At 73.5% G+C, this 82,689-nt stretch carries 76 protein-coding genes, 1 tRNA gene, 1 rRNA gene, 1 pseudogene and 1 riboswitch; of the genes and pseudogenes, 36 read left to right on the forward strand and 43 right to left on the reverse strand.

All coding sequences use genetic code 11. From position 1 onward, the window contains the following. Positions 1 to 74: 74 nt before the first annotated feature. Both ABZ249_RS28450 and ABZ249_RS28455 read right to left on the reverse strand, forming a co-directional pair. Positions 75 to 452: pseudogene (locus tag ABZ249_RS28450) on the reverse strand (DUF6114 domain-containing protein); the annotation flags it as partial. 4 nt (positions 453 to 456) lie between these two features. Beyond that, positions 457 to 1,104: a DUF6230 family protein gene (locus ABZ249_RS28455; RefSeq protein ID WP_355268972.1), complete on the reverse strand. Its 648-nt coding sequence runs from the start codon at positions 1,102 to 1,104 to the stop codon at positions 457 to 459. 306 nt (positions 1,105 to 1,410) lie between these two features. Here ABZ249_RS28455 and ABZ249_RS28460 point away from each other — a divergent pair, with 306 nt between their 5' ends. Continuing rightward, a complete protein-coding gene (locus ABZ249_RS28460; RefSeq protein WP_355269092.1) occupies positions 1,411 to 3,183 on the forward strand; it encodes a GMC family oxidoreductase in 1,773 nt (590 codons plus the stop codon). A 15-nt stretch (positions 3,184 to 3,198) separates the two neighbouring features. Here ABZ249_RS28460 and ABZ249_RS28465 read toward each other — a convergent pair whose 3' ends face one another. Continuing rightward, the gene (locus ABZ249_RS28465) at positions 3,199 to 3,729 is read right to left on the reverse strand and encodes a MarR family transcriptional regulator (protein ID WP_355268974.1); all 531 of its coding nucleotides are present in this window, start codon (positions 3,727 to 3,729) and stop codon (positions 3,199 to 3,201) included. Between the two features lie 84 nt (positions 3,730 to 3,813). Between ABZ249_RS28465 and ABZ249_RS28470 the strand changes: the two genes are divergently transcribed. Both ABZ249_RS28470 and ABZ249_RS28475 read left to right on the forward strand, forming a co-directional pair. Further along, on the forward strand, positions 3,814 to 4,347 hold the full coding sequence (locus tag ABZ249_RS28470) for a cupin domain-containing protein (protein WP_355268976.1): 534 nt from the start codon (positions 3,814 to 3,816) through the stop codon (positions 4,345 to 4,347). Next, a complete protein-coding gene (locus tag ABZ249_RS28475) occupies positions 4,344 to 5,462 on the forward strand; it encodes an FAD-dependent oxidoreductase (protein WP_355268978.1) in 1,119 nt (372 codons plus the stop codon). The genes ABZ249_RS28470 and ABZ249_RS28475 overlap by 4 nt, the downstream gene beginning before the upstream one ends. Before the next feature lie 86 nt (positions 5,463 to 5,548). Here the strand turns inward: ABZ249_RS28475 and ABZ249_RS28480 are convergent, their stop codons facing one another. Next, positions 5,549 to 6,337, reverse strand: coding sequence for a MerR family transcriptional regulator (locus ABZ249_RS28480; protein WP_355268980.1), 789 nt, complete (start codon positions 6,335 to 6,337; stop codon positions 5,549 to 5,551). A gap of 380 nt (positions 6,338 to 6,717) precedes the next feature. Here ABZ249_RS28480 and ABZ249_RS28485 point away from each other — a divergent pair, with 380 nt between their 5' ends. From ABZ249_RS28485 to ABZ249_RS28505, 5 genes are all read left to right on the forward strand, one after another. Further along, positions 6,718 to 7,572, forward strand: a complete 855-nt coding sequence (locus tag ABZ249_RS28485; protein ID WP_355268982.1) for an SDR family NAD(P)-dependent oxidoreductase — start codon at positions 6,718 to 6,720, stop codon at positions 7,570 to 7,572. An 11-nt stretch (positions 7,573 to 7,583) separates the two neighbouring features. Next, entirely contained in the window at positions 7,584 to 8,498 is a 915-nt protein-coding gene (locus ABZ249_RS28490; RefSeq protein WP_355268984.1) for a diiron oxygenase, read from the forward strand. Between the two features lie 257 nt (positions 8,499 to 8,755). Further along, positions 8,756 to 10,267 (forward strand): NAD(P)/FAD-dependent oxidoreductase, encoded by a 1,512-nt coding sequence (locus ABZ249_RS28495; protein WP_355268986.1) that lies wholly within the window; start codon positions 8,756 to 8,758, stop codon positions 10,265 to 10,267. A 15-nt stretch (positions 10,268 to 10,282) separates the two neighbouring features. Continuing rightward, positions 10,283 to 10,633 carry a DUF4873 domain-containing protein gene (locus ABZ249_RS28500; protein WP_355268988.1) on the forward strand — a complete coding sequence of 117 codons (351 nt, stop codon included), beginning with the start codon at positions 10,283 to 10,285 and terminating at the stop codon, positions 10,631 to 10,633. Positions 10,634 to 10,656: 23 nt separating this feature from the next. Continuing rightward, on the forward strand, positions 10,657 to 11,556 hold the full coding sequence (locus ABZ249_RS28505; RefSeq protein WP_355268990.1) for an alpha/beta hydrolase: 900 nt from the start codon (positions 10,657 to 10,659) through the stop codon (positions 11,554 to 11,556). 84 nt (positions 11,557 to 11,640) lie between these two features. On the opposite strand, the gene ABZ249_RS28510 is transcribed toward ABZ249_RS28505, so the two are convergent. Together ABZ249_RS28510 and ABZ249_RS28515 are read right to left on the reverse strand one after the other, a co-directional pair. Continuing rightward, positions 11,641 to 13,002 carry a four-carbon acid sugar kinase family protein gene (locus tag ABZ249_RS28510; protein ID WP_355268992.1) on the reverse strand — a complete coding sequence of 454 codons (1,362 nt, stop codon included), beginning with the start codon at positions 13,000 to 13,002 and terminating at the stop codon, positions 11,641 to 11,643. A gap of 92 nt (positions 13,003 to 13,094) precedes the next feature. Beyond that, positions 13,095 to 14,303, reverse strand: coding sequence for an MFS transporter (locus ABZ249_RS28515; protein WP_355268994.1), 1,209 nt, complete (start codon positions 14,301 to 14,303; stop codon positions 13,095 to 13,097). Between the two features lie 79 nt (positions 14,304 to 14,382). On the opposite strand from ABZ249_RS28515, the gene ABZ249_RS28520 reads away from it, so the two are divergent. Beyond that, positions 14,383 to 14,994 carry a TetR family transcriptional regulator gene (locus ABZ249_RS28520; RefSeq protein ID WP_355268996.1) on the forward strand — a complete coding sequence of 204 codons (612 nt, stop codon included), beginning with the start codon at positions 14,383 to 14,385 and terminating at the stop codon, positions 14,992 to 14,994. Here the strand turns inward: ABZ249_RS28520 and ABZ249_RS28525 are convergent. Further along, a complete protein-coding gene (locus ABZ249_RS28525; protein ID WP_220562882.1) occupies positions 14,991 to 16,082 on the reverse strand; it encodes a Gfo/Idh/MocA family oxidoreductase in 1,092 nt (363 codons plus the stop codon). The genes ABZ249_RS28520 and ABZ249_RS28525 overlap by 4 nt on opposite strands. Positions 16,083 to 16,295: 213 nt before the next feature. Between ABZ249_RS28525 and ABZ249_RS28530 the strand changes: the two genes are divergently transcribed. The 3 genes from ABZ249_RS28530 (at position 16,296) to ABZ249_RS28540 (ending at position 19,673) form a co-directional block, all read left to right on the forward strand. Continuing rightward, positions 16,296 to 17,651: an ABC transporter substrate-binding protein gene (locus tag ABZ249_RS28530; protein WP_355268999.1), complete on the forward strand. Its 1,356-nt coding sequence runs from the start codon at positions 16,296 to 16,298 to the stop codon at positions 17,649 to 17,651. Positions 17,652 to 17,754: 103 nt separating this feature from the next. Beyond that, positions 17,755 to 18,732: a sugar ABC transporter permease gene (locus tag ABZ249_RS28535; RefSeq protein WP_220562884.1), complete on the forward strand. Its 978-nt coding sequence runs from the start codon at positions 17,755 to 17,757 to the stop codon at positions 18,730 to 18,732. Next, complete coding sequence (locus ABZ249_RS28540; RefSeq protein WP_355269001.1) at positions 18,729 to 19,673, forward strand: carbohydrate ABC transporter permease; 945 nt, start codon at positions 18,729 to 18,731, stop codon at positions 19,671 to 19,673. Before ABZ249_RS28535 ends, ABZ249_RS28540 begins: the two co-directional genes overlap by 4 nt. 32 nt (positions 19,674 to 19,705) lie before the next feature. Here ABZ249_RS28540 and ABZ249_RS28545 read toward each other — a convergent pair whose 3' ends face one another. The 5 genes from ABZ249_RS28545 to ABZ249_RS28565 form a co-directional block, all read right to left on the reverse strand. After that, on the reverse strand, positions 19,706 to 20,626 hold the full coding sequence (locus ABZ249_RS28545) for a fructosamine kinase family protein (RefSeq protein WP_355269003.1): 921 nt from the start codon (positions 20,624 to 20,626) through the stop codon (positions 19,706 to 19,708). 10 nt (positions 20,627 to 20,636) lie between these two features. Next, positions 20,637 to 21,167, reverse strand: coding sequence for a low molecular weight protein-tyrosine-phosphatase (locus tag ABZ249_RS28550; RefSeq protein ID WP_355269005.1), 531 nt, complete (start codon positions 21,165 to 21,167; stop codon positions 20,637 to 20,639). 77 nt (positions 21,168 to 21,244) lie between these two features. After that, positions 21,245 to 21,679: a response regulator gene (locus ABZ249_RS28555; protein ID WP_220565310.1), complete on the reverse strand. Its 435-nt coding sequence runs from the start codon at positions 21,677 to 21,679 to the stop codon at positions 21,245 to 21,247. A gap of 8 nt (positions 21,680 to 21,687) precedes the next feature. After that, complete coding sequence (locus tag ABZ249_RS28560) at positions 21,688 to 23,622, reverse strand: ATP-binding protein (protein ID WP_355269007.1); 1,935 nt, start codon at positions 23,620 to 23,622, stop codon at positions 21,688 to 21,690. 23 nt (positions 23,623 to 23,645) lie between these two features. After that, a complete protein-coding gene (locus tag ABZ249_RS28565; protein WP_305082823.1) occupies positions 23,646 to 24,881 on the reverse strand; it encodes a fused response regulator/phosphatase in 1,236 nt (411 codons plus the stop codon). Positions 24,882 to 25,376: 495 nt separating this feature from the next. On the opposite strand from ABZ249_RS28565, the gene ABZ249_RS28570 reads away from it, so the two are divergent. From ABZ249_RS28570 to ABZ249_RS28580, 3 genes are all read left to right on the forward strand, one after another. Further along, positions 25,377 to 26,054, forward strand: coding sequence for a biliverdin-producing heme oxygenase (locus ABZ249_RS28570; protein ID WP_355269009.1), 678 nt, complete (start codon positions 25,377 to 25,379; stop codon positions 26,052 to 26,054). Between the two features lie 94 nt (positions 26,055 to 26,148). Continuing rightward, a complete protein-coding gene (locus tag ABZ249_RS28575) occupies positions 26,149 to 26,808 on the forward strand; it encodes a TetR/AcrR family transcriptional regulator (protein ID WP_355269010.1) in 660 nt (219 codons plus the stop codon). A gap of 131 nt (positions 26,809 to 26,939) precedes the next feature. Then, positions 26,940 to 27,209 carry a hypothetical protein gene (locus tag ABZ249_RS28580; RefSeq protein WP_355269012.1) on the forward strand — a complete coding sequence of 90 codons (270 nt, stop codon included), beginning with the start codon at positions 26,940 to 26,942 and terminating at the stop codon, positions 27,207 to 27,209. A 329-nt stretch (positions 27,210 to 27,538) separates the two neighbouring features. Here the strand turns inward: ABZ249_RS28580 and ABZ249_RS28585 are convergent, their stop codons facing one another. Then, positions 27,539 to 28,450 (reverse strand): 3'-5' exonuclease, encoded by a 912-nt coding sequence (locus ABZ249_RS28585; protein WP_355269014.1) that lies wholly within the window; start codon positions 28,448 to 28,450, stop codon positions 27,539 to 27,541. 186 nt (positions 28,451 to 28,636) lie between these two features. Here ABZ249_RS28585 and ABZ249_RS28590 point away from each other — a divergent pair, with 186 nt between their 5' ends. Both ABZ249_RS28590 and ABZ249_RS28595 read left to right on the forward strand, forming a co-directional pair. After that, positions 28,637 to 29,599: an asparaginase gene (locus ABZ249_RS28590; RefSeq protein ID WP_355269016.1), complete on the forward strand. Its 963-nt coding sequence runs from the start codon at positions 28,637 to 28,639 to the stop codon at positions 29,597 to 29,599. Next, positions 29,599 to 30,831, forward strand: a complete 1,233-nt coding sequence (locus ABZ249_RS28595) for an FAD-dependent oxidoreductase (protein WP_355269095.1) — start codon at positions 29,599 to 29,601, stop codon at positions 30,829 to 30,831. The genes ABZ249_RS28590 and ABZ249_RS28595 overlap by 1 nt, the downstream gene beginning before the upstream one ends. Here ABZ249_RS28595 and ABZ249_RS28600 read toward each other — a convergent pair. Beyond that, entirely contained in the window at positions 30,815 to 31,006 is a 192-nt protein-coding gene (locus ABZ249_RS28600) for a ferredoxin (protein WP_220562895.1), read from the reverse strand. The two genes, ABZ249_RS28595 and ABZ249_RS28600, sit on opposite strands and share 17 nt — an antisense overlap. A gap of 132 nt (positions 31,007 to 31,138) precedes the next feature. Between ABZ249_RS28600 and ABZ249_RS28605 the strand changes: the two genes are divergently transcribed. Then, complete coding sequence (locus ABZ249_RS28605; RefSeq protein WP_355269018.1) at positions 31,139 to 33,073, forward strand: DUF4153 domain-containing protein; 1,935 nt, start codon at positions 31,139 to 31,141, stop codon at positions 33,071 to 33,073. Positions 33,074 to 33,109: 36 nt separating this feature from the next. Here ABZ249_RS28605 and pip read toward each other — a convergent pair whose 3' ends face one another. Both pip and ABZ249_RS28615 read right to left on the reverse strand, forming a co-directional pair. Continuing rightward, positions 33,110 to 34,066, reverse strand: coding sequence for a prolyl aminopeptidase (gene pip / locus ABZ249_RS28610; RefSeq protein ID WP_355269020.1), 957 nt, complete (start codon positions 34,064 to 34,066; stop codon positions 33,110 to 33,112). Between the two features lie 104 nt (positions 34,067 to 34,170). Further along, complete coding sequence (locus tag ABZ249_RS28615; RefSeq protein WP_355269022.1) at positions 34,171 to 35,040, reverse strand: DUF4429 domain-containing protein; 870 nt, start codon at positions 35,038 to 35,040, stop codon at positions 34,171 to 34,173. Positions 35,041 to 35,230: 190 nt separating this feature from the next. Between ABZ249_RS28615 and ABZ249_RS28620 the strand changes: the two genes are divergently transcribed. Next, positions 35,231 to 36,949, forward strand: coding sequence for an AMP-binding protein (locus ABZ249_RS28620; protein WP_355269024.1), 1,719 nt, complete (start codon positions 35,231 to 35,233; stop codon positions 36,947 to 36,949). A 189-nt stretch (positions 36,950 to 37,138) separates the two neighbouring features. Then, a complete protein-coding gene (locus tag ABZ249_RS28625) occupies positions 37,139 to 38,197 on the forward strand; it encodes a 3-deoxy-7-phosphoheptulonate synthase (RefSeq protein WP_355269026.1) in 1,059 nt (352 codons plus the stop codon). Between the two features lie 80 nt (positions 38,198 to 38,277). Here the strand turns inward: ABZ249_RS28625 and ABZ249_RS28630 are convergent, their stop codons facing one another. After that, the gene (locus ABZ249_RS28630; protein WP_355269028.1) at positions 38,278 to 39,093 is read right to left on the reverse strand and encodes a penicillin binding protein transpeptidase domain-containing protein; all 816 of its coding nucleotides are present in this window, start codon (positions 39,091 to 39,093) and stop codon (positions 38,278 to 38,280) included. 173 nt (positions 39,094 to 39,266) lie between these two features. Beyond that, a riboswitch (glycine riboswitch) is annotated at positions 39,267 to 39,367 on the forward strand. Between the two features lie 146 nt (positions 39,368 to 39,513). On the opposite strand from ABZ249_RS28630, the gene gcvT reads away from it, so the two are divergent. The 4 genes from gcvT (at position 39,514) to ABZ249_RS28650 (ending at position 43,935) form a co-directional block, all read left to right on the forward strand. After that, positions 39,514 to 40,629, forward strand: coding sequence for a glycine cleavage system aminomethyltransferase GcvT (gcvT, locus tag ABZ249_RS28635; protein WP_220562901.1), 1,116 nt, complete (start codon positions 39,514 to 39,516; stop codon positions 40,627 to 40,629). A gap of 157 nt (positions 40,630 to 40,786) precedes the next feature. Next, entirely contained in the window at positions 40,787 to 41,164 is a 378-nt protein-coding gene (gcvH, locus tag ABZ249_RS28640) for a glycine cleavage system protein GcvH (RefSeq protein ID WP_355269030.1), read from the forward strand. Positions 41,165 to 41,170: 6 nt separating this feature from the next. Further along, positions 41,171 to 42,439, forward strand: a complete 1,269-nt coding sequence (gene glyA, locus ABZ249_RS28645) for a serine hydroxymethyltransferase (protein WP_355269032.1) — start codon at positions 41,171 to 41,173, stop codon at positions 42,437 to 42,439. An 83-nt stretch (positions 42,440 to 42,522) separates the two neighbouring features. Beyond that, positions 42,523 to 43,935 (forward strand): L-serine ammonia-lyase, encoded by a 1,413-nt coding sequence (locus tag ABZ249_RS28650; protein WP_355269034.1) that lies wholly within the window; start codon positions 42,523 to 42,525, stop codon positions 43,933 to 43,935. A gap of 18 nt (positions 43,936 to 43,953) precedes the next feature. Here the strand turns inward: ABZ249_RS28650 and ABZ249_RS28655 are convergent, their stop codons facing one another. Then, positions 43,954 to 45,366, reverse strand: a complete 1,413-nt coding sequence (locus ABZ249_RS28655) for a sodium:solute symporter family protein (RefSeq protein WP_355269036.1) — start codon at positions 45,364 to 45,366, stop codon at positions 43,954 to 43,956. A 170-nt stretch (positions 45,367 to 45,536) separates the two neighbouring features. Continuing rightward, positions 45,537 to 46,370 carry a MurR/RpiR family transcriptional regulator gene (locus ABZ249_RS28660; RefSeq protein ID WP_355269038.1) on the reverse strand — a complete coding sequence of 278 codons (834 nt, stop codon included), beginning with the start codon at positions 46,368 to 46,370 and terminating at the stop codon, positions 45,537 to 45,539. 152 nt (positions 46,371 to 46,522) lie between these two features. Between ABZ249_RS28660 and ABZ249_RS28665 the strand changes: the two genes are divergently transcribed. Continuing rightward, entirely contained in the window at positions 46,523 to 47,776 is a 1,254-nt protein-coding gene (locus ABZ249_RS28665; protein WP_355269040.1) for an amidohydrolase family protein, read from the forward strand. 51 nt (positions 47,777 to 47,827) lie between these two features. Here the strand turns inward: ABZ249_RS28665 and amaP are convergent, their stop codons facing one another. The 8 genes from amaP to purU form a co-directional block, all read right to left on the reverse strand. After that, complete coding sequence (gene amaP, locus ABZ249_RS28670) at positions 47,828 to 48,418, reverse strand: alkaline shock response membrane anchor protein AmaP (RefSeq protein WP_355269042.1); 591 nt, start codon at positions 48,416 to 48,418, stop codon at positions 47,828 to 47,830. A 2-nt stretch (positions 48,419 to 48,420) separates the two neighbouring features. Beyond that, positions 48,421 to 49,026 carry a DUF6286 domain-containing protein gene (locus ABZ249_RS28675; protein WP_220562909.1) on the reverse strand — a complete coding sequence of 202 codons (606 nt, stop codon included), beginning with the start codon at positions 49,024 to 49,026 and terminating at the stop codon, positions 48,421 to 48,423. 86 nt (positions 49,027 to 49,112) lie between these two features. Beyond that, positions 49,113 to 49,484 (reverse strand): Asp23/Gls24 family envelope stress response protein, encoded by a 372-nt coding sequence (locus ABZ249_RS28680; protein WP_355269044.1) that lies wholly within the window; start codon positions 49,482 to 49,484, stop codon positions 49,113 to 49,115. Positions 49,485 to 49,495: 11 nt separating this feature from the next. After that, positions 49,496 to 49,669 (reverse strand): hypothetical protein, encoded by a 174-nt coding sequence (locus ABZ249_RS28685; protein WP_220562911.1) that lies wholly within the window; start codon positions 49,667 to 49,669, stop codon positions 49,496 to 49,498. A gap of 24 nt (positions 49,670 to 49,693) precedes the next feature. Next, positions 49,694 to 50,017, reverse strand: a complete 324-nt coding sequence (locus ABZ249_RS28690; RefSeq protein ID WP_220562912.1) for a hypothetical protein — start codon at positions 50,015 to 50,017, stop codon at positions 49,694 to 49,696. A 2-nt stretch (positions 50,018 to 50,019) separates the two neighbouring features. Next, complete coding sequence (locus ABZ249_RS28695) at positions 50,020 to 50,505, reverse strand: Asp23/Gls24 family envelope stress response protein (protein ID WP_220562913.1); 486 nt, start codon at positions 50,503 to 50,505, stop codon at positions 50,020 to 50,022. Between the two features lie 58 nt (positions 50,506 to 50,563). After that, complete coding sequence (locus ABZ249_RS28700; RefSeq protein ID WP_220562914.1) at positions 50,564 to 50,764, reverse strand: CsbD family protein; 201 nt, start codon at positions 50,762 to 50,764, stop codon at positions 50,564 to 50,566. Positions 50,765 to 51,043: 279 nt separating this feature from the next. Further along, the gene (gene purU / locus ABZ249_RS28705; protein ID WP_355269047.1) at positions 51,044 to 51,928 is read right to left on the reverse strand and encodes a formyltetrahydrofolate deformylase; all 885 of its coding nucleotides are present in this window, start codon (positions 51,926 to 51,928) and stop codon (positions 51,044 to 51,046) included. A gap of 216 nt (positions 51,929 to 52,144) precedes the next feature. Between purU and ABZ249_RS28710 the strand changes: the two genes are divergently transcribed. Continuing rightward, positions 52,145 to 53,383, forward strand: a complete 1,239-nt coding sequence (locus ABZ249_RS28710) for an alanine racemase (RefSeq protein WP_355269049.1) — start codon at positions 52,145 to 52,147, stop codon at positions 53,381 to 53,383. 80 nt (positions 53,384 to 53,463) lie between these two features. Here the strand turns inward: ABZ249_RS28710 and ABZ249_RS28715 are convergent, their stop codons facing one another. Both ABZ249_RS28715 and ABZ249_RS28720 read right to left on the reverse strand, forming a co-directional pair. After that, a complete protein-coding gene (locus tag ABZ249_RS28715) occupies positions 53,464 to 53,862 on the reverse strand; it encodes a DUF3618 domain-containing protein (protein WP_220562917.1) in 399 nt (132 codons plus the stop codon). A 17-nt stretch (positions 53,863 to 53,879) separates the two neighbouring features. Next, positions 53,880 to 55,001 carry a CDP-alcohol phosphatidyltransferase family protein gene (locus ABZ249_RS28720; RefSeq protein ID WP_355269052.1) on the reverse strand — a complete coding sequence of 374 codons (1,122 nt, stop codon included), beginning with the start codon at positions 54,999 to 55,001 and terminating at the stop codon, positions 53,880 to 53,882. A 205-nt stretch (positions 55,002 to 55,206) separates the two neighbouring features. Here ABZ249_RS28720 and bcp point away from each other — a divergent pair, with 205 nt between their 5' ends. Together bcp and ABZ249_RS28730 are read left to right on the forward strand one after the other, a co-directional pair. Next, entirely contained in the window at positions 55,207 to 55,689 is a 483-nt protein-coding gene (gene bcp, locus ABZ249_RS28725) for a thioredoxin-dependent thiol peroxidase (protein WP_355269054.1), read from the forward strand. A 102-nt stretch (positions 55,690 to 55,791) separates the two neighbouring features. Next, positions 55,792 to 55,866 (forward strand) — tRNA-Leu (locus tag ABZ249_RS28730). A gap of 40 nt (positions 55,867 to 55,906) precedes the next feature. Here the strand turns inward: ABZ249_RS28730 and ABZ249_RS28735 are convergent. The 4 genes from ABZ249_RS28735 to ABZ249_RS28750 all read right to left on the reverse strand — a co-directional run bounded on the left by ABZ249_RS28735 (position 55,907) and on the right by ABZ249_RS28750 (position 61,066). After that, positions 55,907 to 57,160, reverse strand: a complete 1,254-nt coding sequence (locus ABZ249_RS28735) for a serine/threonine-protein kinase (protein WP_355269056.1) — start codon at positions 57,158 to 57,160, stop codon at positions 55,907 to 55,909. Between the two features lie 361 nt (positions 57,161 to 57,521). Then, positions 57,522 to 58,868, reverse strand: a complete 1,347-nt coding sequence (locus tag ABZ249_RS28740; RefSeq protein ID WP_355269058.1) for a pitrilysin family protein — start codon at positions 58,866 to 58,868, stop codon at positions 57,522 to 57,524. A gap of 35 nt (positions 58,869 to 58,903) precedes the next feature. Continuing rightward, a complete protein-coding gene (locus ABZ249_RS28745) occupies positions 58,904 to 60,259 on the reverse strand; it encodes a pitrilysin family protein (protein WP_355269060.1) in 1,356 nt (451 codons plus the stop codon). Between the two features lie 123 nt (positions 60,260 to 60,382). After that, complete coding sequence (locus ABZ249_RS28750; protein WP_220562923.1) at positions 60,383 to 61,066, reverse strand: hypothetical protein; 684 nt, start codon at positions 61,064 to 61,066, stop codon at positions 60,383 to 60,385. A 194-nt stretch (positions 61,067 to 61,260) separates the two neighbouring features. Here ABZ249_RS28750 and sppA point away from each other — a divergent pair, with 194 nt between their 5' ends. Together sppA and ABZ249_RS28760 are read left to right on the forward strand one after the other, a co-directional pair. Continuing rightward, positions 61,261 to 62,982 (forward strand): signal peptide peptidase SppA, encoded by a 1,722-nt coding sequence (sppA, locus tag ABZ249_RS28755; RefSeq protein WP_355269062.1) that lies wholly within the window; start codon positions 61,261 to 61,263, stop codon positions 62,980 to 62,982. A 202-nt stretch (positions 62,983 to 63,184) separates the two neighbouring features. Then, on the forward strand, positions 63,185 to 63,643 hold the full coding sequence (locus tag ABZ249_RS28760) for a flavin reductase family protein (RefSeq protein ID WP_220565313.1): 459 nt from the start codon (positions 63,185 to 63,187) through the stop codon (positions 63,641 to 63,643). A gap of 339 nt (positions 63,644 to 63,982) precedes the next feature. Here the strand turns inward: ABZ249_RS28760 and ABZ249_RS28765 are convergent, their stop codons facing one another. The 6 genes from ABZ249_RS28765 to ABZ249_RS28790 form a co-directional block, all read right to left on the reverse strand. Further along, entirely contained in the window at positions 63,983 to 64,888 is a 906-nt protein-coding gene (locus ABZ249_RS28765; RefSeq protein ID WP_355269064.1) for an ABC transporter substrate-binding protein, read from the reverse strand. Between the two features lie 47 nt (positions 64,889 to 64,935). After that, positions 64,936 to 65,616, reverse strand: a complete 681-nt coding sequence (locus tag ABZ249_RS28770; RefSeq protein ID WP_355269066.1) for an ABC transporter permease — start codon at positions 65,614 to 65,616, stop codon at positions 64,936 to 64,938. Between the two features lie 2 nt (positions 65,617 to 65,618). Next, on the reverse strand, positions 65,619 to 66,404 hold the full coding sequence (locus ABZ249_RS28775) for an ABC transporter permease subunit (protein ID WP_355269068.1): 786 nt from the start codon (positions 66,402 to 66,404) through the stop codon (positions 65,619 to 65,621). Then, the gene (locus tag ABZ249_RS28780; RefSeq protein WP_355269070.1) at positions 66,401 to 67,510 is read right to left on the reverse strand and encodes an ATP-binding cassette domain-containing protein; all 1,110 of its coding nucleotides are present in this window, start codon (positions 67,508 to 67,510) and stop codon (positions 66,401 to 66,403) included. Before ABZ249_RS28780 ends, ABZ249_RS28775 begins: the two co-directional genes overlap by 4 nt. Positions 67,511 to 67,723: 213 nt before the next feature. Beyond that, entirely contained in the window at positions 67,724 to 68,395 is a 672-nt protein-coding gene (locus tag ABZ249_RS28785; RefSeq protein ID WP_355269072.1) for an HAD family hydrolase, read from the reverse strand. A gap of 11 nt (positions 68,396 to 68,406) precedes the next feature. Then, on the reverse strand, positions 68,407 to 69,147 hold the full coding sequence (locus ABZ249_RS28790; RefSeq protein WP_355269074.1) for an NUDIX domain-containing protein: 741 nt from the start codon (positions 69,145 to 69,147) through the stop codon (positions 68,407 to 68,409). Between the two features lie 133 nt (positions 69,148 to 69,280). On the opposite strand from ABZ249_RS28790, the gene nadA reads away from it, so the two are divergent. Beyond that, a complete protein-coding gene (nadA, locus tag ABZ249_RS28795) occupies positions 69,281 to 70,279 on the forward strand; it encodes a quinolinate synthase NadA (protein WP_355269076.1) in 999 nt (332 codons plus the stop codon). A gap of 137 nt (positions 70,280 to 70,416) precedes the next feature. Next, entirely contained in the window at positions 70,417 to 71,823 is a 1,407-nt protein-coding gene (locus ABZ249_RS28800; RefSeq protein WP_355269078.1) for a sigma-70 family RNA polymerase sigma factor, read from the forward strand. Between the two features lie 31 nt (positions 71,824 to 71,854). Here the strand turns inward: ABZ249_RS28800 and ABZ249_RS28805 are convergent, their stop codons facing one another. Beyond that, entirely contained in the window at positions 71,855 to 72,469 is a 615-nt protein-coding gene (locus ABZ249_RS28805) for a TetR family transcriptional regulator (RefSeq protein ID WP_355269080.1), read from the reverse strand. Positions 72,470 to 72,851: 382 nt separating this feature from the next. Between ABZ249_RS28805 and ABZ249_RS28810 the strand changes: the two genes are divergently transcribed. The 4 genes from ABZ249_RS28810 to ABZ249_RS28825 all read left to right on the forward strand — a co-directional run bounded on the left by ABZ249_RS28810 (position 72,852) and on the right by ABZ249_RS28825 (position 77,193). Beyond that, a complete protein-coding gene (locus tag ABZ249_RS28810; RefSeq protein ID WP_355269082.1) occupies positions 72,852 to 73,883 on the forward strand; it encodes an MBL fold metallo-hydrolase in 1,032 nt (343 codons plus the stop codon). A 161-nt stretch (positions 73,884 to 74,044) separates the two neighbouring features. Further along, positions 74,045 to 75,379, forward strand: coding sequence for a glycosyltransferase family 4 protein (locus tag ABZ249_RS28815; RefSeq protein WP_355269084.1), 1,335 nt, complete (start codon positions 74,045 to 74,047; stop codon positions 75,377 to 75,379). Between the two features lie 33 nt (positions 75,380 to 75,412). Beyond that, on the forward strand, positions 75,413 to 76,135 hold the full coding sequence (locus tag ABZ249_RS28820; RefSeq protein ID WP_220565315.1) for a class I SAM-dependent methyltransferase: 723 nt from the start codon (positions 75,413 to 75,415) through the stop codon (positions 76,133 to 76,135). Continuing rightward, positions 76,135 to 77,193 carry a prenyltransferase gene (locus ABZ249_RS28825; protein WP_355269086.1) on the forward strand — a complete coding sequence of 353 codons (1,059 nt, stop codon included), beginning with the start codon at positions 76,135 to 76,137 and terminating at the stop codon, positions 77,191 to 77,193. Before ABZ249_RS28820 ends, ABZ249_RS28825 begins: the two co-directional genes overlap by 1 nt. A gap of 75 nt (positions 77,194 to 77,268) precedes the next feature. Here the strand turns inward: ABZ249_RS28825 and ABZ249_RS28830 are convergent, their stop codons facing one another. The 3 genes from ABZ249_RS28830 to rrf form a co-directional block, all read right to left on the reverse strand. Beyond that, positions 77,269 to 80,481: a transglycosylase domain-containing protein gene (locus tag ABZ249_RS28830; RefSeq protein ID WP_355269088.1), complete on the reverse strand. Its 3,213-nt coding sequence runs from the start codon at positions 80,479 to 80,481 to the stop codon at positions 77,269 to 77,271. A 239-nt stretch (positions 80,482 to 80,720) separates the two neighbouring features. Continuing rightward, complete coding sequence (locus ABZ249_RS28835; protein ID WP_355269090.1) at positions 80,721 to 81,353, reverse strand: class I SAM-dependent methyltransferase; 633 nt, start codon at positions 81,351 to 81,353, stop codon at positions 80,721 to 80,723. 1,058 nt (positions 81,354 to 82,411) lie between these two features. Next, a 5S ribosomal RNA gene (gene rrf, locus ABZ249_RS28840) occupies positions 82,412 to 82,527 on the reverse strand. Between the last annotated feature and the right edge of the window lie 162 nt (positions 82,528 to 82,689).

Below are 82,689 nucleotides of genomic sequence, written 5' to 3' on the forward strand. Positions count from 1 at the left end.
TTGTTTTTTTTTTGTTGTTTTGATTACCCCCCCCCCCCGCGGGGGGGGCCCCGGGGGGGCCCCCCACGGGTCCTGGGACCCCACGCGAACACGAGCGACCCGCCGACGATGCCGAGCAGCATGCCGATGACGAACCCGCCGAAGTTGGAGGTCACGAAGGTCACCAGGGCGAGCAGGACCCCGACCACTCCGAAGAACGTGTTCTGGGCCGGCTGGAGCCAGCTCAGCACGCCGAGCACGATCAAGAGCGCCGCGATGAGGGTGCCGGAGACGCCGGCGATGCCGGCGTAGATGATCAGGTCGATCGGGAGGACGAGGGTCTGGGCGGCCGGGGCGACCAGCAGCTCGACCCCGGCCGCGATGAGGATGACGCCGCCCCAGAACGGGCGGCCGTGCCGCCACTCGCGGAACCGTCCCCATCCCGAGCGCAGGAGGGTCAGTGCACGGGTCATGGGATCAGAAGCACTCGTGGTTTCCGGGCTTGACCGCCAGCCCCAGCCCGGACAGGCGCAGGGAGCCGGAGGTGACGGCCCAGGTGGTCAGTTCCATGTCGGAGATCGTGATGCTCTCGGACTGGAGGCCGAAGCCGCCCGCGGGGCCCTGGCCGCCCTCGGCCCTGTCGAGGGTGCTGGCGTCCCGGCCGATCTCGATCTCGCCGAACTCGGCGTTGCCCTGGAGCTGCTCGATGTCGATGACCAGGTTGGTGCCCTCGACCGGGGTGGCCTCCCCCGCGGTGATGACCAGGGTGGCCTCGCCGATCGGCAGGTCCCAGAGCGAGGACAGGCAGAGATTGTCGATCTCGGCGGTGTTGATCGCCGACAGGCCCACCGGGCGCCCGGTGCCGTCCACGGAGGTGGCGACGTCGCCGTACTGGGTGAAGCCGTTGCCGACCAGGCTGTCGGCGGAGAGCTTGAAGCTGTCGCCGGAGACGGCGAACGAGGCGGCGAGCAGGCCCTGCGTGGTCATCCCGCCGAGCACGGCCGCGGCGGCGAAGCCGGGCACCGCCACGAGGGCGAAGCGGCGCCAGCGGGTGCCACGCGGGCCTTCGTGCTGCTCAGGCGCGTCCTGGGACACCTCAGGCGTCTCCTCGGAAGCCTTGGGCATGGAAACCTCCAGTGGTCCGCCGCCCCGGGAGGCGGCGTGGGGGAGAGGAACTTGCGCCGATGCACGCCTCGCGTGTTACATGGAACACACCTTACTCGGCGGTAGTGACGAACATTACAATAGTTATTGTCACAATTCTAGATGGCGCAAAGAATGTTGCGGACCCGTGGCCGGCGCACCTCGGGCCGACCGCAACCGACCTGATAGCGAGACCAGCACGTGCCCCGAGAGCGCAACGCGGACTCCCCCGCCACCCCCGACAAGGCCACCGGACCGACCGAGGACGACCGCTTCGACTACGACGTCGTGGTGATCGGATCCGGCTTCGGCGGATCGGTCAGTGCCCTCCGCCTCACCGAGAAGGGCTACCGTGTCGGCGTCCTGGAAGCAGGGCGCCGTTTCACCCCCGAGACCCTGCCGTCCTCGTCCTGGGACGTGAAGAACTTCCTCTGGGCTCCGCGGGCCGGGCTCTACGGCATCCAGCGGATCCACCTGCTGCGCGACGTGATGATCCTGGCCGGCGCCGGGGTCGGCGGCGGTTCCCTCAACTACGCCAACACGCTGTACCACCCGCTGGACCCGTTCTTCGAGGACCCGCAGTGGCGCCACATCACCGACTGGAAGTCGGAGCTGGCGCCCTTCTACGACCAGGCCCGGCGCATGCTGGGCGTGCGCACCAACCCCACCGTCACCGCCTCCGACCGCCACCTCAAGGCGGTCGCCGACGAGATCGGCGTGGGCCACACCTTCCGGCTGACCCCGGTCGGCGTCTGCTTCGGCGACGGCGAGGACGGTTCGGGGGCCGAGGCCGCCCCGGGCGAGTCCGTGGGCGACCCGTACTTCGGCGGGGCCGGACCGGAGCGCAGGGCCTGCCTGGAGTGCGGCGAGTGCATGACCGGCTGCCGGCACGGTGCCAAGAACACGCTGACCGAGAACTACCTGTACTTCGCGGAGCGCGGGGGCGCCGAGGTGCACCCCCTGACCACGGTGGAGCGCATCCGCCCCCTGGCCGACGGCGGGTACGCCGTCGACGCCCTGCGCACCGACGCACCCCGGCGCCGGGAGAACGCCCGCACGTTCACCGCCCGCCAGGTCGTCGTCGCGGCCGGGACCTACAACACCCAGACCCTCCTGCACCGGATGAAGGACGCCGGGCTGCTGCCCCGGCTGTCGGACCGGCTGGGCACGCTCACCCGCACCAACTCCGAGGCCCTGGTGGGGGCGATGAGCCGCCACGTGCCGTGGCGGGAGGACCTGACCCACGGCGTGGCCATCACCTCCTCCATCCACCCCGACGAGAACACCCACATCGAACCGGTCCGCTACGGCAAGGGCTCCAACGCGATGGGCCTGCTCACCGCCATCCAGGTGCCGGGCGGCGGCCGCGTCCCCCGCTGGGCGCGGTTCCTGGGCCGGGCGGTCCGCCACCCGGTGGTGTTCGCCCGCAGCTTCTCCAACCGGCGCTGGTCGGAGCGGATCATCATCGGCCTGGTGATGCAGTCGCTGGACAACTCGCTCACCACGTCGGTCAAGAAGGGGCTGTTCGGCGGGGGGAAGAAGCTCACCTCCCGGCAGGGGCACGGCGAGCCCAACCCCACCTGGATCCCGGCGGGGCAGGACGTGGCCACCCGGCTGGCCGAGCGGATCGACGGCTACCCGGGCGGCACCGTCGGCGACGTCTTCAACATCCCGATGACCGCGCACTTCCTGGGCGGCTGCCCGATCGGCGACAGCGCCGAGAACGGTGTCATCGACCCGTACCACCGCCTGTTCGGGTACCCGGACCTGCACGTGGTGGACGGGGCGGCGGTCACCGCGAACCTGGGCGTGAACCCGTCGCTGACGATCACCGCGCAGGCCGAGCGCGCGCTGTCGATGTGGCCCAACAAGGGCGAGGAGGACGCCCGCCCGGCCCAGGGGGAGGGCTACCGCCGGGTGAAGCCGGTGTTCCCGCGCTCCCCCGCGGTGCCCGCGGGCGCCTTCGCGGAGCTGCGGTACACCACCCCGCTACCGCTGACCGTCGTCGAGCCCGCCCCCGTGGAGAAGTCGGCCGGGGACGCCCGGGCCGCCGGCTCCTGAGCGCCTCCCCCGGGGTCACCCGGCCCCGGGGGAGCCCTCCAGCCCGCGCAGCATCAGGCGCAGGGCCCGGTCGAGCCCGTCCGCGGTCTCCGGGTCCAGTACACCGGTGATCCGCGCCAGGTTGTCGGCGTGGTCGGCCAGCACCCCGTCGATCGCCCGCAGGCCCTCGGCGGTGAGCGCGACCAGGAAGCTGCGCCGGTCGGCGGGGTCGATCCGCCGCTCCACCAGCCCGGCCCGCTCCAGGCGGTCGATCCGCCCGGTCATGCCCGCCCGGGTCATCATCAGGGTGTCCGCCAGCTCCGAGGGGATGAGCGTGTAGGGCTCCCCCGCCCGGCGCAGGGCCGCCAGGACGTCGAACTCGCCTCCGCGGAGGCCGTGCTCGGCCAGGACGGCGTCGACCCGCTCGGAGACGAGGGCGGCGGCCCGGGACAGCCGCCCCAGCACCCCCAGCGCGGAGAGGTCCAGGTCGGGGCGCTCACGCCGCCACTGCGCGGCGATGGTGTCCATGGGGTCGGCGGGGCCGTCGGCTACGGGGCGATCGTTCATGGGGGGATTTTATTGACCTCTGATAGTTAGCTGACTTACTATCAATTCGCTTACTATAAGGCGACAAACCAAAAGGAGCGAGCCATGCCCCTTCCCACCCGCCCCCTGCTGGTGCGGGGCGCCGAGGCCGAGACCCTCGGAGCCGGAGCCGACACGACCACCCTGCTGCTGGACGCGCACCATACGGGCTCGGCCCTGAACGCCGTGCGCACCCGCCTGTCCCCCGGGACCGCCGGGCCGCCCCCGCACTACCACCGCCGCGCCCCCGAGACCTTCTTCCTGCTGGACGGGGCGCTGGACGTCCTGGTCGACGAGGAGGTCGTCGCCCTGGCCGCGGGCGACGTGCTCCTGGTCCCGGCGGGGGCGGTGCACGCCTGGGCCACCCCGGCCGACGCCCCCGCGGACGTCCTGATCGCCAAGAGCCCGGCCACCGACCGGTTCGACTACTTCCGCATCGCCGACCGGGTACGGCGCGGGCTGGAGGATCCGCAGCGGATCCTGGACACCCGGGAGAGGTTCGACAACCACTTCACGGTGAGCACCGTGTGGAAGGAACACCTGGTCGCGGCCGGACACCCCGCTCCCCTGGTGGTGTTCCCGGCGGGGAGCGGCCGATGAGCACCCACGTCGTCGTCCTGGGTGCCGGGTACACCGGCCTGGTCGCCGCCAAGCTGGCCGACCGCCTGCCCGGGGTGCGGGTGACCCTGGTCAACGAGCGCGACCGGTTCGTGGAACGCGTCCGCCTGCACCAGTGGGCGAGCGGGCAGGCCCTGCCGCCCCGCCCGCTGTCCGCCCTGCTCGCGGGCACCGGGGTCGACCTGGTCGTGGACCGGGTGGAGTCCCTGGACCCGGACCGGCGCACCGTGTCCCTGCGCGGCGCGGGCCCGCTCGGCTACGACCTCCTGGTCAACGCCCTGGGCAGCCGGTCCGGGCGCCCGCCGGGGGTGGGCCCCGGCCCGTTTCCCGACCACCTGCACTCCGTCAACGAGGCCGACCACGGGGACCGGTTGCGCGCCCGGCTGGCGGGCGCCCGGTCGGTGGCCGTCGTCGGCGGCGGGCTGACCGGGCTGGAGGCCGTCACCGAACTCGCCGAGACCCGCCCGGAGCTGGAAGTCCACCTGGTCACCGGGCGCGCCGCGGGCGCGGACCTGTCCGCCCGGGGCGCCCGCTACCTGCGGAGCGTCCTCGCCGACCTGGGGGTGCGCGTCCACGAGGGCTCCCCGGTGGCGGAGGTCCCACCCGAGGGGCCGGTGCGCGCCGACGGGCGGCTCGTGCCCGCCGACACCACGGTGTGGACGGCCGGGTTCCGGGTCCCGGAACTGGCCGGCGCGGCCGGGCTGGAGGTCACCGGGACCGGGCGGATGGTGGTGGACGAGGGGCTCCGCTCGGTCTCCCACCCCGAGGTCTACGGGGTCGGGGACGCGGCCGCCGCCCGCCGGTCCGACGGCCGGGAGCTGCGCATGGCCTGCGCCACGGGCATCCCGGGGGCGCAGCACGCCGTGCGGTCGATGGCCGCGCGCCTGGCGGGGCGGCCGGTGCGGCCGATGCGGTTCCGCTACTTCAACCAGTGCCTCAGCCTGGGGCGGCGGCGGGGGCTCATCCAGTTCGTGCGCGCGGACGACTCGCCGGTCGAACGGATCCTGACCGGGCGTGCGGCCGCCGTCTACAAGGAGGCGATGGTCCGGGGGGCGTACCTGGCCCAGCGGCATCCCTGGATCCCGGTCTCGGCCTGAGGAGGGTGCGGGCCCGGCCGCGGACGGGGAGCGTCCGCGGCCGGGCCGGCGGGGTCTGCGCGGAGGGGGTCGGCGCGGGGCGGGGGTCAGCCCTGCGCGTCGGGGGCGGGGGCGGGGACGGGGAGCCGGTCGCGCTCGTTGTTGAGCAGCTCCATGGCGTCGGCGAAGTGCTCGCCCATGACGTTGGTGAGCTGGACGGCCATCTCCTGGGCCAGCACCGCGTCCACGGCCTGCTGGGCCAGGGGGCGGACCTTGCGGATGACCTCGGCGACCTCGGCCGGGTCCTCGGTGCGCAGCACCGTGCCGGGGGCGTACTCGGCGATGATGTGGTCGGCGACCAGGCGCGTCATGTGCTCGGCGACGTGGCCGATCTTGTCGCGCAGGTTCTCGGCGATGTCGAGCACGGAGCCCACGGTCATGCCCATGCGCACCAGCTCGACGCCGGCGTGCAGCAGGCGGGGGCTGGGCACCCGGAAGCGCAGGCCGTCGCGCTCGATCACCCCCAGGTCCAGTGCGCGCTTTATGGTCTTGGGGTTCACCCCCTTGCCGAACAGTTCGCGCAGGTCGCCCAGGGTGAGGTAGTCGGCGATCTCGTCGCTCCAGGCGTCGCCGATCGCCGACTCGAAGCCGAGGATGTCGGAGAGGTCGCCGCCGCGCTCCCAGACCTGGAACATCTCGCCGATGTTGGCGAAGGTGTACCCGCGCCGCAGCAGCTGGCCGATCAGCCGCAGACGTGCCAGGTGCGCCTCGGAGTAGATGCCCACGCGGCCCTCACGGCGGGGCGGGGCGAGCAGCCCCCGGTCCTGGTACACCCGGACGTTGCGCACCGTCGTATCGGCCAGCCGGGCGAGTTCGTCTATACGGTATTCGGCCATGGCTCCAGCCTAGAGACACCCTCGAACGTTACTTGTCAGTATCTTCCCGGTGCGGGCGCTAACGACCATGACAACAGACGTTGTCAGGTTTGCGACACGAGTGCAAGAACCCGCACATCCACCCCGAGGGGGAACATCCCTCCGCCGGATCGGATCGCGGTTCCGCAGCACACCGCGTTCCTTCGGCCACGCGAGGACTTCCCCAATCCCTCTTCTCGGCCACCCGAAACCCTCCACCACGACACCCCGACCTCCGGCACGCCACGCACACCGGGGGCGACGGACGGTGAACCTACTCGCGAGTAAATTTCCGGCTTCACCCCATTGCATTGTGACAATGCTCGTTGTAACGTTCCGGCAATGACTGTGGAGGAGATCACATGACGACCCCCTTGCCGCGCCATCTGCGCAGGCTGCCAGGCCTGAACGCCATCGTCACCGGCGCCTCCGGGGCCTTCGGCAGCGCCACGGTGGCCGTCCTGCGGCACCTCGGCGTGAACGTCATCGGCATCGACCGCAAGCCCGCCCCCGGCGTCATCGGCTGCGACATCACCGACGACGAGCAGGTGCGCCAGGGCATCGCCGAGGCCCTCGAACGCCTCGACGGCCGGCTGGACCTGCTCATCCACTACGCGGGCGTCGGCCCGGCCGTCGACGTCGGCCAGGCCCCGGACGTCCACGTCCACCAGGCCCTGGAGGTCAACCTGCTGGGCACCTGGCGGGTCACCGCGGCCGCCGTGCCCGCCCTCCTCCGCAGCCGCGGCCGCGTCGTCATCACCGCGTCCCTGCTCGCCAACCTCCAGTTGCCGTTCGCCGGCGCCTACACGGTGTCCAAGCGCGCCGTCACCGCCTACGCGGACTGCCTGCGCGCCGAGTACGGCTCCCACATCGGGGTCACCACCGTCTACCCCGGCTACGTGGACACCCCGATCCACAACAGCTCCCGTGCCACCGGCGTCGCGCTCGACGGCCTCGTCCCCGCCGAGACCGAACGCGACACCGTCATGGCCGTGGTCCGGGCCGCCGGGGCCAGGCACGCACCGCGCGACGTGGCCTCCACCGCGCTCGGAACCGCCGGACTGCACCTGTTCCGGCACTTCCCCGGCACCACGGAGCAGATCGTCGACTTGCGGATCGGTCTGCTCCTCGCCGGCGGCGCCTTCGCCGACGCGGAGATCGCCCGGGGACTCCACGCACGTCACGGCAGCCCCGTACCCCAGCCGACGGCGTCCTGAGGAGGACGAGAATGACCGCAGAGATCACCGCCAAGCCCAAGATCACCGACCGGGAGGACATCGCCAAGCGCCTCCTGCGCGGATCGGCCAAGGCCTCCTTCGACCCGCTGGTCGAGATCGACTGGGACGCCCCGGTCGACCCCGACATGTGGGCCATCCGCCCCGAGCGGATCTCCATCTACGGGACCCCGCTGTGGGACTCCCTGAGCGAGGAGAAGCGCAAGGAGCTCAGCCGCCTGGAGGTCGCCAGCGTCGCGACCATCGGCATCTGGTTCGAGACCATCCTCATGCAGATGCTGGTGCGGCACGCGTACCGCAACGACCCCACCACGCTGCACGTCCAGTACGCCTACACCGAGATCGCCGACGAGTGCCGCCACACGGTCATGTTCGCGAAGATGGTGGAGAAGCTCGGCTGGCACACCCACCGGCTCGACCCGGTCGCCTACCACCTGGGCCGCCTCTTCAAGGCGATCGCCCACGGCCCGCTGATCTTCGCCGGCGCCCTGTTCGTCGAGGAGGTCCTGGACCAGCTCCAGCGGGAGGCGATCCCGGACGAGCAGATCCTGCCCCTGGTCCGCTCGGTCGCGCGCATCCACGTGACCGAGGAGGCGCGGCACATGCGCTACGCCCGCGAGGAGTTCCAGCGCGACTGGGTCCGGCGCGGCACCCTCAACAAGGCCTACAGCAAGGTCGTGCTGGGCCTGGTCACCTACTACTCGGCGACCCGCCTGATCAACCCCAAGGTCTACGAGCAGGTCGGGCTGGACCCCCGCGAGGCCTACAGGGCCGCGCACGCCAACCCGCACTGGACCGACACCAAGACCTGGGCGGCCCGCAAGGTCGTCGGCACGCTCGACACCGCCGGGGCCATCACCGGCCTGGGCCGCTACTTCTGGAAGAAGGCCGGCCTGCTGGGCCGCTGACCTCCCCGGGCGCCCCGGCGCCCACCCCAGACCCCGCCGTCGGAAGGCGAACGCGCCACGCCTTCCGACGGCGGACCCGGCCTCCCGGGGGCGTACGCGCCACGCTCCCGGGAGTCGGCTCCCCGGAGGGCGGAACGCGCCACCTCCCTCCGGGGCGGCACTCCCCCGGGGGCGTAACGCGCCACGCCCCCGGGGGACCACACCCCCCGGCCCGCAGCGGACCCCTCGCGCGGGCCGGTCGCACGAAGGGATCGACAGTGACCGACGCACCACCGCACTTCCGGGTGGCCATCATCGGGTCCGGGTTCGCCGGGCTCGGCATGGCCGTCCGGCTCAAGCAGGCAGGGCTGCGGGACCCGAGGGACTTCGTGGTCCTGGAGCGGGCCGACGACGTCGGCGGCACCTGGCGCGACAACTCCTACCCGGGTGCGGCCTGCGACGTCCCCTCGCACCTGTACTCCTTCTCCTTCGCGCCCAACCCCGCCTGGAGCCGGACCTTCTCCCCCCAGCCCGAGATCTTCGCCTACATCAAGCGGGTCGCCGGGGAGTACGGGATCCACAGGCACGTGCGCTACGGCCACGAGGTGCTCTCCGCCCACTGGGACCCCGCGGGCAACCGCTGGCGGATCGAGACCTCCCGGGGGCCGTTCACCGCCCAGTTCCTGGTCAGCGGCGCCGGCCCCCTCGCCGACCCGGCCCTGCCGGACATCAAGGGGATCGACACGTTCGAGGGCCGGATGTTCCACTCGGCCGACTGGGACCACGGCCACGACCTCACCGGCCGCAGGGTGGCCGTGATCGGCACCGGCGCCTCCGCCATCCAGTTCGTGCCGCGGATCCAGCCCGAGGTCGGGCGGCTGTCGCTGTTCCAGCGCACCGCGCCCTGGGTGATGTTCCGGCACGACCGCGACATCACCAGGGCCGAGAGCTGGCTGTACCGGAACCTGCCCCTCACCCAGCAGATCGCCCGCAAGAGCATCTACTGGGGGCGGGAGACCTACATCCTCGGCTTCGCCAAGAACCCCCGGCTGCTGTCGGTCGTGGAGCGGCTGGGCCGGGCCAACATCGCCCGCAGCATCAAGGACCCCGGGCTGCGTGCCAAGGTCACCCCGGACTTCCGCGCCGGGTGCAAGCGCATCCTGATGTCCAACGACTACTACCCCGCGCTGGCGCAGCCCAATGTGGACGTGGTCACCGACGGGATCGCGGAGATCCGCCCGGACTCGGTCGTCACCAGGGACGCCGCGGGGCGGGAGACCGAGCACAGGGTGGACACGATCATCCTGGGCACCGGCTTCCACGTGACCGACCCCCCGGTCGCCCACCGGATCTTCAACTCCGAGGGGCGGTCCCTGGCCGACCACTGGGGGAGCAACGTGCAGGCGTTCCGCGGCACCACGGTCGCGGGGTTCCCGAACGCGTTCATCCTGGCCGGCCCCAACACGGGGCTGGGCCACACCTCGCAGGTCTTCATGATCGAGGCCCAGATCCGGTACACCCTCCAGGCGCTCAAGTACCTGTGCCGCCAGGGGCTGGACCGGCTGGAGGTGCGCCCGGAGGCGCAGCGCTCCTACAACGAGATGGTCGCCAGGAGCATGGAGGGCACCGTCTGGGTGACCGGCGGCTGCGACAGCTGGTACCTCAACGAGGAGGGGCGCAACACCACCCTGTGGCCCACCTTCACCTGGGACTTCGCGCTGCGCACCCGCTGGTTCGACCCGCACAACTACGACCTGAGGGTCGACCGCGGCGCCCGCGCGGCCGCCTGAGCGAAGGAGGATGCGATGAGCGGTTTCGACGACGACGAAGAGGAGTACCGGGGCGAGGTGAGCCTCGTCCCCCTCGGCGGTGACGGCGCGCCCTCGGCCGAGCCGATCACCGCGCAGTGCCACGTGGCCGGGCACTTCTCCCCCCTCACCGGCGACTACCGGTGGTCGGGGCGGCTGTCGCCCTCCCCGGAGGTCACCGCGGCCTACGAGAGCGGGGTTCGCACCGTCCTGATCCGCACCCCGGACGGGCACGAGGGGGTGGCGGCCCTGGCCGAGCCCAACCTGTGGGGCGGGCACCCGGTGAGCGGCTCGGGCACCCCGCCCTACCCGGTCCCGCAGATCGACCTGAGCGACCTGCTCGACTGAACCCCCGAACGAGAGGTATCCCGATGGCGATCCGACACCTGGGCCCGGCCCGCGAGACGCGGGTGGTCTCCGACGACGGCACGGAACTGCACGTGGAGGTGCGCGGCCCGGCGAGCGGGCCGACCGTGGTGTTCTCCCACTGCTGGGCGACGTCGCTGGCCTCCTGGGGGCCCGTGGTCCGGCTGCTCGACGAGGACCTGCGGGTGGTGCTGTACGACCAGCGCGGGCACGGCCGCACCCCGGTGCCGCTGACCCCGGCCGGGTACGGGGAGGAGAAGCTGGCCGACGACCTGTGCGCGGTGCTGGCGGCGACCGTCCCGGACGGCGAGCGCGCCGTGGTGGCGGGGCACAGCATGGGCGGGATGACGGTCATGGCCGCGGGGGACCGCGAGGTCTTCCGGGAGAAGGCCGCGGCGGTGCTGCTCACCAACACCGGGTGCACGCAGCTGACCGGGAGGACCACCGCGATCCCGCTGCCCAGGGCCCTGGGGCGGTCGGCGGCGGCCGCGCTCACGCTGCGGGCCCCGTTGCCGCTGGGCCCGCGCAACCCGGCGACCACGGCCGCGCTGAAGTTCATCGCGATGAGCCCGGGGGCCGACCCGCGCATGGTGCGGCTGTGCGCGCGCATGGTGCACGCCTGCAACCCGGTCGCGCGCGGCCGCTGGGGCGACATGATGAACCGGCTGGACCTGGACGCGACGGTCCGCGCGATCTCCGCGCCGACCGTGGTCGTGGCGGGCGCCGAGGACCGCATGACCCCGCCCTGGCACGCGCACCACATCGCCTCCCTGGTGCAGGACTGCGCGGAGGTCGTGGAGGTGCCGGGCGCGGGGCACATGGGGCCGTTGGAGTTCCCGGACGTCCTGGCCGACCGCGTCGGGAAGCTGGCCGCGAACCACCTGGGCGCATCCCCGGCCCGCTGACCGCGTCGGCGGGCGGCGCTCCCGGGCCGCTCCGGGGCCGCCGCCCGCCGGAGGCCGCGGCCGCGCGGCCGCGCGGCCGGGCGGTCAGGCCGGGTCGTGGACGAGGGTGGGGACCACGTGCTCGGAGACCTCCGAGTGGACCTGGTGCAGCCGCGCCTGGACGGCGCGCCGCAGCTTGGCCAGGCACTCGACCAGGGTGATGTCGTCGCCCACCAGGCCGCCCTTGGCCACCACCGGCGTCCCGTCGAGCGGGCCGCCCGTGATGTGGCCGTGGACCGCCAGGGGGACCACCTCGCCGCCCACGTCGAAGGCGTGCACGCCCAGCTCGTCGAACAGCCCCGAGACCAGGTCCCCGCCCGTCAGGTACAGCCCGCTGGGCAGGGCGTGCGCGCCCGTGCTGTCGGCGATCTCCTGGACGGTGTCCGCGACCAGCCGGGCGATGCGGACCGGCAGCTCGGCCCTGACCCGCCCCGGCAGCGCGCGCACCCGCTCGGAGGTGGTGACCACCCGCAGCACGCACACGTCCGGGAAGCCCGACGCCAGCAGCTTCTCCGTCAGCTCCGTCGCGACCTCGTCGGAGTGGTCCCCGCCGGGATCGGCGAAGGCCACCGCGTCCAGGTCCACGAAGCGGACCGCGCCGGTGCGCGCCACCGTCGCCAGCTGCCGCCGGGTCAGGTCGGTGGTGCTGGCCACCACCCCCAGCAGGGGCCCGCGGGTGCCCGCCTGGCCGCGCAGCCGCAGGGCGTAGGCGAGCAGCGCCCCCGTGGGCCCCGGGTCGACCGAGACCCACACGGTGCCGTCGTCGTGGTGGGCGGCCGCGGCGGCCTCGGCGATGTCGGTGAGGTGCTGCTCGCTGGTGGCGTCGCACAGCACCACCGGCTCGTCCCCCGCCAGCAGTTCGGCGGTGAGCATGCTCTGGGTGACCTGGCGGACCGGGACGTGCCGGACGGCCAGGCCGGACTGGGCGGCCACGATGTCGGCGACCGCACCGGTGGTCATCGGGTGCAGCGGGTCGTGGGCGAGCTCGGTGTCCTGGAGGGGGACCCCGTTGAGGAGCTGGACGCCGTTCTCGGTGGTGCGCCCGCTCCCCGGGAAGGCCGGGGCGAGCAGCACCCGCACCCGGGTCCCCGCGGGCACCCGCTCGCGCACCTCCCGGTAGGCGGCCTCCAGCTCCGCGCCGACGTTGCCGCGCAGGGTCGAGTCGGTCCGCTTGACCACCAGGCCCACCGGCCAGACCGCCTCCACCACGTCGGCGATCAGGTCGACCGCCTGCTCGGCGGGGACGTGCCGGCTGTCGAGGTTGGCGACCACCACGTCGTAGTCCCCCGCGACCCGGCTGACGTGCTCGGGGGTCACGGTGGCCACCCGCATCCCGGTGCGCGCGAACCGGGCCCCGGTCGCATTGGCACCGGTGAGGTCGTCTGCGACCACGAGGACCTGGGCCACGGGAGTCTCCTTCGGCGAAACGCTCGGGTAACCTCCCTCCAACATAGGCCCGTACGGGCGTGCGCGGGGCCGAACGGCACCGGCGGAAGGGCTCACTCCCCCCGCCGCGGGCGGCGCAGGAGCACCAGGGAGAGGGCGCAGCCCAGGGCGAGGACCGCGGCCGCGCCCAGCGCGACGGCGGTGAAGCCCCGCCCGGACAGGGCCGCGGCGAGTTGCGGTCCCGCGCCCGCCCCGACGAACAGCGCGAAGGTGTACAGGGCGGTGGCGGTGGCCCGGGCCCGCCCGGCCCGCGCCCCGACGGCCTGGACCAGGGCGGGGGCCGCGACGGCGACGCACCCGGCGAGGAGCGCCAGGAGAACGCCCGCGGCGAGGGGGCCCGCGTCGGCGAACGGGGCGAGCAGGGCGGCGGTGAGCGCCGCCCCGGCCAGGGAGGCGCAGATCCTGGCCTCGGGGGCGGACCGGGCCAGGACGCCGGAGAGCAGGGGGACCGCGAACATGGCGGGCAGCGCGCCCGCGCGCAGGGCCAGGAGCGCGTCCGGGTCCGGGGCGGGGCCGTCCGGACCGGCGAGTTCCAGCCCGCCGTACACGGCGACGAGGCCGAGCAGCACCGTGGCGGTGGCGCCGTAGAGGACGGGCAGCCCCGGGGTGCGCAGCAGGGCGGGGATGCCGCCGGGGGCTCCGGCGGCGGTGTCGGCGGGCGCCTCGTCGGGGGCCAGCGCGAACCGCAGGAGCAGCGCCGCCGCGGCCAGGCAGAGCGCGCCGGCGAAGAACACCCAGCGCCAGCCCGCGGCCTGGCCGACCGCCTGGGCGGCGAGCTGTCCGATGACGGCGGAGGCGAGGAAGGAGCTGGTGAGCCAGGTGATGGCGGTGACCCGGCGGTGCGCCGGGACGCGGGCCGCGACGTACCCGAAGGCGGCGGGGGCGAAGGAGGCCGCCGCGAGCCCCTGGAGCGCCCGCAGGGCCAGGCCGGAGACGGCGTCGGGGGCCAGCGGGAGAGCGGCCGTCAGCAGGGCCGTGACAGGGGCTCCCAGGAGGATCACCCGGCGCGGTCCGTAGCGGTCGGCGGCCGGTCCCCAGGCGAGGAAGCCGGCGGCGTAGGCGACGGCGAACGCGGTCACCGCCCAGGCCGCGGTGGAGCGGTCCGTATCCCAGTCGGCGGCGACGGGTCCCAGGACGGGGAGGACCGCGTAGAGCTGGCCGACGACCAGGACGCCGGTGACGGCCAGGGCCGGGACGGCGAGCGGGTGCGCGGACGCTCCCGGGCCTCGGGCGGTCCTGTCGGTGGTCTGTGGTGAGGGCATGGCACCATCATCAAAAACCAACTGGTTGGTTGTCAACAGTCGAGAAACCAACCGGTTGGTGGTGTCCTACGATCGGGGGATGCGCAACGCCGACCGCACCGAGAACACCCGCGCCCTCCTCCTCCGGGCGGCGCGCGAGGAATTCGCCGCACACGGCATCGCCGGGGCCCGGGTGGACCGGATCGCCGAGCGCGCCGGGGTCAACAAGCAGCGCATCTACGCCCACTTCGGCGACAAGGAGCAGCTCTTCCGCCACGTGGTCGGGGACGCCCTGGACGAGCTCTCCCGCGCCGTGACCCTCACCGACGACGCCGACCCCGGCGAGTACGTCGCGCGCGTCTTCGACTACCACCGCGCCCGCCCCGAGCTGCTGCGCCTCTTCCTTTGGGAGGCCCTGCACTACGGGGACTCGCCCCTGCCCGGAGAGGAGGAGCGCGCCCGCCTCTACGAGGCCAAGACCGCCTCCCTCTCCGAGGCCCTGGGCGGCGGGGTGCCCGAGGCCGAGGTGCGGCTGATCCTGCTGACCCTCATCGGAATGGCCGCGTGGCCGCAGATCACCCCGCAGCTGGCCCGCCTGGTGCTCGGCGGGGGCGGTTCCGGGCCCGACCCGGAGCGGCTGCGGGACCACCTGGTGCGGTTCACCCGCGACGCGGTCTCCGCGACCCGGAACGATCCGCCGGACGCCCCCTAGCGCCCCGGGAGCGCGGCGACCGTGCCCGTGCGGGCGCTGCGCCGGGCGGCCTCGATGACCTCCAGGCCGTGGATCACCTCGTGCGGGTCCACCGGCAGCGGCTCGCCCTCCCCCACCGCGTCGCGCACGCCCGCGTAGAACTCGGGGTAGGCGCCCCGGGCCGAGGGCACCCGCCGGGTGGACCCGTCCACGCCCAGCAGCCCCCAGGCCGACTCGGGCAGCACCCCCCAGTCCTCGGCGGTCGGGCTCTCCCCCGCGAGCAGGCGCGCCTCCTGCCCGTCCATGCCGTGGCTGGTGAACGCCCCCGCGTCGCCCAGCACCCGGAAGCGCGGGCCGGCCTGGGCGGTGAGCGCGCCCATCCACAGCTGGGAGCGGGTGCCCCGGGCGTGGTGCAGCGACAGGAAGACGTCGTCGTCGGCCTGCACGCCCTCGCGCAGGGTGTCCACCTCGGCGTAGACCGACGAGACCGGCCCGAACAGGTTCACCGCCTGGTCGATCAGGTGCGGGCCCAGGTCGTAGAGCAGCCCCGCGCCGTTCTCCACCGCGCCGCTCTCGCGCCAGGTGCCCTTGGCCCGCGGCCGCCAGCGCTCGAACCGGGACTCGAACCGGTGCACCCGGCCCAGCACGCCCTCCTCCACCAGGTTCCACAGGGTCAGGAAGTCCGCGTCCCACCGGCGGTTCTGGTACACCGTGAGCACCCGTCCCAGCTTCTCGGCCAGGTCGGTGAGCTCGCGGGCCTGTCCCGCGGTGAGCGCGAACGGCTTGTCCACCACCACGGACATGCCCGCCTCCAGCGCCGCCCGGGCCAGCGGGGCGTGGGTGTCGTTGGGGGTGGTGACGACGGCGATCTCGTAGCGCCCGGCGTCGGCCCACAGGTCGGCGACGGTCGGGTACACGGTGGCGTCCGGGTGGCGCTCGCGGACCGTGCGGGCGCGCTCGGGGTTCCCGGTCACCACGGCGGACAGGCGCAGTCCGGGGACCGCCTCGATGACCGGGGCGTGGAAGACCTCACCCCCCTTGCCGTAGCCGATGAGGGCGACGTGCAGCTCGGGGCCGTCGTGCTCGGGGACCTGCGGTGCGTTGGACATGTCCCCAATTTACGGCGCGGGGGCCCGGACGCGGGAGCGCGCGGCCCCGGTGTGCCGCACCCCCGGGAGAACGTCGGGTCATGGGCGGTGACCAGGGCGTTTCGGCATCGTTACGAAAGTATTTGCGGATTTTGTAGACATTTTCATGCAATGCGGATTGCATCATGTTTCAACGTGCCCCGAGTCACATGTCCCCTCGCACAAGGGAGAACCATGCCGAGAACAGAATCCGGGAACCGCCGTCACCTGGCGCTGGTCGCCGCGGCGGGGAGCGCCGTCCTCCTCGCCACGGGCTGCTCCTACCTGAGCGGTGAAGGCGGCGGGGGCGGCACGGACGCCGCCGACGTCGACTGCGCCCCCTTCGAGGCGTGGTCGGACGTGGAGGGGACCGTCAGCATCTACTCCTCCATCCGCGACGAGGAGGCCGAGCGGATGGACCGCTCCTGGGCCGACTTCGAAGCGTGCACCGGCATCGACATCCAGCACGAGGGCAGCGGCGAGTTCGAGGCCCAGCTGCCCATCCGCCTGGAGGGCGGCAACGCCCCCGACCTCGCCCTCATCCCCCAGCCCGGCCTGCTCCAGCGGGTCGTCGACGACGGCTACGCGGTGCCCGTCGCCGACGGGGTCCGCGCCAACGCCGAGGAGGGCTGGGGCGAGGACTGGCTCGGCTACGCCACCTTCGACGGCGAGCTGTACGGCACCCCCTACGGCGCCAACATGAAGTCGATGGTCTGGTACTCGCCGACCTACTTCGCCGACAACGGCTACGAGGTCCCGCAGACCTGGGACGAGATGATCGAGCTCAGCGACACGATCGCCGAGTCCGGCACCAAGCCCTGGTGCGTGGGCTTCGAGTCCGGCGACGCCACCGGCTGGCCCGGCACCGACTGGATCGAGAACGCGCTGCTGCGCAGCGCCGGGACCGACGTCTACAACCAGTGGGTCTCCCACGAGATCCCCTTCGACGACCCGCAGGTCGCCGAGGCGTTCGAGCTGGCCGGCGACATCGTCCGCAACCCCGACTACGTCAACGGCACCTTCGGCGAGGTGGAGAGCATCGCCGTCACCTCCTTCCAGGAGGCCGGGCTGCCGCTGCTCGACGGCGGCTGCGCCATGTACCTGATGGGGTCGTTCTACTCCGCGCAGTTCGAGGAGGGCGTGACCGTCGCCGAGGACGGCGACGTGTACGGCTTCGTCATGCCGCCGATGGAGGCGGGCGCCGAGGTCCCGGTCATGGGCGGCGGCGAGTTCGCCGTGCCCTTCGCCGACCGCCCCGAGGTCGCCGCGGTCCACGAGTACCTGTCCACCCCCGAGTACGCCAACAGCCGCGCCTCCCAGGGCGCCTGGGTGTCGGCCAACCGGAACATGGACCCGTCCGTGATCGAGGATCCGGCCTCGCAGTTCGCCGCCGAGGTGCTGCTGTCCCCCGACACCGTCTTCCACTTCGACGGCAGTGACGCGATGCCCTCCTCCGTGGGCACCAACGTGTTCTGGAACGGCATGGTCGACTGGGTCACCGGCACCTCCACCGAGGACGTCCTGGAGACCATCGAGTCCGCCTGGCCGTAACGGACCCGGGGGGACGGCGGCCCCGCCGCCGTCCCCTCCCCGTCCCCCTCCGGCCCTCCCCACCCCTCCGTCCCTCTCCCCGAGATCACAAGGGGCCCCACCCATGGAGTTCTCGTTCCTGGACGAGCTTCCCAAGATCGTGTGGATGCTCATCGGGATCGCCGCCTTCCTCGGCGTCATCGGCCTGCTGCTGCTCCTCGTCGACGTGCCCCGCACCCGGCGCGACCGGTGGCAGGCGGTCCTCTTCCTCTCCCCGGCACTGCTCCTGCTGGCGGGCGGGCTCGTCTACCCCGTCCTGCGCACCACCTACCTGTCCTTCCACGACCGCTCCGGCGACGAGTTCGTGGGGTTGGCCAACTACATCTGGATGTTCCAGCGCCCGGAGATCCTCCAGGTGCTGTGGAACACCCTGCTGTGGGTGGCGTTCGCACCCCTGCTCGCCACCGCGATCGGCCTGGTCTACGCGGTGCTGGTGGACCGGTCCCGGTTCGAGCCGGTCGCCAAGTCCCTGGTGTTCATGCCGATGGCGATCTCGTTCGTCGGCGCGAGCATCATCTGGCGGTTCGTGTACGCCTACCGGCCCGCCGACCAGGAGCAGTACGGCCTGTTCAACCAGATCGTCGTGTGGTTCGGCGGCGAGCCGCGGCTGTGGCTGCTGGAGCAGCCGCTGAACACGTTCCTGCTGATCCTGGTGCTCATCTGGGTGCAGGCCGGGTTCGCGATGGTCGTGCTGTCGGCGGCGATCAAGGCCATCCCCGCCGAGATCGTCGAGGCCGCGCGCATCGACGGCGCCGGCCCCTTCCAGCTGTTCCGGAGCATCACCCTGCCGTCGGTGTGGCCGACCCTCCTGGTCGTCCTCATCACCATCACCGTGCAGACCCTGAAGGTGTTCGACATCGTCCGCACCATGACCGGCGGCAACTACGGCACCAGCGTGATCGCCAACGAGATGTACAGCCAGGCGTTCTCCCAGGGCCAGACCGGCCAGGGGTCGGCCCTGGCGGTGTTCCTGTTCGTCCTGGTCATCCCGCTGGTGGCCCTGCAGATCCGGCGCACCCGCAAGGCGAGGGAGCTGTCATGACCTCCACCCCCACCATCACCGACGTCCGCGACGCGGGCCCGGCCGCCCGGGTGCGGCGCAGGCTCAGCGGGTCGGCGGCGAGCCTGGCGGCCCTGGTCATCGCCGTGCTGTGGACGGTGCCCACCGCGGGGCTGTTCATCTCCTCGTTCCGCCCCGCCGACCAGATCCGCACCACCGGCTGGTGGACGTTCTTCTCCTCGCCCCAGGTGACCCTGGACAACTACCGGGACGTGCTGTTCGGTTCCGCCAGCGACGGCCGGCTGGCCAGCCACTTCGTCAACTCGCTGGTGATCACGCTGCCCTCGACGGTGTTCGTGCTGGGCCTGGCGGCGCTGGCGGCGTACGCGCTGGCCTGGATCGACTTCCGCGGACGCGACTGGGTGTTCCTCGGGATCTTCGCGCTCCAGATCGTGCCCCTGCAGATGGCGCTGGTGCCGCTGCTGCGCTTCTTCTCGCAGGGCGTCACCGTCGGCGGCGTCCAGGTGCTGCCCGCCTGGGAGCTGACCGGGGCGATGGCGTTCACCAACGTGTGGGTGGCGCACACGGTCTTCGGACTGCCGCTGGGCGTGTTCCTGCTGCACAACTTCATCTCGCAGCTGCCCAGGACCCTGTTCGAGGCGGCCCGGGTGGACGGCGCCGGGCACGGCCGCATCTTCCTTCGGATCGTGCTGCCGCTCATCACCCCGGCCCTGGTGTCGCTGGGCATCTTCCAGTTCCTGTGGGTGTGGAACGACCTGCTGGTGGCGCTGATCTTCACCGGCGGCGACACCGCCACCGCCCCGCTCACCGTGCGCCTGGCCGAGCTGGCGGGCACCCGCGGCGAGGCCTGGCACCGGCTGACCGCGGGCGCGTTCGTGTCGATGGTCGTGCCGCTGCTGGTGTTCTTCCTCCTCCAGCGCCACTTCGTCCGCGGCCTCCTGGCGGGCAGCGTCAAGGGATAGCCGAACCCGCTCCGCGCCCCGCGCCGCCCTCGCTACCCCCGGAGGGCGGCGCGGGCCGCTTCCAGGGCGGTGGTGCGGTAGGCGGCGCCGAACAGGCACACGTGGACCAGCAGCGGGTACAGCTGGTGCAGGGCCACCCGGGAGCGCCAGCCCGCCGCCAGCGGCGCCACCTCGTTGTAGGCGTCGCGGACCCGCTCCAGGTGGGGCAGGCCGAACAGGGTGAGCATGGCCAGGTCCGCCTCCCGGTGCCCGCCGTGGGCGGCCGGGTCGATGAGCACGGCGTCCCGGGCGCGCCACAGCACGTTGCCGTTCCACAGGTCGCCGTGGATGCGTGCGGGCGGCTCGGGCTCCCCCGCCAGGTCGGCGACCCGGTCCACCACCTTCTCCACGGTGCGCCCGTCGGCCGGGGTGAGCCCGCCCTGGTCGACGGCCCGGCGCAGGCAGGGGCGCAGCCGCTGCTCGGCGTAGAAGGTCGGCCAGTGCCGGGCCGGCGTGTTGTCCGCCGGCAGCGGCCCGACGTAGCCGGGCCAGTCGGCGCCGAAGTGGTCCGCCCCGGTCAGGTGCAGCCCGGCAAGTCGGCGGCCCAGGCGCTCGGCGGCGGCCGGCGTGGGGTCGTCCTCCGCCACCCAGGGCAGGACCAGGATGCGCTCGTCCCAGGCGACCGGCTGCAGCACCGGCGACCCGAAGGCGCGGCCCAGCCACTCCAGGCCGCGGGCCTCGGAGGTGAGCACCGCGCTGGGCGCGGCGTTGCGCGGCAGCGACTTCACGAACAGGCGGGTGCCGTCCTCCAGCTCCGCGTAGGAGATGTCCCAGTCATGGCTGCGCTGGGCCCGCGCGGCCCGGCGCACCGGACGGCCCAGCAGGACGGTGAGCCGCTCCGCCATGGTCCCCTTGACCGGATCCCGGCGCCGGCCCCCACCGCCCCCCGCGGCGCACACCGGTCCCTCCTCCACCCGGCCTCCGCTACCGCTGCTTGAGCAGCGCGGTGAGTTCGCCGGTCAGGCCCTTGGCCGCGGCCTCCACCATGTTGAGGACGGCGGTGAACCCGTCGTCGCCGCCGTAGTAGGGGTCGGGCACCTCGGGGTTGGGGCCCGCGCCCGGGGCGAAGGAGCGGAACAGGCGCAGCCGGGACGGGTCGAAGCCGTACTCGGCCCCGTACCGGTCGACGATGCGGCGCAGGTCGCCGAGGTTGTCCAGGTCCATGGCCAGCAGCAGGTCGAGCCGGGCCAGGTCGGCCGGGTCGAACTGCCGGGCGGTGTGGTCGGTGAGGTACCCGTGCACGCGCAGGGTGGAGGCGGCCCGGGGGTCCATCGCCCCGCCCACGTGCCAGTCGCCGGTACCGGTGCTGTCCACCTCGACGAGGCCGCTCAGCCCGGCCCGTTCCAGGTCGGCGGCCAGCACCTTGGCGGCCATCGGTGAGCGGCAGATGTTGCCCAGGCAGACCACGCCGACACGGTAGGGACCGTCGGGGTGGCGGGGTTCCGGCAGGCTCATACCTCTTACCGTAACGAAAAACCGGCGCGGCCACCCGCTCTGCGGCGGGCGCGTTCGCCGCGGTCCGGTAACGCCGTCTACCCCTTGGGCAGGCGCACCACGGTGACGAAGAAGTCGTCGATCTGGCGCACGACCTTGATGAACTGGTCGAAGTCCACCGGCTTGGGCACGTAGGCGTTGGCGTGCAGGCGGTAGCTGCGCAGCACGTCCTCCTCCGCCTCGGAGGTGGTGAGCACGACGACGGGGATGTGCGCGAGCTCCTCGTCGTTCTTGACCTCCTGGAGGACCTCCCGCCCGTCCTTGCGGGGCAGGTTGAGGTCGAGCAGGATCAGGTGCGGCCGCGGGGCCTGGGCGTACTCGCCCTCCCGGCGCAGGAAGCGCAGGGCCTCGACGCCGTCGGAGACCACGTGCAGGCGGTTGCCCAGCTTGTGTTCCTCGAACGCCTCCTTGGTCATGAGGACGTCGCCCGGGTCGTCCTCGACCAGCAGCACCTCGATGGGATGCACCAACATGACCTCGCTCAAGCCTCAGAACCCCTGTCAGGGCCCGCCCCGTCGTCGGGGGGAACCGTACCGCCATCGGACACCGGCGCGGTGGAGGTCGCCCCGGGGGAATCACCCCCGGACGCGTCCGCCTCCGGCCCGCCCCGGCCCGTGGACCACCGTGCGGCCGTCGGTGCCGGGGCCGCCGGGGCGGTCTCGGCCTCCTGAACCCCGTCGTCGGCGAGCGCCTCCCGGGCGGCGGGTGCGCCGTCCGCTTCCGCGGTCTCCTCCTGCCCGGGGTCGACGGGCAGAGACCAGCATATGCGCGTTCCGGTACGGGGGGCCTCCCCCTCACCGGAGGTTTCCGATCCGTGCGAGGTGTCCAGCCAGATCCGGCCGCCGTGGAACTCGACGATCTTCTTGCACATCGCCAGGCCGATCCCGGTTCCCGTGTACTTCTCCCTGGTATGCAACCGCTGGAAGATCACGAAGATGCGCTCGGCGTACTGCGGTTCGATCCCGATTCCGTTGTCCTGGCAGCAGAAGATCCACTCGTCGCCCCGGCGCTCGACGCCGATGCGGACGCGCGGGTCCTCCTCGCCGCGGAACTTGACGGCGTTGCCCACCAGGTTGAAGAACACCTGGGTGAGCAGGGTGCGGTCGCCCTGGACGGTGGGCAGGCCGTCCCAGACCACCTCGGCGCCGGTCTCCTCCAGGCGGGTGGACAGGCTGCTGAGGGCGTCGTCGAGGGCGTCGTCGAGGGCGACCGCGGCGAAGTTCTTGGTGCGGCCGACCCGGGAGAAGGCGAGCAGGTCGTTGATGAGGGTCTGCATGCGCTTGGCGCCCTCGACCGCGAAGTCGATGTAGGAGTCGGCGCGTTCGTCGAGCTGCCCGTGGTAGCGGCGCTGGAGCAGCTGGCAGAAGCTGGCGACCTTGCGCAGGGGCTCCTGGAGGTCGTGCGAGGCGACGTAGGCGAACTGCTCCAGTTCGAGGTTGGAGCGGCGCAGCTCCTCGGCCTGGTGCTCCAGCAGGGCCGACTGCTCCTGGAGCTTGCGCCGGGCGGAGGCGACCTCGTCCAGGTCCTGGACGATGCGCTCGCGCATGGCGTCCACGTCCCGGCCCAGGCGGACGATCTCGGGTGGGCCGTGCAGGGAGATGCGGTGGGCGTAGTAGCCCTCCGACACCTGGCGCATGTGCCCGGCCAGCTCCTCCAGGGGTCGCAGCACCCACTGCTGGAGCATCACCCACAGGAACACCGACAGGAACACCACGACCAGGCCGACCAGCACCAGCAGGGCGACGACCTGCTGGGTGGCCAGGGTCAGGCCGCTGCGGGCCTCCTCGATCTCGTTCTGGAGGTTGCGCAGGGCGGCCTCGCTGGAGCGGGTGAGCTCCAGGTAGAGGACGCGGCCGCGGCGCAGGTCGTCCGGGCTGGGCTCCTGCCCGTTGCCGACCTGCTCCAGGGTGGGCTCGGCGAACTCGTCGGTCCAGATCTCCCCGGCGCGCAGCAGGGCGTCGATGTTCGACGCCAGGACCGGGTCCTCCTCGCGGCGGCTGTCGGCCAGCTCGCGCAGCAGCGCCCGCTCCTCGGTGATCTTGAGGCGGGCGTCGATGTAGGGCTGGAGGAACTCGCGCTCCTCGGTGAGGATGTAGCCCCGCAGGGCGTGGTCCTGGGTCAGGTAGGCGGAGCGGAGCTGCTCGACCGAGCCGACGGCCGGGGTGAGCTCGTCGACCTGGAGGGCCAGGGAGTCGCGGGCGCTGAAGGCGGCCAGGGTGATGATCGAGACGGCGACCACCAGGACGACCGCCACCACGGTCAGCAGGCTGGTCACCCGGCGGCGCAGGCTCCACGACTCGTGGGGCACGGCCGGCCGGCCCCGGTCGCCGTTGACGAAGTGGACGCCGCCGACGGAGGGGGTCGGGGGCGCGCCGGTGTCCGGGCGGGCCTCGGCTCCGTCGGTGTCGGTCGCCATGGCCGTCCCCTCCCCGGGAGGTGTCACTCCCGGTCTCCGTTGTTCTCCCCGTGGTCGTCGTGGGTGATGAGGAGCATCGCCACGTCGTCCTGGAGCGGTCCCCCGTTGCTGCGTTCGGCCTCGTCCACCACGTGCTCGGGCAGGCGGGCCAGGGAGACGCCCTGTTCCAGGATGCCGGTGACCAGCCGGCGCAGGCCCGCGACCTCCAGGCGCGCGGGCGGTTCCCCGTCGTAGGCGTCGACCAGGCCGTCCGTGTACATCAGCAGGCTGGAGCCGCGCGGCAGGCGGACCTCGTCGACGTCGGCGTCCTCCACCGGGAAGACGCCGAGCGGGGGCTGGGGGGTGACCGGGGTCTCCGCCACGGAGGTGTCCCGGACGATCATGGGCGGCGGGTGGCCCAGCACGCGCAGCCGGACCCGGTCGTCGCCGGTGTCCATGCTGGCCATGCACAGGGTCGCGTACATCTCCTCCTGGGCCCGCTCGCTGACGAGGATGGCCTCCAGGTTGGGCAGCACCGTGGACTCGGCGACCCCGGCCATGATGAGCGTCCGCCAGGCGATGCGCAGGCTGACGCCCAGCGCGGCCTCGTCGGGGCCGTGGCCGCTGACGTCGCCGATGATGACGTGGGTGGTGCCGTCCTTCTCGACCGCGTCGTAGAAGTCGCCGCCGACGATGGCGCGCTTGCGGCCGGGCCGGTAGTAGGTGCGGTGGCTGAGCGGCGAGCGCTGGAGCAGCACCTGGGGCAGCAGGCCGCGTTCCAGGCGCATGTTCTCGCGGGCGCGCAGGCGTGCCTCGCGGAGCTGGTGGGCGTTCTCGTCGGCGCGGCGGCGCTCCAGGGAGTAGCGCAGGCTGCGGCCCAGCAGGGAGCCGTCGACCTGGCCCTTGACGAGGTAGTCCTGGGCTCCGGCGGAGACGGCGGCGACGCCCTCGTGCTCGTCGTCCAGGCCGGTGAGGACCACGACGGCCGCCGACGGCGCGCTCTGGAGGACCTCGCGGAGCAGGTCCAGGCCGTGCGCGTCGGGCAGGTTGAGGTCGAGCAGGACGCAGCCGCGGAAGCCCTTGAGGTGGTCCCGGGCCTCCTCGAGGGTGGCGACCCAGGTGATCCGGGTGGTGAGCGCTGTCTCGGCGAGCAGTTCCTCGGCCAGGAAGGCGTCGCCCGCATCGTCCTCGATCAGCAGGACGTCAACCGATTCGACGGCAGCCTCCACCCGTTCGTTCAGGACGGCGTCGCCCAGGGCGGCGCGGCCGTCGGCGGCCACGCCGTCAGCGGGGGCGGTGTGCGCCGTCCCCGTGCCGATCACCGTCGTGGGATCGTGCCCTGTTCTCCTGGTATCCACTCATCGCCTTCGGTCTGACGGTCCGCGGGCGCTCGCCGTCGCGCCGCGTGGGCCCGAGACGGACACCCCGGGGCGGTTCGGACCGCATGGCTCCCCAAAAGATAAACGCCCCGGGGACCTGTTGACCAGCAGGCGTGGGGGAGACACATCCGACGGATCCGCGGGGAACCCCGTCGTCGGAGGGGGTCGGCGGGCCGGAACCGGCTGGGGGCCGGGGTTTGCGCGGGGCCGCCGGGGGCGGTCCGCGGGCGCGTGCAGGGGCATGTGCACGGAGGCGGCGCCTGTGAGGCCGCACACAGGCTAAGCGACATCGCCCGGGTTTTTTATGACAGCCTGTCGTATCCTCCTTGAAGGAAGGCTCGCCTAAATGACATCATGTCATCAAAGGCACCGATCGAGGAAGTACGGAGAACGCGGATGAGCGTCACGGCCGAAGCCCCCTCCACGGCCCCCGACTCGGAGCTGTTCTCCGAGCGGCTCAAGGCGGCCACCTGGAGCGCCCACCAGGCCGCCGAGGACCACGGGTTCACCCGGGCCCTGATGTCCGGCACCCTCCCCGTGGCCGGGTACACCGCGATGGTCGCCCAGCACTACTTCGCCTACGTCGCGCTGGAGGAGGTCGGCCGCGCCCTGGCCGGCGACCCCCTGGCCGGCCGGTTCCACTACCCCGAACTGGAGCGCGTGCCCGCGCTCGTGACCGACCTGGAGCACCTGCTCGGCCCCGACTGGCGCGGGAGGATCGAGCCGACCCCCGCCACCCGCACCTACGTGGCGCGCATCGAGCAGATGGCCGACCGCCCCGAGGGCTTCATCGCCCACCACTACACCCGGTACATGGGCGACGTCTCCGGCGGCCAGTTCATCCGCCGCACCGCCGCGGAGGCCTACGGGCTCACGGACGGAGCCGGGGTCGCCTTCTACGTGTTCGACCGCCTGGGCAGCCTGCCCCGGTTCCGCGCGGGCTACCGCGAGCGGCTGGACTCCCTGGAGATGGACGCCGCCACCGCCGACCGGCTCATCGCCGAGACCCGCCTGGCCTACCAGCTCAACACGGAGGTGTTCGCCGACCTGGGCCGACTGCACACCGCCCGCTGACGACCACGGCGCCCCGGGCGCGCGCCCCCGGGAGGACACCGCGGAGGAGGCCGGACCGTGCGGTCCGGCCCCTTCGGCGTGCCACCATAGAGGAATGCCCAAGATCACGGCGCCCACCATCGCCGCCCACCGTGCCCGCACACGGGAGCGCATCATGGAGGCTGTCGACGAGCTCATCCGCTCGCAGGGGATCGACCGCGTCTCCATGACCGACGTCGCCAACGCCGCGGGCATCACCCGCACCGCGCTCTACAACTACTTCCCGGACAAGCCCACCCTGCTGCTGGCGTTCACCGAGGAGGTGAACAACCGCTTCGTGGAGGACTACCGGCGCGAGCTGCCCTCGGGGGTCTCCGCGGCCCGGCGGCTGTCGGCTTTCGTCCGCCTCCAGCTCCAGGGCATCATGGCGCACCCGCACCCGCCTGCGGCCGAGCTCGGCGCCAGCCTGGGCCCGCAGGCCTACCAGGCGCTGGCCGCCCACGTCGCCCCGATGCAGAGCCTGCTCACCGAGATCCTGGAGGAGGGGATCGCGGACGGCGAGTTCGACGCGATGCCCCCCGAGGCGGTCGCCCGGCTGACCCTGTCGATGGTCGGCTCCCAGCGGATCCCCCTGGTGAGCGGCGAGATCGATCCGGAGGAGACGCACGCCCTGGTCACCCGGTTCGTGCTGCGCGCCCTGGGTGTGGAGACCGAAACCGTGGACACCATCGTCCCCAACCGGACCACCACAGAGACCGTCGGCGACGACGCATGAGCGGCGGGTGATAACGGACCGCCCGTAACGGGCGCTCCGGTGGCGATCGGGTGATACCGAGTCGAGAATCGCGGCCCGGATCCGGTAGGAATCATGACCCCGGACCCGAGTCGTGAAGGTTCACCCCCGCCGTGTCTCTCGTGCTGCTGGCGATCGGCGCCGTGCTGGTGCTGGTCGCGATGTCCAACAGGCTGCCCCGCTACGTCCCGCCCCGCCCCGTGCGCGCCCCCGCCCGCGGCGGGTCCGCCACGCGCACCGCCACACGGGCCCCGGCGCGGTCCGCCGGCCCCCGGCTGCGGCTGGTCCCGGCCCGCCTCACCGAACAGGGCCGCGCCCTGTTCACCACCCTGGGCGGCAGCGCGATGATCGTCGCGTTCTTCCTCGCCCTCTCCGGCTACTAGGGGCCCCTCGGGCCGCCCCTCGCGACGCCGCCTGCGCTTGGACGGTCGGCCCCGGGGCCGACCCGCGCCGGTCGTCTCCCGAGAGATCGCCTCGCGGCCGCCCGCGCCCGTTCGACGCAGACATCGAACCGCACGAGAGCACCCACCGAGCACACCCCGGGAGCACGGCACCGCAGGGGCGCTCGGCCGGGCCTCTCGCGGGGGTCGCCCGGCGGCCGCCCGTGCCCGTTCGGCGCGGGCGCCGAACCGCACGGGAGCACCCACCGGACACGCCCCGGGAGCACGGCACCACAGGTGCGCTCGCGGGGGACCGCCCCGGAGGCCGTCCCCTAGCGGCGGCGCAGGCGGCGGCCCAGGCCGGCCAGCAGTCCGCCGGCCGCCAGGCCGCCGGCCACCGCGGCGGCCGCCGCGAGGCGGCGGCGCGCCCGCGCGTCCCGGTGCGCCGCCATCTCCGCGATCGCCCGGTCCGAGGGGCCGAACGCCCCGCCGCACAGGAAGGGGTCCAGCTCCAGGGGGCGCCAGCGCGCGCCCGGCCACGGGCGCGGGACGAACAGGTCCGGCGGGGTGGAGGTGCGCGGCTTCCAGCGCACGGCCTCCGAGGGCGCGCCCGAGGGCACCGGGACCCTGCGGCGCAGCGGGACCGCGACCGGCTCGGGCTCGGCACCGTGGTAGCGCAGCTCACCCGGGGCGTTGGCGATCATCTCCACCAGCAGGCGGGCGCAGGCGCGGGCGTCGCCCAGGGCGGTGTGCTGCCCGGTCGGCCACACGCCGCTGAGCGCGTGCGAGGCCTTGGGCAGCGAGTAGCGCTCCAGCCTGACCTGCGCGCGCAGGGCCCGCAGCGTGCACAGCCCCGGCAGCCCCTCGGGCAGGCCGACGGGGACCAGCTCCGAGGCCAGGAAGCGCTGCTCGAAGTCGAGGTTGTGGCCCACCACCACCGCGCCCGAGAGCAGCCGGACCAGTTCCGGCACCACCTCGTCGACGGACGGGGCGCCGATGACGTCGCCGTCGCCGATGCCGTGGAACTCACGGCCGGCCACGTCCGCGCGCGGGTCCACCAGGGTGGTGAACTCCCGCAGCAGGGTGCCGTCGCCGCGCACCCGCACCACGGCGATCTCGACGATGCGGGCGCCCGTGCGCGGGTCCAGGCCGGTGGTCTCGGTGTCGAGCACCGCGTACTCCAGGTCCGCCGCCCGGATGCCGCCCCTGCGCCGGGTCAGCGTCCCCATCCGCAGCGTTCCCATGCCCGTCCCTTCGTTGAAAACCACCGGCTCCACGGCCATGACCCTACTCCCCGGCACCGACGGCCCGGCCCGCGGTGCTTCCGCGCTCCCGGTGGAAACGGAAGAAAGAGACCCGGGGTAACGTTCTGACGCATGTCCGTACACCCCCGGACACTCCACGCACCCCTCGACGATGAGGAGACCCGTATGACCAGAACCCCGCTGCCCGAGTACGTGCCCCTCGCCGAGGTGACCCGTTCCGGGATGCGCGAGAGCGTGCACTACGGGGCGGTCGTCGGTCTGTCCGCCGACGGGCGCATCGCCCACGCGCGCGGACCGGTGCACCAGCCGATGTTCCCCCGCTCCTCCGCCAAGCCGTTCCAGGCCGTGGCGATGCTGCGCGCCGGCGCCCCGCTGTCCGGGCCCTCCCTGGCGATCGCGGCGGGCAGCCACGGCGGCGAGCCCCTGCACGAGGAGCGCGCCCGGCTGATCCTCGCCGAGGCGGGGCTCACCCCCGACGCGCTGCGCTGTCCGCCCGACATCCCCGGCGGCTCCGAGGCCCGCCGCGAGTTCGTCCGCTCCGGGCGCGAGCCCGAGCGCCTCCTGATGAACTGCTCGGGCAAGCACGCGGGCATGCTCGCCGCCTGCGTCGCGCGGGGGTGGACCACCGAGGCCTACCTCGACCCGGGGCACCCCCTCCAGGTGCTCGTCCGCGAGACCACCGAGGACCTGTGCGGCGAGGAGGTCGCCCACACCGCCGTCGACGGCTGCGGGGCGCCCCAGCTGGCCGTCTCCCTGGCGGGGCTGGCCCGGGGGCTGTGGCGGATGCGCACCGCGCCCGAGGGCTCGCCCGAGCGCGCGGTCCTCGCGGCCATGAGCGCCCACCCCGAGTACGTGTCCGGCACCGGCCGGGTGGACACCGACCTGATGACCCGCATGCCCGGCCTGGTGTCCAAGATCGGCGCCGACGGGGTGCTGGTCCTGTCCGCGCCCTCCGGGGAGGCCGTCGCCGTCAAGATCAGCGACGGGGACGCCGCGGAGCGGGCGCGTACGCTGGTCGCACTCGACGCCCTGCGCTCCCTGGGCGTGGACGTCTCCCCCGTCCGGGACCGGCTTCGGGTGGACGTCTACGGCGGCGGCGCGCCCGTCGGCGAGGTCCGTCCGCTCTGATCGGAGGCACAGTGCGAAACATCGTCATCGTCGGCGCCGGGATGGCGGGGCTGCACACCGCGGCGGCCCTGCGCGAACGCGGTTTCGAGGGCCGTGTCACCCTCATCGGCGAGGAGCCCCACCGGCCCTACTCCCGGCCGCCGCTCTCCAAGGAGGCGCTGACCGGGGCGGGCCTGGACCCGGGCCCCCTGGCGGGCCACCGGGCGCTGCGGCTGCTGGAGGACGCCGAGGTCGACGCCCTGGACCTGGACTTCCGTCCGGGCACCCGGGCGCTCGGCCTGGACACCGCCTCCCGCACGGTGAAGCTCGACGACGGCGACGTCCCCTACGACGGCCTGGTGGTCGCGACGGGCGCCCGGGCCCGCCGCCCGGACACCGGCCTGGCGGGGGTGCACGTGCTGCGCACCCTGGAGGACGCCGAGGCGGTGCGCGCGGGGATCGCCGAGCACGGGCGCCTGGTGGTCGTGGGCGCCGGGTTCGTCGGCGCCGAGGTGGCGGCGAGCGCCCGTGCCCTGGGCGCCGAGGTCACCCTGGTGGAGGCGGCCCCCACACCGCTGACCAGGGTGGTCGACCCGCGGCTGGGAACGGTGCTGACCGACCTGCACCGGGAGAACGGCGTGGACGTGCGCCTGGGCGTCGGGGTCGACGCCTACGAGGGCTCCGGACGGGTCGAGCGCGTGCGGCTCGCCGACGGGGAGGCCGTCGAGGCGCCCCTGGTGGTGGCGGGCATCGGCGTGCGCCTCAACACCGAGTGGCTCCAGGGGGCGCTCGACCTCATGCCCGACGGGTCGGTGCGCTGCGACGAGTACTCGGCGGCGTCCGCCCCCGGCGTGTACGCGGTCGGCGACCTCGCGAACTGGCCGCACCCCCGCTACGGCGGGCGCATCCGCCTGGAGCACTGGACCAACGCCGGGGAGCAGGCCGCGGCGGCCGCGCACAACCTGCTCGCCGCCCCGCGGGAGCGCAGGCCCTTCACTCCGGTGCCCTACTTCTGGTCGGACCAATACAAAATGAAGATCCAGCTGCTGGGACAGGGCGCCCCGGCCGATGAGGTCGCCGTCGTCCACGGGTCCGTGCAGGACCGTAAGTTCGTGGCGTTCCTCGGCCGGGGCGGCATGCTGACGGGCGTCCTGGGGCTGCGGTCCACCCCGCGCACCATGCGGTACCGGGGACTGCTGGAGCGGCCGACCACCTGGGAGGACGCCCTGGCGGCGGTCAGTCCGCGACCGTGATGGCCCGCTTGGGGCACAGCTTCTCGGCCTGGCGGACCCGGTCGTGGAGCGCGGCGGGCGGCTCCTCGGTGAGCAGGTACAGGAAGTCGTCGTCCCTGACCTCGAAGACCTCGGGGGCGACGCCCATGCACAGGGCGTTGCTCTCGCACAGGTCGTAGTCGACCTCGACTCGCATGGTGTGACTCCTCGCGCGGATGGAAGTGTCCTACCGCACACTACGCCGGTGTCTCCGTGAACCGGCGGGCGAGGCCGGGAGTCCCACGCTGTACGGGGATCCCCCCGTCCAGCGTCCGAGCCGAGGGACACCATGGCAGTTCCCGAAACCCCGCACACCCACCACCCCCCGTACCCGCCGTACCTCCCGCCGGCCTACCGGCCCAGGCCGGTGCTGCCCAGGGCGCCGGGCTGGCTGCTCATCGCGGTCCTGGCGGTGGGGACGTTCTCCTCGCTGTTCGCCTCCCTGGCCCGCCCGGGCCTGGGGCTGGTGCTCACCGGGCTCCTGGCGGGGCTGACCGCCCTGGTCGCGCTCCTGGTCCGCCCGGCCATCCCGGAGGCCCCCGTGGCGGCCGGGGACGGCGACGGGCCCGGAGACGGGGACGGTCCGGAGGAGGACCGGTGGGAAGCGGAGGAGGACGGGGGAACGGCGGACGCCGACCCGGACCCCGGTCCCGACGACCGCCCCGGCGCCGCGGACGGGGACCGGGACGAGGCCCCTGAGGACCCCGGCACACCCGCCGCCGAGGACACCGAAAACGCCGAAGCCCTCGAGGCCCCCGAGGACGGGGACACCGGCGGGGCCCCGGACGCGGACGGGCGGGAACCCGCCCGGAGCTCCCCGGCCGACGCCGACGCCTCGGCCCCGGCCGCCCGGGACGGCTGGGAGCCCGCGCCCGGCGGCGGCTGGCGCCCCGCGGGCGGCCCGGTGGAGGAGGTCGGCGAGCCCGACCGCTACTCCCACGCCTGGGCGGCGATCTTCGGGGTGATCGCGACCGCCCTGCTCTTCACCGCCCTGTTCCGCGACGCCGGATGGCTGCTGTTCTGGACGCTCGCCGGCGCGTTCCTGACCGCCTCGCTGGCCTTCGCCGTCCGCGGCCCCCTCTCGCGCAGCGGCACGGTGGGCGTCGCCGCGGGCGCGTTCGCGCTGGTGCGCAACCTCTTCGCCACGCCGCGCTTCCTGCTGAGCCCCCTCCAGAACAGCCGGACCCGGCTGCTGCTGGGCCCCGCGGTGCTCACCGCCCTGGTCACCACGGCGCTGCTGCTGGTCTTCGGGCTGCTGTTCTCGTTCGCCGACACCGTGTTCGCCCACTACGTGGCCGACCTCTTCACCCCGCTGACCGAGGGCACCTCGTTCTCCGAGGGGATCGGCCGCCTGTTCCTCCTGGTGTTCACCGCCCTGTTCACCGGGTCCGCGGTGCTCACCGCACGGCGCCGCCGCCCCGCACCCACCGCGCGCCCCGAGCGGGAGGCCCGGATGCCGGTGTGGGCGTGGACCATCCCCCTGGGCGCGCTGACCGCGCTGTTCGCCGCGTTCCTGGCGGTGCAGGCCGTCACCCTGTTCGGCGGCGACGACCACGTGCAAAGGGTGGTCGGGGTCACCTACGCCGAGTACGCCCGGCAGGGGTTCTTCCAGCTGGTGGTCGTCAGCGTCCTGGTCCTGGGCGTCATCGGCCTGTCCGCCCGGATCGTCCCCGCGCGCCCGCGCGGCGTCCGCCTGCTGCGCAACGCCCTGCTGGGGGCGCTGTGCGTGCTCACCCTGGTCATCCTCGCCTCGGCGATGTACCGCCTGCAGCTGTACATCGACGTGTTCGGCCTCACCCGGCTCCGGGCCGTCGCGGAGGCGTGGATCGTGTGGAGCGCCCTGGTGTTCGCACTGGTCATCGCCGCCGGGGTGCTCAACACCCTGGGGCGGCCCGCGGTGTGGCTGCCCCGGGTCGTGGCCGCCACGGCCGGGGTGTCGCTGGCCGTGTTCGCCTACGCGGACCCGGACCTGCGCATCGCCGAGAGCCACCTGGGCACCGAGCTGAACATGTCGGACGTCTGGTACCTGCGGGACCTGTCCGCCGACGCCGTCCCGGCCCTGGTCGAGCTGGAGGGCGAGGACCGCGCCTGCGTGCTCCAGCGGCAGTACTACCGCCTCGGGGACGACGGCCTCGCGTCCTGGAACCTGTCCCGGGAGCGGGCGGAGGAGCTGCTGCCCCCGCCCGCCGACCCGTACTCCTGCGTCGACCGCTACGACTGGTGACCCCTCCCGGGCGCGCCGGGGCGCGCCCGGGGCCCGTCATCGCGCGAAGCGGTCCGTCGCCTCGATGAGGCGGTCGAGGATGCCGGGTTCGCTGAACGCGTGCCCGGCGTCGTCGACGATGTGGAACTCCGCCTCCGGCCAGGCGCGGTGCAGGTCGTAGGCGGTGCGCACCGGGGTGCACACGTCGTAGCGGCCCTGCACGATCACCCCGGGGATGTGCCGGATCCGCTCGGCGCCCTCGATCAGCTGCTCCGGCGTGAAGAACCCCCTGTTGACGAAGAAGTGGTTCTCGATCCGGGCGAACGCCATCGCGTACTCGTCCTCGGCGTGGTGCTCCCGCAGCTCCTTGTTCGGCAGCAGGGTCACCGTGGAGCCCTCCCAGACGCTCCACGCCCGCGCCGCCTCGACCCGGGTCTCGCGGTCGGGCGACTCCAGCCGCCGGGCGTAGGCGGCCATGAGGTCGCCGCGCTCCTCCTCGGGGATGGGCGCCAGATAGGACTCCCACAGGTCGGGGAACATCATGGACGCCCCCTCCTGGTAGAACCAGCGCAGCTCCTCGTCGCGCAGCGTGAAGATGCCGCGGAGGATCAGCTCGGTGACCCGGTCGGGGTGGGCCTGGGCGTAGGCCAGGGCCAGGCAGCTGCCCCACGACCCGCCGAAGACCTGCCAGGCCTGCACGCCGATCATCTCGCGCAGCCGCTCCATGTCCTCCACCAGCGTCCAGGTGGTGTTGGTGGACAGGTCGGTGTCCATCCTCCCGGCGTGCGGGGTGGAGCGGCCGCAGTTGCGCTGGTCGAACAGCAGGATCCGGTACCGCTCCGGGTCGAACAGCCGCCGGTGGTCGGGCACGCAGCCGCCGCCGGGCCCGCCGTGCAGGAACACCACGGGCTTGCCCGCGGGGTTGCCGCACAGCTCCCAGTAGACGCGGTGTCCGTCGCCGACGTCGAGCATGCCCGAGTCGTACGGTTCGATGGGCGGGTACAGGGTGCGCACAGCGTGGCCTTTCCTGGGTGTTCGTCGTGTGCCCCGGAAAGGGTCTTCCGGGACGGGCCGGGCGGGGGGCGGCCGGGGTCCCTCCGGCGGGGGAACGGGGAAGGCTAGAGGCGGCCCAGGAGTTCGGCCTTCTTGTCGGCGAACTCCTGGTCGGTGAGCAGGCCCTCGGCGTGCAGGCGGCCCAGCTCGCGGATCTTGGCGAAGACCTCCTCGGCGCCGCCCGGCTCACCGCCCTCCAGGGCGGGCGCGGCGGGCGCGTCACCGATGTACGCGTTGATGGTGGCCGCCATCAGGAAGGTCTCCTCGGCGCCCTTGGAGCCGTGCGAGGCGAGCGTGAAGAAGTCGTTCTCCAGGGAGGTCGCCTCGGGCAGGGTGACCCCGCGCAGCACGACGCGCATGTACCCCTCCGTGACGTCGACCTGCGGGTGCCAGTCCACCGACTCGATCTCGGCCAGCCGGTACTCGCGGGACTTCTCCTTCTCCTTGGCGGTGCTGGCCAGCCACCCGTCCCACTGCAGGCGCACCTTCTCGCCGTCGAAGGAGGCCGACCCCTCGGCCGTGCGGGCCTGCACGGGGGGCCGGGCCACCAGGGCCCGGGCGACCTCGGTGCGGTCCAGCTCGCCGGCGAGGGTCTCGCGGGCGTAGCGGGCCAGGTCCCGGATCTTGTCGGCGACGTACTCGGCGACCAGCTCGGTGTCGTGGGGGCCGCTCAGGACCAGGGGGGTGAGCACGTCGCGGGCGGACGCGCCCGGCCTGGTGTAGGGGTCGAGCCCGGGGAGCAGGTCCAGCCGCAGCCGCCACCCGTGCTTGCGGTCGCCCCGGTAGAAGTCCGCCTCGCGCACCGCGGCCAGCGGGACCTCGGCGCCGCCCAGTGCCTTGAACAGCGTCGGCACCTTGCGTCCGGAATCGAAGCGGATCCGTACCGTCTCGTCGTCGATCCTCCAGAGGGCGTGGTGCCCGCGCAGTTCCTCCATGGCTCACCATCCTAGGGCGTGCCCGCCGGGCCCCCGCTTCTCCCGGCCGCCGGGGTCCGCGGCCCCTCCCTGGCCCGGCCCCCGCCGGGCGCACGGCGCGGGGCGATGGGTCGCCGGGGCGCATCGGGGGTAGAAACCGCAGCACACCGGCCCCGGAGCGAGGCGGGCGGAGATCCGAAAGGTCGAAGCGATGTCCAAAGAGGCGGCGGCCGAGGGTGCCGCGGAGTTCCGTGCGGCGCGCGATCTGCTCCTGCGGCTGCGGGAGGACCGCGAGGGCGCGCACCGGGAGTTCACCTGGCCCCGGCCCGAGGTGTTCAACTGGGCGCTGGACCATTTCGACGAGGTGGCGGAGCGGCGGCCGGACCGCACGGCGCTGTGGATCGTCGACGAGGACGGCTCGGAGGAGAAGCACACCTACCGGCGCATGTCGGAGCGCTCCTCCCAGGTCGCCAACTGGCTGCACGCCCAGGGCGTGCACGCGGGCGACCGCATCCTGGTGATGCTCGGCCCCCAGGTGGAGCTGTGGGAGATCACCCTGGCGGCCGTCAAGCTCGGCGCTGTGGTGGTGCCGACCGCCACCAACCTGACCGAGGGCGACCTGCTGGACCGGCTGGAGCGCGGCGAGATCGGGCACGTGGTGTGCTCCCCGGTGGACACGGCGAAGTTCGAGGGCCTGAGCGGCCACTGGACCCGCATCTGCGTGGGGTACATGGACGGCTGGCTCGGCTACCCCGACTCCGAGCACGCCGGCCTGGAGTTCCACCCGCCGCACCGCGTCGGCCCCGACGACCCCCTGCTCGTCTACTTCACCTCGGGCACCACCGCCACGCCCAAGCTCGTCGTGCACACCCAGCGCTCCTACCCGGTCGGGCACCTGTCCACCATGTACTGGCTGGGCGTGCGGCCGGGCGACGTGCACCTGAACGTGTCCGTCCCCGGCTGGGGCAAGCACGCCTACAGCAGCGTCTTCGGCCCCTGGAACGCCGAGGCGACGGTGCTGGTGGTGCGCCAGGACCGCTTCTCCCCCGAGCGCCTGCTGGACGAGATCGTGCGCTGCGGCGTCCACACCTTCTGCGCGCCGCCGACGGTGTGGCGGATGCTGGTGCAGACCGACCTGGCGTCGTGGAAGGTCCCCCTGCGCGAGGCCCTGGCCGCCGGGGAGCCGCTGAACGCGGAGGTGGTCGAGCACGTGCGCAGGGCGTGGGGCCTGACGGTGCGCGACGGGTTCGGCCAGACGGAGACCACCCTGCTGGTCGGCAACTCCCCCGGCCAGCGCGTGGTCCCCGGGTCGATGGGCCGCGAGATGCCCGGGTACCGGATCGTCCTGGTGGACCCGGTCACCGAGGAGCCGGGCGACACCGGCGAGATCTGCGTGGACCTGTCCGACGGGCCGGTGGGGATCATGAAGGGGTACGCGGACAGTCCCGACCTGACCCGGGCGGCGACCCGCCGGGGCCTGTTCCACACCGGGGATCTGGCCTCCCGGGAGGCCGACGGGCACATTACCTATATCGGTCGCGGCGACGATGTGTTCAAGGCCTCGGATTACCGCATCTCACCATTCGAACTCGAAAGCGTGCTCGTCGAACACGAATACGTGGCCGAGGCCGCGGTGGTCCCCTCCCCCGATCCGCTGCGGCTGGCGGTCGCCAAGGCGTTCGTGACCCCGGCCCCCGGGGTGCCGCCCACGGCGGAGACGGCGCGGGCGATCCTGGAGCACGTCCGCGGCCGCCTCTCCCCGTACAAGAGGGTCCGCCGCCTGGAGTTCGCCGAGTTGCCCAAGACCGTGTCGGGCAAGATCCGCCGGGTGCAGCTGCGCCGGGAGGAGGCCGAGCGCGGCCCCGTCGAGGACGGCTCGCGCCGCCCCGCCGAATTCTGGGAGGAGGACTTCGCCGACCCCGAGCCGTGAACCCGCGCGGGCACCCCCGAAGAAATGCGTCTCAGTGGGCGAGACGAACATTTCACCATTGTCGCCGTTACCGGCCCCCGCCGTGTGACCCTCGTCCGAAATACCGGCGTGATCGCGTTCCGGAGCCGCGGCCGCGCTAGTGTGCAGGGTGGCGGCACCGCACGAGCGAGGACACAGGGGAGCAGCAGCATGCCCAGCACCAACGACACAAGGGTGGTCGACTACAAGCCGCTCATCGCCCCCCGGGACCTGCTCTCGGAGCTTCCCCTGGGGACGGAGCGCACCGCCCTGGTCGAGCGCTCCCGCGCCGAGGTCAAGCGGGTCCTGGACGGTGAGGACGACCGCCTGCTGGTCGTCGTCGGCCCCTGCTCCGTGCACGACCGCGAGTCGGCCATGGACTACGCCCACCGGCTGATCGAGCTGGTCCCCTCGCTGAGCGAGGAGCTGTGCGTGGTCATGCGCGTGTACTTCGAGAAGCCGCGCACCACCGTCGGCTGGAAGGGCCTCATCAACGACCCCGGCCTCGACGACACCTACGACGTCCAGCGCGGCCTGCGCCTGGCCCGCGAGATCCTGCTGGACATCAACTCGCTGGGGCTGCCCGCGGGCACCGAGTTCCTCGACCCCATCACCCCGCAGTACATCGCCGACGCCGTGTCCTGGGGCGCGATCGGCGCCCGCACCACCGAGAGCCAGGTGCACCGCCAGCTGAGCAGCGGCCTGAGCACCCCGGTGGGCTTCAAGAACGGCACCGACGGCGACGTGCAGGTGGCCGTGGACGCGGTGGGCGCGGCCGCGGCCTCGCACACGTTCTTCGGTGTGGACCCGACCGGCGCCGGCTCGGTGGTCGTCACCGAGGGCAACCCCGACTGCCACGTCATCCTGCGCGGCGGCCGCACCGGTCCCAACCACGACGCCGCCTCGGTGGACGCCGCCCTGGACGTCATCGCCCGGGCGGGGCTGCCGCGCCGCCTGATGATCGACGCCAGCCACGCCAACAGCGGCAAGGACCACGAGCGCCAGCCGGGCGTGGCCGCCGAGATCGCCGCCCAGGTGGCCGAGGGCCAGCACGGCATCATCGGCGTCATGCTGGAGAGCTTCCTCGTCCCCGGCGCCCAGAAGCTGGGCGACCCGGCGGACCTGGTGTACGGCCAGTCCATCACCGACAAGTGCATGGGCTGGGACACCACCACCGAGGTGCTGACCACCCTGGCCGAGGCCGTCCGCGCCCGCCGCAAGACCGCCTAGCCGGCGCCCCTTCCGGACCCGCCGGGCCCCGCCCCGTCCGCCACGGGGCGGGGCCCGGCCGTCTCCCCCCGAGCCGTTCCCTACCGGGTGCCGGACTCCCGGGGCAGGACGTCCAGGGCCGCCAGCAGCTCGCGCCCCAGCGCCTCGCAGTCCCCGGCCCCGCGCTCCCCCGGCTCCAGGCGCAGGGCGAAGGAGTGCGTCCGCTCCCCGGCGGCCACCCAGCCGACCCACCAGCCCGGCGCCCCGTCCCCGTCGCAGGCCGCGCGGCCGTGCAGCGTGTGCCCGGCGCCCTCCTCCACGAGGGTGGCCGCGTGCAGCGCCTCCTGGTGGGCGGCGTCCACCGGCAGCTCCCGGCGGGCCAGCCCGGCCAGGAACTCCGTCTGCTCCACCGCCGAGACCCCCAGCGGGCCCCGCGCCCAGAAGTCGCCGGAGCCGTCCTCCGGCGCGCCGGTGTCGCGGTCGCCGTACTCGAACCGGTCCACCCACGTGGCCAGCCGGTCCCGGCCCACCCGCTCCACCGCGTCCCGGTGCGCCGCCCCGCCGGCGCCCACCACGGCCCCCGCGTCGGACACCGCGCCCGTCTGGAGCGCCACCAGCGCCGTCACCAGCTCGAACGTCTCCCCCGGCACCGCGCGCTCGCGCGCCCGCTCCGGGTCCACCAGCACCGAGGTGCGGTCCCGTGTGTCGTAGAGCACGAACGTGCCCGCCGCACCGGCCCGCTCGAACACCCCGGCCAGGTCCGCCCGCTCCACCGCGGCCACGTCGCCGCCCACCGCGGCGGCGTTGCCCGCCCCCGGGGCGGGGCCCGACTCCTCGCCCTCCTCCCGCGGGGCGGCACAGCCCAGCAGCGCCGCCAGCGCCGCACCGGCCACCGACGCGTAGCCGATCCGTCTCATCCTCCGCGTGTCCACCAGCACTCGGTCCCCCTCGGTGCACGAACCGCCACGACCCGTTCAGGGGACACGGTAACCCGTGCCCGCCCCCGCCGCCCGGGTTTCGCCCGCGCCGGTCGCGCGGGCGGTGCCGCCCTTGGGGGCGGCCACGGCCGCTGCTAGGCTGAACGTGTTGCTGACCCCGTACGGGAGAGTGCCCGCGCAGCCGGCGCGGGCCGCCGAAGGAGCAATCCCTCCCCGAAACAACCTCTCAGGCACAGTGGACCGTACGGGCGAGACCACTCTGGAAAGCAGGGACCGGGAGTCCCTCGCCGAAGGTGCAAGCCACGCCGAGCGCGGGGCGAAGCTCTCAGGCACCGATGACAGAGGGGGAGGATGGCAACGCCTATGCACGATACGACGCCCATCCTCTCGGGAGTACCCATGTCAGAGCCCGCGTCCGCGTCGCGGCCCACCGCCCTGCGCGCGATCCACGAGAAGGCCGGCGCCTCCCTCGTCGACTTCGCCGGGTGGCTCATGCCTCTGCGCTACGGCAGCGAGACCGCCGAGCACAGGGCCGTACGCGAGGCCGCGGGCCTCTTCGACCTCTCCCACATGGGCGAGATCCGCCTCACCGGGCCGGACGCCGGCCGCGCCCTCGACCACGCTCTGGTCGGGCACCTGTCGCAGGTCAAGCCGGGCAGGGCCCGCTACACGATGATCACCGACGCCGACGGCGGCGTCCTGGACGACCTCATCGTCTACCGGCTCGGCGAGGAGGAGTACCTCGTGGTGGCCAACGCCGCCAACGCCGACGCCGTCTCCGCCGCCCTGGCCGAGCGCGCCGCCGGGTTCGACGTCGAGGTGGCCGACGAGTCCGCCGAGTACTCGCTCATCGCGATCCAGGGCCCCCGGGCAGTGGAGATCCTGGCCCCGCTCACCGACGCCGATCTCGACTCCATCCGCTACTACGCGGGCTACGAGCACACCGTCGCCGGGGTGCCCGTCCTGCTGGCGCGCACCGGCTACACCGGCGAGGACGGCTTCGAGATCTTCGTCAGGCCCGCCGACCGCGCCGTCGGGGTGTGGGAGGCCCTCATGGCCGCCGGCGCCGACAAGGGCCTGGTCCCCGCCGGGCTGTCGGCCCGCGACACCCTGCGCCTGGAGGCGGGCATGCCGCTGTACGGCCAGGAGCTGAGCACCGACCTCACCCCCTTCGACGCCGGACTGGGCCGCGTGGTCAAGTTCGACAAGGAGGGCGACTTCGTCGGCCGGGCCGCCTTGGAAGAGGCCGCCCGCACCGCCCGCCCCCGCCGCCTCATCGGCCTCGTCGCGCGCGGACGCCGTCCGCTGCGCCGCGGCCAGGACGTCCTGCGCGACGGCGAGGTCGTCGGCACCATCACCAGCGGCGCCCCCTCCCCCACCCTGGGCAGCCCCATCGCCATGGCCTACGTGGACGGCGAACTCGACACCGCGACCGGCGCGTTCACCGTGGACGTGCGCGGCCGCGGCGAGGACGTCGACGTGGTCGAGCTGCCGTTCTACAAGCGGCAGGCCTGAGAACGTGGGTCCCCCACCAAAGGGACCCCGCGCGCCCCGCGCGGCTGAACCCCTGACCGGGATCGGCACGGGCGGGCGCGACCGGACGTAGGCCGGGCCGGGCGGCCGTCACCCGGCGGCGCGGCAGGAATGAAGAGAACCTCCAAGGAGAGTTGAAGTGAGCGTTCCCACGGAGCTGGGTTACACCGCCGAACACGAGTGGGTCTCGATCGAGGACGGGGTCGCCACGGTCGGCATCACGGCGTTCGCCGCCGAGTCCCTCGGCGACATCGTCTACGTCGAGGCCCCCGCGGCCGGGACCACCGTGAGCGCGGGCGATACCTGCGGCGAGGTGGAGTCCACCAAGTCCGTCAGCGACATCTACTCCCCCGTCGACGGCGAGGTCGTCGAGGTCAACGCCGACCTCGAGGGCGAGCCGGAGTCCATCAACTCCGACCCCTACGGCGCCTGGCTGTTCAAGGTGCGCCTGTCCGGGGAACCGGGCGAGCTGCTCTCCGCGGAGGAGTACACCAAGCTGACCGAAGGCGAGGACTGACCCCCGATGGCCACCGACAACACGCTCAACCAGAGCCTGAGCGAACTCGACCCGGAAGTCGCGGCCGCCGTCGACGCCGAACTGGGCCGCCAGCGCGACACCCTTGAAATGATCGCCTCGGAGAACTTCGCCCCGCAGGCCGTCATCGAGGCGCAGGGCACCGTCCTGACCAACAAGTACGCGGAGGGCTACCCCGGCCGCCGCTACTACGGCGGGTGCGAACACGTCGACGTCGTCGAGCAGCTCGCCATCGACCGGGCCAAGGCCCTGTTCGGCGCCGAGCACGCCAACGTGCAGCCGCACTCGGGCGCCCAGGCCAACACGGCCGTGTACTTCGCCCTGCTCAAGCCGGGCGACACCATCCTCGGTCTGGACCTGGCCCACGGCGGCCACCTGACCCACGGGATGCGCATCAACTACTCCGGCAAGGTCCTCAACGCCGTGGCGTACCACGTGCGCGACGAGGACGGCACCGTCGACTACGACGAGGTCGCCGCCCTGGCCAAGGAGCACCAGCCCAAGATGATCGTCGCGGGCTGGTCCGCCTACCCGCGGCAGCTGGACTTCGCCCGGTTCCGGGAGATCGCCGACTCCGTGGGCGCCCTGCTCATGGTCGACATGGCGCACTTCGCCGGCCTGGTCGCGGCGGGCCTGCACCCCAACCCGGTGCCGTTCGCCGACGTGGTCACCACCACCACGCACAAGACCCTGGGCGGCCCGCGCGGCGGTCTGATCCTCACCAAGGCCGACCTGGCCAAGAAGATCAACTCCGCGGTGTTCCCCGGCATGCAGGGCGGCCCGCTGGAGCACGTGATCGCGGCCAAGGCCGTGGCGCTCAAGGTCGCGGCGGGCGAGGAGTTCGCCGACCGCCAGCGCCGCACCGTGTCCGGGGCCAAGCTGCTCGCCGAGCGGCTGACCCGGCCGGACGCCGCCGAGGCCGGCGTCAAGGTGGCCTCCGGGGGGACGGACGTGCACCTGGTGCTGGTCGACCTGGTGGACTCCGAGCTCAACGGCCAGGAGGCCGAGGACCGGCTGCACTCCATCGGGATCACGGTCAACCGCAACGCGGTGCCCAACGACCCGCGGCCGCCGATGGTCACCTCGGGTCTGCGGATCGGCACCCCCGCGCTGGCCACGCGCGGGTTCGGCGACGAGGACTTCGCCGAGGTCGCCGACGTCATCGCCGAGGCCCTCAAGCCGGAGTTCGACGCCGAGTCGCTGCGCGCCCGGGTCCGGGCCCTGACCGAGAAGTACCCGCTCTACCCCAACCTGTAGGGCCCCGCCGTGCGGGGCCGCCGGGCCCCGCACGGCGTTCGTCCGGCAGGCACGGCCCTGTGCTCAACGAGGAGGACAGACCTTTGGCCATCAGCGTGTTCGACCTGTTCAAAATCGGTATCGGACCGTCGAGTTCGCACACCGTCGGGCCGATGAAGGCCGCCCGCACGTTCGTCTCCCGGCTGCGGGAGAACGGGCTGCTGGACGAGGTGGCGCACGTGCGCGCGGAGCTGTACGGGTCCCTCGCCCTCACCGGCAAGGGGCACGGCAGCGACACGGCCGTCGTGCTCGGCCTGCTGGGCCACACCCCCGAGGGGGTGGACGTGGACTCCGTGCCCGCCCTGGTGGAGCGGGTGCGCGCCGAGCGCTCGATGGCCCTGGGCGGCCCGGACGGGCCGACGGTGGACTTCGACCCGGCCGTGGACGTGGACTTCCGCCGCAAGGAGAGCCTGCCCGACCACCCCAACGGGATGCGGTTCGTCGCCCGGGACTCCGTCGGCGCCGAGCTGGCCGCCAAGGTGTACTACTCCGTGGGCGGCGGGTTCGTCGTGGACGAGCGGGCGGCGGGGGCCGACCGCATCAAGGCCGACGACACCGTGCTGCCCCACCCGTTCGACAGCGCCGAGGAGCTGCTGGCGCTGTGCGCGGAGACTGGCATGTCGATCAGCGCGGTCATGCGCGCCAACGAGCGCGCCTTCGGCCGCACCGACGCCGAGATCACCGCCGGGCTCCTGGAGGTCTGGACGGTGATGCGCCAGTGCGTGCGCCGCGGGGTGACCACCGAGGGCACCCTGCCCGGCGGCCTGCGGGTGCCGCGCCGGGCGCACCGGCTGTACCGCCAGCTCGGCGGCAACTGCGACGACGCGGGGCTGCTCGCCCCCACCGCCGACGACCCCGACCCGATGCGCGGCAGCGACTGGATCACCCTGTACGCGCTGGCGGTCAACGAGGAGAACGCCGCGGGCGGCCGGGTGGTCACCGCGCCGACCAACGGCGCGGCGGGGATCGTCCCGGCGGTGCTGCACTACTACACGCACTTCAGCCCGGGCGCGGGCGAGGAGGGCGTGGTCCGGTTCCTGCTGACGGCCGGCGCGATCGGCATCCTGTTCAAGCAGAACGCGTCGATCTCCGGCGCCGAGGTGGGCTGCCAGGGCGAGGTCGGCTCGGCCTCCTCCATGGCCGCCGCGGGGCTGGCCGAGGTGCTCGGCGGCACCCCGGCCCAGGTGGAGAACGCCGCGGAGATCGCCATGGAGCACAACCTGGGCCTGACCTGCGACCCGATCGGCGGCCTGGTCCAGGTCCCGTGCATCGAACGCAACGCGCTGGCGTCGGTCAAGGCCATCAGCGCGGCCCGCATCGCGCTGCGCGGCGACGGCAGCCACTTCGTGTCCCTGGACAAGGTCATCAAGACCATGCGCGACACCGGCCGCGACATGCACGACAAGTACAAGGAGACCAGCCGCGGCGGCCTCGCCGTCAACGTCATCGAGTGCTGAGGCGGGCCGCCGGGGCCGTCAGGCCGGGGCGTCGGCCGGGGCCGGTTCGGCGGGCTCGGCCGCCCGGGTGCAGAGGCTGACCGCGACCAGCGCGACCAGGGCCGCGGGCAGCGCCACGATGACGGCGTTGAGCCCGCCCGGGGAGCCGGCGACCTGCCAGCCGATGGTGGTGGCCGCGCCCGCCACCAGGGCGGCGACGGCGCCGGCGGTGGTCGCCCGCTTCCAGAACAGCACCGACAGGACGACCGGGGTGATCGCCGCCCCGTAGATCGTGTAGGAGTACATCTGCAGCTCCAGCACGGTCGGGAAGAACAGGCCGAGGGCGACGCCCAGGACCGCGACGCCCAGGACCGACAGGCGCTGGACCAGGAGCTTGCGGCGCTCGCCCGCCCGCTCGCCCGCGAACCGGGCGTACAGGTCGTAGGCCACGTTGGAGGCCCCCGACAGCATGTACGAGGAGCCGGTGGTGATGACGAACGCGACCGCGCCCGCCAGGATGAGGCCGCCCAGGACGGCGGGCAGGTAGCCCTCGGAGGCCAGGCTGAGGATCGCCATGTCCCCGTCGATGCCGGGCATCAGGACCGCGGCCGCCGTGGCGAGCAGCACGACCGGGACGAAGACGAAGAAACCGCCCACCAGCATGCCGAGCGTCGAGGAGCGGGCCTCCTTCTCGTCCTTGGCGGCGGCGAGCCGCTGGTACATGTTCTGGTCGGCGAGCAGCAGCAGGAAGAGCGGGAGGAAGTAGCCGAGCAGCTGGAGGGCGGTGAGCCCGCCGCTGAACGTGGTGGCCTGCTCGGGGAGGCCGTCCCAGTAGGCGCCCGGCCCGCCGACGGCGGCGAGCACCAGCGGCACCGACACGATCAGGCCGAGCACGATGAGGATGGCCGAGAAGAAGTCGGTGTAGGCGACGGAGAAGAGCCCGCCGGTGATGGTCAGCACGGTCACGACCACCGCGACGAGCAGCGTCCCCTGGAACGCGTTCAGCGGGGTGACCAGGCTGACCACGTAGCCGCCGCCGACGAACTGGGAGGCGGTCAGGCCCAGGTAGGCGATGGTGGTGACGGCCGCGGCGACGGTGCGGACGCCGATGCCGAAGCGCGCCTCCAGCAGTTCGGGGATGGTGTGCCGCGAGGCCCTGCGGATCCGGCGGGCGGCCAGGAGCAGGACCAGGATCCCCAGCGGGGTCCCGGCGAAGAAGACCATCCCCGCGGTCGGGCCGTAGGTGTAGGCGAAGTTGGCGCCGCCGATGATGGTCCCGGAGCCGACCCAGGTGACGAGCATGGTGGCGATCATGACCGGGCGCGGCAGGCTGCGCCCCGCGAACAGGAAGTCGTCGCCGCCGCGGAGCCTGCCCGAACGCAGGAAGTACAGGGCGACCCCCAGCATGGCCGCGATGTACACGGCGAGGATCACGAGATGGGTCGTTTGCATGGATCACCTTGCGGGGTTCGGGGTGGGGAGGGGGACCGCGGGGGGCCGGCGGTAGGGGCCATGAAAACAGCCCCGACCATGAAATGCAACACTTATTGCATTCGGGGTGACCCTGATCACACCACGTGGGTCCGTGTCCCATCGCCGCAGGTGGCCCGCCCCGAGGCCGCTCAGAAGAGCTCCGTCTCCTCCCACAGGCGCTCGGTGTCGCGCACCGCGCGCAGCACCCGCTCGCCCCCGATCCGGGCCAGCTCGGCCAGGACCGCGTGGATCACCGACATCGCCGGGGTCAGCGAGGGGAACATCCCCACCCCCTCGCTGGGGACCAGCAGCACGTGGGCGGCCCCCTGCGCCAGCGGCGAGTCGCGGCGGTCGGTGATCACCGCCACCGGCACGGACCGCCCCGCCGCCACCCGGGCCGCCGAGCGCAGCGCGGTCGGCAGCCGCCACAGGTCGCAGGCCAGGAACAGGTCCTCCGGGCCCATCCGCGCCAGCGCGCTGACCAGCGCGGTCCCTCCCACCTCGAAGCGCACCACGTCGTACCCCATGATCCCCGCGGCGTGCGCGAGCTGCAGTCCCGGGGCCGCGAACGTGCCCGAGCCCACCACGCCGGTCCGGCGGGCGCCGTGGATGGCCGCGGCCAGGGCGCGCACCCGGTCCGGCTCGATCGTCGCCTCCAGGCCCCGCAGCCCCTCCCGGTCCGCCCGGAACGCGGCCCGCACGGGGTCCGCGTCGGACCCGGCGTGCTCGGCCAGGACCTCGCCCGCGCTGAGCGAGGCCAGGTAGCGGGAGCGCAGCTCCAGCCGGAGCGCCGGCCAGCCGGAGAACCCGAGTGTCTGCGCGGCCCGCACCACGGTCGCGACGTTCACGCCGGCCCGTTCGGCCACCTCCGCCGTACTGGCGTAGGAGGCGAACTTCTGCTCGTCCCGGAGCACCCGGACCACGCGCTCGGCGGCCCGGCCGAGCCGGCCGTCCCCCAGCGCGGCCTCGATCCAGTCCGCCATCGCACCTCCGTCCGGGCCGTCCGCCGGACCTCCCGGCGGGCGTGCCGCTCCCCCAAGCGATACCACCACCCGGGCACCGGCCCGCAAAAGATGCAACATATATTGCATATAAGGCGTGGGTCACACGCCGGACCGCTCCACCGGAGGTATCCATGACACGCCCGTCCCGCCCGACGACCCTCTTCACCGGCGCAGGCCTGCTCGACCCCGGGGCCGGGACCCGCGCCCCCGGCTGGCTCCTGGTCGAGGACGGCCGCATCGCGCGCAGCGGCGGCGGCCCCGCCCCCGAGGTCGGCGACGCGGTCGAGGTCGTCGACCTGGGAGGGGCCACCCTCATGCCCGGGCTCATCGACGCCCACGTCCACCCGACCGCCTTCAGCGCCGACCTGGGCGCGGCCATGGACCACGCGCCCTCCTACGTCGCCGCCTACGCGGCCCGCTCCCTCAACGACATGCTCCGCCGCGGCTTCACGACCGTCCGCGACGTCGCCGGGGGCGACTGGGGGCTGGCCCGGGCCGTCGACGAGGGGCTCGTCGACGGCCCCCGGCTGATGTTCGGCGGCAAGGCGCTGTCCCAGACCGGCGGCCACGGCGACTTCCGGGGCCCCGGCCGCCAGGGCAACGACACCCACGCCTGCTGCCCCGGGGCGGGCCTCGTCTGCGACGGCCCCACCGAGTTCCGCCGCGCGGCCCGCGAGCAGCTGCGCACCGGGGCCCACCACCTCAAGATCATGCTCTCCGGCGGCGTCGCCTCGCCCACCGACCGCATCGACTCCACCCAGTCCTCCGAGGACGAGATCCGCGCCGTGGTGGAGGAGGCCGAGGCGGCCAACCGCTACGTCACGGGCCACGCCTACACCGCCCGCGCGGTCAACCGCGGCCTGCGCCTGGGCGTGCGCTGCATCGAGCACGGCAACCTCATCGACGAGAGCAGCATCGAGCTGTTCCTGGAGCACGACGCCTTCCTGGTGCCCACCCTCGTCACCTACCGGGAGCTCGCCCGGCGGGGCGAGCAGGAGGGCCTGCCCCCCGAGAGCCGGGCGAAGGTCGACACGGTGCTGGCCCGGGGGCTGGACGCCCTGCGCGCGGCCCACGAGGCGGGGGTGAACCTGGTCTTCGGCAGCGACCTGCTCGGGAGCATGCAGGACCGGCAGAGCGAGGAGTTCGCCATCCGCGGCACGGTGCAGCCCGCCGCGGACGTCCTGCGCGCGGCCACCGTGAACGCCGCCCGCCTGCTCGGCCTGGAGGGGGAGGTCGGCACGCTGCGCGAGGGCGCCCGCGCCGACCTCATCGTGGTCGACGGCGATCCGCTGGCCGACATCTCGGTGCTCGCCGACCCCGCGCGCAACGTCCGCACCGTCCTGCGGGACGGCCTGGTCCGCCACCGGCGCGCCGACTCCCTCTGACACCGCACGGACCGGCCCCGCCCCGGCGGGGGCGGGGCCGGTCCGCCTCGGTCAGGCGAGGCTGCGGCGGGGGTTCTTGGCCGGGGCGGTCATGGACATGCGGACCACCGCCGGGATGCTCTCCAGCTCCAGGGAGCGGCGCAGGTCGGCCAGCGCCTCGGAGCGCACCCGCCGCCACACGCCGGCGACGTCGGCGTCGTCGTCCAGGGTCAGCGCCAGCCGCAGGTGGGGCGCCTCGGCCGACTCGGTGAGGCGGGCCCGCGCCCGGCGCACGCCCGGGTAGTCGGCCACCTCCTGCTCCAGCGCGCTGCGCGCGACGCTCTCGGGCAGCTCCACCCGGCCCTCGGCGCCGCGTTCCAGCACCAGGCGGCCGACCGTGTCGTCGAACCCCTGCACCAGCAGCCACCGCAGTGCCAGGAACGCGGCGACGAACGCCACCGCCACTACCGCGTACGGCATCCAGCCGGCGGCCAGGAGGCCCCGGACCGTGTCGTTGAGCAGGGCGTCCCCGGCCACGTCCGCGCCGAACACCCCGCGCCCGGCCGCGAACGCCGCGGCGCCGGCCGCCAGCAGCACGACCCCCACCAGCAGCAGTCCCTGCCGGTTGCCCCGGGCCGACCTGCGTGCCCTGTTCCGTGCCATGGTCACCCCTCCGCGTAACGGACGTGGGTGGCGATCCGCAGGCTGCGCAGCGGTGCCAGCTCCTCCAGCCGCCGCTCCACGGCGGCGGTGACCTCCGCCGGCAGCTCCGGCGCCTCGCGCATCCCGGTGCGCACCTGCACCCGGATACGGCTGCCGCGCACGTGCACCCCCACCTGGTCGACGCCGCTGACGTCCTGGGCGGCGGCGGCCACCGCCCGGCGCAGGGCGCTGCGGGTCATGCCGACGACCAGCGCCGGGTCGTCGGTGCGCAGCGCCGTCCAGTGCCCGCGCCCCGGCGCGAGCGCGGCCACGATCAGCACGAGCCCGATCAGGGCCAGCAGCGCGGACGCGATCTGCACCGACGGCTGCGACCACGTGGTGGCCTGCGCGTACTCCGTCGCGGTCCCGACGGGGAACAGCCCCAGGGGGCTGCCCGCCAGCGCCGCGATCACCTCGGCCGCGGCGAGGACCGCGACGACGAGGATCACGAACCCGGTGATCACCGCGGGCCATGACCGTCGGGGGCGGAACGTGTGGACGGCCACTCTCCTGGCCTTCCGGTCGACCCCCTGGTCGGGACGGCCGAGCACCTCTTCCACGGTGGTCATCACAACTCCTAGTACGGCGGTCCCCGACCGGGCCGGAAGGGCGTGCCCCTCCCGGCCCGCCGTCGCGGAGCGGTGGAACGGCGCGGTCAGCGCACCGTTTCGGCGATCTCGATGTCGATGTGGTGGACCTGCTTGCCGGTGACGTGCTCCACCCGCTCCCGGACCCGGGAGCGGACGAGCGCGGCGATCCGGCGCACGGGTTCGGGATAGTCCACGCGGATCCGCAGGCGCAGCAGGACGACGTCCCCGCTCACCCGGGCGCGCACCGCCCGGCCCCGGCTCGCCGCCCCCGCCCCGGCCACCTCGTCCACGGCGCGGGCGGCCGTCTTCTCGACGACCCCGCTCGCGATGTCCGTGCGCCCGCCGGGGTCGCGCAGCTCCCCGTCGCGGACGTGCCGCCCCCGGACGGCGGTGTGCTCCCGCTGCCGGGGGACGTCCTGTGTGCGTGTTCCCACCATGGCCGCGCCCGTCAGGCCGAACGCCGCGAGAACATCTCGCTCAGGTCGACGTCGCCCTCCATGGCCCGGCCCGCGACGAATCCGGCCAGGCCCAGGACCAGCACGAGCGCGAAGGCCACGAACCCGCCGAACGCGCCCGCCAACCCCAGCACCGTCCCGTAGGACAGTCCGACTATGGGCCACATGGCATCCCCCTTCATGTCCAGCGCTCATCTCGTTTGCGGTCGGGTCCGGGTGCCTGCCGCCCCGGCGACCACGTCCTCCACGCTGACGTGGACGGCGCGGCCGCCGGCGACCGGGGCGAGCGCCCTGCGGAGCTCGCCCGCGATCTCGGGCAGCGGCCGCCCGAAGTGGACCACGACGCCGACCTCGACGGTGTCCGGACGCACCGCCACCCCCCGGACGCGGCCGCCCGGAACGGGTGTGGACAGCGTCCCGAACGACCCCGCGGACAGTTCGACCACGTCCGGGGACCCCAGGGCCGCCCGGGCCACCCGCCGGGCGATCTCCCCCGGCTCGTCGACGCCGCCCATCACTACTGGACCCTGGGTGAGGAGTCCGCGCCGCCGCCGTCGCCGCGCGCGGACTCGCCGTCGTCGTCATCGGGCAGGTGGATGTCGTCCACCCTGATGTTGATCTCGGTGACCTCGAGACCGGTCATCTTCTCGATGGCGTTGGTGACGTTGCGGCGCACGGCCGCGGCGAGTTCCTGGATGGCGGTGCCGTACTCGACGACGACGTCGATGTCGACGGCGGTCTGCCGCTCCCCGACCTCGACGGACACGCCGCGGGCCACCGACCCCTTGTCCCCGCCGCCGGTGACGGCGTCCCTGACGGCCCCCATGGCGCGGGCGGCGCCGCCGCCCATGGCGTACACGCCGCCGATCTCACGGGCTGCCATGCCCGCGATCTTGGCGACCACGCCGTCCGCGATGTGGGTGTGGCCGCCCTCTGCGGCCCCTCCCCGCCGGTCCGCCTCGCGGGCGCCCGGCACCCTGGCCTCGGTCCTGGTATCCGACACTGGTCCCCCTACGCAGTGTGCAGACGAGCCCGTTCGGGCTCCGGTCGTATGGGCGGCGTCAGCGCTTGAAGACGTTCTTGATCTTCTCGCCGGCGTTCTCGACCGCCTCCTCCGCCTTGGCCTTGGCCTTGTCGGCGGTGTCCTTGGCGCGCGCCTTGGCCTGGTCGGCCTTGCCCTCGGCCTCCTTGGACCGGTCGCCGGCCGCCTTGCCGTAGGCCTCCTTGGCCTTGCCGCCCAGGTCGTCGAAGTGCTTGCCCATGTGTGTTCACGCCCCTTCGCCCGGGAGTTCCGTCCCGGGGTTTCGGACCGAAACCCGTGCCCCGTCTTCCCCGGGGACCGAACGGGTTTCGAACTAGATCACACCATATACACACTCTGGGTAGCCAACAAGGCACTGTGAGTAAGGTTTTGCGCGACAGAACAGGTAACGTCATCCCCATCCCTGCCCCAAAGACCGCCCGGGAACCCTGTCACGGGCAGAAAACGAAGGGGCGCCCGAAGGCGCCCCTGGAACGTCCGAAACCGGCCGCGGACCGTCTCACCCGAAGACGACGGTCTTGTCCCCGTTGAGGAGGACCCGCCGCTGGGCGTGCCAGTTGACGGCGCGGGCCAGTGCCACCGACTCCAGGTCGCGGCCGATCTCGGTGAGCTTCTCGGGGCTGTCGGTGTGGTCCACCCGGGCCACCTCCTGCTCGATGATCGGCCCCTCGTCGAGGTCGGCGGTGACGTAGTGGGCGGTGGCGCCGATGAGCTTCACGCCGCGCGCGTGCGCCTGGTGGTAGGGCCGGGCGCCCTTGAAGCTCGGCAGGAACGAGTGGTGGATGTTGATGATCCGCCCCGACATCTTGGTGCACAGCTTCTCGGACAGCACCTGCATGTACCGGGCCAGCACCACCAGGTCGACGTCGTAGGAGCCGACCAGCTCCAGCAGCCGGGCCTCCTGCTCGCCCTTGGTCTGCGGGGTCACCGGCAGGTGGTGGAAGTCCACCCCGTAGGAGTCGGCCAGGAACTCCAGGTCCGGGTGGTTGGAGACCACAGCGGCGATGTCGATGTCCAGCAGGCCGCTGCGGTGCCGGTAGAGCAGGTCGTTGAGGCAGTGCCCGAACTTGGAGACCATCACGATCATGCGGGGGCGCACGTCGCGCGGGCTGAGCGTCCACTCCACGGAGGTCCCGCCGGCGCCGCCGAAGTCCCCGGCCAGCGCCGCGAAGGCGCCGCGCAGGTCGTCCTCGCCGACGACCCCCCGCTCGCCCGCCTCGGCCACGAACTGCATGCGCAGGAAGAAGCGGCCGGTGTAGTGGTCGCCGTACTGCTGGCTCTCGGTGATGTTGCAGCCGTGGTCGGAGAGCAGGTTGGCCACCGCCGCGACGATGCCGCGGCTGTCGGGGCACGCCAGGGTCAGGATGTACTCGCGCTCGCTCATGGAGAGAAAACCGTTTCTGGGGTCGGACCGGCCGTACGGCCGTGACGTCCCAGGATATCCGCCGCGGGGGCGTCGCGGGGGCCCGGCCCGGAAGCGGTGGCGGCCGGCGCACCCGGCGCGGGCGCGCCTCCGGGCACAGCAGGGCGATTCCGGCGGACCATACGATTTCCGCCCAGGGAATATGAAAAGGATTCATGTTCTGGCATCCTCGGAGGCATGACAAGCCTGCGTGAGAAGTACGAGGCCGCGACGCGCGAACTCCAGGCCCCCTTCGCCGTGGTCGACCTGGCCGCCTTCCGCGCCAACGCGGCCGCCCTCACCGGCCGCGCGCACGGCAGGCCCATCCGGGTCGCCAGCAAGTCGGTGCGCTGCCGCGAGCTGATGCGCACCGTGCTGGAGACGCCCGGCTACGAGGGTGTCATGGCCTTCACCCTGCCCGAGGCGCTCTGGCTCGCCCAGGGGGACCCCGGCGGCCCCCTCGGCCGCGACATCCTGGTCGCCTACCCCACCGCCGACACCGAGGCCCTGGCCCGCCTGGCCGCCGACCCCGCGGCCCTGGGCTCCGTCACCCTCATGGTCGACGACACCGCCCACCTGGACCTCGTCTCCCGGGCCGTGGCCGCCGCCGAGCGCGACGGCACCCGGCCCTCCGACGCGCCCCCCGTCCGGGTCTGCCTGGACATCGACACCAGCTGGCAGCCGCTCGGCCCGCGGGTGCGCATCGGCAGCCTGCGCTCGCCCGTGCGCACCCCCGCGCAGGCCGCGGCCCTGGCCCGCGCCGTGGTGCGCCGCCCGGAGCTGCACCTGGACGGGATCATGGCCTACGAGGCGCAGATCGCCGGGGTCGGCGACGCCCCGCCCGGGCGCCCCCTCTTCGGCCGCGTCCTGCGCGCCGTCCAGCACCGCTCCGCCGTCGAACTGGCCAAGCGCCGCGCCGCCATCGTCCGCGCCGTCCGCGAGGTCGCCCCACTCCGCTTCGTCAACGGCGGCGGCACCGGCAGCCTGCACACCACCGGCCGGGAGAAGGCCGTCACCGAGCTCGGCGCCGGGTCCGGCCTGTACCACCCGCACCTCTTCGACTACTACAGCGCCTTCCGGGGCCGACCGGCCGCCCTGTTCGCGCTGCCCGTCGTGCGCCGCCCCGCCCGCGGCGCGGTGACCGCGCTGGGCGGCGGCTACCTCGCCTCCGGGCCCGCGGACCCCCTGCGCCTGCCCGTCCCCCACCTGCCGGCCGGGCTGTCCTACAGCGCCAACGAGGGGGCCGGCGAGGTGCAGACCCCGCTGCTGGGCGCCGCGGCCGACACGCTGGAGATCGGCGACCGGGTGTGGATGCGCCACACCAAGGCCGGCGAGCTGTGCGAGCGGTTCGACACCCTGCACCTCATCGACTCCGACACCGGCGCCTACGTGCGCGCCGTCCCCACCTACCGGGGCGAGGGCCGGACCTTCCTGTGAGGGGGGTCCGCCGAAACGCCGGAGGGGCCCGCGCCACGGGCGCGGGCCCCTCCTTCCGTTCGTCCGTGCGTCCGCCGGGCCTACGCGCGCCTGCGCCGCGCGATCAGGGCCACCACGCCGACCGCGATGACCGCGCCGACGCCCACCGCGAGGATCACGGCCTCGGGGGGAAGCCGCCTGCGCGACTGGTAGGTGGTCACGACCTCCTCGTCGCCCCTGAGGAGGATGCTGCCCTCCTCGGGCTCGACCAGGTGGCTCTCCACCCGCACCGCGCCGCCGCCGACGACCAGGGCCCGCGCCTCGTCCAGGATCCGGCCGCCCGTCTCCTTGGCCTTCGCGACCTGGCGCCGCGCGATGTTCGCGGGCTTGGCCGTGACCACCAACTCGTCGATGGTCTCGGCGAGTCGCCGCTGCTCGCGGTTGATCTCGGCCTCGATCTCGGCCGGGGTCCGGCGCGGTTCGGTATCGCCTGCCGCCATCTGGGCCGCCTCTCTCATTAGCGCAGAGTCGTGTGAGATCCCGTGTCCGAGCCGGTGTCCCGGCCCTCGTCCTCCGCGCCGTCGGACGGACCGGAGAATCTCAGCGCGCCGTCGATTCCGTCGACCACGCGGAAGAAGTCCCGCGTGGACAACCACAGTTTATAGATGATGGCGATCTCGAACGCGAGGAGCAAAACACCCGCCACCGCGGTGATCCAGCCGATAGCGGACGGGGCGCCCGCCAGCGCGACCACCACCGGGGCGATCACGAACACCGCCATCTGGAACTCGATGCCGCCGACCAGGTGAGTGCGCACCCGGCGCGCGTTGAGCGCCGACCAGAACCGCTGGTACCAGGGGAAGCGCGTACGGAACTCCTGGTGCAGGTCCACTTTGGGCAGGGTCAGGTCCGGCTGCTTGCCCGCCGTGCGCCGGTTGCGGTTCTCCCGCTCGGTCTGGGTGCGCAGGATGTCCTCCAGCACCGAGATGCCGTGCCGCAGCACCGCCTGCTCGCCGCCGTCGCTCATGGTGCGCCCGCCCGCGCCGGTCGCCGCGGAGGTGTCGTCCTCGTCCGGGCCCAGCATCGACAGGGTCGCCCGCGCCCGCTCCAGCGCCGCCGCCAGGTGCGAGCGCATCTCCCGGCGCACCTTGTACACCTGGAGCGCGTTGAGGTAGCGCAGCATGTCCAGGAACACCACGGCCAGGGCCAGCCACACGAACCACACCGGGTCCGCGCCCGGGTCGGCCTCCTCGGCCACCACGTACTGGCCGCCCATCAGGGCCACCACGCACACCAGCACCCGGAACCGGTCGGTCACGTAGTCCACCCAGGCGCCGAACACCGACTCGGTGCCGGTCAGCCGGGCCAGCTTGCCGTCCATGCAGTCCACCAGGAACGACAGGTAGTACAGGACCGCGCCCAGCAGCAGGAACTCGCGGTAGCCCAGGGCGAAGCACACCGCCGCGCCCAGGCCCAGGAAGAGCGCCAGCACCGTGAGCTGGTTGGGGGTGACGGAGGTGCGGTTGGCGACCGGCCGTACCAGGCGGACCGCGATCGGGTCCACGAGGTACACCGTCCACCAGGAATCGCGCTCCTTGAGCGTGCGGTCCCTGACCTCGTCGAGCGTGAATGCAGGCATCGGTGCCGAGACTCCCAACCGACCAATCGTGAAGTGCGTCAACAATAGGTGATCGAACCGCCGCCCGATCCCAAAGCGTATGAACCGAACCGGAATCGCAACCGAAGCACGGGACTCCTCCGGCCCCGACACCACAGGGTCGTTAGTGTTGTCGGCGAGGCAGACCGGGGCCGCACCGGCGCCCGGCGACAGAGAGGAATCCCACGTGAGCGACCCCATCCGGCTGGAGCCCGGCGACCAGGCCCCCGACTTCACCCTGGAGGACGCCGACGGTGAGTCCGTGACGCTCAGCGAGGTCCTGGCCCGGACCGGCAAGAGCGTCGTGCTCTACTTCTACCCCGCCGCCATGACACCCGGCTGCACCACCGAGGCCTGCGACTTCCGCGACAACCTCCGCGACTTCGACGCCGCCGGCTTCACCGTCATCGGCGTGTCCCCCGACACCACGGACAAGCTGGCGAAGTTCCGCGACCAGGAGGGCCTGACCTTCACCCTCGTCGGCGACCCCGGCAAGGAGACCCTGCGGGCCTACGGCGCCTTCGGGGAGAAGAAGAACTACGGCCGCCTCGTCCAGGGCGTCATCCGCTCCACGGTGATCGTCGGCCCCGACGGCAAGGTCGCCAAGGCCTTCTACAACGTGAAGGCCACCGGCCACGTCGACCGCGTCAAGAAGGAGCTGGGCGTCTGACCGGCCCCTCCGGCCCGCCCGGCCGCAGGGTCGCGGAGTCCCGCGGCCCGGCGGCCGGGTCCCCCGCCGATCCCGGTACAGTTGTGCCCACGGGCACGCCCGGGGGCCGTAGTCCAATTGGCAGGAGACGGCAGCTTTAGGTGCTGTACAGTGCGGGTTCGAGTCCCGCCGGCCCCACCCACTCGGGACGCCCCCGCCCGGGGGCGCCCGCTCCGCGTCAGCGGCCCAGCAGGGCCCACAGGACGATCGCCAGCAGCACCAGCACGCCCACCGCCACCGCGGCGACCCGCGCCGGGGCTCCCGCACCGGTCCTGCCGGCGTGCCGCCCGGGGTTGGTGAGCCCCAGGGTGTCGGTGGACTCGCGCAGCGAGGCCACGAACGCGCTCATCGCCTCCGGGCTGTTGCGCAGCCGGTCGCTGATGTTCTCGGCCAGCACCCGGCCGCCCGCCTTGAAGTGCTCCCGGGCCGACTCGCGCTGCTCGGGGACCGCGGCCCCCGCCTCCCCGGCGCCCTCGTCGGCCGTCCCGGCCCCGGAGGCGGCCTTCTCCGCGGCGGCCCCGGGGGCCTCCCCGGACGCCGCCGGCTCCGCCGGCCCGGCGGCCATCGCGGCCTCGGGCGCGTCCGCGCGCTCGCCCGCCTCGGTGCTCCACGGGGCCAGCGCCGCGATGCGCAGCATCTTGGCGGCGTTGTCCGCGGTCAGCCGCTCGGCGGCCTCCACCTTGAGCAGCCCGGCCAGCGCCGGCGCCAGCGGGCCCGCCTTGGACGCCGGGGCGGGCTCCTCCAGCGGCTCCTGCCGCAGGATCTTGATGTAGCCCTTGCGGTCGTAGGGCGTGTGCCCCTCCACCGCCGCGTACAGGGTGGCGCCCAGCGACCACAGGTCCGAGGCCGGGCCGACCGGGCCCGCCTTGGCCCGCTCCGGCGACAGGTACGCCGGGGAGCCCACGATGCGGCCGGACTCGCTGAGCGCGGACTCGCCGTTCCACGCCGCCAGGCCGAAGTCGGTGAGCACCACGCGGCCGCCGCTGGTGATCATCACGTTGCCGGGCTTGACGTCGCGGTGCACGATGCCCTCGTTGTGCGCGACCTTGAGGGCGTCGATGAGCTGCAGCCCGATCTCGGCCACCCGCTGGTAGGGCAGCGGGCCGCCGACGTCGATGATCTCCTCCAGCGTGGAGGCCTCCAGCAGCTCCATGACGATCCACGGCCGGCCGTCCTCGTCGACCACGTCGAGGACCGTGATGAGGCTGGGGTGGCTCAGCCGCCCGGCCACGCGGGCCTCGCGGGTGGTGCGCTGGAGCAGGGACTCGCGGTCGGACCGGCTCAGGGATTCGGGGAGGCGCAGCTCCTTGACCGCTACCTCGCGGTCGATCACCAGGTCGACGGCGCGCCACACGGTCCCCACGCCGCCCCGGGCGATCTCCGAGACCAGCTGGTAGCGCCCCTTCAGCAGGCGCCCCTCAGGCGCGGCCACCGGGGCCTCCTGCGGATCCTGCGGGCGCCCGGAATCTGGCGCCGGCCCCGGGCGCTGTGTGTGGGGGTTGTCTAGGGAGGACACTGTTATCCACGGGTCCATTCACCGGCCATGGTGGCCTCCTGCGGAGCATTGCGGTCGCTGTCACCACGTAGGTGCACGGATCACTCGTTATACCAGCAGGACGTCGGGGCCCTGCCGGACGTTGCCATAACACCGGCACATAGGTTCGCTTTCGTTATGTCCGGGGAGAGCGAACCCATGCATCGCCGGCCCCTCCTTCACCCGTCCCGGGTCAGGAGGGGCCCACGTCCGGATGGGACGCGCCCGGAGGCGCATCGGTTCACCCGCGTCCCGGGTTTCACACCCAGAGCTCGTCGGGGGTGCGCACCTCGATCGGGCCGACGCCGGTCCCGGCGAGCGGGGAGCGCAGCCGCTCGGCGTCGCCGACGACGATCACCACGGCCTCCTCGGGGCGCAGGTACTCGACCGCGGCCGAGTCCAGGTCCTTCTTGGTGAGCCGCTCGTACCCGGCCCGGACGGTGTCCACGTGGTCGTCGGGCAGGTCGTGGACGACCATGTCCACCAGGGCCCCGGCCATCGAGCGGGCGGTGGAGTAGGTCACCGGCAGGCCGACCGTGTTGGCGTCGCGCACCGCGGCCAGCTCCTCCTCGGTGACACCGCCCTCGCGCAGCTTCGCCACCTGCTCCAGGGAGGAGGTGATGGAGTGCGCGGTGGTGTCCGCCTCCACCTGCGCGGACATGAAGAACACCCCGCTGTCGCGGCGCAGGTCGAACCGCGCCCCGGCGCCGTAGGTGTAGCCCAGGCGCTCGCGCAGCTCCAGGTTGAGCCGGGAGGTGAACATGCCGCCCAGCACCTCGCCGATCCCCTCGGCGCGGGGCAGGTCCACCTGCGAGCGCGAGGGCGCCCGGTGCGCGATGACCAGGGCCGACTGCACCGATCCGGGGCGGTCGACGACCAGCACGCGGGGCAGCTCCCCGGGCGGCGGCGCGGGCTCGGTGATGGTCCGCGCGGGCGCCGGCGCGGTGTCCCCGAACACGGTCTTGCCCAGCTCCACCAGGTCGACGCCGCTCAGGTCGCCGACCACCACCAGGGTGCCCGCGACGGAGGCCAGGGTGTCGGCGTGGTAGGCCGCGACGGCCTCGGGGGTGATGTCGGCCAGCTTGACCGGGCCGCCGGCCAGCGGAGTGGCGTAGCGGCCGGTGAACAGCTGCCCGCCGAGGCTGCGCATGGCCAGGGTGCTGGCGGTGGCGGCCTCCAGCCAGAAGCGCTCCAGCAGCTGCTCGCGGCGCCGGACGATGTCGTCGGGCACCAGCGCGGGGCGGCGCACCGCGTCGGCGAAGAGCCGGACGGCCTCGCCCAGGCGGCCCACCGGGGCGTCCACGCCGGTGATGAACCCGTCCCAGTTGATGCGGGACACCCACTCGGCGCCGTGCCGCTCCAGGGCCGGGGCCAGGGAGCTGTTGCCGTCGGGGCCGTCCTCCAGCACCTCGCTGGTCAGGGCGCCCACGCCCATGGCGTCGAGCGGCTCGACCGCGCCGCCGTAGGGGTGCACCAGCCGCACGGAGGCGAGGTACTGGCCGGGGACGTCGATCGCGACGACCGTGCCGCCGCCGACGGTGATCCGCTCAGGCCGGGGAAAGGTGTAGGAAGCCGGGGTACCGAGGTCCGGGCGGTTCTGCGACATGCTCAGAGACTCTTTCTGTGGTGGCTCGGCGGGACTCAGGCGTCGGCGGCGTCGGCGGCCGCGGCGGAGGCCTGCGCCTCGGCCTCCAGCGCCTCGGCGGCGGCCGCGGGCTCGGGGTCGAACCGGACGACGAGCCTGTTCTCGTCGACGAGCAGCCGCTCGGCGGCGGCCCGCACCTCCTCGGCCGTGATGTCCTGCCACCGGGCCGGCCAGGTCAGGGCCAGCTCGGGGTCGTCGAACAGCTGCGTGCAGGAGCTGATCGCGTCGGCCAGCCCGGCGGGGCCGGAGATGGACTGCAGGTGGTCCCGCTCCAGGACCGCGCGCGCCCGGTCGAGCTCCTCCTCGGTGACGCCCTGGGCGACCTTGGCGACCTCGGCGAGGATCTCGGCCTCCAGGGTGTCGCCGTCCACGTTCTCGCGGGCGAGCATGTTCACCAGCAGCAGGCTGTCGGTGTAGCGGAACGGCAGGACGTCGGCGGCGGCGCCGCCGTCGTCGGCGGCGATGGGGCGGTCCACGACCAGGGACCGGTACAGGCGGCTGCCCTGGCCCTGGCCGAGCACGGCCGAGAGCAGGTGGGCGACGTCGAACCCGCGCTCGCCGTAGGCGGGGGCGCGGTAGCACAGGAACACCCCGGCGGCCGGGACGGTCTCCACGACCAGGTCGCGCAGCGGGCCGCCCAGCGGGGCGCGCAGGACCGCGTCGGGGGCCTGCGGGACCTCCTCGCGGGCCGGGATGTCCCCGAAGTACTTCTCCACCCGGGCCCGCACGTCCTCGGGGTCCAGCTCGCTGACCACGGTGATGACGCAGTTGTCGGGGCCGTAGTGGGCCTTGTGGAAGGACTTGACGTAGTCCAGGTCCGCCGCGTCCAGGTCGGCCATGGAGCCGATGGTCGGGTGGTGGTAGGGGTGGCCCTCGGGGTAGGCCAGGCGCAGGATGCGCTCCAGGGCGGTCCCGTAGGGCTGGTTGTCGTAGCGCTGGCGGCGCTCGTTCTTGACCACGTCGCGCTGGTTGTCCAGCACCTCCTGGGTCATCCCGTCGCGCAGGGTCGCCAGGCGGTCGGCCTCCAGCCACAGGATCCGGTCCAGGGCGTGGGCGGGGACCGTCTCGTAGTAGTTGGTGCGGTCGCTCGAGGTGGAGGCGTTGATGTCGCCGCCCAGGCGCTCGATCTCCTCGAAGTGCTCGCCCTTGGCGACGTTGCCGCTGCCCTGGAACATCAGGTGCTCGAAGAGGTGGGCGAACCCGGTCCGGCCGGGCACCTCGTGGCGGGACCCGACCCCGTACCACAGGTTCACGGCCGCCACCTGGCCGGTGGAGGCGGGCGCGGTCACCAGGCGCATCCCGTTCTCCAGCCTGTACTGAACCAACCGTCCCGCCGCTCCGATGCCGGTCACCAGTGCATGCACCCCGATTCACGCCGTCGCCTGTAGCCGGTCACCGCGCCGAAGCGGTGACGACTACGACCCTACGGCCTCCGGACACCCGGTGGACACCCGAACAGGCGCACCGGCCCGGGATCAGTTGCTGTAGCCGTCGGTGTTCATCGAGGCCGCCACCTGGTCGTAGACGGCGCTGTACTGGGAGTCGGCCGACCACACGTAGAGCAGCACGTCGCTGATCGGCAGGAACCACATGCGCACCTCGAAGGTGTCGTCGTTGGCGCAGGTCACCCGCCACACGGAGTGGTGGGACTTGAGGTCGTTGGCGTGCGTGGTGAAGTCGGAGACCGTCAGCTCCGCCCCGGAGACGCCGATACCGCCGGAGGCCGCGGTGTTGAGGCTGCGGCAGCTGCTCGTGTCGTCCGCCCAGCCGTCGTCCTTGGCGTGGGCGTCGCCCTTCTTGGGCCATTCCCGCGGGTTGTTCTCCGCGGCCCGCGGGGTGAGGCGGATGGACCCGTAGGCGCAGGCGGCCTGCCCGGGCGGGCTGGCGCACAGGGTGCCGCCCTCGTTCTGGATCTCCCAGCCCTCGGGCATGTCGATCGTGATGCCGTCGATGGTCTGGGAGGCGAACCCCTCGGGGCCGGGCGGTTCGACGGCCGGAACGACGCCGCTGGCGCCCATCTCCAGGCCGGACTCCTCGCCGCCGCCCTCGTCGGAACCCCCGGAGCAGGCCGTGAGCAGCAGCAGGGAGGCCGCCGCGGCCGCCGCTCCCGCGGCGCGCGCGCCGCGCGTCCGATCCCCTCGCCCGTGGATGCCCGCCATCGCCTCGTCCCTCTCAAGCCGTGCGTTCCGCCGGTCAGAACACAGTCGACCTTAGGGCATGTTCCGGTAATACTCACCCGTCGCGGGACGCCCGGGGACCTCTCCCCGCGCCGCGCGGTCCGCCCCCGGCCCCGTCGTCCACAGGTGGCCGCGGGCGCCCCTCCCGGCGGGGCCCCGCCGACTACCCTGGGGCCATGGTGGACCTCGCGAAGATCACGCAACCCTTGTCCCTCGACCGGTTCGGCCCCCGCAGGGACGGACCCCTGGTGCTGGAGCTGGACCTGACCGAGGGGGTCGCCGACGAGGCCCCCGGGGACCCGATCGGCCAGCTCGTCAACCGCCGGCGCCAGCACTACCTGGACGTGGTGGAGGGGATCCGCCGCGGCGCCCGCGACCCGGGCGTGGCCGCTCTGCTGGTGCGGGTGGACGCCCGCTCCCTGGGGTTCGCCAAGGTGCAGGAGCTGCGCGCGTGCGTCGCCGACTTCCGCGCGTCCGGCAAGCCCGCCCTGGCCTGGGCCGACTCCTTCGGCGAGGCGGGCGACGGCAACCTGCCCTACTACCTGGCCTGCGCCTTCTCCGAGATCGTCATGGCGCCCACCGGCGTGCTGGGGCTGACCGGCCTGCGGCTCAAGAGCACCTTCGTCAAGGGCGCCCTGGACAAGGTGGGCCTGGACTACGAGGTCGGCAAGCGGTACGAGTACAAGAACGCGCTCAACGGGGTCACCGAGACCGGGTTCACCGACGCCCACCGGGAGGCGACCGAGCGGATCGTCACCTCGCTGGGCGACCAGCTGGTCGAGGGCGTGGCCGCGGCCCGCCCGCTCTCCGCCGACGAGGTGCGCGACCTGCTCTCCCGGGGGCCGTTCATGGGCGACGAGGCGGTCGGGCACGGCCTGGTGGACCGCCTGGCCTACCGCGACGAGATCTACGCCGACCTGCTGTCCCGGGTGCGCGGCCAGGACGGCCCCGAGCCGCGGCTCGCCTTCGTCACCCGCTACCACCGCCGCAACACCCCGGGGCCGCTCCCGCGGGTGGGCGGGGACGCCGACCACATCGCCCTGATCACCGCCACCGGGGCGATCAGCCTGGGGCGCACCCGCCGCTCGCCGCTGGGCGGCGGCACGGTGATGGGCTCGGACACGGTGTGCGCGGCGTTCCGGGCCGCCCGCCGCGACCCGCACGTCAAGGCGGTGGTGTTCCGGGTGGACAGCCGGGGCGGGTCGCCCACGGCCTCCGACGCCATCCGCCGCGAGGCGGAGCTGACCCGCGAGGCGGGCATCCCGGTGGTGGTGACGATGGGCGACATCGCCGGGTCGGGCGGCTACTACGTGACGCTGGCCTCGGACGCGATCGTGGCCCAGCCGGGCACGCTGACCGGGTCCATCGGCGTCATCGTCGGCAAGCCGGTGGTGGGGCCGCTGCTGGAGCGGTACGGGATCACCAGCGACACGGTGGCCGTCGGCGAGCACGCCGGGATGTTCGACTCCGACCGGCCGTTCAGCGAGTCGGAGTGGGAGCGGGTCGACAACCTGCTGGACCGGGTGTACGAGGACTTCACCGGCAAGGTCGCCGCGGCGCGGGGCATGAGCCGGGACGAGGTGCACGAGGTGGCCCGGGGACGGGTGTGGACCGGCCGGGACGCCGCCGAGCGCGGCCTGGTGGACACGCTGGGCGGGCTGGAGACGGCGGTGCGCATCGCCCGGGAGAAGGCGGGCGGCCGCGCGCTGCCGCTGCGCCCGTTCCCGCGCCAGAACCCGCTGGACCGGCTGCGCCCGCACGAGTCCAGCGAGGACCCGGCCGCCGCCCAGCCGCAGAGCTCCCTGAGCGCCTGGGGCCCGCTGCGCCGCGTCGCCGCCGCCCTGGGCCTGCCCGAGGCCGGCCCCCTCACCATGCCCGACCCCGGACGGCTGCTGTAGCCGCCGGAGCGCGGCGCCCCGCGGCGTCCCCTCTCCGGCCGGGTCCGGCGGGCGGGGCCGCCGCGCGGCAGGAGGACCCGTACGGCGGACGGGGCACGGGAGGGCGCCCGGTACGGGATGATCGGGGCGATGGACGTACACGCACGAGCGGGGGGGTGACGGGGTGGGCGACCCGGTGGCGACCGGTCCTTACCTGGACGCGATGGGGCTGCTGCCGGTCGGGGTCGCGGTGGTGACCGTCGCCGACGGCCGGGACGACATCGGGGCGACGGTGAGCTCCTTCGGGTCCGTCTCCGCCGATCCCCCGGTGGTCTCGGTGAGCGTGGACTCCGACGGGTACGTGGCCGAGGTGATCGAAGAGGTCGGCGCGTTCGCGGTGAGCGTGCTCGGCGGCGGCCAGACGGCGCTGGCGGGCCGGTTCTCCGCCGAGGGCAGGCCCAGCGCCCGGCGGCTGGTGTCCGGGCTGGACCACCACCGCGGGGAGCACACCCGGGCGATCGTGCTGGACGACGCCCTGGCGGCGTTCGAGTGCCGGGTGCTGGACCACGTCGAGGTGGGCGACCACACCGTGTTCTTCGCCGCCGTGACCGCCCTGCCCGCGGTGCGCGGCACGGGCCCGGCCCTGGTGCGCCGCGCCGGCCGCTACCGCCCGGTCGACTGACCGCGCCGGAGACCGGCGGCCCCGCGCGGCCCGGACCGTCCGGTCCCGGCCGCGCGGGGCACCTCCGACCCCCGCCCTCCGCCCGGCCCGGCGCGCCGGGCCGGGCCGGGCGACCGTCGGGCCGCGGCGGAGCGAAGGCCCGGAGGAGTACCTCCTAGGGCGTGTTCGGCGGATGCTTTCGAGTGTTCCGGCGCTTGCGCCGAATGGCGGGAGCGGCCGCGAGGCGATCTCTCGCAAGACGACCAGCGCGGGTCGGCCCGGGTTCGGCCCTCCGAGCGCAGGCGGCGCGGCGAGAGGAAGCCTCGCGGCCGCGACCCGGAATGATCCGCCGAACACGCCCTAGGCCAGGTCCTGAGCGCCCAGCCACTCCTGGGCGACGTCGGCCGCCTCCTCGTTGTCGATGATGATCCGCTCGTTGAGCGCGGTCAGCTCCTCGGTGGTGAGCGCCGCCGACACCGCGTTCAGCACGGCGCGGGCGTCCTCGTCCACCTGCTCGGAGTTGATGAGCGGGGTGACGTTCTGGGCGCCGAACAGGTTCTCCGGGTCCTCCAGGACCACGAAGCCCTGCGCCGCGATCTGCGGGTCGGTGGTGAACAGGTTGGCGGCCTGCACGTCCCCGTCCGTGAGCGCCTGCGGGATCAGCGCCGGGTCCAGGGCCCGGAACTCGCCGAACTCCACGCCGTAGGTGTCGGCCAGGCCCGGCACGCCCTGGGGCCGGGTCTCGAACTCCGGCGGGGCGCCCAGGGCCATGTCGCCCGCCGCCTCGGCCAGGTCGGCGATACTGGCCAGCCCGTACTCCTCGGCGGTCTGCGGGGTCACCGTGACGGAGTCCTTGTTCTCCGCCGCGGACGACTCCAGGATCTCCAGCCCCTCCGGCAGCGCCTCGGTGATGGCCGCGTTGGTCTCCTCCGCGGTGCCCACCGGGGCCTGGTCGTCGAGGTAGGCGAGGATGCCGCCGTTGTACTCCGGGAACACCGACAGCCGACCGGACTCCACCTGCGAGTAGTACACCTCCCGGCTGCCGATGTTGAGCTGGTACTCCACCTCGAAGCCCTCGGCGGCCAGGGCGCGGCCGTAGATCTCGGCGAGCAGCGCGCTCTCGGGGAAGTCGGCCGAGCCGACGACGATGGCGCCGGAGCCCTCCTGGCCCCCTCCCCCGTTCTCCTCCTGGAAGGGGTCGCTGGCGCCGCAGGCGCTCAGCAACAGGACCAGGGGGAGCCCGGCGAGGGCGATCCGTGTCTTCATCTTCGGGAAACCTTCTCTCTCGTCGGCCCGCCGTGTCGGCGGACCCCTCACCGCGCGGTCGCGGCCTGCGCGCGCAGTCCGGGGGCGACCAGCAGGCGGCGCGCCCCGGCGAACAAAAGTGTGGTGACGACGGCCAGCGCCACCACGAGGACGGAACCGCCCAGGATCATGGACAGGTTCTGCTGGGCCTGGCCGTCGAAGATGTAGCGGCCCAGGCCGCCGACGCCCACGTAGGCGGCGATGGTGGCGGTCGCCACGACCTGGACGGCGGCGGTGCGCAGCCCGATCAGGATGAGCGGCAGCGCCACCGGCAGCTCCAGGCGCAGCAGGACCTCGCGGCCGCGCATGCCCATGCCCCGGGCGGCGTCGCGCAGCCCGGCGTCGACCGAGCGCACGCCCTCGTGGGTGTTGACCAGGATCGGCGGCACCGCCAGCGCCACCAGGGCGGCGGTGACCGGGACCAGGCCGATCCCGGCCGCCATGACGACGAGGAACAGCACGCCGATGGTGGGCAGCGCCCGGGCGAAGTTGGCCAGGCTCGCGGTGAGGAACCCGCCCACACCGGTGTGCCCGGTGAGCAGGCCGACGGGTACCGCGATGAGCGCCGACAGCACCAGGGCCAGCAGCGAGTAGTACACGTGCTCGCCGAGCCGGGCGGGGATGCCGGCGGACCCGCTCCACTGGGCGGGATCGCCGAACCAGGCGATGAGGCCGTCGAGGATCTCCACGGTCACCCCTTCCCCGGCGGTGCGACCGCCGTCGATTCGAGGGCCTCGGCTCCCGCGGGGGCCGCCGCGGCCCGGCGGCGGCGCCGGAACCCGGCGCGCGGCCGGTCGCGCCGCGCCCACGGGGTGAGCAGGCGCTGGGCCAGGACGAGCAGGGCGTCGGTGGCGAAGGCCAGCAGCACCACGAGCACGACGCCCACCACGATGGGCGCGTCGAACTGGCGGCGGAACCCGTCGCTGAGGATGAGCCGCCCCAGGCCGCCCAGGCCCACCAGGGAGGCGACGCTGACCATGCTGATGGTGGCCACCGACGCCACCCGCAGCCCTGCGATGATGACCGGCACCGCCACCGGCGTCTCCACCCGGACCAGGCGGCGCAGCGGGCCGAAGCCCATCGCCACGGCCGCCTGGCGGACGTGGTCGGGCACCTGGTTCAGCCCGTCGACCACGTTGGGCAGCAGGATGACCAGCGTGTACAGCGCCAGCGGCACGATCGCCGTCCAGTCGCTGAACCCGGTGTAGGGCAGCAGCAGGAAGAACAGGGCGATGGAGGGCACGGCGTAGAGCACGTTCACGCCGGTCAGCAGCGGCGGGTACAGCACCTTCCAGCGCACGCAGGCCAGGCCCAGCGGGACCGCCAGCACCAGCCCGATGGCGATGGAGGAGTACGCCAGGCGGACGTGCTCCACCAGCCGGGGCCGGATGCCCCGCCCCGGCTCCTCGGGGAAGTACCAGTTGGCCGCCGCCCAGTCCCACACGCCCTGGGCCCAGTCCCAGACCCCGGCGCTCATTCGGTCACCGACCACAGGGCGGCGCCGAGCTCGTCCTGGCTCACCACTCCCAGCACCCGGCCGTCGCCGTCCACTCCGACGGCGCGCCCGGCGGGCGAGAGCACGGCGGCGTCCAGCGCGGCGCGCAGGGAGTCGGTCTCCACCGTGAACGTGTGACCGTAGGGGACGGTGTCCAGTTCGCCCAGGCGGATGCCGGAGGGGACGTCGGCCAGGGAGCGCTCGGAGATCCACCCCAGGGGCGCCCGGTCGGTGTCGACGACCAGCAGCCAGGGGTGTTCGGCGGCGATGTGGCGCACGTCCTCGACCTTGAGGTCGTCCTCGAAGACGACGTCGTCGCGCAGCGACAGGGTCCGGGCGGGGAAGAACGACAGCCGGCGCACGCCCCGGTCGTGGCCGACGAAGGATTCGACGAAGTCGTCGGCGGGGGTGGTGAGCAGCCGCTCGGGGGTGTCGTACTGGGCGAGTTCGCCGCCGGGGCGGAACACCGCGATGCGGTCGCCCAGGCGCACGGCCTCGTCGATGTCGTGGGTGACGAACACGATGGTCTTGTGGAGCTCCTGCTGGAGCCGCAGCAGCTCGTCCTGGAGCCCGGTGCGCACCACGGGGTCGACGGCGCTGAAGGGCTCGTCCATGAGCAGGACGGGCGGGTCGGCGGCCAGGGCGCGGGCGACGCCGACGCGCTGCTGCTGCCCGCCGGAGAGCTGGTGGGGCCAGCGGCGGCCCATGGCGGGGTCGAGTCCGACCAGCTCCATGAGCTCGGCGGCGCGGGCGCGGGCGGTCCTCCTGGGCGTGCCCACCAGCAGCGGCACGGTCGCGATGTTGTCCAGGACGGTGCGGTGCGGGAACAGCCCGGCCTGCTGGATGACGTACCCGATGCCGCGGCGCAGCAGGGCGGGGTCGCGTTCGCGGATGTCGACGCCGTCGATGCGCACGGTCCCCCGGGTGGGCTCGACCATGCGGTTGATCATCCGCAGGGACGTGGTCTTACCGCTGCCGGAGGGGCCGACGAAGACCGTCGTCCGGCCGGTCTCGACGGTGAGGTCGAGGTCGGCGACGGCGACGGTGCCGTCGGGGTAGTGCTTGGCGGCGCCCTCGAAGGTGATCATCGGGGTCTCCAGTCCGGGGCGGGGCGGATGGTACGGGTGCGGGCCCTGCGGGAGGGGGGACCCCGGGGGCGGACCGTTCGACGGTACCCGTGTTCGAGTCCGCCAAACGGGAAGGACGCACACCGTGACCGAATCGCCCTATTACACACTTTTCCCGTCGGACAGAGGGGGAATGGGGAGGGGTGCCGCGGCGGCGGGGGCCGCGGCGGGCCGTCAGGCCCGTTCCAGGGCCCACTCCGCGATCCGGTGCAGGTCGTCGGCGACCAGGTCGGCCCGTGCCGCGTGGGGCGAGGCGGAGTGCCGGTACCCGTAGATCCCCCGGCGCAGCAGGGCCGTCCTCATGCCCGCCCGCAGCGCGGGCAGCACGTCGTTGTCGACCCGGTCGCCCACATAGAGGATCTCCCCGGCCGAGATCCCGGGCCGGACCAGGGCGGCCAGGTCCAGGACCCGGTCGAAGAACTCCGGCTCCGGCTTCTTCACGCCCCAGGTGTCGGAGATGCCGATCCCGTCCACGCCCAGCCCCATCGCCTCCAGCGCGGGCCCGGCCTCGGGCGGCTGGTTCCCGGCGATGACCAGCGACAGGCCGCCCCGGCGCATGGTCTCGAACGCGGGCCGCACGTCCGGGTACAGGTCCTTCTCCCCGAAGTGCTCGCGCTCGCCGTCCGGGTCCTCGGCCCGCCAGCGCTCGCTCTCGGCCGCCAGGTCGAATCCGGGCACCATCAGGCGGAACCCGTCGGTGAGGGTGCCGCCGTCGGCCAGGACACCGCCGATGGTGCCGAAGAACGCCATGTGCGGGATCCCGAACCGGTCCGCCCAGCGCTCGAAGATCCGCGTCTCGTCGACCAGTGTTTCCCCGACGTCGAACACCACAGTACGAATAGCCACGTCGGGGAAGTCTACTTGTCCCCCGCACCCTGTCCGGGGGGCCGCAGCACCGCGAAGGCGTCGGTGATCTGCAGGCTCCGCGACCGGAACCGGAACAGCGCCGCGGGCCGGCCGCCCGAGCGGCCCGAGGGCACCGAGCGCCCGGTCTCCTCGATCTGCCCCCGGCGCAGCAGCACCCGGCGCAGGTTGGTGGCGGCCACGTCGTGCCCCAGCGCGGCCCGGTAGTAGCCCGACAGCTCCGACATGGTGAACTCCGGCGGGGCCAGGGCGAACCCCACGTTGGTGTAGCTGAGCTTGGCGCGCAGCCTCTGGCGCCCGGAGCGGACGATGGAGGCGTGGTCGAAGGCCATCGGCGGCAGGTCGCCGGCGGGGTGCCAGCGGGTGTCGGCGGGCACCACGGGGTCGATGCCGGCCGGGACCAGGCCCAGGTAGGCGGTGGCCAGGGTGCGGCGCTCGGGGTGGCGGTCGGGGTCGCTGCGCGTCTCCAACTGCTCCAGGTGCGACAGGTCGCGCACGTCGACCTTCTGGGCGAGCTGGCGGCTGATGGAGGCGCCCAGGCTCTCGTCGGCCCGCAGCCTGCCGCCGGGCAGCGCCCACTCCCCCTCGCAGGGCGGCAGCGCGCGGCGCCACAGCAGGACGCACAGCTCTCCGGCGCGGATCTGGAGGACGACGGCGAGCGCCTCGTGCGCCGAGAGTCCCGTGTCCTCGGCCACGGCGCCCACCACCTGTCCGTTTGCTTCCGGGATATCCACCCTGTCCCTTCCGTTCCCCGACATGTTAAGCTGCGACAGGTTTGTGCCTGACAGACAAAAACCCTGTCCCCGCACCGACCAGCCACGGCGCGGCGTCCACGCCCGCCCACAGCCTCAAGGAAGTAGTACGGACATGGCACCGGTCACCGCCTCGGCGGACACCATGACCAGGCAGGAATGGGCCGCGGAGGTCCGCCGCCTGGCGCAGGAGCGCGACGCGGTCATCCTCGCGCACAACTACCAGCGTCCGGAAATCCAGGACGTCGCGCACCACACCGGCGACTCCCTGGCCCTGTCCCGCCTGGCCGCCACCGTCGACGCGGGCACCATCGTCTTCTGCGGCGTGCACTTCATGGCCGAGACCGCCAAGATCCTGGCCCCGGAGAAGACGGTCCTGCTGCCGGACCCGGCGGCCGGCTGCTCCCTGGCCGACACCATCACCGCCGAGCAGGTGCGCGAGTGGAAGGCGCAGCACCCGGGCGCGGTCGTCGTCGCGTACGTCAACACCACCGCCGCGGTCAAGGCCGAGACCGACATCTGCTGCACCTCGTCCAACGCCGCCGACGTCATCCGATCGATCCCCGAGGACCGGGAGATCCTGTTCCTCCCGGACCAGTTCCTGGGCGCCCACGTCAAGCGCGTCACCGGCCGCGACAACATCCACATCTGGATGGGCGAGTGCCACGTCCACGCCGGCATCGACGGGCACACCCTGCGCCGGCGCGTGGAGTCCGAGCCCGACGCCGAGGTCTACGTGCACCCCGAGTGCGGCTGCGCCACCTCCGCCCTGTACCTGGTCGGCAGCGGCGCCGTCCCGCAGGAGCGCGTCAAGGTCCTGTCGACCGGCGGCATGCTCACCGCGGCCGAGAACACCACCGCGAAGAAGGTCCTCATCGCGACCGAGACCGGCATGCTGCACCAGCTGCGCAACGCCAACCCCAGGACCGAGTTCGAGGCGGTCAACTCGCGCGCCGAGTGCCACTACATGAAGATGATCGACGCCGACAAGCTGCTGAACTCGCTGCGCTTCGGCACCACGGAGATCACCGTGGACGCCGACACCGCGGAGCGGGCCCGCCGCTCCGTCGAGCGCATGATCGCCATCGGCTCGCCCTCGCGCGGAGGCGAGTGAACAGGGCCCCTCACCCCGCGCGAGGCCCCGGAGACCCGGCGTGAGGTAACAGAAACCTCACCTTCACGCCACAGTCCCCGGATTCCCCCGCGCGGTCCGACTCCCCCCACTACCGTCTGCGGTGTGGGGGGAGAATCGTGACCAGAGGCAACGAAAGAGACGAACCGGGTCCGGAGCCGGTCGAGGCGCTCTACGACGCCTTCGCACCGGCCCTGTACCGGTACGCCTGGTCCCTCCTGGGCGAGGGCCCCGGCACCGCCGACGCCGTACACGACGGACTGGTCGCCGCGCGCACGCTCACCGAGCGGCCCGCCGACCCGGCCGAACGCGCCCCCTGGCTGTACGCCCTGGTCCGGGCGGCCGCCCGCCGCCGCGGGTTCGTCCACGTGTGCCCCTACGCCCGGCTGGCCACCGTGCCCGCCGAGGAGCCGGTCGCGCGCATGTTCTCCCGCCTCCCGGCCAGCCACCGCGAACTGGTCGAGCTCCACCTGCGCCACGCGCTGCCCGCCTCGGCGATCGCCCGCGTCCTGGGCCTGGACCACGACCTGTGCGCCGAGCTGGCCCGCTCGGCGGTGCGCCGCGCCGCCGACGGCCTGGCCGAGGCCCGCGACCCCCGGCGCGCCGCCCGCTCCCGCGAGCGCGTGCCCGCCGACGAGGGGCCGCCCTCACCGGTCGGCTGGCGCGCCCGGATGGAGGAGGTCTCCACCGCCCTGGCGCTGCTCCGCCCGCCGGGACCGCCCCCGGGCCTGCGCGACCGGGTCCTGGAGACCTGCACCGACCCCGGTCTGGAGGGGGAGCGCCGCCGCATCGCCCGGGAGATGCACCCGCTCACCTCCGAGGGCTACCCGCTGCACCGCTCCCGGGCCGCCGAGGACGCCGCCGGCGTCGGCGGCGAGGACGGAGGGGACGGGACCGACGAGGCGCGGGCGCCGCGCCCCGCCCGGGTCCTGCCGGGCGACCGGCTGAGCACCGCCGACCACCCGGTCCGGGAGGAGCACCGGGCCCCGCTGCCCGGCCCCGGGGGCGTGGACGAGGACGAGGAGACCGCGCCCCGGCGCTCGCGCCGGGCGCTGCCGGTGGTCGCCGGGCTGGCCACCGCCGCCCTGGCCATGGCGCTGTGGGGCTGGGCCGGCGCCTCGGAGGAGCCCGCCACCGTCATCGGCACGGGCCCGGACGCCCCCCGGCCCGCCGGCCCGGTGCTCACCGGGGTGGAGACCTCCTCCAGCGCCGCCGACACCCGGCCCGAGGCCGGGCCCACCACCCCGGGGGCCCCGGCGTCGGGCACGCCCGACGCGCCGGAGACCGGGCAGGAGGAGCCGCGGGAGGAGACCGCCCCCGAAGAGCCGCAGGCCCCGCCGGCCGCCCCGGCCGACCCCGGCGACCCGCCCCGGGAGGAGCCCCCCGCGGGGGAGGCCCCGTCGCAGTCGCCCTCGCCCGGCCCCGGGGACGACGACGCCTCCGGCGGGGAACCCGGCGATGACGGGTCCGAGCGCGGAGGCGGTCTGATCAGCGGCCTGCTGGGCCTGCTCCTGGGCGGTGGCTGACGCCCGGGTCCCTGCGGGGCGGAGGTCCGGTCTAGAAGGAGGCGAGGAGGCGCTCGGCGGCGACGTGCAGCCGCCGCTCGACCTCGTCGACGTCGCGGCGGCCCTTGAGGACCTCCACCAGCTCGAAGATCCACACGCTGGTGAGCGACCCGGCCAGCACGTAGCCCACGCCCTCGCGGTCGATGTCGGGGGCGTCCTCGCGGGCGTCCTCGGCCGCCAGCGAGCCGGTGGCCACCCGCCAGACCAGGTCGGTGATGCGGACGTCCAGCTCGATCTTGACCTCGGCCATGATGAGCGAGCGCACCAGCGCGTCGGCCAGCTCCGGCTCGCGCATCAGCCCCCGGGTGGCGCGCAGCAGCACGTCCACGGCGCGGCCGGCGGGGGTGTCGGCGGTGGGCGGACGGCGGACGATGCCGCCCTCCAGCAGGTCGAGCTCCTCGGTGACCACGGCCACGACGAGGTCCATCTTGGAGGGGAAGTAGCGGTAGAGGGTGCCCAGGGCGACCCCCGCCCGCTCGGCGACCGAGCGCATCTGCATGGCCTCGACGCCGCCGCGCACGGCCAGGGCCGCCGCGGTCTGCACGATGCGCTTGCGTCGCTGGGTCTGGCTTCGCGACATGGTTCCGATCGGCGCCTGTACCGCCACAGGATCTCTCCCCTTCGTCGTCGGTCGCGCCGACTGCTCGCCGCAGCACCGAGAGGGCTACCAGGTGTGGCCGAAGCCCGTCCGGAGCACCGACCTTATGAGAACACGTTATCCAACCGCTTCCCGTTCGCGCAGCGGTTCCCTCCCATGATTCACGCCTCATTGACCGGCAGGGCAGCGGCCTTGCGGAACCGATCCAGGGTTTTTGGGAACGCTGGTACAGGATTTATAGAATATGTTCTATTTCGCTCCGGGACGGGTCGTCCACCCCCGGCGGTCACGCTGGGTGCGCACCCGCCGCCGGACCTCCGCCCGGCCGCGGCCGGCGCACACCCCCCACTCTAGAATCGAATCCGATTCTGTTTCCAGTGAGAGGCCGCCCATGCCCGAGACACCCCCCGTCGAGGACCTCGGAGACGGCGTGTGGAGCCTGCCGGTGCCCATCCCCGGCAACCCCCTCGGCTTCACCTACGTCTACGTCCTGACCGGCTCCGACGGCCCCGTCCTCATCGACACCGGCTGGGACCACGACGACTCCTGGGACGCCCTGGTCAAGGGCCTGGCCCGGATCGGACACACCGTCGGGGAGGTGCGCGGCGCCGTCCTCACCCACTTCCACCCCGACCACACCGGGCTCACCGGGCGGCTGCGCGAGTCCTCCGACGCCTGGCTGGCCATGCACCCCGCCGACATCACCGTCACCGAGCGCATGCTCGCCCTCGACGGCGACGCCCGCCTGCGCTCGCTGGCCGACCAGATGCGCGCCGCCGGATTCCCCGAGGACGACGTCGACGAACTCCTGGCCGGCCCCCGCTACTCCCCTCCCCCGGTCGTCCCCGACCTCCCCCTGGCCGACGGCGCCCGCGTGGACCTGCCCGGCCGCGACCTGCGCGCCGTGTGGACCCCCGGCCACACCCCCGGCCACCTGTGCCTGCACCTGGCCGACGGCGGGCTCCTGTTCACCGGCGACCACGTCCTGCCGCGCATCACCCCGCACGTGGGGCGGTTCCCGCTGACCACCGGCGAGGGAGACCCGCTCGGCGACTTCCTCGCCTCCCAGCGGGCCGTCGGGGGCCTGCCCGGCGCCGACACGCTGGTGTGCCTTCCCTCACACGAGCGCCGTTTCACCGGGCTGGGCGCCCGCACCGCCGAGATCGTCGAGCACCACGAGGACCGCGTCGCGGAGATCCTGACGCTGCTCCGGGCCGCGGGCCCCGCCACCCTGTGGGAGGCCGCCGCCGGCCTCACCTGGCGCCGGCCCTGGGCCGATATGAGCGTCCGCTCCCGCCACATGGCCGCCGCCGAGACCGCGGCGCACCTGCGCCTGGCCGAGGAGCGCGGGCTGGCCGCCCTCACCGGAACCCCCTCCCTGCCCCGCTGGGTCGCCGTCACCGGGCCCGATGCCCCGGCATAGGATCCCTACCAACCGGCCCGGGGGCCGACCCGAACACAACTGACGAGTAACATATGGGACGCCCGTACCCGCCACCGGCCCGGCCCGCGCGCGACGCCCGGCGGCGACCACCCCGCCCACCGAGGCGGCCGGGCCCCGCGACCCAACGAAGAGGTGGACTCTTGACCCAGTCGGGCAAAAGCACGGGACCGCACCCCGACCGCCCCCTGCGCGTGGCCCTGCTCTCCTACCGGAGCAAGCAGCACGTGGGCGGCCAGGGCGTGTACGTCCGCCACCTGTCCCGCGAGCTCGCCGCACTGGGCCACGAGGTCACCGTCTTCTCCGGCCAGCCCTACCCCGTCCTGGACGAGGGCGTCACCCTGGAGAAGATCCCCTCCCTCGACCTCTACAACGACGCCGACCCCTTCGTCGCCCCGCCGCTGCGCGAGTGGCGCGACTGGATCGACGCCCTGGAGGTCGCCACCATGTGGACCGCCGGGTTCCCCGAGCCGCTCACCTTCTCCCTGCGCGCCAACCGCGAACTCCGCCGCCGCCTGGACGAGTTCGACGTCGTCCACGACAACCAGACCCTGGGCTGGGGCCTGCTCGGCATCAAGTCCGCCGGGATCCCCCTGGTCACCACCATCCACCACCCCATCAGCGTCGACCGCCGCATCGAGATCGACGAGGCACAGGGGTGGCAGAAGCTCTCCAAGCGCCGCTGGTACGGGTTCGTCAGGATGCAGGCCAGGGTGGCCCGCCGCCTCGACCCCATCCTGGTGCCCTCCCGGTCCTCCGCCGACGACATCGCCCGCGAGTTCGGCGTGGCCCCCGAGGCCATGGAGGTCACCCCCCTGGGCGTCGACACCCGCTACTTCCACCCGCGCCCGGAGGTCCGGCGCGTCCCCGGCCGCATCGTGTGCACCGCCAGCGCCGACAGCCCCCTCAAGGGCGTCGCCACCCTGCTGCGCGCCACCGCCGAACTCGCCGCCGAGCGCGACGTCACCCTGACCGTCGTCAGCAGGCCCCGCCCCGGCGGGCCCACCGACCGGCTGGTCGACGAACTCGGCCTGCGCGACCGCGTCGAGTTCGTCAGCGGCATCGACGACACCGCGCTGGCCGAACTCATCGCCACCGCGCAGGTCGCCGTCGTCCCGTCCTTCTACGAGGGCTTCTCCCTGCCCGCCGTCGAGGCCATGGCCTGCGCCACCCCGCTCATCGCCAGCCGCGCCGGGGCGCTGCCCGAGGTCGTGGGCACCGACGGCGACGCCGGCCGCCTCATCGCCCCCGGCGACCCCGGACTGCTGGCCGCCGAGCTCGCCCGCCTCCTCGACGACGACGCCGAGCGCGAACGCATGGGCGCCGCCGCCTGGCGCCGCGTCCAGGAACGCTTCACCTGGCGGGCGGTGGCCGAGCTGACCGCCCGCCGCTACGCGTCCACGATCGCGTCCGCCACCGGCCGACGCCCCGCCGACGGGGACAGCCGCCCCGCCCCCGCCCGGGCCAACGGCGCCTGAGCACCTTTTTCGCAGAACACGAGGGAGCCTCCACTGATCACCGTCGACTTCACCCTGTTCCCCGTCGGTCCGGGCGACCGCGTGCTCGACCTGGGCTGCGGCGGCGGCCGCCACGCCTTCGAGGTCTACCGCCGCGGCGCCGACATCGTCGCCTTCGACCAGAACGTCGAGGACCTGGCCTCCGTCGAGACCATGTTCGCCGCCATGAAGGAGGAGGGCGAGGCCCCCGCCTCCGCCACCGCGGAGACCGTCAAGGGCGACGCCCTCGACATGCCCTTCGACGAGGGCTCCTTCGACCGCGTCATCGCCGCGGAGATCTTCGAGCACATCCCGCACGACACCGCCGCCATGAAGGAGCTGTACCGGGTCCTCAGGCCCGGCGGCATCGCCGCGGTGACCGTGCCCAGCTTCCTGCCCGAGCGCATCTGCTGGGCCCTCTCGGAGGAGTACCACACCAACGAGGGCGGCCACATCCGCATCTACACCCGCGCCGAGCTGGAGGCCAAGCTCAAGGCCACCGGGTTCCTGATCGGCCCGCACCACCACGCGCACGCCCTGCACGCGCCCTACTGGTGGATCAAGTGCGCGGTGGGCACCGACAACAACGACCACCCGCTCGCCAAGGCCTACCACGAGCTGCTCGTCTGGGACATGTTCCAGGCCCCCAAGGTGACCCGGGTGGCCGAGCGCCTGCTCAACCCGGTCATCGGCAAGAGCGTGGTCGTGTACGTGCGCAAGCCGCTCGACGCCGCCTGATGTCCGTCGTCACCGCACCGGACGACCTGACCCTGCGCCTGCCCGGCGTGCTGGACGCCGGGCAGCTGCTGCGCTCCGCCGACTACCTGGCCCGCAGCCAGGAGGCCGCCGGCGCCCTGCCCTGGTTCCCCGGCGGCCACACCGACGTGTGGGACCACGTCGAGTGCGCCATGGCGCTGACCGTCACCGGCCTGTGGGAGCCCGCGCACGCCGCGGCCGCCCGCCGCGCCTACCGGTGGCTGGCCGGCGCCCGCCACCCCGGCGGCGGCTGGCCCGCCAAGTTCCGCCAGGGCGTCCCCGTGACCGAGCTGCGCGAGGCCAACCACGCCGCCTACCCGGCCGTGGGGGCGTTCCACCACCTGCTCGTCACCGGGGACACGGCCTTCGCCGAGGAGCTGTGGCCCGTCGTCGAGGACGGCCTGGAGTTCGTGCTGGCCCTGCGCGGCGAACGCGGAGAGATCCTGTGGGCGCGCGGGGAGGACGGGTCCCCCGGCGACCACGCCCTGCTCACCGTCTGCGCCAGCGTGCACCACGCGCTGCGCTGCGGCGCCGCCCTGGGCGAGCGGCTGGGCCGCCCGCGCCCGGAGTGGACCGAGGCCGCCGACCGGCTGTCCGGCCTCATCAACGACGACGAGGACCTGTTCGCCGACCGCGGCCGGTTCTCGATGGACTGGTTCTACCCGATCCTGGGCGGCGCCGTCCGCGGCGAGGCCGCCCACGCGCGCCTGGCCGAGCGCTGGGACCGGTTCGTGGTCCCGGGCCTGGGCGTGCGCTGCGTCGACGACCAGCCCTGGGTCACCGCCGCCGAGACCTCCGAACTGGTCCTGGCCCTGGCCGCCGTGGGCCGGACCGGGGACGGCGTGCGCATCCTGCGCGAGGTGCAGCACCTGCGCGACGGCGACGACGGCGTCTACTGGACCGGCTACCAGTTCGCCGAGCAGGTGCGCTGGCCGGTGGAGCGCAGCACCTGGACCACCGCCGCCGTGATCCTCGCCGTGGACGCCCTCACCCGGACCACGCCGGGGTCGCACGTGTTCCTGCACACCTGGGACGGGTGAGCCCGGGCGCACACGGCGAAGGGGCCGCGGACGTCGCCGTCCGCGGCCCCTTCGCACTCACCCCGCCCGGCGGGGTCAGCCGGCCGGGAACTCCCTGACCTCCTCGCGGGCCGGCGGGGTCTCCCCGCCGCCGCCCTCGCCGTCACCCGGCCCGGGGAACTCCGGAACCTCCGGGACCTCCGGCGTGCCCGGGTTCTCCGGGGTCTCCGGGACCTCGGGGACCTCCGGCGTGCCCGGGTCCTGGGGCGTCTCCTCCGGCAGCTCCTCCACCGGCTCCTCCGGAGCCTGGGTGGACGGGTCCGGCGCCCAGTACTGGGTGGACCCGGCGAACGCGGGCGGCGGGAACTCCTTGCGCTCGTACCCCTCCATCGCCCGCTGCATGTAGTCGCGCCAGATCGGCGCCGCCACACCGCCACCGGAGATGTCGTAGCCGGGGATGCCGAACGACTGGTTGTTCTCGTTGTAGACGCCCACCGCCGTGGACAGCTGCGGGGTGTACCCGACGAACCAGGCGGCGACGCTGTCCGAGGTGGTACCGGTCTTGCCCGCCACCGGGTGCGTCCAGAAGTTCGCCGAGGTGCCGGTACCGCCCTGGACCACCTGCTCCAGCGCGTAGGTGACGTCCGCGGCGGTCGACTCCTTGATCGCCTGCCGGGACTCCACCTCGGGGCGCACCTCCTCGCCGTCGGCGTTGAGGATCGACTTGATCACGTGCGTGTCCACGTGGCGGCCGCCGTTGGCGAAGGTCGCGTACGCGCCCGCCTGGTCCAGCGGCGTCACCGTGGAGACGCCCAGCGCCAGGGTGGGCACCAGCTGGTGGTCCTCGATGCTGCCCTCGCGCAGGCCGATGTCGTACGCGGTGTCGCGCACGTTCTCGTAGCCGACCTCCATGTTCAGCTCGACGAAGCCGAGGTTGTTGGAGACGCGGGTGGCCTGGACCAGGTCCATCGGACCGCCCGGGGCGTTGCCCGCGTTCTGGATCCGCGAGCCCTGGATCTGGCGCGGGCCGCTGCCGTCCACGAAGCTGTTGAGGCTGTAGCCCTCCTCCAGCGCGGTGGCCAGCACGTAGGGCTTGAACGCCGAACCGGCCTGGGCGCCGCCCAGCAGCGCGCTGTCGTACTGGTTCTCCAGGTAGTCGTGGCCGCCGTAGAACGCCAGCACCTCACCGGTGGCGTTGTCCACGGTCGCCATGCCGACGTTGACGCCCTCGGGGATGACCTCCTGCGGGATGGCGGCCTCCACCACCTCGTAGGCGGCGTCCATCATGTCCTGGTCGAAGGTGGTGACGACGGTGAAGCCCTGCCGGTTGATCTGGTCCTCGGTGTAGCCCAGCTCCTCCAGCTCGCGCATCGCGGCCTCGTACATGTAGCCGCGGTAGCCGCTCAGGTCGTTGTCGGCCCCGGGCTCGTACTCGATCGGCGCGGGGAACTCCATCCCGTCGGCCTCGGACTGGGTGATGGCGCCCGTGGTCACCATGCCGTCGACGACGTAGCGCCAGCGCTGCTCCATCTCCGGCGTGGTGTTGACGTCCGCCTCGCCGAACGGCGTCGGCTGCTGGATGGCGGCGGCCAGGAAGGCGGCCTCCTCCGGGGTCAGCTCATTGGCGTTCTTGTCGTAGTAGGCCTGGGCCGCGGCCTGGATCCCGTAGGCCTGGCGGCCGAAGTAGATGGTGTTGAGGTACTGCTCCATCACCCATTCTTTGGTCTCGCTCTGGTCGACCTTGATGGAGATGATGATCTCCTGGATCTTCCGGGAGACGGTCTGCTCGAAGGACACGCCCTCGTAGTAGTTGCGGACCATCTGCTGGGTGATGGTGGAGCCGCCCTGGACCTGCTGGCCGGTGACCGTGGACCAGACGGCGCGGGTGGTGCCGCGCACGGAGACGCCGGGCTCGGTCCAGAAGCCCCGGTCCTCGGCGGAGATGACGGCCTCGACGACCTGGTCGCCGTTCTCGGTCATCTCCTCGTAGGTGATGGGGTCGCGGTCGGTGCCGCGGTAGGCGAACTCGGTCTCCCCGTCGCCGAAGTAGAAGGTCGACCCCTGCTCCACGGCGTCGGCCTTCGCGGCGTCGGGGACCTCGACGGTGGCGTAGAAGTACGCGAAGGCGCCGCAGGCGATGATGACCATCAGCGCGGAGGCCACCAGGAAGGTGCGCAGGATCCGCCACCAGAGCGGCTTCTTGCGCTTGCCCTTCTTGGCCTTGGCCTTCTTCCCGGGGCCGGTGCCGGCGGGACCCGACGGGCTGGACGAACCGCTGGGACCGGTGGGGCCGCCGGGCCCCCCGGGGCCGCTCGGGCCTCCGGGACCGTTCGGGCCTCCGGGACCCTGGGGCGGGCGGCCCGCGCCGGCGGCTCCGACGTAGTTGGACAGCCGCTGCGGCTGCGGCCACATCGCCCCGGCCTCGGCCGCGGACTCCTCCGTGACCTGGGGGTCCGGAACGGGCCCGGCGACGGACTGCGGAGCCTCGGGCGCACCGGGGGGCGTGGCGGGAGGCGCGGCGGACACGGGAGGCGTCGAGGGCTCGGCCGCGGACCCGGCGGGCGGGACCGGCGGGGCGGCGGGAGTCCAGGACGGGGCCTCGGGCGCACCGCCCTGCGCGGCTCCGGCGGGATCGGCGGCGTCGGCGGCCTTCCCGGCCGCGGCGGTGGTGGTGTCGTCGGCGGCGGGCGCGGGCTCGGAACCGGCCGCGGCGGCGCCCGGCTCGGACGCACCGGACCCCTCGGACCCGTCGGTCGCGGACCGGGGGCCGTCGGCCGGCTCGGGAGCCTGCGCCGCGGTGGCGGCGGCAGCGGCCACCGCGGCCGCGCCGGCGGACTCCTCCGCGGAGGAACGCTCCCCGGATTCGTCGGCGGTCCCCCTCTCCGCCTGCGCGGACGCTGTTTCGGGCTCGTCGGCCGCCGAGTTTCCGGTCACCTCCGGAGCCGCCTCGGCGGACTCCTCCGCGGTCTCCGCGGTGGCCCTCCCCGGCTCCCGCCCGTCCTCCCCCTCGGAGGACTCGTCGAAGCCCTGCTCCGCGAGGACCTGCGCGACCCGCTCGCGGAAGAAGGTGCCGCTGGTCTTGAAAGTGATGTGCCCGGAGTCGGCCGCCGAGTCGGCGTCCCCGCCACCACCGGTGGTCGGGGCGCGGTCGGCCGTGTCCTCTCCGGCGTCGGGCAGCTCCTCCGCAGAGGTGTCGTTGGTCTCCGGCGCGACGTCCTCATCGTGCACGGGGCGCTGCCCATCCGCCCCGTTCGCGCCGTTTGTGCTCTCGCTCAGCTCCCCGCCCCCATGGCAAATCACGTCCGGCACGGTGCCGTCCTGGTATTTGACGCGCAACCGCCCCGGATCGGTTCAGTCAAGATTTGGACCGAAGTGGTCTTTCGGGGGATAACGCCACCATCGCTCCGCCCCTTCTCGACACGATACCGGGCCGTAACCATGTCAAGGCCGAATCCATAACCGGGTGGTGACTTCTTACCGAAGGCTTACCCGGCGGGGGCGTGTCCCAGGACGGCCGTTGCCCGACCGGTTCGGGGAGGTGGGAGGGCTCAGGCGACCCGTTCCAGGACCCGCATCGAACCGACCGCCGCGACCTCTTTGAACAGACCGGAGTCCAGGGCCCGGAGGTAGATGTTGTACGGGGGGCGCCCGCCGTCCGCGGGGTCGGGGAAGACGTCGTGGATCACCAGCGCGCCGCCGGGGGCGACGTGCCCGCTCCAGCCGGCGTAGTCGGCCTGCGCGGCCTCCTCGCTGTGGCCGCCGTCGATGAACAGCATCCCCAGCGGGGTGCCCCACACCGAGGCCACCTCGGCGGAGCGGCCGACCACGACGATGACCTCGTCGTCCAGCCCGGCCAGGGTGAGGGTCCGGCGCAGGTGCGGGAGCGTGTCGAACTTCCCGGTCTCCCGGTCCACGAGCGTCGCGTCGTGGTACTCCCAGCCCTCCTGGTGCTCCTCCGACCCGCGGTGGTGGTCCACGGTGACCACCTTCACGCCGGTGGCCCGGGCCGCCGCACCGAGGAAGACGGTGGACTTGCCGCAGTAGGTGCCGATCTCCACGACGGGCCCGACAGGGGCGTAACGGAGGGCGGTCTCGTACAGGGCGGTGCCCTCGTCCGTGGGCATGAAGCCCTTGGCGGCCTCGGCGGCGGCGAGCAGGTCGGCGGGGATGGGAATCGTCATGGGTGAATTGTCCCACCGGTGGGGGGCGGGTCCTCCGTTCGGCTCCGCTGATGCGCCCGTGTGCGCCCCTCCAACGCCGTGGTGGGCGACGGGTGGGTCCGTCCGGGGCCCAGCCGCGTCCTGAGGGCGGAACGTCTCCTTCGGCCCCAAGGGGTGGGGGTGGGCGTGCCCGCCGTCCCCGGGCACACGGGGGAAGGCCGCAGGGGGTCGCCCGCGGAGCGGGCCCTCAGCCACTGCCGGGGAGCGCCGCTGGGCCTCCGCCGCAGGGGGTGATGGTTCGCGCATACCCACGGACCCAGCACCAGCACCAGCACCAGCACCAGCACCAGCACCAGCACCAAGGACACTCTCATGCCCTTTCAACGCTGTGGTGGGTGACGGGTGGATCTGTCCGGGGCCGAGCCACGGCCGGAGAGCGGATCATCTCCTTCGACCCCAGGGGGTTGAGGTGGGCGTGCCCTCCGTTCCGGACACAGGGGGTGGAGGCCGCGCGTACCTGCGGGCCCTGGCCGCAGGGGGTTTCCCACCCGGCTGGGGTCCTCAGCCACCAACGGAGGGCGTCGCGGGGCCCCTGCCTCAGGGGGTGAAAGCCGCGGGTGGCTTCTCGCCCCAGCCCGAGGGGGGTTCCCGCCTGACCGGGGCCCTTAGCCACAACCGGAGGGCATCGCTGGGCCCCCGCCGCAGAGGGTGAAGGCCGCGGTCGGCTTCCCGCCCCAGCCCCAGGGGGGTTCTCACCCGACCGGGATCTCAGCCACCACCGGAAGGCGGACCGCCACCTCCGCCCCAGCGGGTTTCCCACCCAACCGGGGCCTCAGCCCCTGTCGGAAGGCGAACCGCTACCTGCGCCGCAGGGGGTGAAGGCCGCGGTCGGCTTCCCGCCCTGGCCCCAGGGGGTTTGGGAGGGCAGGCCGGGGCCTCCGCCATAGCCGTGTGAGGCCAGTGGGGTGCCCGGCCCCAGGACACAAAAAAGGGGGCCGCTACGCGACCCCCCACACACCCACACCCCGAAAACAGGGAAAGCCCCCACCCGAAGGCAGGGGCTCTCAACCCGAAGAAAACCGTGGCGGCAACCTACTCTCCCACCCCACCACAGGGCAGTACCATCAGCGCAAGGAGACTTAACGACCGGGTTCGGAAAGTAACCGGGTGTGACCCTCCCACCATAACCACCACGGAAACCCAACACCCACACCCCCAGAAAACCCAGGAGCAGGGAAGAATTCCACAGTTATGTGAACAAAGTATGCGCGAGCACCCAATTATCTGCAGCGGACAAGCCCTCGGCCTATTAGTACCGGTCAGCTCCACCCCTCACAGGGCTTCCACACCCGGCCTA

Origin of the sequence: Nocardiopsis sp. NPDC006139, assembly GCF_040614155.1 — a bacterium.
In the GTDB taxonomy this organism is placed as follows: domain Bacteria; phylum Actinomycetota; class Actinomycetes; order Streptosporangiales; family Streptosporangiaceae; genus Nocardiopsis; species Nocardiopsis changdeensis.

Bases quoted from the DNA above. Each gene is read 5' to 3' on its own strand.
- ABZ249_RS28455 (WP_355268972.1), bottom strand. From the start codon at position 1,104: ATGCCCAAGGCTTCCGAGGAGACGCCTGAGGTGTCCCAGGACGCGCCT.
- ABZ249_RS28465 (WP_355268974.1), bottom strand. From the start codon at position 3,729: ATGAACGATCGCCCCGTAGCCGACGGCCCCGCCGACCCCATGGACACC.
- ABZ249_RS28470 (WP_355268976.1), top strand. From the start codon at position 3,814: ATGCCCCTTCCCACCCGCCCCCTGCTGGTGCGGGGCGCCGAGGCCGAG.
- ABZ249_RS28475 (WP_355268978.1), top strand. From the start codon at position 4,344: ATGAGCACCCACGTCGTCGTCCTGGGTGCCGGGTACACCGGCCTGGTC.
- ABZ249_RS28480 (WP_355268980.1), bottom strand. From the start codon at position 6,337: ATGGCCGAATACCGTATAGACGAACTCGCCCGGCTGGCCGATACGACG.
- ABZ249_RS28485 (WP_355268982.1), top strand. From the start codon at position 6,718: ATGACGACCCCCTTGCCGCGCCATCTGCGCAGGCTGCCAGGCCTGAAC.
- ABZ249_RS28490 (WP_355268984.1), top strand. From the start codon at position 7,584: ATGACCGCAGAGATCACCGCCAAGCCCAAGATCACCGACCGGGAGGAC.
- ABZ249_RS28500 (WP_355268988.1), top strand. From the start codon at position 10,283: ATGAGCGGTTTCGACGACGACGAAGAGGAGTACCGGGGCGAGGTGAGC.
- ABZ249_RS28505 (WP_355268990.1), top strand. From the start codon at position 10,657: ATGGCGATCCGACACCTGGGCCCGGCCCGCGAGACGCGGGTGGTCTCC.
- ABZ249_RS28515 (WP_355268994.1), bottom strand. From the start codon at position 14,303: ATGCCCTCACCACAGACCACCGACAGGACCGCCCGAGGCCCGGGAGCG.
- ABZ249_RS28520 (WP_355268996.1), top strand. From the start codon at position 14,383: ATGCGCAACGCCGACCGCACCGAGAACACCCGCGCCCTCCTCCTCCGG.
- ABZ249_RS28525 (WP_220562882.1), bottom strand. From the start codon at position 16,082: ATGTCCAACGCACCGCAGGTCCCCGAGCACGACGGCCCCGAGCTGCAC.
- ABZ249_RS28530 (WP_355268999.1), top strand. From the start codon at position 16,296: ATGCCGAGAACAGAATCCGGGAACCGCCGTCACCTGGCGCTGGTCGCC.
- ABZ249_RS28535 (WP_220562884.1), top strand. From the start codon at position 17,755: ATGGAGTTCTCGTTCCTGGACGAGCTTCCCAAGATCGTGTGGATGCTC.
- ABZ249_RS28540 (WP_355269001.1), top strand. From the start codon at position 18,729: ATGACCTCCACCCCCACCATCACCGACGTCCGCGACGCGGGCCCGGCC.
- ABZ249_RS28550 (WP_355269005.1), bottom strand. From the start codon at position 21,167: ATGAGCCTGCCGGAACCCCGCCACCCCGACGGTCCCTACCGTGTCGGC.
- ABZ249_RS28555 (WP_220565310.1), bottom strand. From the start codon at position 21,679: ATGTTGGTGCATCCCATCGAGGTGCTGCTGGTCGAGGACGACCCGGGC.
- ABZ249_RS28560 (WP_355269007.1), bottom strand. From the start codon at position 23,622: ATGGCGACCGACACCGACGGAGCCGAGGCCCGCCCGGACACCGGCGCG.
- ABZ249_RS28570 (WP_355269009.1), top strand. From the start codon at position 25,377: ATGAGCGTCACGGCCGAAGCCCCCTCCACGGCCCCCGACTCGGAGCTG.
- ABZ249_RS28575 (WP_355269010.1), top strand. From the start codon at position 26,149: ATGCCCAAGATCACGGCGCCCACCATCGCCGCCCACCGTGCCCGCACA.
- ABZ249_RS28585 (WP_355269014.1), bottom strand. From the start codon at position 28,450: ATGGGAACGCTGCGGATGGGGACGCTGACCCGGCGCAGGGGCGGCATC.
- ABZ249_RS28590 (WP_355269016.1), top strand. From the start codon at position 28,637: ATGACCAGAACCCCGCTGCCCGAGTACGTGCCCCTCGCCGAGGTGACC.
- ABZ249_RS28600 (WP_220562895.1), bottom strand. From the start codon at position 31,006: ATGCGAGTCGAGGTCGACTACGACCTGTGCGAGAGCAACGCCCTGTGC.
- ABZ249_RS28605 (WP_355269018.1), top strand. From the start codon at position 31,139: ATGGCAGTTCCCGAAACCCCGCACACCCACCACCCCCCGTACCCGCCG.
- ABZ249_RS28615 (WP_355269022.1), bottom strand. From the start codon at position 35,040: ATGGAGGAACTGCGCGGGCACCACGCCCTCTGGAGGATCGACGACGAG.
- ABZ249_RS28620 (WP_355269024.1), top strand. From the start codon at position 35,231: ATGTCCAAAGAGGCGGCGGCCGAGGGTGCCGCGGAGTTCCGTGCGGCG.
- ABZ249_RS28625 (WP_355269026.1), top strand. From the start codon at position 37,139: ATGCCCAGCACCAACGACACAAGGGTGGTCGACTACAAGCCGCTCATC.
- ABZ249_RS28630 (WP_355269028.1), bottom strand. From the start codon at position 39,093: ATGAGACGGATCGGCTACGCGTCGGTGGCCGGTGCGGCGCTGGCGGCG.
- gcvT (WP_220562901.1), top strand. From the start codon at position 39,514: ATGTCAGAGCCCGCGTCCGCGTCGCGGCCCACCGCCCTGCGCGCGATC.
- glyA (WP_355269032.1), top strand. From the start codon at position 41,171: ATGGCCACCGACAACACGCTCAACCAGAGCCTGAGCGAACTCGACCCG.
- ABZ249_RS28655 (WP_355269036.1), bottom strand. From the start codon at position 45,366: ATGCAAACGACCCATCTCGTGATCCTCGCCGTGTACATCGCGGCCATG.
- ABZ249_RS28660 (WP_355269038.1), bottom strand. From the start codon at position 46,370: ATGGCGGACTGGATCGAGGCCGCGCTGGGGGACGGCCGGCTCGGCCGG.
- ABZ249_RS28665 (WP_355269040.1), top strand. From the start codon at position 46,523: ATGACACGCCCGTCCCGCCCGACGACCCTCTTCACCGGCGCAGGCCTG.
- amaP (WP_355269042.1), bottom strand. From the start codon at position 48,418: ATGGCACGGAACAGGGCACGCAGGTCGGCCCGGGGCAACCGGCAGGGA.
- ABZ249_RS28675 (WP_220562909.1), bottom strand. From the start codon at position 49,026: ATGACCACCGTGGAAGAGGTGCTCGGCCGTCCCGACCAGGGGGTCGAC.
- ABZ249_RS28680 (WP_355269044.1), bottom strand. From the start codon at position 49,484: ATGGTGGGAACACGCACACAGGACGTCCCCCGGCAGCGGGAGCACACC.
- ABZ249_RS28685 (WP_220562911.1), bottom strand. From the start codon at position 49,669: ATGTGGCCCATAGTCGGACTGTCCTACGGGACGGTGCTGGGGTTGGCG.
- ABZ249_RS28690 (WP_220562912.1), bottom strand. From the start codon at position 50,017: ATGGGCGGCGTCGACGAGCCGGGGGAGATCGCCCGGCGGGTGGCCCGG.
- ABZ249_RS28700 (WP_220562914.1), bottom strand. From the start codon at position 50,764: ATGGGCAAGCACTTCGACGACCTGGGCGGCAAGGCCAAGGAGGCCTAC.
- purU (WP_355269047.1), bottom strand. From the start codon at position 51,928: ATGAGCGAGCGCGAGTACATCCTGACCCTGGCGTGCCCCGACAGCCGC.
- ABZ249_RS28710 (WP_355269049.1), top strand. From the start codon at position 52,145: ATGACAAGCCTGCGTGAGAAGTACGAGGCCGCGACGCGCGAACTCCAG.
- ABZ249_RS28715 (WP_220562917.1), bottom strand. From the start codon at position 53,862: ATGGCGGCAGGCGATACCGAACCGCGCCGGACCCCGGCCGAGATCGAG.
- ABZ249_RS28720 (WP_355269052.1), bottom strand. From the start codon at position 55,001: ATGCCTGCATTCACGCTCGACGAGGTCAGGGACCGCACGCTCAAGGAG.
- ABZ249_RS28740 (WP_355269058.1), bottom strand. From the start codon at position 58,868: ATGTCGCAGAACCGCCCGGACCTCGGTACCCCGGCTTCCTACACCTTT.
- ABZ249_RS28750 (WP_220562923.1), bottom strand. From the start codon at position 61,066: ATGGCGGGCATCCACGGGCGAGGGGATCGGACGCGCGGCGCGCGCGCC.
- sppA (WP_355269062.1), top strand. From the start codon at position 61,261: ATGGTGGACCTCGCGAAGATCACGCAACCCTTGTCCCTCGACCGGTTC.
- ABZ249_RS28760 (WP_220565313.1), top strand. From the start codon at position 63,185: ATGGGGCTGCTGCCGGTCGGGGTCGCGGTGGTGACCGTCGCCGACGGC.
- ABZ249_RS28765 (WP_355269064.1), bottom strand. From the start codon at position 64,888: ATGAAGACACGGATCGCCCTCGCCGGGCTCCCCCTGGTCCTGTTGCTG.
- ABZ249_RS28775 (WP_355269068.1), bottom strand. From the start codon at position 66,404: ATGAGCGCCGGGGTCTGGGACTGGGCCCAGGGCGTGTGGGACTGGGCG.
- ABZ249_RS28780 (WP_355269070.1), bottom strand. From the start codon at position 67,510: ATGATCACCTTCGAGGGCGCCGCCAAGCACTACCCCGACGGCACCGTC.
- nadA (WP_355269076.1), top strand. From the start codon at position 69,281: ATGGCACCGGTCACCGCCTCGGCGGACACCATGACCAGGCAGGAATGG.
- ABZ249_RS28810 (WP_355269082.1), top strand. From the start codon at position 72,852: ATGCCCGAGACACCCCCCGTCGAGGACCTCGGAGACGGCGTGTGGAGC.
- ABZ249_RS28825 (WP_355269086.1), top strand. From the start codon at position 76,135: ATGTCCGTCGTCACCGCACCGGACGACCTGACCCTGCGCCTGCCCGGC.
- ABZ249_RS28835 (WP_355269090.1), bottom strand. From the start codon at position 81,353: ATGACGATTCCCATCCCCGCCGACCTGCTCGCCGCCGCCGAGGCCGCC.